This is a genomic window from Methylobacterium sp. CM6241 (assembly GCF_054817845.1).
In genome coordinates this window covers 1,501,997-1,615,467 of record NZ_CM139246.1, presented here as the reverse complement: position 1 = coordinate 1,615,467, position 113,471 = coordinate 1,501,997, and the positions used below count along the sequence as shown (strand labels likewise).

The 113,471-nt window shown below is 66.5% G+C and carries 102 protein-coding genes and 2 pseudogenes (2 of these 104 running past the window's edge); 58 read left to right on the top strand and 46 right to left on the bottom strand.

Features of this window, described 5'->3' with window-relative positions; translation table 11 throughout:
* On the top strand, positions 1-1,325 hold the 3' portion of the coding sequence (locus tag ACYQR9_RS07480; protein WP_461229209.1) for a putative bifunctional diguanylate cyclase/phosphodiesterase. It extends 907 nt beyond the left edge of the window; only the last 1,325 of its 2,232 coding nucleotides appear in the window; its start codon lies beyond the left edge, outside the window; the stop codon is at positions 1,323-1,325.
* Positions 1,326-1,394: 69 nt separating this feature from the next.
* Here the strand turns inward: ACYQR9_RS07480 and ACYQR9_RS07475 are convergent, their stop codons facing one another.
* The 3 genes from ACYQR9_RS07475 to ACYQR9_RS07465 form a co-directional block, all read right to left on the bottom strand.
* Positions 1,395-1,760 (bottom strand): hypothetical protein, encoded by a 366-nt coding sequence (locus ACYQR9_RS07475; RefSeq protein WP_461229208.1) that lies wholly within the window; start codon positions 1,758-1,760, stop codon positions 1,395-1,397.
* Between the two features lie 115 nt (positions 1,761-1,875).
* Positions 1,876-2,553: a transglutaminase-like cysteine peptidase gene (locus ACYQR9_RS07470; RefSeq protein WP_207409961.1), complete on the bottom strand. Its 678-nt coding sequence runs from the start codon at positions 2,551-2,553 to the stop codon at positions 1,876-1,878.
* 214 nt (positions 2,554-2,767) lie between these two features.
* The gene (locus ACYQR9_RS07465) at positions 2,768-3,166 is read right to left on the bottom strand and encodes a DUF3775 domain-containing protein (protein WP_056423558.1); all 399 of its coding nucleotides are present in this window, start codon (positions 3,164-3,166) and stop codon (positions 2,768-2,770) included.
* 114 nt (positions 3,167-3,280) lie between these two features.
* Between ACYQR9_RS07465 and ACYQR9_RS07460 the strand changes: the two genes are divergently transcribed.
* From ACYQR9_RS07460 to ACYQR9_RS07450, 3 genes are all read left to right on the top strand, one after another.
* Positions 3,281-4,033 carry a DUF429 domain-containing protein gene (locus ACYQR9_RS07460; RefSeq protein WP_461229207.1) on the top strand — a complete coding sequence of 251 codons (753 nt, stop codon included), beginning with the start codon at positions 3,281-3,283 and terminating at the stop codon, positions 4,031-4,033.
* Positions 4,034-4,042: 9 nt separating this feature from the next.
* A complete protein-coding gene (locus tag ACYQR9_RS07455) occupies positions 4,043-4,633 on the top strand; it encodes an NUDIX hydrolase (RefSeq protein ID WP_461229206.1) in 591 nt (196 codons plus the stop codon).
* Positions 4,634-4,777: 144 nt separating this feature from the next.
* On the top strand, positions 4,778-5,449 hold the full coding sequence (locus ACYQR9_RS07450) for a carbonic anhydrase (protein WP_056423555.1): 672 nt from the start codon (positions 4,778-4,780) through the stop codon (positions 5,447-5,449).
* 162 nt (positions 5,450-5,611) lie between these two features.
* Here ACYQR9_RS07450 and ACYQR9_RS07445 read toward each other — a convergent pair whose 3' ends face one another.
* Complete coding sequence (locus ACYQR9_RS07445) at positions 5,612-6,313, bottom strand: DUF4142 domain-containing protein (RefSeq protein WP_461229753.1); 702 nt, start codon at positions 6,311-6,313, stop codon at positions 5,612-5,614.
* 364 nt (positions 6,314-6,677) lie between these two features.
* On the opposite strand from ACYQR9_RS07445, the gene ACYQR9_RS07440 reads away from it, so the two are divergent.
* The 9 genes from ACYQR9_RS07440 to ACYQR9_RS07400 all read left to right on the top strand — a co-directional run bounded on the left by ACYQR9_RS07440 (position 6,678) and on the right by ACYQR9_RS07400 (position 15,968).
* Positions 6,678-7,538, top strand: coding sequence for a universal stress protein (locus ACYQR9_RS07440; protein WP_461229205.1), 861 nt, complete (start codon positions 6,678-6,680; stop codon positions 7,536-7,538).
* Between the two features lie 151 nt (positions 7,539-7,689).
* Positions 7,690-8,310, top strand: a complete 621-nt coding sequence (locus tag ACYQR9_RS07435) for a hypothetical protein (protein ID WP_461221140.1) — start codon at positions 7,690-7,692, stop codon at positions 8,308-8,310.
* Positions 8,311-8,430: 120 nt separating this feature from the next.
* Positions 8,431-9,030, top strand: a complete 600-nt coding sequence (locus ACYQR9_RS07430) for a hypothetical protein (RefSeq protein WP_461229204.1) — start codon at positions 8,431-8,433, stop codon at positions 9,028-9,030.
* A gap of 109 nt (positions 9,031-9,139) precedes the next feature.
* The gene (locus tag ACYQR9_RS07425; RefSeq protein WP_461229203.1) at positions 9,140-9,787 is read left to right on the top strand and encodes a cytochrome b/b6 domain-containing protein; all 648 of its coding nucleotides are present in this window, start codon (positions 9,140-9,142) and stop codon (positions 9,785-9,787) included.
* Positions 9,784-10,563, top strand: a complete 780-nt coding sequence (locus ACYQR9_RS07420; RefSeq protein WP_461229202.1) for a molybdopterin-dependent oxidoreductase — start codon at positions 9,784-9,786, stop codon at positions 10,561-10,563. Before ACYQR9_RS07425 ends, ACYQR9_RS07420 begins: the two co-directional genes overlap by 4 nt.
* A 494-nt stretch (positions 10,564-11,057) precedes the next feature.
* On the top strand, positions 11,058-11,249 hold the full coding sequence (locus tag ACYQR9_RS07415; protein WP_056423545.1) for a hypothetical protein: 192 nt from the start codon (positions 11,058-11,060) through the stop codon (positions 11,247-11,249).
* 57 nt (positions 11,250-11,306) lie between these two features.
* Positions 11,307-12,185, top strand: coding sequence for a serine O-acetyltransferase (gene cysE, locus ACYQR9_RS07410; RefSeq protein WP_461229201.1), 879 nt, complete (start codon positions 11,307-11,309; stop codon positions 12,183-12,185).
* Positions 12,186-12,535: 350 nt separating this feature from the next.
* A complete protein-coding gene (locus ACYQR9_RS07405) occupies positions 12,536-13,927 on the top strand; it encodes a family 2B encapsulin nanocompartment shell protein (RefSeq protein ID WP_461229200.1) in 1,392 nt (463 codons plus the stop codon).
* A complete protein-coding gene (locus tag ACYQR9_RS07400; protein WP_461229199.1) occupies positions 13,914-15,968 on the top strand; it encodes a family 2A encapsulin nanocompartment cargo protein cysteine desulfurase in 2,055 nt (684 codons plus the stop codon). Before ACYQR9_RS07405 ends, ACYQR9_RS07400 begins: the two co-directional genes overlap by 14 nt.
* Positions 15,969-16,043: 75 nt before the next feature.
* Here the strand turns inward: ACYQR9_RS07400 and ACYQR9_RS07395 are convergent, their stop codons facing one another.
* The 5 genes from ACYQR9_RS07395 to ACYQR9_RS07375 form a co-directional block, all read right to left on the bottom strand.
* Positions 16,044-16,472: a DUF6691 family protein gene (locus ACYQR9_RS07395; RefSeq protein ID WP_461229198.1), complete on the bottom strand. Its 429-nt coding sequence runs from the start codon at positions 16,470-16,472 to the stop codon at positions 16,044-16,046.
* The gene (locus tag ACYQR9_RS07390) at positions 16,472-16,888 is read right to left on the bottom strand and encodes a YeeE/YedE family protein (protein ID WP_461229197.1); all 417 of its coding nucleotides are present in this window, start codon (positions 16,886-16,888) and stop codon (positions 16,472-16,474) included. Before ACYQR9_RS07390 ends, ACYQR9_RS07395 begins: the two co-directional genes overlap by 1 nt.
* Before the next feature lie 297 nt (positions 16,889-17,185).
* Positions 17,186-18,871: a methyl-accepting chemotaxis protein gene (locus tag ACYQR9_RS07385; protein WP_461229752.1), complete on the bottom strand. Its 1,686-nt coding sequence runs from the start codon at positions 18,869-18,871 to the stop codon at positions 17,186-17,188.
* 472 nt (positions 18,872-19,343) lie between these two features.
* On the bottom strand, positions 19,344-19,727 hold the full coding sequence (locus ACYQR9_RS07380; RefSeq protein WP_461229196.1) for a nuclear transport factor 2 family protein: 384 nt from the start codon (positions 19,725-19,727) through the stop codon (positions 19,344-19,346).
* A gap of 104 nt (positions 19,728-19,831) precedes the next feature.
* A complete protein-coding gene (locus tag ACYQR9_RS07375) occupies positions 19,832-22,834 on the bottom strand; it encodes an FAD-binding and (Fe-S)-binding domain-containing protein (RefSeq protein ID WP_461229195.1) in 3,003 nt (1,000 codons plus the stop codon).
* 126 nt (positions 22,835-22,960) lie between these two features.
* Here ACYQR9_RS07375 and ACYQR9_RS07370 point away from each other — a divergent pair, with 126 nt between their 5' ends.
* Positions 22,961-24,007 (top strand): threonine aldolase family protein, encoded by a 1,047-nt coding sequence (locus ACYQR9_RS07370; RefSeq protein WP_461229194.1) that lies wholly within the window; start codon positions 22,961-22,963, stop codon positions 24,005-24,007.
* A 7-nt stretch (positions 24,008-24,014) separates the two neighbouring features.
* On the opposite strand, the gene ACYQR9_RS07365 is transcribed toward ACYQR9_RS07370, so the two are convergent.
* Positions 24,015-24,773 carry a GntR family transcriptional regulator gene (locus tag ACYQR9_RS07365; RefSeq protein WP_156467659.1) on the bottom strand — a complete coding sequence of 253 codons (759 nt, stop codon included), beginning with the start codon at positions 24,771-24,773 and terminating at the stop codon, positions 24,015-24,017.
* Positions 24,774-24,932: 159 nt separating this feature from the next.
* Between ACYQR9_RS07365 and ACYQR9_RS07360 the strand changes: the two genes are divergently transcribed.
* Together ACYQR9_RS07360 and ACYQR9_RS07355 are read left to right on the top strand one after the other, a co-directional pair.
* On the top strand, positions 24,933-26,108 hold the full coding sequence (locus ACYQR9_RS07360; RefSeq protein ID WP_461229193.1) for a pyridoxal-phosphate-dependent aminotransferase family protein: 1,176 nt from the start codon (positions 24,933-24,935) through the stop codon (positions 26,106-26,108).
* 123 nt (positions 26,109-26,231) lie between these two features.
* Positions 26,232-27,524 carry an MFS transporter gene (locus ACYQR9_RS07355; RefSeq protein WP_056423520.1) on the top strand — a complete coding sequence of 431 codons (1,293 nt, stop codon included), beginning with the start codon at positions 26,232-26,234 and terminating at the stop codon, positions 27,522-27,524.
* Positions 27,525-27,595: 71 nt separating this feature from the next.
* Here ACYQR9_RS07355 and ACYQR9_RS07350 read toward each other — a convergent pair whose 3' ends face one another.
* On the bottom strand, positions 27,596-27,760 hold the full coding sequence (locus tag ACYQR9_RS07350) for a hypothetical protein (RefSeq protein WP_461221162.1): 165 nt from the start codon (positions 27,758-27,760) through the stop codon (positions 27,596-27,598).
* Between the two features lie 79 nt (positions 27,761-27,839).
* Here ACYQR9_RS07350 and ACYQR9_RS07345 point away from each other — a divergent pair, with 79 nt between their 5' ends.
* The 7 genes from ACYQR9_RS07345 to ACYQR9_RS07315 all read left to right on the top strand — a co-directional run bounded on the left by ACYQR9_RS07345 (position 27,840) and on the right by ACYQR9_RS07315 (position 37,973).
* Complete coding sequence (locus tag ACYQR9_RS07345; protein ID WP_461221164.1) at positions 27,840-29,063, top strand: CaiB/BaiF CoA transferase family protein; 1,224 nt, start codon at positions 27,840-27,842, stop codon at positions 29,061-29,063.
* Positions 29,064-29,203: 140 nt separating this feature from the next.
* Positions 29,204-29,956, top strand: a complete 753-nt coding sequence (map, locus tag ACYQR9_RS07340; protein WP_461229192.1) for a type I methionyl aminopeptidase — start codon at positions 29,204-29,206, stop codon at positions 29,954-29,956.
* A gap of 334 nt (positions 29,957-30,290) precedes the next feature.
* The gene (locus tag ACYQR9_RS07335; protein WP_461229191.1) at positions 30,291-31,529 is read left to right on the top strand and encodes an MFS transporter; all 1,239 of its coding nucleotides are present in this window, start codon (positions 30,291-30,293) and stop codon (positions 31,527-31,529) included.
* Positions 31,526-32,239 (top strand): siderophore-iron reductase FhuF, encoded by a 714-nt coding sequence (gene fhuF / locus ACYQR9_RS07330; protein ID WP_461229190.1) that lies wholly within the window; start codon positions 31,526-31,528, stop codon positions 32,237-32,239. Before ACYQR9_RS07335 ends, fhuF begins: the two co-directional genes overlap by 4 nt.
* Positions 32,233-34,014, top strand: coding sequence for an ABC transporter ATP-binding protein (locus tag ACYQR9_RS07325; protein WP_461229189.1), 1,782 nt, complete (start codon positions 32,233-32,235; stop codon positions 34,012-34,014). Before fhuF ends, ACYQR9_RS07325 begins: the two co-directional genes overlap by 7 nt.
* A 620-nt stretch (positions 34,015-34,634) precedes the next feature.
* Positions 34,635-34,943 (top strand): GCG_CRPN prefix-to-repeats domain-containing protein, encoded by a 309-nt coding sequence (locus tag ACYQR9_RS07320; protein ID WP_461229188.1) that lies wholly within the window; start codon positions 34,635-34,637, stop codon positions 34,941-34,943.
* Positions 34,944-35,186: 243 nt separating this feature from the next.
* The gene (locus ACYQR9_RS07315) at positions 35,187-37,973 is read left to right on the top strand and encodes a bifunctional diguanylate cyclase/phosphodiesterase (RefSeq protein WP_461229187.1); all 2,787 of its coding nucleotides are present in this window, start codon (positions 35,187-35,189) and stop codon (positions 37,971-37,973) included.
* 127 nt (positions 37,974-38,100) lie between these two features.
* On the opposite strand, the gene ACYQR9_RS07310 is transcribed toward ACYQR9_RS07315, so the two are convergent.
* Complete coding sequence (locus tag ACYQR9_RS07310; protein ID WP_156467658.1) at positions 38,101-38,289, bottom strand: hypothetical protein; 189 nt, start codon at positions 38,287-38,289, stop codon at positions 38,101-38,103.
* A gap of 302 nt (positions 38,290-38,591) precedes the next feature.
* On the opposite strand from ACYQR9_RS07310, the gene ACYQR9_RS07305 reads away from it, so the two are divergent.
* Positions 38,592-39,659, top strand: coding sequence for a spore photoproduct lyase family protein (locus ACYQR9_RS07305; protein ID WP_461229186.1), 1,068 nt, complete (start codon positions 38,592-38,594; stop codon positions 39,657-39,659).
* 40 nt (positions 39,660-39,699) lie between these two features.
* On the opposite strand, the gene ACYQR9_RS07300 is transcribed toward ACYQR9_RS07305, so the two are convergent.
* From ACYQR9_RS07300 to ACYQR9_RS07275, 6 genes are all read right to left on the bottom strand, one after another.
* Positions 39,700-40,383 (bottom strand): class I SAM-dependent methyltransferase, encoded by a 684-nt coding sequence (locus tag ACYQR9_RS07300; RefSeq protein WP_461229185.1) that lies wholly within the window; start codon positions 40,381-40,383, stop codon positions 39,700-39,702.
* 61 nt (positions 40,384-40,444) lie between these two features.
* Positions 40,445-41,518: a glycosyltransferase gene (locus ACYQR9_RS07295; RefSeq protein WP_461229184.1), complete on the bottom strand. Its 1,074-nt coding sequence runs from the start codon at positions 41,516-41,518 to the stop codon at positions 40,445-40,447.
* Positions 41,515-42,432 carry a galactosyltransferase-related protein gene (locus tag ACYQR9_RS07290; RefSeq protein WP_461229183.1) on the bottom strand — a complete coding sequence of 306 codons (918 nt, stop codon included), beginning with the start codon at positions 42,430-42,432 and terminating at the stop codon, positions 41,515-41,517. The genes ACYQR9_RS07295 and ACYQR9_RS07290 overlap by 4 nt, the downstream gene beginning before the upstream one ends.
* Positions 42,433-42,480: 48 nt before the next feature.
* Positions 42,481-43,617, bottom strand: coding sequence for a glycosyltransferase (locus ACYQR9_RS07285; protein WP_461229751.1), 1,137 nt, complete (start codon positions 43,615-43,617; stop codon positions 42,481-42,483).
* Positions 43,618-43,639: 22 nt separating this feature from the next.
* The gene (locus ACYQR9_RS07280; RefSeq protein WP_461229182.1) at positions 43,640-44,527 is read right to left on the bottom strand and encodes a glycosyltransferase family 2 protein; all 888 of its coding nucleotides are present in this window, start codon (positions 44,525-44,527) and stop codon (positions 43,640-43,642) included.
* Positions 44,517-46,571, bottom strand: coding sequence for an HAD-IIB family hydrolase (locus tag ACYQR9_RS07275; protein ID WP_461229181.1), 2,055 nt, complete (start codon positions 46,569-46,571; stop codon positions 44,517-44,519). The genes ACYQR9_RS07280 and ACYQR9_RS07275 overlap by 11 nt, the downstream gene beginning before the upstream one ends.
* A 60-nt stretch (positions 46,572-46,631) precedes the next feature.
* Here ACYQR9_RS07275 and ACYQR9_RS07270 point away from each other — a divergent pair, with 60 nt between their 5' ends.
* Both ACYQR9_RS07270 and ACYQR9_RS07265 read left to right on the top strand, forming a co-directional pair.
* A complete protein-coding gene (locus tag ACYQR9_RS07270; protein WP_461229180.1) occupies positions 46,632-47,672 on the top strand; it encodes a glycosyltransferase family 4 protein in 1,041 nt (346 codons plus the stop codon).
* Positions 47,672-48,880, top strand: coding sequence for a glycosyltransferase family 4 protein (locus ACYQR9_RS07265; RefSeq protein WP_461229179.1), 1,209 nt, complete (start codon positions 47,672-47,674; stop codon positions 48,878-48,880). The genes ACYQR9_RS07270 and ACYQR9_RS07265 overlap by 1 nt, the downstream gene beginning before the upstream one ends.
* Here ACYQR9_RS07265 and ACYQR9_RS07260 read toward each other — a convergent pair.
* Positions 48,868-49,851: a glycosyltransferase family protein gene (locus ACYQR9_RS07260; protein WP_461229750.1), complete on the bottom strand. Its 984-nt coding sequence runs from the start codon at positions 49,849-49,851 to the stop codon at positions 48,868-48,870. The genes ACYQR9_RS07265 and ACYQR9_RS07260 overlap by 13 nt on opposite strands.
* A gap of 80 nt (positions 49,852-49,931) precedes the next feature.
* Between ACYQR9_RS07260 and ACYQR9_RS07255 the strand changes: the two genes are divergently transcribed.
* Together ACYQR9_RS07255 and ACYQR9_RS07250 are read left to right on the top strand one after the other, a co-directional pair.
* The gene (locus ACYQR9_RS07255) at positions 49,932-50,561 is read left to right on the top strand and encodes a hypothetical protein (protein WP_461229749.1); all 630 of its coding nucleotides are present in this window, start codon (positions 49,932-49,934) and stop codon (positions 50,559-50,561) included.
* Between the two features lie 46 nt (positions 50,562-50,607).
* Positions 50,608-51,252 (top strand): hypothetical protein, encoded by a 645-nt coding sequence (locus ACYQR9_RS07250; protein ID WP_461229178.1) that lies wholly within the window; start codon positions 50,608-50,610, stop codon positions 51,250-51,252.
* A 98-nt stretch (positions 51,253-51,350) separates the two neighbouring features.
* Here ACYQR9_RS07250 and ACYQR9_RS07245 read toward each other — a convergent pair whose 3' ends face one another.
* Complete coding sequence (locus ACYQR9_RS07245; RefSeq protein WP_461229177.1) at positions 51,351-52,259, bottom strand: LysR family transcriptional regulator; 909 nt, start codon at positions 52,257-52,259, stop codon at positions 51,351-51,353.
* Between the two features lie 89 nt (positions 52,260-52,348).
* Here ACYQR9_RS07245 and ACYQR9_RS07240 point away from each other — a divergent pair.
* Positions 52,349-52,792, top strand: a pseudogene (locus tag ACYQR9_RS07240) (PACE efflux transporter).
* An 80-nt stretch (positions 52,793-52,872) separates the two neighbouring features.
* On the opposite strand, the gene ACYQR9_RS07235 reads toward ACYQR9_RS07240, so the two are convergent.
* The 8 genes from ACYQR9_RS07235 to ACYQR9_RS07200 form a co-directional block, all read right to left on the bottom strand.
* Complete coding sequence (locus ACYQR9_RS07235) at positions 52,873-53,766, bottom strand: lipase family protein (RefSeq protein ID WP_461229176.1); 894 nt, start codon at positions 53,764-53,766, stop codon at positions 52,873-52,875.
* A gap of 164 nt (positions 53,767-53,930) precedes the next feature.
* Positions 53,931-54,626, bottom strand: coding sequence for a response regulator (locus tag ACYQR9_RS07230; RefSeq protein WP_207409889.1), 696 nt, complete (start codon positions 54,624-54,626; stop codon positions 53,931-53,933).
* On the bottom strand, positions 54,623-57,337 hold the full coding sequence (locus ACYQR9_RS07225) for a DUF4118 domain-containing protein (RefSeq protein ID WP_461229175.1): 2,715 nt from the start codon (positions 57,335-57,337) through the stop codon (positions 54,623-54,625). The genes ACYQR9_RS07230 and ACYQR9_RS07225 overlap by 4 nt, the downstream gene beginning before the upstream one ends.
* Positions 57,338-57,374: 37 nt before the next feature.
* Complete coding sequence (locus tag ACYQR9_RS07220) at positions 57,375-57,980, bottom strand: K(+)-transporting ATPase subunit C (RefSeq protein ID WP_461229174.1); 606 nt, start codon at positions 57,978-57,980, stop codon at positions 57,375-57,377.
* A gap of 53 nt (positions 57,981-58,033) precedes the next feature.
* Positions 58,034-60,127 (bottom strand): potassium-transporting ATPase subunit KdpB, encoded by a 2,094-nt coding sequence (gene kdpB / locus ACYQR9_RS07215; RefSeq protein WP_461229173.1) that lies wholly within the window; start codon positions 60,125-60,127, stop codon positions 58,034-58,036.
* Between the two features lie 50 nt (positions 60,128-60,177).
* Complete coding sequence (locus ACYQR9_RS07210) at positions 60,178-60,399, bottom strand: hypothetical protein (RefSeq protein WP_311274325.1); 222 nt, start codon at positions 60,397-60,399, stop codon at positions 60,178-60,180.
* A 1-nt stretch (position 60,400) separates the two neighbouring features.
* Entirely contained in the window at positions 60,401-62,116 is a 1,716-nt protein-coding gene (kdpA, locus tag ACYQR9_RS07205; protein ID WP_461229172.1) for a potassium-transporting ATPase subunit KdpA, read from the bottom strand.
* Between the two features lie 12 nt (positions 62,117-62,128).
* Entirely contained in the window at positions 62,129-62,218 is a 90-nt protein-coding gene (locus tag ACYQR9_RS07200) for a K(+)-transporting ATPase subunit F (protein ID WP_056423457.1), read from the bottom strand.
* Between the two features lie 426 nt (positions 62,219-62,644).
* Here ACYQR9_RS07200 and ACYQR9_RS07195 point away from each other — a divergent pair, with 426 nt between their 5' ends.
* Positions 62,645-62,857, top strand: coding sequence for a DUF4287 domain-containing protein (locus ACYQR9_RS07195; RefSeq protein WP_207409877.1), 213 nt, complete (start codon positions 62,645-62,647; stop codon positions 62,855-62,857).
* Between the two features lie 38 nt (positions 62,858-62,895).
* Here the strand turns inward: ACYQR9_RS07195 and ACYQR9_RS07190 are convergent, their stop codons facing one another.
* Positions 62,896-63,810 carry a LysR family transcriptional regulator gene (locus tag ACYQR9_RS07190; RefSeq protein WP_461229171.1) on the bottom strand — a complete coding sequence of 305 codons (915 nt, stop codon included), beginning with the start codon at positions 63,808-63,810 and terminating at the stop codon, positions 62,896-62,898.
* Positions 63,811-63,906: 96 nt separating this feature from the next.
* On the opposite strand from ACYQR9_RS07190, the gene ACYQR9_RS07185 reads away from it, so the two are divergent.
* The gene (locus ACYQR9_RS07185) at positions 63,907-65,034 is read left to right on the top strand and encodes an aldo/keto reductase (protein WP_461229170.1); all 1,128 of its coding nucleotides are present in this window, start codon (positions 63,907-63,909) and stop codon (positions 65,032-65,034) included.
* A gap of 175 nt (positions 65,035-65,209) precedes the next feature.
* Here ACYQR9_RS07185 and ACYQR9_RS07180 read toward each other — a convergent pair whose 3' ends face one another.
* From ACYQR9_RS07180 to ACYQR9_RS07170, 3 genes are all read right to left on the bottom strand, one after another.
* Entirely contained in the window at positions 65,210-65,575 is a 366-nt protein-coding gene (locus ACYQR9_RS07180) for an exopolysaccharide production protein YjbE (RefSeq protein ID WP_461229169.1), read from the bottom strand.
* A 494-nt stretch (positions 65,576-66,069) separates the two neighbouring features.
* A complete protein-coding gene (locus tag ACYQR9_RS07175; protein ID WP_461229168.1) occupies positions 66,070-67,233 on the bottom strand; it encodes an MFS transporter in 1,164 nt (387 codons plus the stop codon).
* Complete coding sequence (locus tag ACYQR9_RS07170; protein WP_461229167.1) at positions 67,230-67,568, bottom strand: antibiotic biosynthesis monooxygenase; 339 nt, start codon at positions 67,566-67,568, stop codon at positions 67,230-67,232. Before ACYQR9_RS07170 ends, ACYQR9_RS07175 begins: the two co-directional genes overlap by 4 nt.
* A gap of 109 nt (positions 67,569-67,677) precedes the next feature.
* On the opposite strand from ACYQR9_RS07170, the gene ACYQR9_RS07165 reads away from it, so the two are divergent.
* Together ACYQR9_RS07165 and ACYQR9_RS07160 are read left to right on the top strand one after the other, a co-directional pair.
* Entirely contained in the window at positions 67,678-68,565 is an 888-nt protein-coding gene (locus ACYQR9_RS07165; RefSeq protein WP_461229748.1) for a LysR family transcriptional regulator, read from the top strand.
* A gap of 144 nt (positions 68,566-68,709) precedes the next feature.
* Positions 68,710-69,060 carry a hypothetical protein gene (locus ACYQR9_RS07160; protein WP_461229166.1) on the top strand — a complete coding sequence of 117 codons (351 nt, stop codon included), beginning with the start codon at positions 68,710-68,712 and terminating at the stop codon, positions 69,058-69,060.
* A gap of 467 nt (positions 69,061-69,527) precedes the next feature.
* On the opposite strand, the gene ACYQR9_RS07155 is transcribed toward ACYQR9_RS07160, so the two are convergent.
* Positions 69,528-70,319, bottom strand: coding sequence for a cyclic nucleotide-binding domain-containing protein (locus tag ACYQR9_RS07155; protein WP_461229747.1), 792 nt, complete (start codon positions 70,317-70,319; stop codon positions 69,528-69,530).
* A gap of 79 nt (positions 70,320-70,398) precedes the next feature.
* On the opposite strand from ACYQR9_RS07155, the gene ACYQR9_RS07150 reads away from it, so the two are divergent.
* The 4 genes and pseudogenes from ACYQR9_RS07150 to ACYQR9_RS07135 all read left to right on the top strand — a co-directional run bounded on the left by ACYQR9_RS07150 (position 70,399) and on the right by ACYQR9_RS07135 (position 75,963).
* Positions 70,399-72,831, top strand: a complete 2,433-nt coding sequence (locus ACYQR9_RS07150) for a response regulator (RefSeq protein ID WP_461229165.1) — start codon at positions 70,399-70,401, stop codon at positions 72,829-72,831.
* Positions 72,832-73,024: 193 nt separating this feature from the next.
* Positions 73,025-73,384 carry a response regulator gene (locus tag ACYQR9_RS07145; RefSeq protein WP_461229164.1) on the top strand — a complete coding sequence of 120 codons (360 nt, stop codon included), beginning with the start codon at positions 73,025-73,027 and terminating at the stop codon, positions 73,382-73,384.
* 46 nt (positions 73,385-73,430) lie between these two features.
* Entirely contained in the window at positions 73,431-74,465 is a 1,035-nt protein-coding gene (locus ACYQR9_RS07140) for an adenylate/guanylate cyclase domain-containing protein (RefSeq protein WP_461229163.1), read from the top strand.
* 622 nt (positions 74,466-75,087) lie between these two features.
* Positions 75,088-75,963, top strand: a pseudogene (locus tag ACYQR9_RS07135) (transposase).
* A 126-nt stretch (positions 75,964-76,089) separates the two neighbouring features.
* On the opposite strand, the gene ACYQR9_RS07130 reads toward ACYQR9_RS07135, so the two are convergent.
* Positions 76,090-78,786, bottom strand: a complete 2,697-nt coding sequence (locus ACYQR9_RS07130; RefSeq protein WP_461229162.1) for a cadherin-like domain-containing protein — start codon at positions 78,784-78,786, stop codon at positions 76,090-76,092.
* A 475-nt stretch (positions 78,787-79,261) separates the two neighbouring features.
* Complete coding sequence (locus ACYQR9_RS07125; protein ID WP_461229161.1) at positions 79,262-80,251, bottom strand: LysR substrate-binding domain-containing protein; 990 nt, start codon at positions 80,249-80,251, stop codon at positions 79,262-79,264.
* Between the two features lie 129 nt (positions 80,252-80,380).
* On the opposite strand from ACYQR9_RS07125, the gene ACYQR9_RS07120 reads away from it, so the two are divergent.
* From ACYQR9_RS07120 to ACYQR9_RS07095, 6 genes are all read left to right on the top strand, one after another.
* Positions 80,381-81,061 carry an orotate phosphoribosyltransferase gene (locus ACYQR9_RS07120; protein ID WP_461229160.1) on the top strand — a complete coding sequence of 227 codons (681 nt, stop codon included), beginning with the start codon at positions 80,381-80,383 and terminating at the stop codon, positions 81,059-81,061.
* On the top strand, positions 81,058-82,332 hold the full coding sequence (locus ACYQR9_RS07115) for a hydantoinase/carbamoylase family amidase (RefSeq protein WP_461229159.1): 1,275 nt from the start codon (positions 81,058-81,060) through the stop codon (positions 82,330-82,332). Before ACYQR9_RS07120 ends, ACYQR9_RS07115 begins: the two co-directional genes overlap by 4 nt.
* 168 nt (positions 82,333-82,500) lie before the next feature.
* On the top strand, positions 82,501-83,289 hold the full coding sequence (locus ACYQR9_RS07110) for a transporter substrate-binding domain-containing protein (RefSeq protein WP_461229746.1): 789 nt from the start codon (positions 82,501-82,503) through the stop codon (positions 83,287-83,289).
* Positions 83,290-83,394: 105 nt separating this feature from the next.
* Positions 83,395-84,057 carry an amino acid ABC transporter permease gene (locus ACYQR9_RS07105; protein ID WP_461229158.1) on the top strand — a complete coding sequence of 221 codons (663 nt, stop codon included), beginning with the start codon at positions 83,395-83,397 and terminating at the stop codon, positions 84,055-84,057.
* Positions 84,058-84,067: 10 nt separating this feature from the next.
* Positions 84,068-84,709: an amino acid ABC transporter permease gene (locus tag ACYQR9_RS07100; RefSeq protein ID WP_461229157.1), complete on the top strand. Its 642-nt coding sequence runs from the start codon at positions 84,068-84,070 to the stop codon at positions 84,707-84,709.
* Positions 84,706-85,506, top strand: coding sequence for an amino acid ABC transporter ATP-binding protein (locus ACYQR9_RS07095; protein WP_056427772.1), 801 nt, complete (start codon positions 84,706-84,708; stop codon positions 85,504-85,506). Before ACYQR9_RS07100 ends, ACYQR9_RS07095 begins: the two co-directional genes overlap by 4 nt.
* 675 nt (positions 85,507-86,181) lie before the next feature.
* On the opposite strand, the gene ACYQR9_RS07090 is transcribed toward ACYQR9_RS07095, so the two are convergent.
* Complete coding sequence (locus ACYQR9_RS07090) at positions 86,182-86,898, bottom strand: sulfate transporter family protein (RefSeq protein WP_207409842.1); 717 nt, start codon at positions 86,896-86,898, stop codon at positions 86,182-86,184.
* 266 nt (positions 86,899-87,164) lie between these two features.
* Between ACYQR9_RS07090 and ACYQR9_RS07085 the strand changes: the two genes are divergently transcribed.
* Both ACYQR9_RS07085 and ACYQR9_RS07080 read left to right on the top strand, forming a co-directional pair.
* Positions 87,165-88,496 (top strand): flavin monoamine oxidase family protein, encoded by a 1,332-nt coding sequence (locus tag ACYQR9_RS07085; protein ID WP_461229156.1) that lies wholly within the window; start codon positions 87,165-87,167, stop codon positions 88,494-88,496.
* Positions 88,497-88,675: 179 nt separating this feature from the next.
* Entirely contained in the window at positions 88,676-89,680 is a 1,005-nt protein-coding gene (locus ACYQR9_RS07080; RefSeq protein WP_461221213.1) for an HD-GYP domain-containing protein, read from the top strand.
* Positions 89,681-89,725: 45 nt separating this feature from the next.
* Here ACYQR9_RS07080 and ACYQR9_RS07075 read toward each other — a convergent pair whose 3' ends face one another.
* The gene (locus tag ACYQR9_RS07075; RefSeq protein ID WP_056427788.1) at positions 89,726-90,208 is read right to left on the bottom strand and encodes a YaiI/YqxD family protein; all 483 of its coding nucleotides are present in this window, start codon (positions 90,206-90,208) and stop codon (positions 89,726-89,728) included.
* Positions 90,205-91,296 (bottom strand): adenylate/guanylate cyclase domain-containing protein, encoded by a 1,092-nt coding sequence (locus tag ACYQR9_RS07070; protein ID WP_461229155.1) that lies wholly within the window; start codon positions 91,294-91,296, stop codon positions 90,205-90,207. The genes ACYQR9_RS07075 and ACYQR9_RS07070 overlap by 4 nt, the downstream gene beginning before the upstream one ends.
* Positions 91,297-91,608: 312 nt before the next feature.
* Between ACYQR9_RS07070 and ACYQR9_RS07065 the strand changes: the two genes are divergently transcribed.
* The gene (locus tag ACYQR9_RS07065) at positions 91,609-92,424 is read left to right on the top strand and encodes a class I SAM-dependent methyltransferase (RefSeq protein WP_461229154.1); all 816 of its coding nucleotides are present in this window, start codon (positions 91,609-91,611) and stop codon (positions 92,422-92,424) included.
* A gap of 23 nt (positions 92,425-92,447) precedes the next feature.
* The gene (locus ACYQR9_RS07060) at positions 92,448-93,695 is read left to right on the top strand and encodes a glycosyltransferase family 4 protein (protein WP_207413017.1); all 1,248 of its coding nucleotides are present in this window, start codon (positions 92,448-92,450) and stop codon (positions 93,693-93,695) included.
* Here ACYQR9_RS07060 and ACYQR9_RS07055 read toward each other — a convergent pair.
* Complete coding sequence (locus tag ACYQR9_RS07055) at positions 93,635-94,282, bottom strand: alpha/beta hydrolase (RefSeq protein WP_207413016.1); 648 nt, start codon at positions 94,280-94,282, stop codon at positions 93,635-93,637. The genes ACYQR9_RS07060 and ACYQR9_RS07055 overlap by 61 nt on opposite strands.
* A 56-nt stretch (positions 94,283-94,338) precedes the next feature.
* Entirely contained in the window at positions 94,339-95,271 is a 933-nt protein-coding gene (locus tag ACYQR9_RS07050; protein ID WP_461229153.1) for a ring-cleaving dioxygenase, read from the bottom strand.
* A 129-nt stretch (positions 95,272-95,400) separates the two neighbouring features.
* Between ACYQR9_RS07050 and ACYQR9_RS07045 the strand changes: the two genes are divergently transcribed.
* Positions 95,401-96,327 (top strand): LysR family transcriptional regulator, encoded by a 927-nt coding sequence (locus ACYQR9_RS07045; protein ID WP_207413014.1) that lies wholly within the window; start codon positions 95,401-95,403, stop codon positions 96,325-96,327.
* Positions 96,328-96,335: 8 nt separating this feature from the next.
* On the opposite strand, the gene ACYQR9_RS07040 is transcribed toward ACYQR9_RS07045, so the two are convergent.
* Both ACYQR9_RS07040 and ACYQR9_RS07035 read right to left on the bottom strand, forming a co-directional pair.
* Positions 96,336-96,911, bottom strand: a complete 576-nt coding sequence (locus ACYQR9_RS07040; RefSeq protein ID WP_461229152.1) for a PilZ domain-containing protein — start codon at positions 96,909-96,911, stop codon at positions 96,336-96,338.
* Positions 96,912-97,046: 135 nt separating this feature from the next.
* Positions 97,047-98,969: a sigma-54 interaction domain-containing protein gene (locus ACYQR9_RS07035; protein WP_461229151.1), complete on the bottom strand. Its 1,923-nt coding sequence runs from the start codon at positions 98,967-98,969 to the stop codon at positions 97,047-97,049.
* Positions 98,970-99,129: 160 nt separating this feature from the next.
* Between ACYQR9_RS07035 and ACYQR9_RS07030 the strand changes: the two genes are divergently transcribed.
* From ACYQR9_RS07030 to ACYQR9_RS07005, 6 genes are all read left to right on the top strand, one after another.
* Positions 99,130-100,491, top strand: coding sequence for a CmpA/NrtA family ABC transporter substrate-binding protein (locus ACYQR9_RS07030; protein ID WP_461229150.1), 1,362 nt, complete (start codon positions 99,130-99,132; stop codon positions 100,489-100,491).
* Positions 100,492-100,494: 3 nt separating this feature from the next.
* On the top strand, positions 100,495-101,334 hold the full coding sequence (gene ntrB / locus ACYQR9_RS07025; RefSeq protein WP_056147646.1) for a nitrate ABC transporter permease: 840 nt from the start codon (positions 100,495-100,497) through the stop codon (positions 101,332-101,334).
* Between the two features lie 10 nt (positions 101,335-101,344).
* Positions 101,345-102,307 (top strand): ABC transporter ATP-binding protein, encoded by a 963-nt coding sequence (locus ACYQR9_RS07020; protein WP_311275855.1) that lies wholly within the window; start codon positions 101,345-101,347, stop codon positions 102,305-102,307.
* 65 nt (positions 102,308-102,372) lie between these two features.
* Positions 102,373-102,861, top strand: a complete 489-nt coding sequence (gene cynS, locus ACYQR9_RS07015; RefSeq protein WP_056427819.1) for a cyanase — start codon at positions 102,373-102,375, stop codon at positions 102,859-102,861.
* Positions 102,862-103,017: 156 nt separating this feature from the next.
* On the top strand, positions 103,018-103,425 hold the full coding sequence (locus ACYQR9_RS07010) for a DoxX family protein (protein ID WP_056427822.1): 408 nt from the start codon (positions 103,018-103,020) through the stop codon (positions 103,423-103,425).
* 151 nt (positions 103,426-103,576) lie between these two features.
* Positions 103,577-104,209: a nucleotide-binding protein gene (locus tag ACYQR9_RS07005; RefSeq protein WP_311275958.1), complete on the top strand. Its 633-nt coding sequence runs from the start codon at positions 103,577-103,579 to the stop codon at positions 104,207-104,209.
* A gap of 71 nt (positions 104,210-104,280) precedes the next feature.
* Here the strand turns inward: ACYQR9_RS07005 and ACYQR9_RS07000 are convergent, their stop codons facing one another.
* Positions 104,281-105,672 (bottom strand): dipeptidase, encoded by a 1,392-nt coding sequence (locus tag ACYQR9_RS07000; protein WP_461229149.1) that lies wholly within the window; start codon positions 105,670-105,672, stop codon positions 104,281-104,283.
* Between the two features lie 337 nt (positions 105,673-106,009).
* A complete protein-coding gene (locus ACYQR9_RS06995) occupies positions 106,010-106,687 on the bottom strand; it encodes an HD domain-containing protein (protein WP_461229148.1) in 678 nt (225 codons plus the stop codon).
* A 118-nt stretch (positions 106,688-106,805) separates the two neighbouring features.
* Here ACYQR9_RS06995 and ACYQR9_RS06990 point away from each other — a divergent pair, with 118 nt between their 5' ends.
* The 4 genes from ACYQR9_RS06990 to ACYQR9_RS06975 all read left to right on the top strand — a co-directional run bounded on the left by ACYQR9_RS06990 (position 106,806) and on the right by ACYQR9_RS06975 (position 111,836).
* The gene (locus tag ACYQR9_RS06990; RefSeq protein ID WP_461229147.1) at positions 106,806-107,771 is read left to right on the top strand and encodes a GlxA family transcriptional regulator; all 966 of its coding nucleotides are present in this window, start codon (positions 106,806-106,808) and stop codon (positions 107,769-107,771) included.
* A gap of 266 nt (positions 107,772-108,037) precedes the next feature.
* Positions 108,038-108,556, top strand: coding sequence for a (2Fe-2S)-binding protein (locus ACYQR9_RS06985; RefSeq protein ID WP_311275859.1), 519 nt, complete (start codon positions 108,038-108,040; stop codon positions 108,554-108,556).
* Positions 108,553-109,566: an FAD binding domain-containing protein gene (locus tag ACYQR9_RS06980; RefSeq protein ID WP_461229146.1), complete on the top strand. Its 1,014-nt coding sequence runs from the start codon at positions 108,553-108,555 to the stop codon at positions 109,564-109,566. Before ACYQR9_RS06985 ends, ACYQR9_RS06980 begins: the two co-directional genes overlap by 4 nt.
* A 14-nt stretch (positions 109,567-109,580) precedes the next feature.
* Complete coding sequence (locus tag ACYQR9_RS06975; RefSeq protein WP_461229145.1) at positions 109,581-111,836, top strand: xanthine dehydrogenase family protein molybdopterin-binding subunit; 2,256 nt, start codon at positions 109,581-109,583, stop codon at positions 111,834-111,836.
* Positions 111,837-111,923: 87 nt separating this feature from the next.
* On the opposite strand, the gene ACYQR9_RS06970 is transcribed toward ACYQR9_RS06975, so the two are convergent.
* Together ACYQR9_RS06970 and ACYQR9_RS06965 are read right to left on the bottom strand one after the other, a co-directional pair.
* Positions 111,924-113,207: an MSMEG_0569 family flavin-dependent oxidoreductase gene (locus ACYQR9_RS06970; protein WP_461229144.1), complete on the bottom strand. Its 1,284-nt coding sequence runs from the start codon at positions 113,205-113,207 to the stop codon at positions 111,924-111,926.
* A 24-nt stretch (positions 113,208-113,231) separates the two neighbouring features.
* Positions 113,232-113,471, bottom strand: partial view of an MSMEG_0570 family nitrogen starvation response protein gene (locus ACYQR9_RS06965; RefSeq protein ID WP_207413000.1) — the 3' portion only. 48 nt of this gene lie beyond the right edge of the window; only the last 240 of its 288 coding nucleotides appear in the window; its start codon lies beyond the right edge, outside the window; the stop codon is at positions 113,232-113,234.

Genomic DNA, 113,471 nt, shown 5'->3' with positions numbered 1-113,471 from the left:
CCCGCGACGCCAAACTGCTCCAGCTGGCTCATCACGATAAGCTGACCGGCCTCACCAACCGTGCTCTTTTCGATGAGCGCCTGGATGGAAGCCTTTCGACGGACCGCTACGCCACGGTGATGCTGCTCGATCTCGACGGCTTCAAGGAAGTCAACGACAGTCTTGGGCACGCCGTCGGAGACGCGTTGCTCCAGGCTGTCGCGATACGGCTGTCGTCCTGCGTCACGCCCGAAATCACGGTGGCGCGTTTCGGCGGGGACGAATTCGCGCTTCTCCTGCCGGGACAGGGCAACCCGCTGAAAGCGGAAACCCTTTCCGCGAGAATCCTCGAGATCTTCCAGACCCCGTTCCCCGTGGCGGGACACGTCTTCCATGTAGGCCTCAGCATCGGCGCGGCGATTGGCGGTCCCGGCGCCGCCCGCGACGAGTTGATCGCCGATGCGGATCTGGCGCTCTATCAGGCCAAGCGGGACGGGCGGCGCTGCTTCCGTCTGTTCGAACAATCCATGCGTAGCGCGGTCGTCGCCCGCCGGGCGCTGCACGACGAACTGACCCGGGCAGTGGAGCATTCCGAACTGGTGCTGCACTACCAGCCGCAGGTCGATCTGGATTCCGGTCGTATCATCGGTGCGGAAGCCCTGCTGCGGTGGGCGCATCCCAGCCGCGGCCTGCTGTTACCTGCCACCTTCATCGACGCCCTCGAAGCCCATCCCCTCGCGGCCTCCGTCGGCCACTGGATCGTCGACGATGTGTGCCGGCAATCCGCCATCTGGCGCTCTCTCGGCCTCCCGCCCCTGCGGATCGCCGTGAACCTGTTCGGCGCTCAATTGAGGAAAGGCCGGCTGGCGGGCGAGGTGATCGCTGCGCTCGAGCGTCACGCCGTGCCACCGAGCCTCCTCGAGATCGAGGTGACGGAACGGATCGCCCTACAGGCCGACGACACCCTGCTGAACCCGTTGCGCGACTTGCACCGTCACGGGGTCTCCATCGCGTTCGACGATTTCGGCACCGGGTATGCCTCGCTCAGCTCGCTCAAGCGCTTCCCGCTGACACGGCTGAAGATCGACCGTGGCTTCATCCGCGACATCCTCACCGACCGCCATGACGCCGAGATCGTGCGGGCGGTACTCGGCATGGCTCAGAGTTTTGGCCTCGATGTCATCGCCGAGGGAATCGAGACGATCGAGCAGGATATGATGCTGCGCATGATGGGCTGCCGCGAGGGGCAAGGCTATCTCTATGGCCGGTCCATGTCAGCCGAGGCGCTGGCCGCCCTCGTCACGAACACGGGGATGGTAGGAAGAACCGGACCGAAAGCGGCCTGACGGAACCTTGTATCAACCCGCAGTGGACCCAGCGGTCACGCGGAGAGGCGTCGATCGCGCGGCTCGGGCTCAGAGGGGACGAGTCGCGCTGGCCTTCTGGAGAAGCCAGCCCTTGGCGCGCTGGATCAGGGCCGGGCGGACCCGCGACACATCCTCGTCGTCCAGCAGGGGAGAGGTGGACAGGGCGGCGAGATACGCCGCTTCACTGCCGCGGCAGGATTTCACGGCGGATTCAGCGGCGAACGTCCGGCTCGTCAGGACGGCTTGCAGGCCGAAATGGCGTTGAAGGCATCCGCGCCAGGACGAATGCAGGGTGGCGACTTCGGAATCCTGAGTTGAGACATGAGGATTCTCGGCCGACGCCTGGGATATGTAGGACAACGGGACCAGGGCAGCCATCAGGATGCCTGCGGACACGCGGCTCAGCTTTGTCATGAGGAGAGTTTCCCGAACCCGGTCACCCTCGCCCATCCAAGCTTAACAAGTCGCTAATTCATCGCCTTTGAAGCGATCCCTCGACGGGATGCTGCCGCATCCGGTCCCATGCTCTCTATCTGTTGGCCGTCGTCACCGGCGACGCGGCGCGGCCGAGGGAGACCCAGGCCATGGAGCTCTGGCTTTCGCGCTTGATGAAGGTGTAGCCGGTCTGGCGCCAGGGAAGGACATTGTTGGTCTTGTTGTCGAGGACGAGATCGCCGCGGTCGGTGATCAAGGTCAGGACGGCATGTCCCTCCCCCTTCTCGTCGATGACCACGGTCATCCGCATGGCCCGGCGCGGCAGGCCGGCCTCGGCGAGAAACTTGCGCTTCAGAAGCTGAAAATCCTCGCAATCGCCAGCGCCGGATTCCGCGAGGTCCCAGCGGTCGGCGACGCCGAGTTGCTCCATGTCGGTGACGGCGCGGATGGACTTGTTCACGCGGCGGTTCACCGAGACGATGGTGTTCCAGATTCCGGGGGTCAGGGTGATCGTGGCCGGCTCGGCGGCATTGACCGCGCATTCAGCGGGATAAGTCTCGCAGAACGTCACCCAGGCGCTGATGGGGCGGGCTGCGCCGGCAGTCGAGATGGCGCTTGGCACATTGGGGAGAGAGGCCAGCGTCTGAGCGGAAGCGACGTCCGGCACGGCGGCGAGGGACGCGAACGCGACACCCGAAACCAGGCTCAAACGCCCAATCGCCCGCCTAAGGGAGACGACCGCATCGTGGAACTTCGAAATCGCGATCCGCATGGCCGCCGCTCGTCCCGTTAATCTGTTGTTAACGAAAGTCTCACGGCCACGGGGGAACGGCAATCGGCGGGTTAAGAAAAGGTTAACGCTGTGGATTTCAGGGTACCGCGGCGAAAGCCGGGGGACGTTGCACGGGCGCCACGAGGGTCCGCACCGACTGCGCGCCGCACACTACCCGGCTGAGCCGTGGCAGGGTGCGGCGGCCCGAGACGCCCTACGCGTCGGGGATGTCCTGGCTGATGCCCAGGGCGGCGAGTCCTTCGTCGAGGAGGTCACCGGCATCGGGCGAGCCCATGATCTCGCGCAGGGCGCCTTCGCCAACGGCTTCGCGTTCGCGGGCGAAGCGGACCGCCTCCCCCCATTCTTCGGCTTCCATGTCGCCACGCCCGACATAGAGAAGAGCCAGGAGGTTGGCCCGCTCGTCGTCGTTGAGGCCGTTGATCATGGAGCGGATCTCCGATTCCGTGGCATCGTCGGCGCTCGACGTGAGGACGTCGGTGGCGCCGTCATCGATCGGGTTGGAGCCTGAGTCGGGATCGGTCGGTCCTTCCTTCACGTCCAGCGCCCTGACCCGGAGAATGATCTCGGTGACCTTGTCGACGGCGATATCCATGAGACGATCCTGTGATGCGCACCGCCGGCGGCGGCGTTTCCTGGCCAGACGCGACGGCCCTCGTGGGGCGCCGTCCTTGAGCAGCGTCAACCCGCCAGAGCCGCCACGGTTCGCGTGACGCGCTGGATCGCCGGGCTCGATGGCTGCCGAGGCGCCTGGGCGGGCGTCCTCCTCGATCTGGATGATCCCGGCCGCTACCGCGCGATGCGGTTCACCCGCGTCGCCGATCTCCTCGACTGTCCGGAGGCGCCGGTCTGCATCGGGATCGACGTCCCGATCGGCTTGCCCGACCATATTGAAGGTAGGGGTCGCGTGGCCGACAGCGCGGCCAGGGCCTATCTCGCGGGCGGGATATCGAGCGTCTTCCCGGTACCGCCGCGCGCGGCTGTTCATGCCGGCGACTACGAGGAGGCCAAGGCCCTCTCCCGCGCCGCCAGCACACCGCCCTTCGCGCCCTCCATTCAATGCTGGAACATCACCCGCTACATCCGCGAGGTCGATGACCTCCTTCTCTCGCGAAATGAAGCCCGCCTCGTGATCCACGAGGTTCACCCGGAGGTGGCGTTTCGCCGCCTCAACGGTGACCGGCCCCTCACATCCGCCAAGAAGGGACCCGAGCGGCAGGTGGGGCTGGCGGAACGCCGCGCGCTTTTGCGAAACGCCGGCCTTCCCGCCCCGCTGGTCGATGCGGCGCGACCACGGGGCGTAGGGGCCGACGACCACCTCGACGCCCTCGCCGCTTTGGTGGTGGCCCGCGACATCTTTCTCGGACGCGCCATCCCCCTGCCCAACCCGCCGGGACGCGACCGGCACGGTCTGCCCGTGGTGATCTGGGCTCCCGCTGGTCATGGTCCGATTCCCTGTTAAACCTTGACCATGATTCACCTTCCGACGACCGAAGTGCCCGGACGCTCTTCAAACGAAGAGACTCTCATTCATGGGTTTTGCAGGGAGGAGATTCTCGCCGCTCCCCTTCGCGACGCGGCACGTGCCCTGGTCTTCGACCCGCAGGACCGGCTGCTCCTGATCGCGTACGAGGCGCAACGGCCGATCGATCCCTCGAAGCCGGAGGATAGAACCTTCTGGTTCATGCCGGGTGGGGGTTTGGAACCCGGCGAAAGCCACGCGGAAGCCTGCCTCCGGGAACTGGGCGAGGAAATCGGGGTTTTCGATGCCGAGATCGGCCCACAGGTTGCCGCCTGCAATGGGCCGTTCTTGCTGTTCCCGCTGCTGCGCGATGCCCGCGAACGCTATTTCGTGGTGCGTCTGCCCAATGACGAAGTGGATACCACACGCCTCGCCGAAACCGAGGACAGCACGGTCCTCGGTACGCGCTGGTGGACGCTCGACGAGTTGGACGCCACCGGCGAACGGATCGAGCCGGCGGGCCTCGCTCGCATCGCCAGACGCATCGCGAACGGTGAGCGGCCCGATCCACCTGTCATGCTGGCTTGGCATAAGGTGTGAACCCGCACCGGGCCATCCACCGGAAGCTGGGCTAGGCCAAGCGTCGGAACCAAGTATGGCACGGGCCGTGGCTGCCAAAGCTACGTGTCGATAACCGGGCCGCTACGGCTGCCCTCAACAACAACGCTCAAGGAAGGCAAACGCATGTTTCCAGAAAAGCTGACCACAGGATACCGGTCGTTCCTCGATGGACGCTTGTCGGACGAGGCCAAACGCTACGCCGCACTGGCCAAAGGCCAGAATCCGGAAGTCCTGTTGATCGGCTGCTGTGACAGCCGCGTTTCGCCGGAGGTCATCTTCGATACCGGGCCGGGCGAACTCTTCATCATCCGCAACGTGGCGAACCTCGTTCCCCCCTTCGAGGAGGGCGGCGAGTATCATGGCACATCGGCGGCCATCGAATTCGCCGTACAGGCTCTGGAAGTGAAGCACATCGTCGTGCTGGGCCATGCCACCTGCGGCGGCATCAAGGCCTATGCCAACCCGCCGGGCCCGCTATCCACGAGCGACTTCATCGGCAAATGGGTATCCCTGGTGAAGGGAGCCGAGGAGAAGCTCAAGGTTCAGAAGGGGCCGGATCACCTGACCCGCCTCGAATACGCGACCGTGGCTCAGAGCCTCGAGAATCTGCTGACGTTCCCCTTCGTCCGCGAGCGGGTCGCCGACGGCCGTCTTGCACTCCATGGCGCGCATTTTGGCATCGCTCATGGCGAGCTTCGCCTGCGCAATCCCGAGACGGGGGATTTCGAGCCCGCCGTCGATGGTGGGGGGAAGCCGATGACGCCCGCCTCCCTGATGCATAGCAGCGAAGTCTGAGCAGATTCGCCCCCGTATCTGAATGAATACGGGGGCGGTCGTTTCAGCCAAGTCGATCAGCCAAGTCGATTCACGAAGAAACGCCGGGCCTCGCCAGCCCGGCGTTTCTCGTTGCAAAGGATAGCGCCGCCGCCCCGAAGGACGGCGACGGGTCCCGAGACTTCAGCGAGCGCCGGGAAGACGCTGCGCCATCTGGTAATGCTGCTGCAGCACCGGAAGCGCCTGCTCGGCATGGGCGCGAAGCGCAGGGTTCGTGCCGGTCTGGGCATAGGACTGGTACATGCCGATCGACATCTCGTGCGACTTTACCTGGATCTGGCCGTAGAGGCGGTCGAAGCGCGGGCCGGCCGGGGCAGCGGCGAGTTCCGCGAGCATGGCCTGCTGCTCGGGGCTGACCGGGACCATGGTGGTGCCGGCAGTGGTGTCGACGTCGCCGTTAAAAGCCTGGCTACCGGCGGCAGCGCCACGGCTCGCGCCGCTACCGATTCCCTCGACGGCACCGACCGGGCCACCGCTCAGCGTACCGGCGACGACGCCGGTGGCAGCGCCCGTGGCCGCGCCGACTGCACCGCCGGCAATCGCCAGCGGGGCGCCGATCAGACCACCGGGGCCGCCGTTACCGGCAAAGGTGCGCTCGCCGCCGGCCAGGGCCACATTGGCGGCGCGGTGGTCGCGCACGGCGTCACGGGCGAAACGGATCACCTGAGGGTTGCGGCTCTTCGACAGCGCCATCTGGCTGGACTGAACCTCGAACGCATTGGCCTGCATCGCCTGCAGGCGGAAATCACCGGACATGGTCTGCGCGGCGGCGGGGGTCGCCATGGCGACGGCAATAGCGGAGAACGCAACGTACTTGTTCATGATGAGAACCTCTGGATAGGATCTGAAAACGTCTGGGCGGCGGTCAGGATCGCAGTTATGCAGATCGGCATGACCAACAACGCCACGTTTGGCGGACAACGATACGTCAACCGTTGGGTTCCAAACAAATGTCGTTCCGCATGCGGGCATTCTACTGACGTTCATCATCATAGACCCAAGATGCACACCGTCTTATAGCCAAGCTTTATCGATACATCCGGCACCTACGATGAGCCCCCCACGGCGCGCCATTTTCCCCTACGCCGCAGAAAAAGCGTGGGTTCACGGGGAGGCGGAGTTTTCCCGAACGCGAAACCGCTCTAGCCTGCCGCCCCGACGACGTTGATGTGGATGGAGGCTCCCGGCGATGAAGACCCTGCTCGTTCCGGTGGCGCTCCATGACGCCCTGCCCTCGGTATTCGCCACGACGCTTCTGGTCGGACGTCGATTCGGCAGCTTGATCGAGGGAATTTCCCTGCGGCCGGCGCTCGCCGAATATGTGCCGGTGGACATGGTCGGCGGCATGACATGGCTGCGCGACGAAGAAGCCGACAAGGCCGAGGCCGAGGCCGCCGGGAAGCGCTTCGTCGATTTCCTCGTCGACGGCGGTATTCCCGTGGCGACCGAGGGTCCATGCACCCCGGAATTCGTGGCCAGCGCCGGAACACGCTACCGCTGGCGGCCGGACGTACCGGCGGGCGATGCATTCCTCGGCCATCACGCCCGTCTGTTCACCGCCACCGTGGTCGGGCGCCCGGGCACGGGCGACGGCGCGCCGCGCATGACGACGTTCGAAACGGCGTTGTTCGAGAGCGGCCGGCCGATCCTGCTGGCGCCGCCCACGCCTCCGACGAGTGTCGGCGACGCGATCCTCATCGCCTGGAACGGGTCGAGCGAGACCGCCCGGGCGGTGGCCTTCGCCATGCCATTCCTGCGGAAGGCGTCCCGCATCCGCATCATCAGCGCGGAGGGCGGCATGGTACCGGGTCCGAGCGCGGAGGATCTGGCCAAGGCGCTCGCCTGCGAGGGAATTTTCGCAGACCACAAGGCCTTCTCCGAGGGTCGGCGCACACCCGGAGAGATCTTTCTCAATGAGGCTCGGGATTTCGGCTGCGATCTTCTGATCAAGGGCGCCTACACGCAGAGCCGCCTGCGCCAGATGATCTTCGGGGGGGCAACCAGCCATGTCCTCGCCCATGCCACCATGCCGATGCTGATGGCGCACTGACAGCATCGGTCGCTCCCTGATAGCGCGCAATTGATTTGTGCGCATACGAACCCGATGCCACCCTGCGCGTTGTCGAAGCGCTTTCCGCCGCAATGGGGGAAGCGTTCGGCCCGGTTCAGAGAACCGGGACGGCTCCACCGCGAGGCATTTCATGACACGACGGATCATCACGGTCGGCACGCTGTGCCTCGGCCTCCTCTCGGGCCTGCCGGCAACGACCTCCTCCGTCCTCGCCGATCCCGCGGTGGTTCGCGTCCGGGGCACGATCGAGTCCGTCGAGGGCGACCATGTGACGATCAAGCCCCGGATCGGACAATCCGTATCGGTCAAGTTCGCCGATGCGATGAAGGTAGCGGCCGCCAGCAAGGCCGAGATCGGCGACATCAAGCCCGACAGCTATGTCGGCACCGCCGCGACGCCTCAGGCCGACGGGACCCTTAAGGCCCTCGAAGTCGCGGTCTTCGCTCCGAGCATGCGCGGGACCGGCGACGGTCATTATCCGTGGGATCTCGAGAAGGAAAACACGATGACGAACGGCGCAGTGGGCGCGCTCACAGGCACTGCCGGCCGCACGATCACCGTGACCTATAAGGGCGGCGAGAAGACCATCACTGTCCCCGAGGACGTACCGATCGTCGCCCTGAACCCGTCGGACAAGTCCGTCATCAAGGTCGGCGCCCGCGTGGTGGCGATCACCAAGGCGGATGCAACCGGCGCGGTCGTGGCCGACCGGTTGATCGTCGGCGAGAACGGTACCGTCCCGCCGATGTGACCCGCGCCTCGGCGCGACTTTGATCGTCCGGGGCATCGGCGCAGCCCCGGCACCGAGGTGTGATTCCTGCCGCCTGCCTCGGGTACAACGACGCCGAACTCCCACGCCTGAGGGCACGCCATGCTCAAGTCCTTTCTGACGACGCTCACCTTGACGCTCGCCATGACGGCCACCGCCGCGCGGGCCGATGACATCACGCGCTATCGCGGGACCATCGAGAAGGTCGACGGGGCGGCCGTCACCATCAAGCCGCGCGTCGGGGAGTCGCTGACGGTGAGCATGGCGCCGGATGTGAAGGTGCTGGCGGCTTCCACCGGCAGGCTCTCCGACATCAAGCCCGACAGTTACATCGGCACGGCGGCGATCCCGCAGCCGGACGGAACGCAGAAGGCACTGCAGGTCACCGTCTTCGCCTCGTCCCTCCGCGGCACGGCCGACGGCCATTATCCGTGGGATCTCGGCTCCAACTCCACCATGACCAACGGCGCCATCGGAACGATCTCCGGCACCGAGGGTCGTAGCCTGCTGGTCAAGTATCAGGGCGGGGAGAAGAAGGTGACTGTACCGGAAGACGTGCCGGTGACCCAGGTTGATCCGGGCGACAAATCCATCGTCGTCGACGGGGCGAAGGTCGTCGCCTTCACCAAGAAGGGCGCCGATGGAAAGCCCTCCGCCGTGATCCTGATCGTCGGCCGCAACGGGACCGTTCCATCGATGTGACGGCGTTGTGCCCTCCCCTCTCTATGGGGGAGGGTACCGGCGGAGCAAATGGGAGTGGGCGGGGTACGCGAAACGCCGTTCGAGATGCATGTCAAAGGTCGAACACGCGATGTCACCGTCTGCCGCCGGCCACTCGCGCGTTGTGGTGATCCACCCCCTCCTTGTGCGCGTGACACATTGGATCAACGCGATCGCGGTGTTCTGTATGCTGTTCAGCGGGTGGGCGATCTATAATGCCTCTCCGCTCTTCCCCTTCGTGTTCCCGAAATGGGCGACTCTCGGCGGATGGCTCGGCGGGGCGCTCGCCTGGCACTTCGCGGCCATGTGGCTGTTCGCCCTGAACGGCCTCATCTACGCGCTCTACGGCCTACTCTCCCGTCACTTCGCGCGTTCGTTCCTGCCGGTGAGCCCGGCGGCGTTCTGGCGCGATGCCACGGCCGCCCTGAAGCTGCGCCTGACCCACCGGATCGGCCAGTACAACGCAGTGCAAAGGCTCGCCTATCTGGTGGCGTTCCTCCTCGGAATCCTGCTCCTCGCCTCGGGGCTCGCGTTGTGGAAGCCGGTCCAACTGCAGGGGTTGGCCAATCTCTTCGGCGGCTATGAAGCGGCACGGCGCGTCCATTTCCTCGCCATGTCCGGCCTCGTCGGCTTCATCTTGCTCCATCTCGCGCTGGTGATCCTGGTGCCGCGGACCCTCGTGGCAATGATCACCGGCCGCGCCCGTATCCCCGTCGATCCGGTGGAGGCACGCTCATGAGCCGTGAGGAGAACGAGGCGAAACGCCTGAGCGGGCTCCGCCGCGAGATCCAGCCGGAACTGGTGAAGCTGGAGCGCCGCCTGTTCCTACGCTCCGGCCTGTCGCTCGGTGCCCTGTCGCTGCTCTCGGGCTGCAACCTCTCCACCGGGGCCAACGGCACGGTGATCGACCGGGCGCTCTGGGCGATGTCGCGGGCCAACGACCGGGTCCAGGCCTGGCTGTTCGATCCGAACACCCTCGCACCGACCTATCCGGCGAGCATGATCGACACGCCGTTCCGCTTCAACGCCTACTACCCACCCGACAATATACCCGAGATCGACGAGGCGACGTGGAAGCTCGATGTCGGCGGCCTCGTGGCAGACAAGACACCCTGGACTCTACAAAGGCTGCGCGCCCTGCCGCAGGAGAGCCAGATCACCCGGCATATCTGCATCGAGGGCTGGAGCCAGATCGGCCAGTGGAGCGGCGTACCGTTGAGGTCTTTTCTCGAACGGGTCGGTGCCGACCTCACCGCGAAGTATGTCGGCTTCAAATGTGCCGACCGCTATTACGGCAGCCTCGACATGCCGAGCGCCCTCCACCCGCAGACCGTCCTGGCACTGGATTTCGGCGGTGTGCCGCTGCCCCTCGAATATGGCTATCCCCTCCGCGTGCGCGTGCCGACGAAGCTCGGCTTCAAGAGCCCCAAACACATCGTATCGGTCTTCGCGACCAATGATGATCCCGGCGGCTATTGGGAGGATCAGGGCTACAATTGGTTCAGCGGCATCTGACCCCGGGGCCCGGCGCGCTGGGGCCGGCGGTTGGTCCAGACATCGTCTCGGGCTCTAAAAGCACAAGCCTGCTCCAGCTTGATGAGCATGGGGGAGGATCTTTCCAGAAGCACCTGGACTTTGAAAATCCCTCTCGTTGACCCGGACGGGTCAGAATAGGCACATTACATCCGAGCCGTAGAGAACATCGTTTCTCCGCGAAATGCTTGCCAGGACTATCGTGTCCGGGCTCTGAGCTTCGATGGGATATCCGTGCCGAGCCACTTCGAGTCGCCCCCCGCCGATATCAACGCCTGTCCGGCAGCGATGAACGTCGCCGCCGCTGCAGAGCGGCCGGCAAGGCGGGCGCCGGACGGAGGGAAACTACGGCAGCGTCGCGGGCGCTGCTAGCGGTCCATAAATCCAGATCCCGTCTCTGCCGCCGCCCCCTCGAGGCCGAGGCCGGCCGGATGACGGTCCTCCCACATAGAAGACGACGCCCGTAGGAGCGAGTGATGGTTCTCGGAGATCAGGTCGTGTTTGCGAGGCTCGATGTCGCCGAAGCACTCGGAATCTGGCGTCATGCCACCGGACGCATCGTCGATGTCTTTCCCGCCGCCGGTGGCGCCCAGGCCGTGGACGTCCACTTCGAAGGCCACGGCCTGCTCGTGGGCTACATCGCGACGCTGTTCCAGCGCGTCGGCTGATCCCAGACTCTTCGATCACGACAGGGCTCGTCCGAGCCCGCCCAGGACGCGAGACATATGACTGCCGGTGCCCAAGCCTCGCGCCGTTCCGGCGATCATCCGAACAGCAACATCCTGCGCCCGCCTCTGCGCAACGTGAGCCGGACCACGGCGGAATCCGACGTCTGGAACGCCATGCGCGCCGAGGCCGAGGCCGCGCTTATTGAGGAGCCGCTCTATGCCGGGATCATCCAGGCCACGGTCCTCGACCAGCCGAACCTGATCCACGCCTTCGCCTATAGGCTCGCCCACCGTCTCGGCGACGGTGATCTCGCCCGCCTTTCCACCCGCGACCTCTGCCTCTCGGCTTTCCAGGCCGATCCTTACGCGGGCGACCATGCGGTGCGCGACCTCGTCGCCATCCGCGAGCGCGACCCCACCTGCCGGCGCTACCTCGACCCCTTTCTGTTCTACAAGGGTCTTGCCGCCCTGGAGGGCTACCGCGTCGCCCATTGGCTCTGGCACCAGGGCCGCGTCACCCTCGCGCTGCATATCCAGAGCCGAATCTCCGAGGTGTTCGGAGCCGATATCCACCCGGCCGCGCGAATCGGCTCGGGGGTGTTCATCGACCACGCCACCGGGGTCGTCATCGGCGAGACCACGGTGATCGCCGATGACGTCTCGATCCTGCAATCGGTCACCCTCGGGGGCAACGGCAAGGAAAGCGGCGACCGGCACCCCAAGATCGAACGCGGGGTTCTACTCAGCGTCGGAGCCAAGGTGCTGGGCAACATCCGCGTCGGCGAAGGCGCGAAGGTCGCCGCCGCCGCTGTGGTGCTGCACGACGTTCCCTCCCACACCACTGTGGCGGGCGTGCCGGCCCGCGTCGTCTCACGGATCGTCACGGCCGAAGATCCCGCACAAAGCATGGATCAGTTCTTCGGCGACGGGATCTAGCGAAACGATTTTTCAGCTCTTGGTTTTCGCCGAACCCCCTCGGGGTGGATTAAAAATCTCTCGATTTGGCAAATGAGAGATCGGCATTGTCATATAAGTCAGCGAATAGAATATCCGATCTATGATATCCAAAAAATATAGAAATTAATTCCGTTGACCCGTTTCTGTAACAAGAGTTAGACACAGCCCATCCCTGCAGCGACGCTTTGTCTGATGCAGCGGATTATGGGCAAGATCAGCCCAAGATCATTCAATGGCGAAAGCGGACGCGCGACTGGTGCGGTTCCGATGCGGTCTTGCCGCGTCGCGGCTGATCGCTGCCTCCTGCCGGAATACGGAGATAAACCCCGATGAGTGGACCCGGTCTGAGCGTGAGCGCCTCGGCGGCACGCAATCTCGCGACGGCGACCGTCACTTCGGTCCAGAACGCGGCCAATACGCCACGCTGGTTCCATCGCCTGCTGCCCTTCGTCGACGTCGCCGGCGGTGTCTACCGGGTCAACCGCCGCGCGGTGGTGCTGGCCAAGCCCGGCCGCATCGAACTCGCCACTGACGGCGGCACCCGCACCGTCCGCCCGGCCTCCCTGCGCAGCGTCCCGCTGTTCAGCCGTCTCGGCGACAACGAGTTGTCGGCCCTCGCCTCCAAGTTCACCGTCTCCCAGCACAAGGCGGGCGACGTCATCGCCGAGGAAGGCTCTACCGGCCGCAGCCTCACCGTCGTGGCCGAGGGCACCGTCGAGCTGACCCTGTCGGGCCCGTTCAAGAACCGCCTGCGCCAGGGCCTCGCCACCGGTGGCGACTATTTCGGCGACAGCGACCTCGTGAGCGAGAACGCCCCCGCCCCCGCCGTGAAGGCGCTCTCGGCGGTGACGCTCCTCACCCTCGATCGCTCCGCCATCGAGGACGAGGGCATCCGCTCGCGCATCTCCCAGTTCGTGGAAGAGCGTGACCGCCTCAAGGGCCACACCAACAGCGAGGGCGAGCAGGGAATCGAGCTTCTGGCGGTCCATACCGGCGAGCCGCGCCTGCCCACGACCTTCGTCGATTACGAAGTGAACCCGCGCGAGTACCACCTCTCCACGATCCAGACGATCCTCCACACCCATACCCGCGTCACCGATCTCTATTCCAACGAGATCGACCAGCTGCGCGAGCAGATCCGCCTCACGGTCGATGCCGTGAAAGAGCGGGAAGAGTGGGAGCTCTTCAACAATTCCGAGTTCGGCCTGCTCCACGAAGTCAGCCAGCGCCAGCGCATCCCCACCCGTGGCGGCCCGCCCACCCCGGACGATCTCGACGAGCTGCTGACCCTGGTCTGGAAGAAGCCCGCCTTCTTCGTGGCCCATCCCCGCGCCATCGCGGCCTTCGGCCGTGAAGCCACCCGCCGCGGCGTGCCCCCGGTGGTGATCCACCTGTTCGGCTCGCCCTTCCTCACCTGGCGCGGCGTACCGATCGTGCCCAGCGACAAGCTCCCCATCGACATCGACCCGGTGACCGGCGCCCAGACCACCTCGATCCTGCTGCTCCGCGTCGGCGAAGGCGAACAGGGCGTGGTCGGCCTGCAGAAGTCCGGCGTCACCGGCGAGATCGAGACCGGCCTGTCGGTGCGCTACATGGGCACCAACGACCATTCCATCGCCTCGCACCTCGTGACCCGCTACTTCTCGGCCGCAGTGCTGGTGGAAGACGCCATCGCACGCCTCGATAACGTGCTGCTGGGCAACTACCATGACTACGCCTAACGCGCCGGGCCTCCCCACGGGCAGTCTCCCTACGGGGGTGTTCGGCGACACGGCGCATGCGGATCTCGTCGGGCGCCTCGCCCGCGAGATCTACGGTCAGGGTCAGGCGGCGTCCGCGCCCCTGACCCCCACCCTGCCGCAGACGCCGCAAGCGCCGCAGGCCACCCCACAGCTGCCGCAGGCCCTGGAGAATGCGCCCCAGGGCTTCGGCCACCCGATCGCCCCCCAGGCCTTCGCCCCCAAAGCGGATCTCGGCACGCCGTCGATCCCCTCGGGCTCAGCGCCGTCGGGCCTTCAGCCCGACGCCTCGGCGCTGGCCGCCCGCTCGTTCGGTGCACCTCCGGTCGGCCTTCCCGGCCTAACCGGTCCGGGCTTCGCGCAGCCTTCGGCGTTTCCCTCGGTCCATCCCGAGGCGCACGCTCCCCGTGGGGGCCTACCCGAGTTCTTCGTGCCGAGCGTCGCCGATGTCGCCGCCTTCCTCCCAGGCGGCCACGATCTCCACGCCACGATCGCCAAGGACCACCCGCGCGCCAATGCCTTCGCGCATGGGTTCGCGCCGTCCCTGGTGCCGGAAGCGCCCGTTCATCGGGGCCAGAACGCCTCGCATCAGGACGCCTCGCAGGAGACAGTCTCCCGCGCCGGCCGGACTTCTCCGAATGCAGGTCGGAAGGTGGAGATCGCCGACGAGCCGTTCTCGTCGGGCGAGTACTACTTCCTGACCGACCGCAGCCGGACGGGCAACGCCGCGCCTGCCCCGTCGCATCCCCAAGAGCCTCGCCCCGGCCATGCGCCCCATGTCTCGTCGCAGGGCTCCAGCCCGGTGGCGGCCCCCTTCGACGTGGAGCGGGTGCGCAAGGACTTCCCGGCCCTGCACCAGAGCATCAACGGGCATCCGCTGGTCTGGCTCGACAATGCGGCCACCACCCACAAGCCGCAGAGCGTCATCGACGCGACGTCCGAGTTCTACGCCCGCCACAACTCGAACATTCACCGGGCCGCTCACACCCTTGCGGCGCGCTCCACGGACTTGTTCGAGGGCGGGCGCGAGAAGGTGCGTCGCTTCATCAACGCCGCCTCGACGGACGAGATCATCTTCCTCCGGGGCACCACCGAAGCGATCAACCTCGTCGCCAACTCCTACGGTCGCGCCAATATCGGCCCGGGCGACGAGATCATCATCTCGACCATCGAGCATCACGCCAACATCGTCCCCTGGCAGCTCCTCACCCAGGCGACCGGGGCGACCCTGCGCGTGATTCCCGTGGACGATCGCGGCGAGATCATCTTCGAGCAGTTCGCGACCCTCCTGTCGGGCCGCACCAAGATCGTCTCGATCACCCATGTGGCCAACGCTCTGGGCACCATCAACCCGGTCCGTGAGATCATCGCCCTGTCGCATGCCTACGGGGTGCCGGTGCTGGTGGATGCGGCGCAATCGTCGCCGCACATTCCCCTGGACGTGCAGGCGCTGGACGCCGACTTCCTCGTCTTCTCCGGGCACAAGGTGTTCGGGCCGACGGGCATCGGCGCCCTGTACGGCAAGCGCGCGCTGCTGGAGGCGATGCCTCCGTGGCAGGGCGGCGGCCACATGATCGAGGACGTCACCTTCTCGAAGACGGTCTACAAGGGCGTTCCCGAGAAGTTCGAGGCGGGCACGCCGGACATCGCGGGAGCGGTCGGGCTCGGCGCGGCTCTGGACTACCTCGAAAGCGTCGGACTTCCCGGCATCGCGGCCTACGAGCACGACCTGCTCGAATACGCGCAAGCCGGGCTCGCCGAAGTAAAGGGCCTGCGCCTGATCGGAACCGCGCGACAGAAAGCCAGCGTCATGTCCTTCGTCATCGACGGGCATGACAACGAAGCGGTGGCCAAGCACCTCGACGCCCGCGGCATCGCCGTGCGCTCGGGCCACCATTGCGCCCTGCCGGCCCTGCGCCGCTTCGGCGTCGACCAGTCGGTGCGCGCCTCGCTGGCCTTCTACAACACCCGCGCGGACGTCGACGCCTTCCTAAAGGGGCTCCACAGCCTGCCGCGCCGGTAGCGTCGGGATCCGAGAACGCGGCGTGACATCATTCGGCCCGGTCGGTTCTCCGACCGGGCCGAATGCATGTGCGTCTTACCTGCCGGATGCCGCAGCGGTGAAGCGGTGGAGCAGCATCCCCACAACCATCGCGGCAACGAACCCAATGACCTGAGGCAGGCCCAGGGTCAGGCCGACGAGGGCAGGGCCGGGGCAGAGGCCGACGAGGCCCCAACCGATGCCGAACAGAACGGCGCCCGCGATGAGGCTCACCGTGATCGGGCGGTTGCGGGGAATCTCGAAACGCTGCGCGAGAACGGGTTTGCGCATCCGCGACACGAGCAGGTAGCCGAGCGCCGAGACGGCGACCGCGCCGGCCAGCACGAAGGCGAGGCTCGGATCCCAGGCGCCGGCCACGTCGAGGAAGCCGAGAACGCGCGCCGGGTCCATCATGCCCGACAGAGCGAGGCCGCATCCGAAGAGGAGGCCGGCGAGCAAGCCCACCGAGGCGCGCAGGGTTTCCATCACCATCCTCCGTGGCGGACGAAAAACACCGTCGCGGCGGCGGCGGCCATGAAGGTCGCCACGGCCGCGATGGAGCGGGGCGACAGCCGGGCGAGGCCGCAGACGCCGTGGCCGCTGGTGCAGCCCCCGCCCAGCCGCGTCCCGTAGCCGACGAGGAGGCCGCCGAGGACGATCAGGCTCCACGGCGCGTCGAGCTGCACGACGGGCCATGCACCGAAGGCGAGGCGATACAGGACCGGGCCGAGGAGCAGGCCGGCGAGAAAGGCCCAACGCCACGGCGTGTCCCGGCTCAACGGCATCACTGCCCCGGCGGTAATGCCGCTGATTCCGGCGATGCGACCGTTGAGGATGAGGAGCAGGGCGGCGGAGGTCCCGATCAGGGCACCACCGGCTAAGGCAGACAGGAAGGTACTCATGCCCGGCCACCGGCCCACCCGGAGGCGATTTGGCGGGAACCTCGCAATCCCGGCCTGGAACGACCGGCGCCGGCCGGTGACGGATCTGTTGCCATGGGTTTGAAAACTCGATGAGAGGCGGCTCGCCGTCTCAAGGAGAGGTCGAGCCGGCGAGCGCCGCTGTCAAGACAGTATTCCCGGGCTCGCTTGCCGATCGCCCCCAGGCCTGGAGATACAGGAGCCTCATCTCCGGAATCCCCGTTTCATGGTCCGCCGAGCCCCGCACCCGCCGGACCGTCCCTGCTCGTCGTGCCGGCCTCAGGCGGCCCGGACGGTCGCCAGGAACCGCTTGACCTCGGCGGTGAGGTGCTCGGATTGATGCGAGAGTTCCGATGCGGAGGCCAGGACCTGGTTGGCCGCGGCTCCGGTCTCCTCGGCGGCGCTGGCCACGCCCGAGATGTTGCTCGTCACTTCGCTGGTACCCGTCGCGGCCTGGGACACGTTGCGGACGATCTCCTGGGTCGCGGCTCCCTGCTCTTCCACCGCCGCGGCGATCGTCGTGGCCACGGCGTCGATGTCGCGAATGCGCGTGGTGATGGTGGCGATCGCCGAGACCGCCTGCCCGGTCGCCCCCTGCATCTGGGTGATCTGCTCGGAGATCTCCTGCGTCGCCCGCGCGGTCTGGCCCGCCAGCTCCTTCACCTCCGTGGCCACCACCGCGAAGCCGCGTCCGGCCTCTCCGGCGCGGGCCGCCTCGATCGTGGCGTTGAGCGCCAGCAGGTTCGTCTGGCTCGCGATGTTCGAGATCAGCACGACGACGTCGCCGATGCGTGCGGCGGCCTGGCTCAGGGTCTGGACGAGGACCCCGCTCTGATCGGCCTCGACGACGGCACGCTGGGCGAGATCGGCCGACCCGCTCACCTGGCGGGCGATCTCCTGGACCGAGACGCCGAGTTCCTCGGCGGCGGCGGCGACCGTGTTGACGTTGGTGGCAGCTTCCTCGGCCGCGGCGGCCACGGTGGTGGATTGGCTCGCGGTCTCGGTGGCGGTGGAGGTCATGGTCTGCGCCGTCGCCTGCAATTCCGTGGCCGAGGACGAGACCATCCCGACGATCCCACCGATCGCCGCCTCGAAGGAATCCGCCATCTGAAGCATCCCGAGCTTGCGCTGCTCTTCGGCCGCCAGACGGGCCTGGACGGTCTCGGCTTCCAGGACGCGTGCCTGGATGATGCCGTCCTTGAACACCTGCACTGTGCCGGCCATCGTTCCGACCTCGTCGCGGCGATCCTGGAGGGTGACCTCCGTGGTGACATCGCCCAAGGCTAGCCGGCCCATAATGCCGGTGAGGCGTCCGATCGGCCGGGTGACGCCGACGATGACGACGAGGATCGCGACGATCATTCCCAGGCCGAGGCCGAGGCCGTTGATGAGGACCAGAGCGTGACGTGTCGCATTGGTCTGCGCGGTCAGGTCGGCGGCGGCATGGCCCACGAACTGCTGGAGATCGTCGGAGAGCTTGGCAATGGAGCCGGTGATTTGCGAGTAGATGGGATCGATCTTGTCATGGGCGACTGCCAAGGCCCTGGCGCGATCGTTCTTACGCGCTAGATCACGCACGTCTGTGGTCTGTCGGATATAGTTTTCGATCATGGTCGATTGCTCGGCCAGCCGCGCGGTGAATTTGGGAGCCTGCTCGTGAAGGAGCTTGAAAATGGCTCTGAGCCTTTCCGCAGCAACGTCGAAATTCGCGGAGGCCTCGTCCATTTGCTTCGGGTCCGTCTCGGCGATCAGCCGATAGACGTTGTAGTTGAGTTCGACGACGTGTCGGTTGGCTCGCCGCAAACTGGCAACCGCACGAGTCTCCCGCACGATGAACGAAGTGTAAGCATCATCGATTGCTGTCATGCGCGCTTCCGCATACCAGACGCAGCCGCCGACGATCATACCAATGAGCGCGATGACTGCACAAATCTTGTGAAGTATTTTGAAGCTTCCGAGATTCATATCAGTACCTACAATTGATATTGATATGAGATATCCCAAAAGAATGTATCTTTTATTACTATAGGCCCTGACGCTAACAATATGACTGGATATTAAGCGGTCCTTTACCTTGCCCGGCGGTCTGTCGGCATCCTTTGCGAAGTGGCGGATGGCAAGGAGGCGGCCCTTGGATCTCCCAGCACCTCGCCTTCTGGGGCCGTTCCCGGCGAGGAGGCCATTCACCGCGAAGCGCCGGTTGCTTCGGCAAGAGCGGACAGGACAGCATTCATCGGGTGAATCCGGCCCCTCCCCATCGGCACATCCGAAACGCCCAGCACCGAGGATGCCGCACTTGACTGCTCGTGACGAACTCGTTGCCATGGCCCGGAGGATGCGACGCAGTTCGCGGTGAGCTCGGTCGACGGTCCCAACACGTCGGCGGCCGGCTGGGGCCGGATGGGGACATAGCCGAGGAGGTGAGCGATCCGGCCGCTCAGAACATTCCATTCGGATTGGCGGACGAATCCGGCAGGATCTGCAGCACGTCCCAGTGCTCGACGATCCTGCCGCCTTCATCGAGCCGGAAGATATCGATGGCCGCATAATCGTGGTCGCCCGGCCAGTGCTGCAGGCAATGCAGCACCACGAGATCCCCCTCGGCGACCGCCCGCTTCACCTCCACCCGCTTGCCCGGCCATTCACGCGCCATGCGCTCGAAATAGGCGATGAAGCCGTCCTTGCCATTCGCCACATGCGGATTGTGCTGGATGTAGTCGTCGCCCCCATAACGCTCGATGGCTTCGCGCGGCCGACACTCGTCGAACATCAACCGATAGAAGGCGATCACATTCGCTTTGTTCTGCTCCAGGTCGGTCATGTTGTCCCCTGAGCGAGGCGGATTCCAATCGAGAAAGGAGGCCCGCCTTTCTCGATACCATCCATCACGCCCTCGCGACCATGACCAGCCACCCGGCCCGGCCGTCAGTGACGGTCAGCCGACGCCGCCATCGCCTGGTCGAGGACCCGCGCGACATGGAGCGCTTCGAGCCCGAGGCCGTCATGGATCTGGTGGCGGCAGCTGGTGCCGTCGGCCACGACGAGATCGTCGGGGCCGGCCTTGCGCAGGGCCGGGAACAGCGAGAGCTCGGCCATGGCGAGCGACACGTCGATGGTCTCGGCGCCGTATCCGAAAACGCCCGCCATGCCGCAGCAGCTCGACTCGATGACCCGCACATCGAGCCCCGGCACCGCGCGCAGCACCGTCTCCACCGCGCCCATGGCGGCGAAAGCCTTCTGGTGGCAATGGCCGTGCAGATGAGCGACGCGTCCGCCCTGGTCCGCCAGAGGCAGGGCGATCCGCCCGGCATCGAGATCGACGGCGAGCAGCTCCTCGAACAGCAGGCTCGCTTTGCTCAGCTCCCCCGCCTCCGGGCCGGGGAGCAGGGACGCGAACTCGTCCCGGAAGGTCAGCAGGCAGGAGGGTTCGAGCCCGACGATCCGGGCGCCCGCCCGGATGAAGGGCAGCAGCGTTGTCAGCGTGCGGCTTGCCTCCTCGCGGGCCCTGTCGGTTTGACCGGAGGCGAGATAGGTGCGGCCGCAGCAGAGGGGGCGGCGTCCACGGTTGGGGAAGACCCGATGCAGACGGTAACCGGCGGCGATCAGCACACGCTCTGCCGCTTCCAGGTTCTCCCGCTCGAAGGCGCGGTTGAACGTGTCGCCGAACAGCACGATGTCGCGGAAATCCCCGGTCACGTCGCCGGGATGGGCCGGCTCGCCCTGCTCGACCCAGGGCCTGCGCCAGCGCGGCAGGGTGCGCCGCGCCGAGAGCCCGGCGACCCGCTCCGACAGCCGCGCCAAGGCGGGCACCCGATCGCGCAGGTTGAGGAGCGGCGCCAGCCAGGCGGCGGTGCCGGCATAGAGCGGCAGGGCCGCCACCAGCCGTTCCTTCAGGGGTAGGCCGTGGCGGGCATGGTAATGGTGCAGGAACTCGACCTTCATCTTCGCCATGTCGATGCCGGTGGGGCATTCGCGGCGGCAGGCCTTGCACGAGACGCAGAAATCCAGCGTCCGCTTCATTTCGGGGCTGGTGAAGGCGTCCTTGCCGAGCTGGCCCGAAATCGCCAGCCGCAGGGAGTTCGCCCGGCCACGGGTGAGGTGCTGCTCATCTTTCGTGGCCCGGTAGGACGGGCACATCGCCCCGCCCGCGAGCTTCCGGCAGGTGCCGTTGTTGTTGCACATCTCGACGGCGCCGCCGAAGCCACCCCATTCCGACCAGTCGAGGGCGGTCTTTTTCGGCTGGCTCACGGAATAGCCCGGCTGGAACCGCATCAGCGAGCGGTCGTCCATCTTGAGCGGCCGGACGATCTTGCCGGGGTTGAGCCGGTTCTCCGGGTCGAACCTGTCCTTCACCTGTTCGAAGGCGCGGGTCAGGCGTTCGCCGAACATCGGCGCGATGTATTCCGAGCGCGAGATGCCGTCGCCATGCTCGCCCGAATAGGAGCCCTTGAAGCGGCGGACCTGTTCGCTCGCGGCCTCCGCGATGGCGCGCATCTTGGCGACGTCCCCGCCCTGCTTCATGTCGAGGATAGGGCGCACATGCAGACAGCCGACGGAGGCATGGGCGTACCAGGTGCCGCGCGTGCCATGGCGGGTGAACACCTCCGTCACCGCGTCGGTGTAATCCGCGAGATGCTCCAGCGGCACCGCGCAATCCTCGATGAAGGAGACGGGCTTCGCATCCCCCTTCATCGACATCATGATGTTGAGGCAGGCCTCGCGTACCTCCCAGACCGATTTCTGGCGGATCGGCTCCGGCACCTCCACCACGGCGTCCACATGGCCGTTATCGGCCATACAGGTATCGAGGCGCTTGAGGTCGCGCATCAGTGCGTCCCGGTCGTCGCCGGCGAATTCCACCAGGAGCAGACAATTCGGCGTGCCACGGGTGATGTCGGCCAGCGTCGCCCGGAACATCGGGATGTCGGCGCCGAGCACCAGCACGTTGTTGTCGACGAGCTCCACCGCCACGGGATCGAGATCGACGATGGCCTTCGTCGTCTCCATGGCGGAGCGGAACGACGGGAAGTGGCAGACGCCCATGACCCGGTGCGTCGGGAGGCGCGACAGCTTCAACGTCACGCTGGTGGTGGCCGCCAGCGTCCCCTCCGAACCGACGAGGAGATGGGCGAGGTTCGGCCTCGCCTCGATCAGCGCATCGAGATTGTAGCCGCCGACCCGGCGCTGCACGCGCGGGTACATGCGCAGGATCTCGTCGCGCTCGGATTCGGCGAGAGCCCGCATGGCGGCGGCGAGCTCGCCGGCCCGCCGCGAGCCGGTGACGCCCGTCGCCTCGTTTCCGGTGAGGCCGAAGCCGAAAGGCTCGCCGTCATGGAACAGAGCCTCCATCCCGAGCACGTTGTCGCTCATCTTGCCGAAACGCAGGGAGCGCGCGCCGCAGGAATTGTTGCCGGCCATGCCGCCTATGGTGCAGCGGGTGGCGGTGGAGGGCTCCACGGGAAAGAACCAGCCGTCGGCCTTCACCCGCGTGTTCAACCGTTCCAGCACCATGCCGGGCTCGACGGTGATCGTTCCGGCTTGCGCGTCGTAGGCAATGATCCCGTTGAAATGGCGCGAGCAATCGACCACGAGGCCGCGCCCGATGGGCTGGCCGTTCTGGGAGGTGCCGCCGCCGCGTAGGATCACCGGCACATCGTGCTCGGCCGCGATCTTCAGGGTCGCTGCGATGTCGGCGGCGCTGCGGGGCAGGACCACCCCCGCCGGCATGATCTGGTAGATCGAAGCGTCGTTGGAATAGCGCCCCCGGGTGAAGGCATCGAACTTCGCCTCGCCGGCGAGGGCTTCGGCGAGGCGGCGCGGAAGGCCGGCGCCCTGGCGGTTGGCGGCGCGCGGACTGACCGGCCCCGGCCCCGCGACAGGCGAAGGGGCGCGGTTCGGGCCGGTGGCGGGCTCAGCCGTTGCGGTCATGATCCATCGTCCTCGTGGGAGTGCCGTCGGCCGGCTTCAAAGCGATGCAGGTTCCGGTAGGGTGGCGGGATCGTCCCGACCGGCTAGAATGGCCCGCACGGATTGCATGCAAAACAGGGCCGGCAGATGATCGATTTGTATAGCGATACGCAGACGCGGCCAACGCCCGGCATGCGCGACGCCATGGCACGCGCGGAGGTCGGCGACGAGCAATCCGATTCCGATCCGACGACCCTGGCCTTGTGCGAGCGCGTCGCTGACCTGCTCGGCATGGAAGCGGGGGTGTTCATGCCCTCGGGCACGATGTGCAACCTCGTCTCGATCCTGGTCCAGACCCGCCCCGGCGACGAGATCGTGGTCGACGACCAATCCCATATCTACAACACCGAGGCCGCCGGCTCGGCGGCCATTGGCGGCGTCTCGGTGAAGGCCTTGGCGACCCCGGCCGGTCTCTATACGCCCGAGGCGTTCGAGGCGGCGATCCGCCCACCCGCCCGCACGGCGCCGCGCTCGGCCCTGGTCTCGGTGGAGCAGACCACGAGCTTTTCGGGCGGCTCGGTCTGGCCGCTCACCGACATGCGCCGCATCCGCGACCTCGCCCATCACAGGGGCATGAAGGCGCATATCGACGGGGCGCGCCTGCTCAACGCGGTGGCCGCCACCGACATCTCCGCCAGGGATTATGCCAAAGGCTTCGACAGCGCCTGGATCGACCTGAGCAAGGGCCTCGGTTGCCCGGTCGGCGCCGTTCTGTGCGGCTCGTCGCACTTTATCATCGAGGCGTGGCGGTGGAAGTACCGGCTCGGTGGCGCCATGCGTCAGTCGGGCATCCTCGCTGCGGCCGGCCTCTACGCTCTTGATCACCATGTGGACCAGCTGGAACTCGACAATGCCAATGCCGGTGAGTTGAAGGCCCGCATCGCTGGCGCGCCCGGCCTCGCCATCGCGCCCGATGCGGCCCAGTCCAACATCCTGTGCTTCTCGGTGGAGCCGCTGGGCATCACCGCAACGGCCTTTGCCGAAGCCTGCCTCGCCGAGGGTATTCGCATCCGCGCCATCGGGCAGCATCAGATCCGCGCGACCACCCATCTCGACGTCAACCGGGCCGGAATCCTGGAAGCGGCGGAAGTGATCCAGGCCCAAGCCGAGCGATTTCACGGCGAGCGCCGCTGAACCGCCATCACGACGCGGCGGAGGCATCGTCCGGCGGAGGCGCCGTCTCCCGCCCTTCCGCCGCACGGCGCTTGTTTCGCAGGTGCCTGAACAAAATATCGCTGAGCTCGCTGCCGGCGCGCCGGCGCAACGCATCGAGAATTTCCTCGTGCTCGCGCATCGCCTCGCCCCAGCGGTCTCGGTTCTCGTCCAGATTGGCGGAGTAGCGCACACGGCGCAGGCGCCCCGCGAAGTTGGCGTAGCTCGTCCGCAACGGCTCGTTATCGGCCGCCTGAACGATCCGGTCGTGAATCGCCTGATTGCAGGCAAAGTAGCCATGCAGATCGCGCCGCATGTAGCTGCTGTACATCTCGTGATGGAGACGCTCAATCTCCGCATAGGCTTCCGGCGTGATCTTTTCGCAGGCTAGGCGCCCGGCCAAGGCCTCGAGACCACCCATCACGTCGAACAGGTCCACCAGTTCCTCGGCGCCGAGCTGGCGCACCCGCGCGCCCCGGTTCGGCAGAAGCTCGATCAACCCCTCGGAGGCCAGCACCTTCAGCGCCTCTCGCAAGGGCGTGCGCGAGATGCCGAAATGCTCGCAGAGCATGCGCTCCGGCACCCGTGCGCCAGCGGCGAGATTGCCCTCGACGATGTAGTCCCGCAGGCGGGCCAGAAGCTCGCCGTGGAGGGATTTCACGAGTGATGGGAACGCGGGGAAACGCGCTCCGTCGATCGCGGCGAGGCCGGCATCGGCCTCCGGCTCTGTGACAGGGTCAAGCACCATAATGCGAACTTAGCAGCCGAAAGCGCGGAGGTCGAGGATGGATGTCCGCATAATAGTTCTTGCCCTCTCAAAAAATGAATGCAATTTTCCGCCCCGTTACCTCTTGAAGCATCGATCCGGGGTACAGCTTTCCCTCGACGGGCCATCGCGGAGATCTCGATGACGACACGGACCGGACGCCATTTCCTGCATATTCCGGGCCCCAGTCCGGTACCCGAGCGCGTCCTGCGGGCCATGGACATGCCCGTGATCGACCATCGCGGTCCCGATTTCGCCGAGCTTGGCAAGGCGGTGCTAGAAGGCGCCCAGGCCGTCTTCCAGACGCGCTCGCCGGTGATCATCTATCCGGGTTCCGGCACAGGCGCTTGGGAATCCGCCATCGTCAATACGCTCTCGGCGGGCGACCGGGTATTGATGTTCGAGACGGGCCATTTCGCCACCCTATGGCGACAGATGGCGGCGCGCTGGGGCATCGAAGTGGAGTTCGTCCCCGGCGACTGGCGCCGCGGGGTCGATCCGGCGCGGGTCGAGGCGATCCTGGCCGAGGACCGCGCTAAGTCGATCAAGGCGGTGATGGTGGTCCACAACGAGACCTCCACCGGGGCCACGAGCCGGATCGCGGACATCCGCAAAGCCATCGACCGGGCGAACCACCCTGCTCTCTTCCTCGTCGACACGATCTCGGGTCTCGGCTCGGCCGAATACGCCCATGACGAATGGGGCGTCGACGTCGCTGTGAGTTGCTCGCAGAAGGGCTTGATGCTGCCGCCGGGTCTCGGCCTCGTCGCTGTGTCGGACAAGGCGCTGGCCGCAGCGAAGACGGCGACGCTACCGCGCTCCTATTGGGATTGGGAGGACATGCTGAAGCCGAATGCCGGCGGCTACTTCCCTTATACGCCCGCCACGAACCTGCTCTACGGCCTGCGCGAAGCCATCGCCATGTTGATGGAGGAAGGCTTGGCCCAGGTTTTCGCCCGCCATCAGCGTCTCGCCGCCGCCACGCGCGCCGCCGTGGAGGGGTGGGGCCTGGAGGTACTGTGCCAGGAGCCGTCCGAATTCTCGCCCGTGCTCACCGCCGTGGTGATGCCGGAGGGCCATGACGCGGATGCCCTGCGAAATCTGATCCTCGAGAAGTACGACCTCTCCCTTGGCACCGGCCTCGCCAAAGTGGCGGGCAAGGTCTTCCGCATCGGCCATCTCGGCGAATGCAACGACCTGATGCTGATGGCGGCGCTGTCGGGCGTCGAAATGGGCCTCAAGGCCGGCGGCGTCCCGCACACGCGCGGCGGCGTGCTGGCGGCCATGGACGCCCTGCGCTCCGGTATCGACGATTGAGTAGCGGGTCCCCTCCCCCTTGTAGGGAGGAGAGCCGCGCCGATCATACCAACCACGCGTGATCCCACAAACAACCGGTGATCAAACCGGGGCGGGTGGCGCGCTCAACCCGAGGAAACCCCGATGACGCCAGCCAAAAGACGCGTCTCAGCGTCGAACATGGTGCTGTTCCTGCTCTGCCTGATGTATTTCGTCACCTATCTCGACCGGGTGAACATCGCCACGGCGGGCGGCGAGATCATGAAAGATCTCGGGATGTCGAACACTCAGTTCGGCCTGATCCTGTCCGCCTTCGCCTATCCCTATGCCATCTTCCAAGTCATCGGCGGATCGGTGGGTGACAAGTTCGGCGCGAGGCGCACGCTCCTCGTCTGCGGCCTGATCTGGGCCTCGGCGACGATCCTGACTGGAATGGTGGGCGGCCTCATCAGCCTGTTCCTCGCCCGGGTGCTCCTCGGCTTCGGTGAGGGAGCCACCTTCCCCACCGCCACCCGCGCCATGCAGAACTGGACCGCGCCAGGCAAGCGTGGCTTCGCGCAGGGCATCACGCATGCCTTCGCGCGACTGGGCAACGCGGTGGCGCCGCCCATCGTGGCCTTCCTGATCTACCAGTTCGGCTGGCGCCTCGGCTTCGTCATCTTAGGCGTGGCGAGCTTCGCCTGGGTCGTCGTCTGGTTCTGGTACTTCCGCGACGATCCGAAAGAACACCCGGCGATCACCCCGGAGGAACTCGCGGTCCTGCCACCTCCGAGCAAGGTCGGCGCCAAGCAGAACGTGCCTTGGGGCCGCCTCACCCGGCGCATGCTGCCGGTGACGCTGACCTATTTCTGCTACGGCTGGACCCTGTGGCTGTTCCTCGGCTGGCTCCCGAGCTTCTTCAAGCTCAACTACGGGCTAGACCTGAAAAATTCGGCCTTGTTCGCCTCGGGCGTGTTCTTCGCCGGCGTCGTCGGCGACACCCTGGGCGGCGTCTTCAGCGACCGCATCTTGAAGCGCACCGGCGATCTCAAGCTTGCCCGGCTCAGCGTCATCGTGGTCGGCTTCCTCGGCGCGGCGGCAAGCCTTACCGGCGTGTTCTTCACCAGGGACCTGACACTGGTGGCGTTGCTGCTCAGCTCCGGCTTCTTCTTCGCCGAACTGGTGATCGGCCCGATCTGGTCGGTGCCGATGGACATCGCACCGAAATATTCGGGTACTGCAGCGGGTCTCATGAACACCGGCTCGGCGGTGGCGGCGATCATCTCGCCGATCGTATTCGGAATGATCGTGGACATGACGGGGAGCTGGACCCTGCCCTTCGTCGGCTCCATCGGCCTCTGCCTCCTGGGCGCGGGCCTCGCCTTCACCATGCACCCGGAACGGCCGTTCGAAGAGGAACCGGTGGTACCGCTCGGGCGGGCCGTGCCGGCGGAGTAGTGCGATCCTAACTTCGCCGACTCGAGCCGAAGCGAGAGCGCATTCCCCTCTCCCCGCACGCGGGGAGAGGGTCACAGGCACCCCGTCGTGCCTGTGACGAGCGGAGCGAGGGTGAGGGGGCGTCGCCGGACGAGACTCCCCCGGAACCGCCCCCTCACCTTCGGCTGCCGCCTCGCCGCGCCGACGACGAGGTCGTCGCGGCCCTCTCCCCGCAAGCGGGGCGAGGAGATGCTCACGGCGATTCGTGTCCTCCTCGCGTAACGCCACCGCCGGCGGGCTACGCCCGGCCCCAGCGCAAAACAGGAAACGAGCACGATGGATCACTCCGTGCACGATGGCCCCCGTCCCCTCCCCCTCGCGGGCATCCGGGTTCTCGACGTGACGCAGGTGATGGCGGGGCCGTTCTGCAGCATGCTGCTCGCCGATCTCGGAGCGGATGTCATCAAGATCGAGCCGCCGGGCACGGGCGACCAGACGCGCGGCGCCATGGGGTTCAAGATGAAGGGGCCCGACAGCATGGGCTTCCTCAACATGAACCGGAACAAGCGCAGCGTTGCCCTGAACCTCAAATCCGATGCGGGGCGTGACCTTCTTCTCGATATGGCCGCCACTGCGGACGTGCTGGTCGAGAATTACCGGCCCGGCGTCATGGCACGCCTCGGCCTCGGATACGAGGCGATGCGCGCCCGCAATCCAGGACTCATCTATGCGAGCATCTCGGGGTTCGGCCAGTCGGGCCCCTGGGCGAAGCGCCCCGGCTACGACCTGATGGCGCAGGCGATGTCGGGGGTGATGAGCGTGACAGGTCATCCAGGCGGTCCGCCGGTCAAGGCCGGTGTACCCGTCGCCGATATCGGCTGTGCGTTGTTCACCGTCTACGCGATTCTTTCCGCCTATATCGGCCGGCAGGCCAGCGGCGAGGGCCAGTATATCGATGCCTCGCTCTTCGACGCGGCCTTGGCCTTCTCGATCTGGGACGTGTCGGAATATTGGGGGACGGGCCGGATCCCGCAGCCGCTCGGCACCTCCAACCGCATGAGCGCCCCCTACCAGGCGGTGCGCGCCTCCGATGGCTACTTCGTCATGGGGGCCACGAACCAGAAGCTCTGGCGCCTACTCTGTGATGTACTCGGCCGCGCCGAACTCTTCGAGGATAGCCGCTTCGTCGACATTCCCGCGCGGCTCGCCAACCGCGAGGAACTGATCGAGGAGTTGGAGCGGAGCTTTGCCGCCAGGACTGCCGAGGAATGGGTGTCCCTGCTCCTCGAAGCCGGCATTCCGGCCGGCCGCATGAACACCTATCCGGAAGCGTTCGAGAGCGAGCATGGCCGGCACCGGCAGATGCGCATCGAGGTTCCCCATCCGATCGAGGGCACGGTGCCGAATATCGGTTTCCCCGTGAAGCTCACCGGCACGCCGCAGCGCGCCCGCAGGCACGCGCCGCTCCTCGGCGAGCATACCGAGGACGTGCTCTCGGAATTCGGCCTCTCGACGGAGGAGATCGCGGCCCTGCGCTCGCGTGGCGCCTTCGCCGCCTGAGCGGGGTGCCGGCCCTCATATGCATATCGGACCCGTGTGAGGTGATTTGCGTGTGGGGCAACCCAGGCTTTGCCGGGCTCGCGGAGAATGGCAGAACCGCGCGGGCAAAGCCGCCTCCGGCGCCATGAAGGGAAGACGACATGACGGTGTCGAACGACGACGAGCTTGCCGGCCTGAAGCAGATCGGGCGCATCGTCGCCGACACCCTCGAGGCGATGGGTAAGGCCATCGAGCCCGGCATGACCACCCGCGAACTCGACGGGATCGGACGGCGGATCATGGAGGCGGCCGGAGCTCGCCCGGCACCGGAACTGGTCTACGCCTTTCCCGGAGCCACATGCATCAGCGTCAACGAGGAGATCGCGCACGGCATTCCGAGCGACCGCAGGATCAATCCGGGCGATCTCGTCAATATCGACGTGTCCGCCGAGAAGGATGGCTTCTTCGCCGATACGGGCGCGTCCTTCGCCGTGCCGCCGGTGACGCGGGCGGTGGAGCGACTGTGCAGAGACGGGCGCCGGGCGATGTGGACGGGATTGCGCCAGGTCGGGACCGGCAAGCCCCTGGCCGATATCGGCCGGGCCGTCGGAGCCTTCGCGCGGAAGAACGGCTACACCCTCGTCCGCAACCTCGCCAGCCACGGCGTGGGACTGTCATTGCACGAGGAGCCGACCGAGATCGCCACCTGGCCCGACGCCTCCGAGCGACGGATCATGCAGGAGGGGCTGGTCTTCACCGTCGAGCCGTTCCTGTCCCTCGGCGCGGAATTCGCCGAGGATGGCGACGATCCCTGGACCCTTTACAGCCAGCCGAAGGCGCTGACCGTGCAATACGAGCATACGGTCATCGCCTCGCGCAGCGGGCCGCTCATCCTCACCATGCCGGGGCAATAGAAGCCAGACACGGAGCAAGAGAAGCGAAGGCCGGCGGCACTGCGTCCAAACGGACCTTGCATGAAGACCGGACACGTCATAATCCCAAAGAAAGGCCAATGTTTACAGCAGATTAGACTGTTTAAAAACTATACTCGCCGCGAGAAGCAGGGAGGCTCCGGATGTCCGAAGGGAAGCCCTGTCACGTCGCGCACCGGTTCGCGGATCGATCGCCGCGTCATTCGAGGCCATTAAAGTGCCTTCTCGGAGGAGCCGGCGTGACCGGCCCGGGAGGATGGTTCCCAGGGTCCATGCCTATCCTCGCCGGGCAACCGGGCCGGGTGGCGCGGATCGCATGAGCGGGATCTGGTTCGAGGGAGCGTCCAGGGCGTGGCGCCGGGCGCGGCCCCTGCTGCCGTTCTTCTGCCTCTACATCACCTTCGGGACCACGCTCGGCTTCCTGGCCAGCGGAGCCCCGCTGATCCTGCGGGCACGCGGCGTCGAACTCGCCGAGATCGGCCTGCTGCAGCTTATCAACTTGCCTGTCGGTCTGACGTTTCTCTGGGCCGTCGCCATCGACAGGCTGCGCCTGCCCGGCCTGCCGCATCGCATCGGCTGGATCGCGCTGATGCAGGGCGCGACCATCGCATTGCTGCTGGTGCTGAGCCTGGGCGAGGCGTGGCCGCTCGGTCTCCTCCTCGGCCTCGCGGTGGCGACCTGCTTCTGCGTCGCCACCATGGACATCGCCCTCGAAGCTTTGGTGGTCGAGACGGTGCCCGCCGACCGGCGGCCCTTCGTGGCGTCGGCCAAACTCTCCGGTGCGTCGCTGGGCGGAATCGCCGGCGCGGGGCTACTGGTCGGGTACTACGACACGGTCGGCTGGCAGGCCGCCGTGCTGGGCATCGCCGGCCTCAACCTTCTCTGCCTGCTGCCGATGCTGCGCTACCCGGAAGTCCGGCTCCGCCGAGATACCGCTGAGGCGGAGCGCGTGGCAGCCCCGTTCGAACGCCTGCGTCTCCTGGCGCCACGCATCCTGGTCCTGGGCCTGTATTTCGCCGCCATGTTCGCCCTCTCCGGCCTGAACAATCTCGCCCTGCTGGATCTCGGGGCGCCGTTGCGGGAGGTCGGATTCGTCACCGGTTCTCTCTCGCCTGTCATCAACCTCGTCATGGCCCTGATCTCGGGCGTCCTCGTGCGACGGGTCGGGACCCTGCGGCTCATCACGGTCTCCGCGCTGGGCGTGATCGCCGGCGGCGGGTTGATGATCGCCAGCGCTGCCATCGGTTCGGCCACGCTCGCCATAGCCGCGACGATCCTCGGAATCGTCGGCGGCGGAGGGCTCGGAGTGCCGGTGTTCAACATGATCTATCGCTGGGCGCAGGGGCCTCGCCCCGCCACCGATTACGCGCTCCTGTTCGGGGCGGCATTCTTTGCCGCGATGCCCCTGCGCGTCGCCGCGCCGGCGCTCGCGGCGCATGTGGGCTGGCCGGGCTACTTTACCGCCGCGATCCTGTTCTACACTGTCGCCTTCGTCGCCCTGCGCGCGACGATCCGCCGGACCCTCGACGCCGATCGGGTCGCGGGGGTCGCATGATCGATCAACTCGCCGCGCTGGTTCCACCGTCGCTGTCGGCCTTCGGCTGCCGGATCGCCACGGCGCCGTCCGGGTCCGGCACCCGGCCGCTCTCGATCCTCACCAGCAAGGCCAGGTTCGACGAGGTGGTGGACGGGTTCGGAAGGGCATCAGGCGAAGGCTTCGAGACCGCCGACCGCCGCGCCCTCGTCTCGCTCTGGACGCAGTACTACCTCCCCGCCCTGATCATCCCCTACTTCACCGCGCTCAGCCGCCTCGGCCGTGCCCTGCCGATCGGGTTCGACCGGGTCGGCTTCGAACTCGACGAGAACGGCATCGTCTCCCGCTTCATCGTGGCGGAGGAGGACGACCGGCGCGCAGGCCCGGAGCCCGGGCTCGATCCCCTGATCGAAGAGCATCTGCGACCGTTCTTCGACCTGTGCCAGACCCATTACGGCCTCTCCCGCCATGTCCTCTGGTGCAATGCCGGCGTGACCGCCGATTTCGCCCTGCGCGAGTTGAGCCGTGACGCGGTTCCGGCCTTCTCGCGGGCCGAAGCATGCCTCGGCCGTTGCGGTGGCGATGCGTTCGGCCGCTGCCCGCTGGCCCAGGCTTTCCGAGGCGGCGAGGAGCGGCGGCGGCGGGTTTGCTGTATGCGCTACCGCATACCGGGCGTCCCCTCTTGCGGCGCCCTCTGCCCCGTCGATCACCTGACGAAAGCATCATGCTGAAGGACTTCCTCGCTTATTACCGCCCGCACCGGACCCTGTTCCTCGTCGATTTCGGCTGCGCGGTCCTGTCGGGCCTGCTCGAACTGGGCTTCCCCATGGCCGTGAAGGCCTTCGTCGATGTGCTGCTGCCGCGCCAGGACTGGCAGTTGATCGTGCTCGCCGCCCTCGGCCTCGGCGTGATCTACGTGGCCAATGCCGGCCTCATGGTGGTGGTGACCTATTGGGGGCACGTGCTCGGCATCAATATCGAGACGGAGATGCGTCGCCGTGCCTTCGATCATCTGCAGAAGCTCTCGTTCCGCTATTTCGATAACCAGAAGACCGGTCACCTCGTCGCCCGCGTCACCAAGGATTTGGAGGAGATCGGCGAGGTCGCCCATCACGGCCCGGAGGACCTCTTCATCGCGGTGATGACCTTGGTCGGCGCCTTCGCGCTGATGGTCTACGTCCACCCGCCGCTGGCCTTCCTGACCGCCGCCATCCTGCCGGTGATCGCCTTCGTCACACTCCGCTACGGCGGTCGCATGACACGGAACTGGCAGACGCAATACGGTCGTGTCGCCGCCTTCAATGCCCGGATCGAGGAGAATGTCGGCGGCATCCGCGTGGTGCAGGCTTTCGCCAACGAGCCGCACGAGCGGCGCCTGTTCGCCGCCGACAACCGGAAATACCGCGAGACCAAGCTCGAAGCCTACCGGATCATGGCCGCCAGCCTGTCGATCAATTATCTCGGCATGCGGCTCGTCCAGATCGTCGTGCTGCTGGGCGGCGCGGCCTTCGTCGTGCGCGGTGAGCTCTCGCCCGGTGGGTTCATCGGGTTCCTGCTGCTGGTGGGCGTCTTCTACAGGCCGCTCGAGAAGATCGGCGCCGTCGTCGAGACCTACCCGAAGGGAGTCGCGGGCTTCCGGCGCTACGCCGAGCTGCTCGCCACCGAACCCGACATCGTCGACCGCCCCGGCGCCGTCTCCGTGCCGGCGCTGAAGGGCGACATCCGCTTCGAGGAGGTGAGTTTCGGCTACACCGCCGGACGGCCCGTCCTGACGGGGCTCGATCTTGACATCGCGGCCGGGGAGACCGTCGCTTTCGTCGGCCCGTCCGGGGCCGGCAAGACGACGTTGTGCTCCCTCATTCCGCGGTTTTACGAGGTAGAGAGCGGGCGCATCACCGTCGACGGCATCGACATCCGCGACCTCACCCTGGCCTCCCTGCGCCGGCAGATCGGCATCGTGCAGCAGGACGTCTTCCTGTTCGCGGGCACGATCCGCGAGAACATCGCCTATGGCCGGCTCGACGCCACCGAGGCGGAGATCGCGCAGGCCGCGGAGCGGGCCAAGCTCACCGCCCTGATCGAGGGCCTGCCCAACGGCCTCGACGCCGTCGTCGGCGAACGCGGCGTCAAACTCTCGGGTGGCCAGAAACAGCGCCTCGCCATTGCCCGCGTGTTTCTCAAGAATCCGCCGATCCTGATCCTCGACGAAGCCACCTCGGCCCTCGACAGCGAGACCGAACAGGCGATCCAGGGCTCCCTCGTGGAACTCTCCGAGGGCCGCACCACCCTCGTCATCGCCCACCGGCTCGCCACGATCCGCAAGGCGGACCGGATCGTCGTGGTCGGCCCGGAGGGCATCGTGGAGCAGGGACGGCACGAGGCCCTTCTCTCGGCGGACGGGGCCTACCGACGCCTCTACAATGCGCAATTCGCCCAGGCCGACGATGCGGCGGACCGGGTGCGGATGACCGCCCGGAATGGCATTCTGGAGAACGCTATGCCGTGACCCCGAGGGCCGGCGCGTCCTTTCCGATCGGCTCTGCCGTTCTGACGCCCCCTTCCCTGGCGATGGCACGAACCAAATGCCGGGACGTCAGGACGCCATTCAAGAGATGCCATCGCGCCGCAAAGGCGGATGCTCGGCTTCTTGCTCCAACACAGTCGCTGAGCGCCGACAACTTCCTGTTCTAGACCGCGCCTTCAAGCGGCAAAGAACGCGGCGCGTGCCACCCCATGGACCGGACCGGAATTGCATCCGAGCCGGCCCATGAATCCCGTCTCGACCGGGATGACCGATGCGAAACGCTTCACATCGGTCGGCCGGAAGGCGAGCGAGAACCACCAGCATCGTGAATGCGACCGTGTCCGCGACAGCGGAACCGATGCGTTTCGGGCTCCGGGCTCGATTCTTCCTCGCCATGCCCTTGAAGCGACGCGTAACGATGCGCGGAGCGGGGATCTCGACGCCCGAACGAGAAGGTCGTCAGCGTAACGACGCTCGCATCGACGACATCAATGGATGAATGTGCAGTTTATCGATAGGTTTTGCTAACTGCCACTCGTGATGCTGTTTGCAAAATGCGAGTTCACCATGCGTAATCCCCTCGCCATGTGAGGATCATTACGATGAAGCCATGCATTCCCGCCCTGGTCGCCCTCTGCAGTTTGGCATCGGTGCCTGCGATGGCCTTTCCCATCGCCTCAAATCTTGCGAGTGAGGCTCCGGTGCTGAGCGTTGCCGGAGGCTGCGGCCCGGGAGCGTGGCGTGGCCCATGGGGCCATTGCCGCTCGACGCCTTATGTCGGTCGCCTGCCGGGCGGCTGGTATCAGGCACGGGCCGGCAATGGCTGCCCTCCCGGTTACTGGCGCGGGCCGTGGGGGCATTGTCGCAACACGCCCTATCACGGCCGCCTGCCCGGTGGCGGCTGGAAGTAGCGGGTCCGGTTTCCCGGAGCCTGGGGCAAGGCTCGCTCTCCGTGAGCACCGGTCGCCGGCACCCGGCATCTGAACAGGTCGGCGGCGAGCCAGGAAGTCGCGGCTTTATTGAGGAAATCCCCGTCTCGATCAGACCTCTATTATAACTTAAGGCAAAAGTTCCGAGTTTTTTAAACCGTACCCCGGCAGGCTCGCCCCTAATTGGCGAAAGGCTGTCGTTGGATGTATCGTGCATTTTTGTGCATGACCGAGGAGCATCACTGGTGGGTCGTACCACTGGCCGTCCTCGTATGTTGGGTGTCGAGTCACACCGCTCTGCGGCTCGTTCGCCACGTCTTTCGAAGCCAGGGCTTCGAGACATGGGCCTGGCTGTTCGCGGCTGGTTTCTCGGCCGGTGCCGGCATGTGGAGCACCCACTTCATCGGGATGCTCGGCTATGATCCAGGCCTCGCGACCGGCTACGATCTGACGCTCACCCTCGTTTCCCTTCTCGTCGGCATCCTCGGTTCGATGGTGGCGCTCGCCTTGTCCCGATGGAGCGCGGCCCCCGCGGTGGCTGTCGCGGCCGCGGTGATCCTGGGCATCAGCATGACGGGGATGCATCTCGCGGGGATGGCGAGCCTGCAGGTCGCCGCTACCCCTGTGATGAACTGGCCGCTCCTCGCCACGGCGCTGCTCATCGGCTGGTCGCTGACGGCCATCGCCTTCGTGATTTTTGCACGCGACACGCTTCGATACGCCACCACCGTGGCGGCGACGCTCCTGACGATTTCCGTCGCGGGCGTGCATTTCGCCGCCATGGGCGCAGCCGAGCTGATCCCGAACATGGCCGCGCCCGAGATTGCGTCGAGCCTGCCGCGTTTCGCGCTGGCGTCGGGCATCGCCGCGACCATGCTGACGATTGTCGGTTTCGCGGGACTCGCCCTGTTCGTCGACCGCATGCGCCGGGCCAACCAAGCCTTGCGCACGAGCGAAGCCGCTTATCGGCTTCTCGCGGAGAACACCAAAGACGTCATCATCTGGTCCGACCTCGATACCATCCGCCGTTATGTCTCGCCCGCGTCGGTGGCGGTGCTCGGTTATCCTCCCGAAGACATCATCGGCACCCGGCCCATCGATTTCGTCCATCCCGAGGATGTCGCCCAACACCGACATGTTCTCTCCGACCTTGTCGAGGGCCGGATCGAGGGAGCTATCACGACCCAGCGCTATCGTCGGCAGGACGGCTCGTGGGTATGGATCGAAGCGTGCCTCAAGGTCACGCGCCTGCCCGGCTCGTCCAAGCCCATCGGCTACGTGTCGTCGTTACGCGACGTCACCGACCGCAAGGCCGCGGAAACGGCGTTACGATCCAGCGAAGAAAGGCTCGCTTTCGCCCTGGACAGCGGCAGCGACGGCCTTTGGGACTGGGACCTCCCGACGGGCAAGGTGTGGCTCTCGGACCGTTGGCAGAGCATGCTCGGCTACGAACCCGGTGAAATCGAGGGGCATATCGAGGCGTGCGAACAGCTAACGCATCCCGTCGATGTCGTGACCGTCCGCCGGCGCCTCCTCGACCATATCGGCGGGCGAACGCCGATTTTCGAATGCGAACTTCGCATGCGGAAGAAGGACGGGGGCCATACCTGGATCTTATCGCGCGGCAAGGTGGTGACACGCGACGCAACCGGACGCCCGCTGCGCATGGTCGGCACCCATATCGACATCGCGGAACGCAAGCATGCGGAACATCAGCTCGAACATCTGGCCACGCATGATGTGCTGACCGGCCTGCCCAACCGCGCGCTGTTCCGGGACCGGCTCGGCCGGGAAATGGACAATGCACAACGACGCGGGCACATCTTCGCCGTCCTCGCCTGCGACCTCGACCGCTTCAAAGCGGTCAATGACAGCCTCGGCCATCCGGCGGGAGACAGCCTCCTTCGAGCCGTCGCTGAGCGGTTGACGTCGGTCATTCACGAGGGCGACACCGTTGCGCGATTGGGCGGCGACGAATTTGCCATCGTGCTGAGAGAACCCGATCTCCTTCAGACTGCCACCACCACGGCGCAGCAGGTGATCGAGGCGCTGCAATCGCCCTTCGACCTCGGCGGCCGCTCCGTCAGTGTCGGCGTCAGCATCGGCATCGCTGTCGGGCCGCAGGATGGCGGCGACCCGGATCAGTTGTTCAAGAATGCCGACATCGCCCTTTACCGCGCCAAGGCGGCCGGGCGGAACACGTTCCGCTTCTATGAGCCCGGCATGGATGCGGCGATCGCCGCGCGCAACGTTCTCGAACTCGATCTGCGCGAAGCCGTGCGGCTGGGTCAGTTCGAATTGTACTATCAACCGATTATCGAGCTTGCCACCGACACGACCAGAGGCTTCGAGGCCCTGATGCGCTGGCGTCACCCCGTCAAAGGCTTGGTTTCGCCGGCTGATTTCATCCCATTGGCCGAGGAGACCGGCCTGATCGTTCCCCTCGGCAGCTGGGCCCTGCGGGAAGCCTGCCGCGAAGCGGCGGCTTGGCCAGGCGACCTCCGGGTGGCGGTGAACGTCTCGGCAGCGCAATTCACGACGCCCGGCCTGGAGCATTGCGTCGTATCGGCTTTGGCCGCGTCCGGTCTGAGGCCGGACCGCCTGGAGCTGGAGATCACCGAGAGCGTGCTCATCGGTGACGCGGACAGCGTGACGGCTTGCCTTCACCGGCTTCGTGAGCTCGGGATCCGCATCGCGCTGGACGATTTCGGCACCGGCTACTCATCCCTCAACTACCTGCGTCGATTTCCCTTCGACAAGATCAAGATCGACCGGTCGTTCGTTTCCGAGATCGCCGATGCGGACACCGCCGCCATCGTCCGCGCCATCGTCGGACTTGGCGGACGCATGGGAGCGAGCATCACGGCGGAAGGGGTCGAGAACGACGTTCAACTGTCCTGCATTCGTCGCGAAGGATGCACGGAAGCGCAGGGCTATCTTCTGAGCAGGCCCCTCCCGGCCTTGGAGGCGTTCGAGTTCGCATCCACCCGGAAACAAAGCGCTGCCGCTTGAAGCAGCTCACGAACTTTCGGTGATGGATCGGTCTCCCCCGGGGAGTCAACGCAAAGGGAGACTCGTCAGAAACGTCCTGTCCTGCCTGACCGCAAACCCGGGAGACTTCGCATCGGCCAAAGCGGCGTCAGCGGTCTTCACTCAGGATTCTCAAGGCGCAAATTTTCTGGTCGAGCGCGATCAGCATGTCGATGAGGGTGTAAGGCGCGGGTCCGCGATGCGCCATCTCCCGCGCAAGGGCCTGCTTTTCCAATTCCAGCTGATCGATGAGCGTGTCGAAGCAGATCATGCCCGAGATACGCGGCAACCAAGGCAATAGTTTCACCTCCCGTGACGGACGCGTCTTGAGCGCATGTTTCGACACCGCCGCAAAGAGGGCGAGGTTAATTATCTGTTAACGATAGGGTGGCCCATCGGGCCCGGCGGCCAATCCCCGCCTCGGATTTCCGCCGCGCGACGTTCGCTCCCCCGCGATGGCCTGCCACTCGCCCGCTAGACTCGATCGAGCCCCGAAACACGGGCGGCGCGACGACCGGATCGACGGCGAGGGTCATCCCCTCCGGCCCCCGGAGCCCTATCTTACGTGGCACGGGGCGAACGCGCGCCGCAGGACACCGCATGGCCCTTTCCCGCGACATTCTGGATATCAGGACGATCTACCACGAGCCTGCGGTTTCGAATTTTCCGCGCGGCCTCACCATCCTCGACCGCTTTCCCGACGCCGAGCGGATCGAGGTGCCGTCGCACTGGAACATCCCCTCCCTGCACGGCAACGAAGGCTCGGCGGAGGACTGGCTGCGGATCAAGCGCTCGACCTTGGTGCTTGGGGTGAAGAAGGGCCTGACGATGCGGCCGAATGGGCGCAGCGCCCATTTCATCGCGCCCTCCACCTCGAATGGTTGCGCCATGGCTTGCGCCTATTGCTACGTCCCCCGTCGCAAGGGTTTCGCCAACCCGATCTCCCTCTTCGTCAATGTCGAGCAGGTCTGCGCCGCCATTGCCCGCCATGCCGCGCGCCAGGGAAGGCTCCCCGAGCCGGATACGGTGGATGCCGACCATTGGGTCTACGATCTCGGCGAGAATGGCGATCTTTCCGTGGATGCGAGCCTCTCGGACAACGTGCGCGACATGGTTGCTCTGTTCCGAGATCTCCCGAACGCCAAGGCCTCCTTCGCCACCAAGGCCGTGAACCGGGAACTGCTGACCTACGATCCACAGGGCAAGACCCGGATCCGCTTCTCCCTGATGCCCGAACGGATCGCGAAAGTGGTGGATGTGCGCACGGCCCCGATGCGTGAACGCATCGCCGCCATCGACGACTTCGTGGCGGCAGGGTTCGAAGTCCATGTGAACTTCTCGCCGGTCATCCTCTACGAAGGCTGGGAGGCCGATTGGCGAGAACTGTTTACCGCCATCGATGACGGGATCGGGGCGGCGGCGAAGGCGCAGCTCAAGGCCGAGATCATCCTGCTCACGCACAATGCGGATCTCCATGCCGTCAACCTGAACTGGCATCCCCGCGCGGAGGACCTGCTCTGGCGGCCCGATATCCAGGAGGGAAAACGGTCACAGGGTGGCGGCGACAACCTGCGCTATCGAAGCGGCTGGAAAGGGCGGTGGATCGCGCGTTTCAAGGATCATCTGGCCGAGCTGATGCCCTATTGCCAAGTCCGCTATGCCTTCTGAAGCGATGGCGTCCGAGGTGCCGATGCACCCGGCCTAGGTTTCAGACCGGCTTGAGGAACTTGCACTTCCCCTCCTGCGACCAGGGCCCCTTTACGCCGGCTTCCGCGCAGAAGGCGTCGACCGCCCGCGTGACCCCGGGGAAGCTCCCGCCCAGGCGGTCATAATCGTCGGCGACGAACAGGCCGCCCGGGCGCAGAACCGGCCACCACGCCCGAAGGTCCGCCGCCACGGAAGACTCTTCGTGGCCGGCATCCAGATGGATGACGTCGGCAGCGACGTTGCGCAGGCGCATCAGTTCCGCAGCGTTCACCGAGTCCAGTGGAAGCGGTACGACCCGGTCCGCCAGCCCCTCGCGCAGGACGTTGGCCAGGAAGCTCCGGTAGAGGCTCGGATAGCCGTGTTCGGTGGCGAGTTCGGCGAACAGACCCGAATCCGCCCAATGGTCGACGGCGCCGAGCCAGGTATCCACCGCGATGACGGTTCCCTCGACACCATGCGCCGCCATGGTCCTGGCCAGATGCAGTGTGCTCGCGCCCTTCCAGGCGCCGATCTCCACGACCACGTGAGGCCGGAATTCGATGACGGCTTCGTCGAGATAGGGATGGACGCTGCGCCAGCCCTGGAGATCGAGGGGCCGCAGGTCATCCGGCGGGTTCGCGAAGGGATCGCGGCCGTGCCAGAGGGCGTCGATGACGGCGCGGCGGGTCCAGGGGATAAGGCTCATGGGCGGCTCACGAAGAGGTTGCGCCCATCCTCGGGGCGGGCATCCGGAGGGGCGAGGGAACTCAGGGCCGCTTCACCTGCGCCTGCACTCGCGCCTGCGCGTAGAGGGCCTCGCAGCGTTCCAGCCAGAGATCGCGGGTGAACAGGCGCATGACACGGGCGTGCGGGACCTCGCGCGGGATCGTGAGGGCCTCACCGATCGCGACGGCGAGCGCAGAAATGTCGTCCGGCGGCACGAGGTATCCGGCCTCGCCGACGACCTCCGCAGCGGCCCCCATCATGATCCCGGCCACCGGCACGCCGCAGGCCATGGCCTCGATCACCACGAGGCCGAAGGGCTCGTCCCAGCAGGGCGTGAACAGGAAGACCGAAGCGCGGCCGATCTCCTTCGCAAGGGTGTCGCCGCAGAGGTGGCCGCCGTAGCGGATGTCGCCGCCGAGCTGCGGGGCGACCCGCGCGTCCCAGTATTCCCGATCCTCGATCGGACCGAACAACGTCAGGGGGAGGCCGGCGCGCTGCGCCGCCGCGACGGCGAGATGAGTGCCCTTGATGGGCGCGATGCGCCCGGACCAGACGGCGCTGCCATCGCCCCGATCACGATAAGGCCAGGCGCGAGGATCGATGCCGTTATGGAGGACGGACACATTCTCCGGTGGCGCACCGGGCCACCAGACCTTGCGCTGGGCCTCCGACGTGATGGTGATCCGGTGCCCGGGCACGAGGCTCTCCTGCACGAACCAGCGCAGGGCGTCGTAGGGCGGGACGTGGAGCGACGTCACAGTCGGCACCGCCGCCAAGCGCCGACGCTCCAGGGGCAGGCGGCTCAGCGAGTTGTTGTGCAGCACGTCGAAGCCGCCGGCCGCGATCCGGTCGCAGGCAGCGGCGTAGCCGGCATCCACATGAGCCTTGAGCCCGGAATCGCCCCGGTGCTCCAGGCCGGGGAAGCTGCGCTCGTGATGCACCGGAATCACCGAATCGATCACGAAGCGCGGGTCGCTGTCCCCGGCGGCGAACAGCACCACCTCGTGTCCCCGCGCCATCAGCCCCTCGGCGAGGGTCCAGCAATGGGCTTCCATTCCACCCGCGAAGGGGGCCGCCACCGGATGGCGCAGATGGGCGAGGAGCGCGATCCTCACGCGGTGAGAGCCGTGGCCGACTGGGCTTCGAGGTATCGGATGACGGAGGCCGAATTGCTGTAGGGCTGATGGCTCTGCTGGCCGGTGAGTGCGAAATCACCGGGCTCCGGCCGGCGCAGGATGCGGATCGGCTGGTCGGGAGTGTCGTCGATCAGGCCCATCACCTTGAAGGCGTAGAGCCAGTGGCCCATCGTCCGGTAGCCCCACTTGGCCTCGAACAGTTCGGCGTTGCGCACCACACTGTCGAGATGGTGGACAGGTGGCATGTGGTGCGGATGGTACTGGTGATAGGCGAGGCCGCCCTTCATCCAGGCGATGGGAATCCCACCCTGGTCGAGGATCTTGCCGAAATCCGTGTCCTCGCCGCCATAGCCGGTATAGCGCTCGTCGAAGCCGCCGGTGGCCAGGAAGGTGGCGCGCCGGATAGCGAAATTTAGGGACCAGAAGCAGCGATAATCGGGACAGATTTCGAGGCCGGAGGCCGGGGGGCCCCGGCGGTCGGAATGCTTCTCCGCGACCGCTGCAAAATCCGCGATGGTCCAGTCGCCCGCAGTGGCGTGCTCGGGCAGGTGGAGCACCTCACCCATCAGCAGGCCGTCGAGTTCGGCGAGGCCTCTTGCATAGTCGGCGACGAGTTCGGGGGCCGGGATGCAATCGACGTCGAGGAAGATGACCGCGTCCCCGCTGGCTTCCGCGACGCCCCGGTTGCGGGCCGCCGCCAGCGGCAGGTCCGTACCCGGCACCAGGATCTGGCGGATCGGGAAGCCGACCTCGGGCAGGTCGTAGGCCACGTCCTGCATCACCGCGATGATGAACTCGGCGGGCCTCTGCGTCTGGCGCTCCAAGCCCCGCAGCACGTTGCGCAGGTGCGCGGGCCGTCCCTTGGCCAGGGTCACGACGGAAACGGTGGACATCGGTCGGTCTGGCTCCGGGCGGGTTTCAACGATGGGGTCGAGGGGCATTCAGCCTGCGGCAACGACGGTGAGCGCGGGACGCTCCGCTGCGCCCTGCCAGAGTTCGTCGGTCAGCCCTTCGAGCCAGCCGGCGGCACGACGGGCGGCGTCCGGCGCGTAGAGGCTGCGCAAGGGCGCGGGGTCGAGGGCGCGGGCCCGGTCGAGGAGATCGCGCCAGCCCTGCAGGTCGCCGGGCCAGACCGGGGCCTGGACGGCCGCACCAAGCCGGACCAGGGCCTCGGCTTTGCGGGTCTGCTCACCGAAGTAGCGCCATTCCGGCATGACGATCAGACGCCCGCCGACGCGCGCGACCTCGTGGATCGTGTTGTCGCCCGCCGACGCCACGACGATGTCGGCCGCGGCGAGATAATCGGTCACCGAGGGTACCCAGCCGAGTTCGCGCAGGTTGGAGAAATCCGTCTCGTGCCCCTCGCGGTGGGTGGGCCCGAGAGTCAGCCAAAGGGCTTCGGGCGCGGCGCGTGCGGCCACCGTCAGGGGGGCGTAGGGGGTGCCACTGCCCCCTCCCCCCGTGACCGCGACGACGATCTCGCGGTCGGGGTCGAGGCCGAGCTTCGCACGCGCCTCGGCACGGCCCAGGACACCGTCGACGCTGGTGCAAAGGCCGCCGCTGTAGAAAGTCTTGGCCCGCAGCTGAGCCGGGTAGTCGTCCTGTTCCATGCGCTCGTCGAACGGGGCCAGCATGCCGACACAGGCCTCGTAGGCGCCCAGATGGCCAATGTCGGAGCGGTCCCCGTGCATGCGAATCTGCACCGCCGGAACGCTGGCGATGCGCGCGAGCAGCGCGATCTCGGCGGAGACGTCGACCACGAACAGGCCGACGTCACGCTCGTCGAGATGGTCGAGGATCCGCCGCATGGTCCGGCGCATCTCGGTGAGGCCGAGGGGCACGCAGTGCATCACCTGCGGCGTCGGCTCCGCATAGAGTCGCGGGGTCGGCACCTCGGCGCCGATCATGTTCGGCAGCGTCACGATCTCGATATCGCGGGAAAACCCCTCGAACAGCTGCGGGCCGGCGGTGAGCACGGAGACGGGCCGGTCGCGTGCGAACTCGGCCGCCACCGCCATCGTGCGGTTGGCATGGCCGCGTCCCTGGTGGTGGACGAAGAACGCGATGGGCTTCTTGATCGATGTCACGGGTCGCATTTCGTCAGGAGTAAAGGGCGTCGGGCCGCAGGGCGGCGGCAATTTCGGCGGTACTCGGATGGCGGATGACCCAGATCGCGGGGGAGTCCGCGTCCCAGGCGATCAATCCGGCGGCCTCGAACTGACCGAGCCAGTAGGTCATGCACCAGCGTCCATGCGCCCGGCGGAAGCGGGTGGCATTGGCGAGGATGGGCTCGAAGTGCTGCAACGGCGGCACGTGGACCGGGTGGTGCTGATGGTAGGCGCGCGCCCCCGCGACCCAGAACGTCGGGAGACCGGAGGCGTCGAGGCGGGTGGCGAGGTCGGTCTCCTCGCCGCCATAGCCGACATAGGCCTCGTCCATGCCGCCGATGGCGCGCCAGGCGTGGGCCGGCAGCGCGAAGGACAGGCCCCAGAGTTGGCCGGGATCGGGCTCCCGGCGCATCCCCGTTCGCGGGACCGCCGGCCGGGCCGGATGTGCCCGGCCGTGTCGGGCCAAAGCCGCGTCGTCGGAAGCCGTCTCCGCATCCAAACCCGGCGGCAGATAAAGCACCTCGCCGAGGAAGAGGCCGTCCGTCTCCGATGCGGCCCGGCGATAGGCACCGACGAGGCCGGGCGAGGCAATGCAGTCCACGTCGAGGAAAACCAGCAGGTCTCCGGTTGCGGCCTCGGCCGCGCGGTTGCGGGCGGCGGCGAGCGGCATCGGCTCCCCGGCCACGAAGATATGACGGATGGGACAGCCCGGATCGGGCAAGTCCGGCACCGGCTCTGGCTGCATCCAGGCGATTACCAGTTCATGCGGCCGCAGGGACTGCCGGGCCAATCCACGCATCAGATTGCGCAGGCGGTCGGCCCGGCCGCGCACGAGCGTGAGCACGCTCGCGGAAGGCCCGTCCGAAGGCTCAGCCCGCATCGACCAGCATCCTGCGGAAATGGCCGACGCCTTCGATGATGCCACGGGCGTGCGAGGTCCGGGCGACGTAGGAATGCTTCAGGGCCGCATGGCTCGCCAGGTCGTCGGAATAATTGGCGACGATAATCGCCTGCGCCTCGGCGCGCAGCATCTCCACGTCGTTTCCGGAATCGCCCGCCACGAACACGGCTCTCTCCGGCAAGCCGTAGAGGGCGCGGACATGGCGCACCGCGGTGCCCTTCGATGCCGCCACCGGCAGGACGTCGAGGTAGCGTCCGTGGCTGTGGATCACGTTGGCGAGGAGGTCCGCTTGCGCGAGGCGGTTTCGTACCGCCTCAGCCGCCGCGGCATCCCCGAAATAGCTCAGCTTGTGCCCGCGCTGCTCCAGCCCCCCCTGGGGCACGAGCCCATCGAGACTGGCGAGCACCGCCTGCATGCCGGCACGGTCCCACCCGGTCGAGACGGCGTCGCGCCAAGCCAGATCGGCCGTGTAGGTCACGCCGTTGGGGTCGAGATGGTAGATCTCGGACCCCACCGAGGTGATCATCACCTGCGGGCGCGGACTGGCCTGCTGTTCGAGGATCGCCATGGCGCTGTGAAAGGAGCGACCGGTGGCGACACCGAAGGCCAAACCTGCCTGCCAGCTGCGCCAGCGCCGGAAGATGCCGAGCGCCGCCTCGCAACCCACCAGCGTGTTGTCGATATCGCAGATCAGCAATTGCCGGGGCTCCGCCATGGGCGGCTCGGGTGCCAGGAGCGCCCGCAGTAGGTCGTGGTAGCGCGCCGCATGCTGATCCCAGTCATAGGCGGCGGCCGCGCGCGCGCCTCCCGCCACACACCGCGCGTAGAGGTCGGGCTCGCCGAGGATGCGCAGGCACGCGGCCGCGATCGCGTCTGGCGCGCGCGGATCGACGAGGAGACCGTTGCCGCAGGTCTCGACGATGTCGTTGGGACCGCCGCTGTCGGTGGCGACCAGCGGCAACCCAGACGCCGAGGCTTCCAGCAATGTCAGACCGAAGGGCTCGTTGAAGGCAGGATTGACGAACAGGCCGCCGCGCACGCGGGCATAGGCGTAGATCGCCGGCACATCCTCCGGGTCGTGAGTCTTCGGATAGGCGACGCGTCCGTAGAGATCGTAGCGGTCGATCAGCACCAGAATCTCACGCAGGGTGGCGGCCATGTCGCCGTCGAGCGCATCGATGTCCTCGCGCGTGCCGGCCATGAGGACGAGGTTGGCACGGGACTGCAGGGCCGGGCTTTCGCCATAGGCACGCAGCAGCGCCGCCAGATTCTTGCGCGCCACCGGCCGGGCGAGGGCAAGCAAGGCGGGCTTGCCCGGATCCTGCAGAAAGCGGTCGATGGTGGCATCGACCCGCGAAAGGGGCTCGGCAGACGCGAACCTCGCGAGGTCACTGCCCGGTGGTAGGACCCGGATGCGTCCGGGATCGTAGGCGACGTATCCGGCATATTGCACTTCCGCCTCGTCGCGGGACGAGGCGATGACGAGACTGGCGCTAGCCAGCGCCCCCTCTTCCGCAGCGATGCGGTGGGCGAGATCGGCGAAGGTCTCCGCTCCTACACCCAACATCGATGCCTTGACCCGCCCGAGCGAATGGGCGGTGAACACGAAGGGTATTCCGAGTTCATCCGTCACGAGCCTCGCGACCGAGGCGGCATCGGCGTAATGGGCATGGATCATGTCCGGCGCCCGAGGCTGCCGTGCGATCCAGTCCATGAGGCTCCGGGCGAAGCTCGCCACCTCCTCGTGCATCTCCTCCTTGGCGCGATAGACGGGGGACGCGCTCGCGAGCCGCACGAGCTCCACCTTGTCGGAGATGCGCTCTTCGGGCACGGCGTAATCCGGCCCATGCGTGCCGTCGAACAGACGTGTCGCCATGACGATCCTGTCGATGCCGGCATCCTGTGACGAGGCCGCCACGAGATCGAGCAGGTAGCGGATATGGCCGCCGGTATCGGCGGTGAGCCCAAACACCACTCCGCCGCCGCGCAGGCAGCCCTGAAGGGCGATATGCAAGATAAACATCAGGCCGACAGCGTTGTAAGCGCGCTGAGACAAGCAAATTCTGTAGTTGAGGTCCGCTCCGTGATTCGCGTCGCCCAAGTCGCCCCGAACATTTTCCCTGTTCCTCCCGAGCATCACGGTGGCACGGAGCGGGTCATTCATGACCTCAGCACGGCACTACGAAACCTCAGCGTCGAAATAACGCTGTTCGCGCCGTCCGACAGTGCGACAGACTTACCACGCATCGGCGACCATCCCAGTCTGGCGGCCCTCGAAAGCCGGCACGGTCGCGTTGCACCCGGCGTCCCGGCGGCGCTCGACGCACTGCAATTGGAGGCGCTGCGGCTGAGGATGGACGAGTTCGACATCATCCATTGCCACGGCGAGTTCGCACATGCGGCGCTCCTCGGAACCCGCCGGCGGCACAGCCTGACCACGATCCACTGGCGGGTGGACGAGCTCGACCGGGCGCTGTTCTTCGCGGGGTTTCCCGACCTGCCGGTGGCGGCGATCTCGGCGGCGCAGGAGGCCGGCATCCCGGCCTCGAACCGCGCCGGGATCGTCCATCACGGCATCGCGCGGGACCGCTACGCATTGCGGACCCAGCCCGGAGACCATGTCGCCTTCGTGGGTCGGATGACCGACCAGAAGCTGCCGGACACTGCCATCCGTGTCGCGCGCGCCGCCGGCGTGCCGATCCGGCTCGGCGGCACGATCGACGTCGGCAACCCCGACTATTTCGAACGCCACGTGCGCCCGCTCCTCGGCGAGGACGCGACCTATCTCGGTCCCGTGGACGATTCCCGCAAGGCGGATCTCCTGGGAAGCGCGCGGGCTCTGCTCTTCCCCATCGACTGGCCCGAGCCCTTCGGCCTCGTGATGATCGAGGCGATGGCCTGTGGCACGCCAGTGATCGCCTGGAACCGCGGCTCGGTGCCGGAGATCGTCGAGGACGGCGTGACCGGTTTCGTCGTCTCCTCCGAGGCCGAGGCGGTGGAGGCCCTGGGCCGGATCGGCCGCCTCGACCGCGCCGTCATCCGCCGCCGCTTCGAGGCGCGCTTCACCGCCGAGCGCATGGCGGCCGATTACCTCGCCGTCTATCGCCGCCTGCTTGCTGCCTGATGCGCGTTGCGCTCCTCACGTGGGATTATCCGCCGGCACCGAGCGGTCTCTCGACCGCCGCCCGGGAGATCGCCGAAAGCCTCGCCGGGGCCGGCGTCGACGTCACGGTCTTCACACTCGACCGCGTCGGCCGCGAACGGGTCGAGGGCGTGACGGTTGCGGGGATTGGCCTGGCGCCGGACGGCGGGCTGGCCCGCCTGCGCCGCTGGGGTTCGGCCGGGCACCTCGCCGCGCCGTTTGCCTTCCGCCATGCCATCCTCGCCGACCATGCCCGAGCTCCCTTCGGCGTCGTGGAGGCAACGAACTGGTACGCCCCCGCCGCGCTGCTGACCGGCCGCCGAGACCTGCCGCTGGTCACGCGCAGTTCGACGCCCGCCGCTTTCACGCGCCCGCCCGCCGGCTCGTTGCGCGATGGCCTGGACGGAAGAGCCGCCGATGCCCTCGAACGCCGCCAGGGACGCGGCAGCGCCGGGTTGATCGCCAACACCTCCGAGCACGGAGCCGTGATCGCCCGAGCCTACGGCCTGTCCGGCCGACAACCGGAGGCAGTGATCGGCCTCAGCCTGCCGCCGGAGATCGCGGCAGCGGCGCGCGGCGCGCCATACCCGGAGGATGAAGGGCCGGTACGCCTGCTCTTCGTCGGCCGGGCAGAAGCACGGAAAGGCTTCGACGCGCTTCTCGCTGCGGTCGCGATCCTAGCCGAGGAAGCGAGGCGCGGCGCCGTCCCTGCCTTCGTGCTCGATCTCGTCGGCGTGACGGCAACGGATCTCCCGACCGACATCCCTGAAGCGGCGCGGGCCTGCATTCGCGCACGCGGCCGGGTGCCTGCGGAAGACCTCGCCGACGCCTATGCCGAGGCGCACGCAGTGCTCGCCCCCTCACGCTACGAGAGCTTCGGCCTCGTCTATCAGGAGGCCCTCGCCTATGGCCGGCCGGTGGTGGCCTGTGCGCAGGACGCGAGCGCGCGCAGGTTCGTAGGCGGGCCCGGCGCCGGGCCGCTGGCCAAGGAGGCTACCGGCCCGGCCCTGGCCGATGCCCTTCGTCCGCTGCTGGCCGATCCGGCTCTGCGCCGCACTTATCGGACCAACGCACTGGCGGCGGCTGGCCGCTTCAGCCGGGAGGTGCTCGCCAGAGACACCCTCGACCTCTATGCTCGGGCGATCGCGGCGGCCCAGGCCCACGGGTCAGCGCGGCCTCACTCCCGGTAGGGCTGCAGCAGCGAGGCCTCCTCCTCGGGACGTCCGCGTCCCGGGTCCAGGCTCTCGTAGCGCCGTGAGCGAGCCAGGACATGGACCCGGCTCAGACGGTGCTCGATCGCCCCGTGCAGGGCGATGAAGCTGCGTGGCCAGCCGCCGTCGAGGACCGGCCGCTCGTGCACGCGACCAGCATAGCGCACGGACTTGCGATTGAGCCGATACTGCACGTCCGGGTAGACGTCCGAGAGGATGCCGTCGACACGGTTCCGGCGCGCCAAGCCGACGGAGAGGACATCGTCCGCCTCCGCCATGGCAGCCAGCGCCGGAAGGAGCTGGCCGGAATCGGCAGTGAGGCTCTCGTCGGCATCGAGCTGCAGCATCCAGGGATTGCGGGCGAGATCCTGAAGGACGTTGCGCTGCGTACTGAAATCACCGTCCATGGGCCGGGCGCCCACCCGCACGGCACTCGGTGGAAATCCGGCCGTGGGCACGGCTCGCGGCGGATGCGCCGGCGCGTCGAGCAGGATCACGACATCGTCGGTCCAGCCCGCATGGCTCGCCACGTTAGCCAGGACGGCGTCGAGCTCGGGCGGCCGGCAGAGCAGGCCCAGAGAGACCGGCACTCCCGCCGCCCCGTCTAGGGCGTAGAGGTCCGCCCGCGCGGCACGGTCGCCATGCGGATGTCGAAGGTCGGTCCGCCCCTCGTCGTCGAGCGCACGAACGCCGAGGCCGAAGCCGGTCGCGGCACTGCGCAGGGTGTAGAGGTCCAACCCGTAGCCGCCCTCCGGGTCGGGAAGGAAAATCGGGCCCGAAAGGCGCTCGGCGAGATCCGCGCGGCATCGCTGAGGCTCTGCATCCGCCGCCAGCAGGAGGCCGCAGGACGCGCAGGCGAGCGAAAAGGCGCGGCGGCGTCCACCCGGATAGAAGAGGTGCCGGTCGGTCGGCTGCAGCATGGCGGCGCCACAGACAAAGCATCGACGCATCATCGGTCCCCCTCCCCGCTCGCACCTTGCCGCGCGGGTCCGACGCCATACCTCCGCTGCTCCTCGTACCCCTGCCGCAAGTGAATACCCAGGTCGACTCCCCCCTCTCCCACGACGTGCTGCGGTTACCGGATTCGCCGCTCGCCATCGTCGGCAACGCGCCGGGGATCGAGGCCGCCGCCGCCATCGATGCCGCCACCACTGTCGTGCGCTTCAACAACGCGGCGGGTTTCGGCGGGAGCACCGGCTCCCGGGTCACGCACCTCGCCCTGGTCAATCGCGGCGGACAGATGCGCGAATGGCTGGCCGACCCGGGCTTCCTCGATCGCCCCGTCGTCCGGTGCGCCGAAGCGTTCATCCTGCCATTCCCGATGCTCGCCGCAGAGGAGAACCGGCCTGAACAGATGTGCTGGACCCGCGAGGTGCTGGCCTTGCTGGCTCCCCTCGGCAAACCGCTCCACGTGCTGTCCGACGATCTGCACCGCGAGGGGCGGCGTCGCCTCGCGCCTGGCACCACGGGACGGCCGAACCCCAGCACCGGATTCCTCGTGACGCTGGCGCTCCTCCTCGGCCGGCGACCACAATCCGAGCCGGTCGATGCCTATGGCTTCGGCTTTGCCGGCTGGCCCGGCCATCCCTGGGCCGCCGAACGCGCGTGGTTTGCAGAGGCCGAGGCGGCCGGGCGGCTCCGACTGCACACCTCCACATGAACCGCCCATCCCTGGGCTGGGCTCCCCATAGGATCTGGTTTCCCACATGACCACGCTGATCACCGTCCTGAAGGGCGGCGGCCGTTACGATGCGAGCTGGGTCGAGCGCCTCGCTCGCGGCGTGCGCCGCCACGCCCCGGCCTTCGACAGGATACTCTGCCTGACGGACCTTCCCCTCGCCATGGCCGGTGTGGAGCGCGTGGCGCTCCGGCACGATTTGCCGGCATGGTGGGCGAAGATGGAGGCGTTTCGCCCCGGCCTGACGCGGGGAACGACGGTGCTGTGCGACCTCGACACCGTCTTCACCGGGCCAGCCGACGCCCTCGCCTCGCCGGGATTGGCCGCGACGGAGGATTATTTCCATACGGACCGTCTCTCCAGCGCCCTGATGCGCTGGGAGGGCGGCGAACTGGATTTCCTCTCCACCGCCTTTACGGCGGACCCTGCGCGCTGGATGGAGGCGGGGTCATGCGGACCTGTCCCGAACGCCGTGCACGGCGATCAGGTCGTCATCGACCACCTGCTACGACGGGAAGGCGTGCGCCCGGACTATATCCAGCGCCTTCACCCGAACCTGCTTGATTTCTACGACCCGCGCCGGGCCGATCACGGTCCGGTGGTGATCTTCATCGGCGATGCGAAGCCGGACAATGCGACCGGCCCGGTCCGGGCGGCATGGGAACGGCCTTGACCCGTCTCATGCCACCGGTCCGATTCCCGCTCATGAAGGGCTGATCGCTTTCGTGATGGGAAGGCGTTTTCCACCGGGACGATTTCGCTTTCCGTCCCTCAGCCTGCTTGGCTACCGTTCGACAGGGTGCCGACCCGCTCCGCTGCGAAGCGCTCGCGCAGCCACGCCGCAGCGGGGCCGCAGGGGCGCTGCTTGTGCCAGACCAGTTCCAGGGCGATCGGCCAATCGCCCTTGTCGAATTGGAGGTCCGGCGTGACGAGGAACGGCGCGGTCTGCGATGCCGCGATGACGTGGTCGGTGACGAAAGCCCAGCCGATCCCGTGTTTCACCAATTCGAGGATCACCCAGTGGCTCTCCACCCACCAGACCTCGGCGGCCACCCGCAGGCGGCGTTTTTCCGGCCCGTCGCTGCGCGCGGCGACGAGGATCTGGCGGTGGCGCTTCAGTTCCTCCCACTCCACGCGTGCTTTCGCCAGCGGGTGATCGCATCCGCAGACGAGCTTGAGCGGTACCCAGCCGATGGTCTGGAAGCCCAGTTCCGTGGGCAGGACCTCCTGGCGCCACATGACACCGAGAGCGGCGGCGCCGGATTGAACCATGCGGCTGACATCCTCCATCAGCGGGAAGAGCAGTTCCAGTTCCACGAAGGGGAAATGCCGCGCGAAATCGGCGAAGAGGGCGCCGAGCGCATGTTCGGGGTAGAGTTCGTCGATGGCGACCACCAGCCGGTTCTCCACCCGCCGCTCCAGGCTGCTCGCCACGCCGATGAGATGCTCCCGCCTGTCGAGCACCACGCGCGCTTCGAGCAGCAGCCGCTCTCCCGCCGGTGTGAGCACCGGGTTCCTGCCCGCCCGGCTGAATAACGCCACGCCCAGATCCGTCTCCAGGTTCGCCACCTGGGTGCTGATGGCCGACTGCGCCTTTCGCAATGTCCGGGCTGCGCCGGAGAAGGACCCGGCCTCGGCCGCTGCCACGAAGGCCTGAAGCTGGTCGAGCGAGACGGCCATCTATCTGGATCCGAGATACATACCAACTTGATGCTCTGGGTATCGCAGATAGGAAACGGTCAACCAACGAGATTGTTCAAGGTATGACCATGCGCAGCACACGCGACCGTATCCGCCACGCCCTCCTGTTCGAGATGTTCGGGCTCGCGCTGATCATCCCGTTCGGCACCGTGCTGTTCGGATTGCACGCCTCCGATATGGGAATGATCGGCGTGGGCAGCGCCGTGATCGCAACAGCCTGGAATTACGTCTAAAATCTCGGTTTCGATCGAGCCATGCAACGACTCGCCAGTCACACGCGAAAGAGCCTCCCCCTGCGAGTGGGGCACGCCGTTTTGTTCGAGGCAGGTCTGCTCATGATCCTGCTGCCGCCGATCGCCTGGTATCTCGGGATCGGCCTCGCGCAAGCCTTCTTCATGGATCTCGCGATCGCGGCTTTCTACGTGGTCTACGCCTTCCTCTTCAATCTCGGCTACGACCGAGCCTTCCCATTGCGGAGCTGGAGCGCGACCGCGGCGGAGCCGTGCCGCTGAGCGGCGCCCGTCGCCTGCAGCAGAGGCCCAGGCTTCGAAAGTGCACCCTGGGGGCGGATCGGCGACGATCCCCCCTGCTTTCAGACGGATTCCGCGCTCCTGACGGGCCGTTGCTCACGCGAAACGAAATTCGAGACGATGGCTGAAAATTCGGGCGTGCGAAGGTAGCCGTAGGATTTATGGTGGTTCGGCTCCCCGCCGGGACGCCGGTACGCATTGATGACTCTCCGGTCGTCGATGCGGATGCCGGTCTCGTTTGGTGAGTAGTCCGTCGCCAGATCACCCATGATGGCGACGACGTCTTCTCCATCGGCGAGGTTCGTCCAAGCCGCGACGTTGTTCGGCACGCGTAATGTGTCGTGCTCGGCCTCGAATTTGAGCTTCACCTTCGCCAAGCCCAATGGCGACGCCGCCGTGACGAGGTGGTCGATCCTCAATGATGGTTCGTCCCGTTCCAGCATCCGCAAGACGTCGTAGGCGATGACCGACCCCATCGAATGGGCGACAAGAAGGATGCGATGGGCGCCGAACGCCTTCAGGCGTTCGATCAGCCGCGTACGAACCCGACGGGCGAAGTCCTGTTCGGCGTGATAGTGCCAGAGGTCGTCGAAGCGATGTTCGAGAATGACATCGTCAACGAGAGTCACGCCGGTCGCCTCCTCGACGGCGTCGATCCCGGCATAGACCGGTGCCAGCATGGCGTTGGTGGTGAGCGTCGGCGCGGCCTCCCCGCGTGGTAGAGGTCCCGTCCCCTCGTAAGGCCGGTACGGCTCGCGGTTGCCATCCCCGGACAGCGGCGCGTCGTAGCGAAGATCGGCCCAGTAGACGAAGTCGAACGCGAAGTGGGGATCGGCGATGCCTTCGTTGCGAACGAGGCCCTCGTCGATGGCCGCCTTCCACCATCGCGTTTTCTCATCTGCGGGTGGTTTGTTCGCGAGACCGTGGATGCCGATAACGACGCAATCGCGCTCCATAGGTCCGGACGGTTCCTCTCGATGAAGGCGCGCGCTTCACCACGCCCGCCTTTGTCAGATCGGTCCATGAACGCGAATCCCCGGATTTCGATGCATGGCGAAGGGTGAAGTTGGCGACGCATGCCCATTGCCCATGCAGCCGTCGGTGCTTGCGTCAGGGCATGTCAGGTCCGGGCATCGTCCTCCGGCGCGCGCAGGCGGTAGCCGATTCCGGTCTCGGTGAGGAGGATGCGCGGCCGCTCGGGATCGGCCTCAAGCTTGAGGCGAAGCTGGCGCATGTAGACCCGCAGGTATTGCGGGTCCGACGAGGTCGAGACCTCCTTCATGAGTTGGGCGTGGGTGAGTGCCTTGCCGGCATGCTGGATCAGCACGCGCAGGAAATCGTACTCGCGCGGGGTGAGCTTCACTTCCGCTCCGCGAACCCGGACGATGCGGCGCACGAGATCGACGCTGAGGCCATCGACCTCGAACAGGGCGCGCTCGCCCTGGACGGCGAGCTGATGCCGCAGGGCCGCGCGGATGCGGGCGAGGAGTTCGCCCATGCCGAAGGGCTTCGTCACGTAATCGTCGGCCCCGAGATCCAGAGCTTCGACCTTGCCCGGCTCGTCATCGCGGCTCGACAGGACGACCACCGGCAGGTCGCGATGGTCTTCGCGAATGCGGCGCAAGAGGTCGTGCCCCCGCATGTCCGGCAGCCCGAGGTCGAGGATGATGAGGTCGATCGCCTCCTTGGCCAGGAGGTCGAGGGCGATGCGGGCGTTCGGCGCCTCGAAGATCGCGTAGCCCTGGGTCGCGAGCCCCATGCGCAGCAATTTGCGGATCGGCGGTTCGTCGTCGATGACGAGGATGTTCAGGCTCATGCGGCGAGATCCGCCCGGCTGTGTCCGGGCACCGGCAGGACGATGGTAAAGATCGCGCCGAGGCGGTCACGGCGGTTTCCCGCCGTCATTGCGCCACCCATGGCCTCGACGAAACCGCGTGCGATGGCGAGGCCGAGCCCAGTGCCGGCCCTTACGCTGTCGCCTTTGCGGACGCGATAGAACTTGTCGAACACGCGCTCGACATCGGCCTCAGGCAGGCCGTCGCCCTCGTCGAGCACCGCGAGGTGGACCCACCCACCCTCGGCCGAGCCCCGGACGGTGACGGTGGACTCCTCCGGGGCATATTTGGCGGCGTTGTCGAGGAGGTTGACCAGCACCTGCTCGAACAGGACGGGGTCGAGGCGCAGGGCCGGCAAACCCGCCGGCAGATCCAGCACGACGCGGTGTCCTACCAGAATGGGACCGAGGCGACGCAGGGCCGTGTCTACGATCTCGGCGACGTCCTGCAGGGTGAGGTTGGCAGCGACCGCTCCCGCCTCGAGCCGTGTCATGTCGAGGAGGTTGACGATGAAGCGGTTCAGACGCTCCGATTCCGCGATGACGGTCGTGAGCAGGTCGGCCTTGGCCTCGTGGGCCAAAGCCCCATCGAGGTCGCGCAGGGTCGTGGCCGCCCCCAGCACCGAAGCGAGCGGCGTGCGCAGATCGTGCGAGATCGAGGTGAGCAGTGCTTGGCGCAGGCGGTCGGTCTCGGCGGCGCGCTCGGCGCGGTCGAGATCCTCCACGAGGCGGACGCGCTCGATGGCGAGCGCCGCCATATCGGCCAAAGTGTCGAACAGGCGTCGTTCCTCCGGGGTGAGGATGGGGCCGATGCGATCCGCATCGAGGCCGATCACGCCGACGATGCCGCGCCCCGTGCGCATCGGCAGGAAGAGCCGCCTGGCGCCCGGCAGGGTGTCGGCGCCGCGTCCCGCCGGCCTTTCGTTGTCGAAGGCCCATTTCGCCGCGCCGAAATCGGCCGCATCCAGCCTGTCCTCGGGTGGGAAGCCGGCGCGCACCGAGACGACGTCGTTCTCGGGCAACAGGAGCACGACGCGGACCTTGAGCATGGCGGCGATCTGGGCCGAGGTGGCCCAGAGCACGTCGTCGAGGGTTCCGCAGCCGGCGAGCTTGCGGCTGAAACCGTAGAGTCGCTCCGTTGCCCGAGCGCGCCCTTGCGAGACCCTGGCCTCCCGGCGGGTCTGCGAGGCGAGGTTCGAGACCACCACGGCCACCACCGTAAAGAGCAGGAACGCGGCGACGTTGGTCGGGTCGGCGATGGTGAGTGTGTAGACCGGCGGGAGAAAGAAGAAGTTGTAGGAGAGCGAGGCGGCCAGCACCGCGGCCAGCGACGGCCCCAGCCCGAGGCGCACCGCCACCGCCACCACCGCGGTCAACAGAATGAGGTCGGCATTCTCGACGCCGAGATAGGGTTGCAAAACGAGCGCGAGTCCGAGCCCTAAAGCCGTGGCGGTCAGGGCGAGGACATAGTGACCGGGACTGAAGGCACGCACAGCCGGGGCCGTCGCCACCGTCTTCGGCGGAACCGGACCTGCCTCGATCGCCTCGCCGGCGATGACGTGGATACTGATCGTGCCGGAGCGCCGGACGATATCGTGCACCACCGAGCCATGGAACAGCTCGAACAAGGGCGAGCGGTCGGCCTTGCCGAGAATGATGTGGTTGACGTTCGCCGAGCGGGCATAGGCGAGGATGTCGTCGGCGACGCGACGGCCACCCGGGATCGTCACGGCATCGCCGCCGAGGCGGTCGGCGAGGCGCAGGGTGTCGGCGATGCGGTCGCGCGCGGCCTCGTCGAGGGAGAGGGTTCGAGGGCCCTCGACCGTGATGGCGGTCCAGGGCGCGTGCAGCCGGTCCGCGAGACGTTTGGCGTGGCGCACGAGGCCGGCCGAGCGCGGATCCTCACTGATACAGACGAGGACCCGTTCGCCCGCGCCCCACGGACCCGCGATGGCATTGGCCCGCATGTGGCTGAGAAGTTCGTCATCGACCCGGTCGGCGGTGCGGCGGAGCGCGAGTTCCCGCAGGGCCGTGAGATTGCCCCGGGAAAAGTAGTGTTTCAGCGCGCGCTCGGCGTTGCCCTTCACGTAGACTTTGCCGTCGCGCAGACGCTGGATCAGGTCGTCGGGGCTGAGATCGACCACCTCGATGTCGTCGGCCCGGTCCAAGACACCGTCCGGCACGGTTTCCCGCACGCGGATGCGGGTGATCTGGGCGACGACGTCGTTGAGGCTCTCGACATGCTGGATGTTGAGGGTGGTGTAGACGTCGATGCCGGCGTCGAGGAGTTCCTCGACGTCCTGGTAGCGCTTGGGATGGCGCGAGCCGGGCGCGTTGGTGTGGGCGAGCTCGTCCACGAGGGCCAGGGCGGGCCGACGCAGGAGCAAGGCGTCGAGGTCCATCTCATCCAGCATCGTGCCGTGATACGCGATGGAATGCCGGGCCATCACCTCGAAGCCCTCGACGAGAGTCTCGGTCTCGGACCGGCCATGTGTCTCGACCACGCCGACGACGACGTCCGTCCCGGCCTTGAGCCGGGCACGTCCGACGGTCAGCATCTCGTAGGTCTTGCCGACGCCAGGAGCCGCCCCGATAAACACCTTGAGGCGGCCGCGATGTCCCTCCTCCCGGCGGACGGCCGCGAGCAGCGCGTCGGGCGAGGGACGGTCCGGATCGCGATGAGGCATCGGCATGGGCGGCCCGACATGCGGAAAGAGTGGCGCGGCAAGATTATCTCGGCTTCAGATCGTCCAGGGCGAGGTTGAGGGCAAGGACGTTCACGCGCGGCTCGCCGAGGATGCCGACGAGCCGGCCCTGGATCTGAGCCTCCACGAGGGAGCGCACCCTGTCCTCCGACAGTCTGCGCTCCCTGGCGACGCGGGGAACCTGGAACTGGGCCGCGTCCGGCGAGATGTCCGGATCGAGACCAGATCCGCTCGCAGTGACGAGATCGACCGGTGCCGGCTGGCCGGGATTCCCGGCCTTCAGAGCGTCGAGGTCACCCTTGACCCGCTCGGCCAGGATGGCGCTCGTCGGACCGAGGTTCGAGCCCGAGGAATTCGCGGCATTGTAGGGCGACGGGACAATCTTGGTGGCATCGGCCGGGTCGGCGGCGCTCGTCGCCGAGGGGCGACCGTGGAAATACCCGGCACCGGTGAAAGACTGTCCGATCAGGCTGGAGCCGACGATCCTGCCGTCGCGCTCGATCAGGCTGCCGGCGGCTTTCGCCGGGAAGATCGCCCCCGCGAGGCCGGTCATCGCGAGGGGATAGGCGAGCCCCGTAAGTGCCGTCAGGGCGATCAGCAGGACGAAAGCGGGGCGAAGCTGGGTCAACATGGACGTATGCCTGTCGTGAGTTGGCTTGGCTGCTCGGACGAGGTGCGGGGAGATCAGACGAGGTGAAGCGCGGTGATGGCGAGATCGATGGCCTTGATGCCGATGAACGGCGCCAGGATACCGCCGAGGCCGTAGATCAGGAGGTTGCGCCGCAGAAGCGCGCCGGCTCCGACCGCGCGGTAGGACACACCGCGCAGCGCCAGCGGGATCAGCACGACGATGATGAGCGCATTGAAGATGATCGCCGACAGGATCGCGCTCTCGGGCGAGGCCAGCCGCATGACGTTGAGCGCCCCAAGCTGCGGGTAGAGCACGAGGAACATCGCCGGGATGATAGCGAAGTACTTGGCGACATCGTTGGCGATGGAGAACGTGGTCAGCGCGCCCCGCGTCATCAGCAGTTGCTTGCCGATGCCGACGATCTCGATGAGCTTGGTCGGATCGGAATCGAGGTCGACCATGTTGCCGGCTTCGCGGGCCGCCACCGTGCCGGTATTCATGGCCACGCCGACATCGGCCTGGGCAAGCGCCGGGGCGTCGTTGGTTCCGTCACCGCACATGGCCACGAGCTTGCCCTGGGACTGTTCCTTGCGGATCAGGGCCAGCTTGTCCTCTGGCGTGGCCTGGGCCAGGAAATCGTCCACGCCGGCCTCGGCCGCGATGGCCGCCGCCGTCATTGGGTTGTCGCCGGTGATCATCACCGTTCGGATGCCCATCTGGCGCAACTCGGCGAAGCGCTCGCGGATGCCGCCCTTCACGATGTCCTTCAGGTAAACGACGCCGAGCAGTTGCCCGTCGCGTGCCACAGCGAGCGGTGTCCCGCCGGCCTTCGCGACGTCGTCGGCAATGGCCTGGATCTCACGCACGATGTCGGTGGCGGGTCCGGGGGCGTAGGCCAGGGCGGTGTTCGATCCGCGCGCGGCCACGGGCTGAGGGCTCACCGAGGCGATGATCGACTCCACCGCGCCCTTGCGGATCGAGGAACCGTCGACATCGACGCCGCTCATTCGCGTTTGGGCGGTGAAGGGCACGAAGGTGGCGTTCAGGCTTCCCATGTCGCGGGCGCGGATGCCGTACTTGTCCTTGGCCAGCACCACGATAGAACGGCCCTCGGGAGTTTCATCGGCCAGCGAAGCGAGCTGGGCGGCATCCGCCAGATCCTGCTCGGAGACACCGTGCACGGGTCGGAAATCGGTGGCTTGCCGGTTGCCCAGAGTGATGGTCCCGGTCTTGTCGAGGAGTAGGGTATCGACGTCGCCGGCCGCCTCCACGGCGCGGCCCGACATGGCGAGGACGTTGAACCGGACCAGCCGGTCCATCCCGGCGATGCCGATGGCCGAGAGGAGCGCGCCGATCGTCGTCGGGATCAGCGTGACGAACAATGCGACGAGGACGATGACCGGGATCGCGCCGCCGGCATAGCTCGCGAAACTCGGGATGCTCGCCACCGCGAACAGGAAGATGAGAGTCAGGCCGGCGAGCAGAATGTTGAGCGCGATCTCGTTGGGCGTCTTCTGTCGTGAGGCGCCCTCCACCAGGGCGATCATGCGATCGACGAAGGTCGAGCCGGCGGCGGCGGTGATGCGCACGCGGATCTCGTCGGAGAGCACCTGAGTGCCGCCGGTGACGGCCGAGCGGTCGCCGCCGGATTCGCGGATGACCGGGGCGGATTCGCCGGTGATGGCGGCCTCGTTGACGGAGGCGACGCCGGCTATGACCTCGCCATCGGATGGGATCAGATCCCCCGCCTCCACCAGCACCACATCACCGACCTTGAGGGACGTGCCCGGAACGGTCTCGATCTCGCGGCCGGAGCCGGTGAGGCGCTTGGCCGTCATCTCAGTCCGGGTGCGGCGCAGGCTGTCCGCCTGCGCTTTACCACGCCCCTCCGCGAGGGCTTCGGCGAAATTGGCGAAGATCAGGGTGAACCAGAGCCACAGGATGATCTGACCGGAAAAGGCGAGGTTGGCCCCGCCGGTGAGAACGTCGCGAGCGAAGAGGATCGTGGTCAGGGCAGCCACGACCTCGACCACGAACATGACCGGGTTGCGGATCATCCTGCGGGGATCGAGCTTGGTCAGGGCGCCAAGGAGTGCCGGCCCGACGAGGGCGGCGCTGAACAGGCTGGAGGAGTTTGGGCGGGCCATTGCGGGTGTCCGATGGGGAGGCATTTGGGGGCGGCGCCGTCGAGCGGAGCTCAGGGTGCCAGCGCGCGGGTCAGAAGGTCGGCTCCCGCCATGATGCAGAGGGCGCCGAGGAGGATCAGGCCGAGCATGCCGAGGATCACATCCGAGATGCGGAGGTCGTGGCGGTCTCGTTGAACCCGGCTCCAGGTCGGGGGACGGGGTCGGTGCAGGGCGAGCGCCCGGCGGACGACGGATCGTTTCGGCGCGGAGTGGGGAAGCGACAGGCGACGCATCTCAGCCCCCCGCCGGAAATGTCTGCCCGAGGCCGCCGGCGAGGTGCTCCACCACTGGTCCGAGGGCGAGCGCCGGGAAGAAGGTCAGTCCACCGACGATGAGGATCACTCCCACCAGCAGTCCGACGAACAGGCCGCCATGGGTCGGGAGGGTCCCGGCCGAGGCCGGCACGGTCTTCTTGGCTGCCAGCGATCCCGCGATGGCCAGCGCCGGGATGATGACGAAGAAGCGACCGAACAGCATGCCGAGGCCGAGGGTGGTGTTGTAGAAGGTCGTGTTGGCCGTGAGCCCACCGAAAGCGGAGCCGTTATTGGCCGCCGCCGAGGTGAAGGCGTAGAGGATCTCCGAAAAGCCGTGCGGTCCGGCATTGGCGGGCCCCGCGAGGCCGGCCGCGACGACGGTGGCCAGCGCCGTGAAGCCCAGCATCAGCAGGGGCAGGCACAGGATGGCGAGCATCGCCATCTTGACCTCGCGGCCCTCGATCTTCTTGCCGAGATATTCCGGCGTACGGCCCACCATGAGACCGGCCACGAAGATCGTCACGATGACGAAGACCAGGATGCCGTAGAGACCCGCGCCGACGCCGCCGACGATGATCTCGCCGAGTTCCATGTTGATCAGCGGGATCATGCCGCCGAGCGCCGTGAAGCTGTCATGCATCGCGTTGACCGCGCCACAGGAGGCCGCCGTGGTGATGGCGGCGAATAGTGAAGAGCCGAGAATCCCGAAGCGGACCTCCTTGCCCTCCATGTTGCCCCCGGTGAGGCCGAGCCCGTTGAGGACGGGGCTGCCCACGCTTTCGGCCCAGTAGACGATGGCGGTTCCAGCCAGGAACAGCACGCCCATGGCGGCGAGGATGGCCCAACCCTGGCGCTCGTCGCCGACCATGCGGCCGAACACGTTGGTCATCGCCGCACCGAGGGCGAAGATCGAGATCATCTGAACGAAGTTCGAGAGCGCGGTGGGGTTCTCGAAAGGATGCGCGGCGTTGGCGTTGAAGAAGCCGCCGCCATTGGTGCCCAGCATCTTGATGGCGACTTGGCTGGCCACGGGGCCGACCGCGAGGGTCTGCTTCGCGCCCTCCAGAGTGGTCGCCTCGACGGCGCCGGAAAGCGTCTGGGGGATGCCCTGCCAGACGTAGAACAGCGTCAGCACCATGCAGAGCGGGAGCAGCAGGTAGAGGGTCGTGCGGGTCAAATCGACCCAGAACGAGCCCACGGTTTTCGCCGAGGCCCGTGAAAAGCCACGCACGAGCGCGACGGCGAGCGCGATACCGGTGGCGGCCGAAAGGAAGTTCTGGTGCGTCAGGCCCAGCATCTGCGTGAGGTATGACAGCGTCGTCTCGCCACCATAGGATTGCCAGTTGGTGTTGGTGACGAAGCTCGTCGCGGTGTTGAAGGCGAGGTCCGGCGCGACGCCGGCTTGTCCGTCCGGGTTGAACGGCAGCAGCGCCTGGACGCGCAGCAGCGCGTAGAGGGTCAGGAAGCCGAGGACGTGAAAGGCGAGCATTGCCGACGCGTAGGCCAGCCAGTGTTGCTCCTGCTCGGCATCGATGCCGGCGACGCGGTAGAGTCCGCGCTCGACGGGTGAGAGCACGGGCGAGAGCAGCGTACGCTCGCCCGTGAAGACACGGGACATGTAGCCGCCAAGCGGACGGGCAAGCGCGACGACGACCGCGCAGAACAGCGCGATCTGGAACCAGCCGTTGAGACTCATCGGGGAATTCCTTCAGAACCGCTCGGGGCGGACGAGGGCATAGGTGAGGTATCCGAGCAGCCCCAGGGTCACGAGGGCGCCCAGCATCAGGTCGAGGGTCATGGCGGGGGCCTCAGAGGCGTTCGCAGAGGCCGGCGTAGCCGGCGGCCAGGCCGAAGAAGCCGAGGCCCAGGGCAATGAAGGTGAGATCGAGCATGGAGCGTCCGTTTCGGTTCGGCGCGCCGGTGCCGTGACCGGTCGCGCTCGCCCTCCGATGTGGCTCGGAACCGCATTAGGGTTCGAGAGGGACGCGAGGACGATCTTATAAGGATCGCATGAGGATTCGTGCCGTCTTGGATGCCGAGGGCGGTCCCGTGGCAGGACCAGTGCATGGTCCCCATCGGACGCCCGGCACTGAATCCGACGGGCTCCGGGCAATCCGTACCGGCATTTGCGGTCCCGCCGCCGCGCCGACTCATGCGAAGAGGTTGCGATCCAGGCGATTTTTGGTGAAGCTGATACCGGTCAATGCGTGGGAAAAACGCTCACATGTCTACCGAGGCCACCAAGGGACCTGCGTCTTACTTTCCATCCATCGAGAAGAAGTACGGACGCCCGATCGGTGACTGGCAACAATTGGTGAGAGACCGACTTCCCGCCAAGCACATGGAACTGGTGTCGATGCTGAAGGAAGAGCACGGAATGGGTCACGGTCACGCCAACGCGATCGTCGCTCATGTGCTGTCCGCGCAGAACGCGTAGCCGACCCCGGCCGGCGCTGCGACGTGGCAGCACCGCCCTCATTCCGCTGGATCGCGTGGTTCGGAATTCTTCCACCGCAACCTATCGACCAATGCCCGAAGCGCGGGCGAGATCTGGCGGTTGGGAAAGTAGAGATGACAGCCTGGAAATGGCGGGCACCAATCGTCCAGCACCTGGATCAACCGGCCGGCCGCCACATCCTCTACGACATCCGTCTCCAGCATGTAGCCGAGGCCCGCGCCCGCACGTATCGCGGAGGCTGCCAGCGCGCCATCATTGACGATGAACTGGCCGCCTGCGCGCACGCGTATGTCGCGTCGGTCCCGAGCGAACTCCCATGGCAGGAGACCGCCTCCGCCGATAAGACGGTAGCTGACGCAATTGTGGTGCTCCAGATCGGCCGGGGTCTCGGGCCGAGGATGGCGTGCGAAGTAATCCGGCGTGCCGACGACCAGCGTGCGGAGATCGGGGCCGACGCGCACCGCCACCATGTCGCCTTCCACGGCTTCGCCGAAGCGGATCCCTGCGTCGAAGCCGGCAGCGACCAGATCGGCGAGACGGTCGTCGACGAGAACCTCGACGGAGATCGCCGGATGGTCGAGGAGGAATTGGGGAAGCGACGGTTCGAGGATCGTGCGGGCGGCATAGGAAAATGTGGTGAGCCGGATGGTACCCGAGGGCTCGCTCCGCCAGTCGGCGAGCGCCGCGAGTCCCCGAGCGATCTCTTCCAGCGCCGGGTTGATCGTGCGCAGGAGCCGGTCGCCGGCTGGCGTCGGGGCCACGCTCCGCGTCGTGCGGGCGAGGAGGCGAACACCGAGACGCGTCTCCAATCCACGAATCGCATGGCTGAGGGCCGAGGGCGAAAGGCCGAGTTCGGCCGCCGCGCGGGTGAAGCTGCAGACGCGCGCCACGGCCGCGAAGGCCGCCAGATCGTCGAGATCCCCGCGCCGCATTGATGCATTCCGCTCACAAACCTATGCCGACCAGCGGAGCTAATCGCCGGGTTGCCACGACCCTATCCTCATCTCGGTAATTAGCGAGGTGCAACAATGGATCTGACGCATTATCGGACGCTCGGCCGCTCGGGCCTGGCCGTGAGCCCCCTGGCGCTGGGCACCATGACCTTCGGCACGGCACGCTGGGGCCTCGACGAAGACGGCAGCCGCGCAGTGTTCGATGCCTATGTCGCGCAAGGCGGCAACTTCGTCGACACAGCCGACATCTACGCGAGCGGCGCCAGCGAGACGATGCTCGGCCGCTTCGTCGCCGAGCGGGGCCTGCGCGACCAAATCGTTCTCTCCACCAAGTCGGGTTTCGCCGCTGGGAGCGGACCGCATGCGGGTGGCTGCGGTGCCAAGCATGTCCACGCCGCAATAGACGGATCGCTTCGCCGCCTGGGAACGGATTATGTCGACCTGTACTGGCTGCACGTCTGGGACGGACTCACGCCGGCGGAGGAACTGCTCGAGACGATGGCCGGCCTCGTTCGGTCGGGCAAGATCCGCTACTGGGGCTTGTCGAATACTCCTGCCTGGTACGCGGCCAAGCTCGCGACGCTCGCTTCCGTGCGCGGCCTGCCGGGACCGATCGGGTTGCAGTATTTCTACTCGCTCGTGAACCGGGAGGTCGAGGACGAGCACATCCCGCTCGGCGCCGAGTTCGGCATGGGGATGGTGCCCTGGTCTCCCCTCGCCTACGGGCTGCTCACCGGCAAGTACGAACGTGCTTCCGTCGAGGCGGGCTCCCCGCGTGGCTCGGGGCTACCAACGGACACGGCCATGGCTGGGCAGGAGCGGACGGCCAAAGACAGACGTCTCGATGGCGCCAACCCCTTCGGGGACAGCCTGTTCACGCCACGCAATTGGGACATCGTGGACGCGGTGCGCCAGATCGCTAGCGAGATCGGGCAGCCCCCGGCACGGATCGCCCTGGCATGGGTCGTAGGCCGGCCGGGCGTGGCCTCGACCCTGATGGGCGTGAGCCGGCCGGCGCAGGTGACGGACAACGTAGCGGCGCTCGACCTGACCCTATCGCCTAAGCATCGTGCCGCTCTAGATACCGTCAGCGCCTTCGCCGAACCACGCCTCATCTACGGCCTGTCCCGCCCCCCTTTGCAGCAGCAGGTCATCTTCGGTGGTAGCCGGGTCCACGCATCGACCGAAATGCTGCACCTCTGAGCAGACCATGCGAACCTGATCCAGAACCGGATCCCGGATACTCGCGACCTCGTGGCGTTGCCGGGCGTGATACAGACGGGTTGAGCCATGACCCGGCGTCACCAAGTGACAACCAAAAAACCCGCCACGGTGCGAACCGGGCGGGTCTGATGTCGGTATTATCGCGGATGGACGATCAGCAATCGTCGCCCTTCTTGCCGACGGCCTGATTCTCGCCGGCATTGTTCATCGCGCCAACGGTGCCTGGGGCGGCAGGCTGCTGGCCACCTGCGAGATTCTTGCTGCCGGGCTCCTCATTTCCCTTGGTGGCGGAAGCGCCCGCACCTGGCTTATCGCCAAGGCCCTGGTTGGCACCGACATTGTTCATCGCACCGACAGTGCCTGGGGATGCAGGCTGCGCGCCACCAGCGAGGTTCTTGCTGCCGGTATCGGACTTGGAGCTCTTATCGGTGGTTGAACCGGTATTGCATGGTGCAGCCAGAGTAGTCCCGGCCGTGAAAGCAAGAACCATTGCCGCGCCGGCGATCGCAGTAAACTTCATGGGGCGTCCCTCCAAGATCGGTGTCGGGAGGAATAATTCCGAGCCTCAATATTGGTTCCCGTCGAATGGGCCGCAGGTAATACCACTTGCCAATCCGCCTCCCAGTATCACCACCGAAGCAGGATGGAATTCATCACATCCGCAATCACCGAATCCGAGTGATCGAGAAGGCCGGAAAAAACCGGCTCCTCCGCCGCTCATAACTGTGACGGCTAATCTTGTTCATGAGAACTTGCCGGCACCGATGACGTTGGCGTTTCCTTCAGAAATCTAACCGGTGGGCGATACAGGCTTGCGTTATCGACATCGTCCCGTCTGACGATCGCGTCCATCGAGACGTCGACGGTGTCATCCAAGAAGGTACGTCCGGCCATGTCGAGGATATGCACGTGGTCGTGCTGGGCATTCTCGCCGTGCCGACGAACGCTGAAGAGCAAAGTCACGACGATCCTTCGTAATTGAGAGGGGCACACCCAACGACCAAGATGGCGCCGTCATGTGTTCGGCTCCAGCTTAGTCACCATGCACGATGCCGCTGCGACGGCTCCGGCCAGCAGGGCGATTCCAGCCCACGACAAGCGGCTCGGTCCGGCGGTTTCGAGGATGATCCCGCCCAGGACGGCTCCGCCGAAAATGGCGATATTCCAAGCCGTGACGATCATCGCCTGCGCCACATCGGCCGCTGGGCCTGCCGTACGTGCCGATGCAGTCTGGAGAACCGTCGCCGACCCGCCGAATGCCAGACCCCAGATCAATACGGCGCCATAGATCGCGAGGGACGCTCCACTCGTAACGGCAAGCGTGAAGGCCGCGACGATAAACAATCCGATCGCGGCGAAAAGCAAAGCCCGCAGCCATCTGTCGATCAGCACGCCCGTCAGTCCGATACTGACGAGTGCGGAACCCCCGAAGACCAGTAGAACATCGTCGATCCGGTCGGGCATGCGGTAGTCGGCCAGGATGGGCGCGATGTAGGTGTAGAGGAGATTATGGGCCAGCACGAAGCAGAGCGTCACCGCCAGTATCGGCCGCACGCCCGGCACTGCAAAGACTTGAGTCAGCGATGGGCGTTGCGTTTCAGGTTCGCCAGGGAAATCCGGAACTTTCGCGATGATCCAGCCAACCAGTAGCAGCGCGATGAGGCTGAGCAGGCCGAAGGTGAGCCGCCAGCCGGCGAGCATGCCCAGAAACGTACCGGCCGGTACCCCGATAGAAAGCGCCACGGGCGTTCCTGCCATCGCCACGGCCATGGCTCGCCCCGCGAGACGGGGCGGTGCCATGCGAACCGCATAGCCAGCGAGGAGCGCCCATAGCAGGCCGGCCGATACCCCGCCGACAAAACGCGCCGCCATCGCGACGGCGAAACTCCCGGTCAGGGCCGTTATCAGGTTGGCGATCATGAACCCGACGATGGAGCCGAGCAGAAGCGGTCGTCGGCGCCAGCTTCGCGTCGCCGCGGTCAAAGGGATCGCAGCGAGGAGCGATCCCAAGGCGTAGACACTGATCCATTGGCCGGCCATGGCCTCGCTCACCCCCAGCGATCCCCCGATCTGCGGAAGAAGTCCGGCCGGCAGGGCCTCGGTCAGGATCGTGACGAAGCCCGCGACCGCCAGAGCACATAGCCCGGCCATCGGCAGCCGATCGGCTCGCGCCGTCATGCCGAAGCCCTCGGAAGTACAAGGTCGCCCACCGTGTAGGTGTGAAACTCGCTGGACGAAAAAGTTTCGAGCGCCTGAAACTTGTCGACGAACACCGGATCGGAGAAGAAAATCTCGACATCTTTTGGGTCTGATATCGCCTCGATATTCACGACGGTCAGTCCATCGGTGCTCCTGGCAAGGTTGCTCCATAGAAATCCGGGCTTCCGCTCGGCCACATAGTGAACGACATCCTGGATGAGCCGGAACGCGTCTTCCTGCTTGCCAGGGTGAACGTGAATTACGTTGACGATGAAGGTGGTCGGGATCGGATGAATCGTGAAGGCTGGGATCATGTTCGCTTCCCTGGTCTTGCGAGGTCCAGGGGATAGCGACCGGACGGTTGCGGAAAAACGGGCCAGCGTTCCGGTGACTGCGGAAGGAAATTCGCTTAACCGTGACGACATGGACAAGCTCACGGCGTTCGATGCCTTCGTGCAGTCGGCTGAAACCGGCAGCTTCGTCGCGGCGGGCCGCAAGCTCGGCCTGTCAGCCTCGGCAGTCGGCAAGGCGGTGGCACGGCTCGAGCAACGGCTGGACGCGCGGCTGTTCCATCGCAACACGCGCAACATGACCCTGACCGAGGAAGGGCGACTGTTCCTGGAACGCTGCCACCGCATCTTCGAGGAGATCGAGGCGGCCGAAGCCGAGCTGGCCCGGTCCAATCGAACCCCGAGGGGCCGGTTGCGTGTGAGTCTCCCGCTGGTCGGCATGTTGCTGACGCCGGTGATGGCTCATTTCATGCGCACTTGGCCCGAGGTTCAACTCGACCTGGATTTCACGGACCGGCTGGTGGACGTCGTGGAGGAAGGGTTCGACGCCGTCATTCGGACCGGGCAACCCTCTGACAGCTTGTTGATGAGCCGCCATCTCGGACGGTTCCGCCTCAAAATCGTCGCGTCACCCCACTACTTGGCGCAATATGGAGTGCCGCTCACCCCTGACGACCTGCACGAGCATCACTGTCTTCACCAGCGTTCGCCGGACACCGGAAAGCTGCGGCCCTGGCCCTTTGTGCGTGCTTCAGGCCAGGGGAAGCCCGTCCTGCCCGAGCGGATGAGCGCGACAGCGGTCGACCCCCTGATCGAACTGGCGAGCGAGGGGATGGGCATCGCCTGTCTGCCGCCCTTCGCGATCCGCGACGAAATCGCCGATGGCCGTCTCGTGTCCATCCTGGACGAGTGGTTGACCGGGACCGATCAGTTCCATGTCCTGTGGCCGGCCAGCCGGCAGATCACGCCCAGACTACGTGCGTTCGTCGATTTCATGGCCGAACATCTACAGCCGCAGTAAAGACGATACGCGAGATCGCCAAGAGTGGTCCCGCTGTCTATTCAAGTGCTCCAACGATGATCTCAGAAGCGAAACTTAGTCGTTCAAGCTGCACAACACAGGGGTGTCGAGGCGAGCGCAGAAATCCGGCTGGAAGTCTTCAGGGTGTTTCGCACCGGGCTGGAAGAGTCGAGAACCGGCCGGCGCAACATCTCCCGCGCATGCCTACAGCGCTCGACGATGCTTCTGTATCCAATCGGCTCGGTGGCGATGGCGGACGATCCGCTCGGCATGCACCATATCGATCGACATGGCATTCCGACCGTGACGGACTTGACAGCGTGCGTTTTCGGCATCCGCACTCAAGCTGTTGATTCAGCTCGCGACAGCAACAAATTGATGAAATTGCTTCACGAGAAAGCGATTTCTTTCGGCGATCATCAATCATGGCGAGGAATCCGCACGCAACCAGAGGATATGCTTCGGCAATCGCCGTTGGTGGCCTCGTTGTGCTGATGGTGCAGGAAGTGCCGAACTGGAACGCGACCCTCATAGGTCTGCTCTCCCTGATCGCGTTTGCCGTACTCTGGATACTGGCAGGACGCGAGGTCATCGAGGAGGGGGCGCGCGCGCCGGTTCGGGTCGCCGTCACGGTTCGTGACATCGAGGCCGATGACGCGGCCATGTCAGAGCACCGCTTGCTTCTCGGCCCGCCGGGACACCTCGAATTACTCGAACCTCGACGCTCACCGACGATCTTGTCCCTTCGACGTCTCCCGAAGCTGCGTTGGAAATAGCGGCACCCAGCGGGTGCGTGTCCGAGCGAGCGGCTCAACGGACGCGATCCCTTCGTTCTTGGAGCGGTTGTCAGCTCTTCCCTTCTTTCCAGGCACAAGGTGCCGGAAAGACCTGCGCACGCTGCGAACCTGTTTGGGGCCGCAGGATCATGACAGGGTTAAGTCTCATGAGAACCCCTGATTGACTCAATAGAGCTCCGCTTCGAGGAGCCGATTGGTGTCGACAATCTTGTCGGCCAGTTCCAGAATGAGAAAACGTTGAACGTACAGCGCCAGGTCAGGGCGTTCACGCTCCATGCGGGCCAGAGCGGCCCGATCGATGCCGACGGTGCGGCAGGGGCTTTCGGCGATCGCCGTGGCGGTGCGCCGCCCCCCCTGGGCCAAGCCGATTTCGCCGATGACAGTGCCGGCTGTGGTCGTGCGCAAACGATGGTTAGAGCGGCCGGGCATCTCCAGCCGGATGGAAATGATGCCGTGTTCGAGGAAGTAAAAAGCGTCAGCGGGCTCACCCTGACGCATCAGCGCCTCGCCGGCCGCCAGGGTGCGGAGACTGAGATACGGTTCCAGTTCGCCAGCCCCGACCGTGCAGCCGAGCCTATCGGCAAGGTGCTGAGCAAACGATGTCGCTTCACCTTCGTCGCTGGTCCCGGCCTCTGACAAGAGAGCCGTCTCCGCTGCCCGCATGGCCGCATCGCGGGTGCGATAGATCCGTATTCGCGGCTCTACGAGAAGTCCGTCACGTTCGATCTGTTGATGAGCGATTGGGCCGAGATTCACCAGCAAAACGTCGAAGCGCGCCTGCTCGGCGAACTGCCCGATCTTACGGAAGACAAGCAGCGCGGAACTGTCCAGTCCGACACATTCACGGAAATCCAGAATCAGGAAACGGAAATCGGGAGTCGCTTCCACGTCAGCGGCAGCTTGGCGCAAGATCGTCTGCGCGTTCAGGAAAAACAGGTACCCTTGCAGGATGTAGATCCGCGTCCGCTCCCCTGATGCACGCAGCAGATCGGTGATGTGGGGCGCGCGAATGATACTGCTTCGACGCTCAGCTCCGGTGTCCTATCTCCTGACCGCCTCACCGTCGATGATCTGCAGCTTCGAGGTGGGCGGCCGCAACGCACCGACATTCATCAGTGAGAATGTCCGGGACCTTCTCGGCTACGAGCCGAGCGAGTATCTCGAGGGCCCCGATTTCTGGCTCGAGCGGCTTCATCCCGACGACCGGGACCGAGTTCTGGCCGAGTTCCCCCATCTTCTCGCGAATGGCCACCACGTCGTCGAGTACCGGTTTCGGCGAAAGGACGGTATCTATCGCTGGGTAAGGGACGAGCAGCGCCTGATCAGCGGCCCGCATGGCGAACCCGTCGAGGTCGTCGAATCCTGGAGCGACATAACCGAGCGGAAGGAGGCAGAATTCGCACTTCGGGAGCAGACGACTCTCGTCGAGCTCCTGCAGGTCACGGCGGCCGCGGCCAACGAGGCGCTCAACGTCGAGGATGCCTTGCAGATCTGCCTGGGTCGGATCTCGGCACATACCGGATGGCCGCTCGGGCACGCCTACATGCTTGCCAATGACGGCAGCGAAACCCTGGTGTCGTCCGGCATCTGGCATTGCGATACGCCGGAGCGCTTTGCGCGCTTCCAGGCCGTCACTTCGGAGACGCCGCTTCCTCTCGGCATAGGGTTGCCGGGACGCGTATTGGCATCCGGCGAAGCGATGTGGGTCCTCGATCTCGATGCGGAATCCGACCATTCCCGTGCCGGTGCCGCCGCTGCGGAGGGGTTCCGGGCGGCTTTCGGGTTCCCCGTCACGATCGGTCGTGAGGTCGTCGCGGTGCTGGAGTTCTTCGCGGCTGAAGCGCAGGCACCGAACCGGGCGCTCCTCAACGTCATGGCCAATATCGGCGCGCAGCTCGGCCGGGTGATCGAGCGCAAACGTGCCGAGGAGAACCTGCGGGAGGCCAAGGACGCGGCAGAGAACGCGAGCAGATCCAAGAGCAGCTTCCTGGCCAACATGAGCCACGAATTGCGGACGCCGCTCAACGCCATCATCGGCTTCACGCGGCTCATCATGCGTCGCGCCAAGGACGTGCTGCCCATCAAGCAGTTCGAAAACTTGGAAAAGATCCTGCTGAGTTCCGAGCATCTGCTCTCCCTGATCAACACCATCCTCGATCTCGCCAAGGTCGAAGCGGGCCGGATGGAAGTGAAGACATCGGAATTCTCGCTCGAATCCACCCTCGACCTCTGTCTCCGTACGGTCGAGCCCCTGGTCAAAAGCGAGCGCGTGCGACTGGTCAAAGATTTCGAGGGCCTGCCGGAGACGATCAGCACCGATCAGGAGAAGCTGAGGCAGATCCTGATCAACCTTCTCAGCAACGCCATCAAGTTCACTGAAACCGGTTCGGTGACCCTGCGCGCACGCGCGGTCGGGGACCGGATCGCACGCGCGGTGATCGATACGGGCATCGGCATCCCGAGCGGAGCGCTGACCCTGATCTTCGAGGAGTTCCAACAGGTCGATAATTCCGCAAGCCGAACACATAGTGGAACCGGGCTCGGCCTCGCCATCAGCCACCGACTGGCCCGGATGCTCGGCGGCGACGTGGGCGTGGACAGCCAAGAGGGTAAGGGCTCGACCTTCACCCTCACTCTTCCGCGGCGTATCGACGGCAACGTCGAACCTCCGCCCAGCCCTCGGGCGCCTTTGACCGAAGCCGTGAATCGGACCTCGTCCAGGACCGTGCTCGCCATCGATGACGACCCGAACGTCGTCTACCTCCTCAAGGAAAATCTGCTCGACGCGGGCTACGACGTAATCGGCGCCCCCAATGGCGGGGACGGCCTGAGGACGGCACGGGAGCTTCAGCCGCGCGCCATCACGCTCGATATCATGATGCCGGGAACGGATGGGTGGCAGGTCCTGCATGCGCTCAAGACCGACCCTCTGACGCGTGAGATTCCCGTAATCCTGATCTCGATCGTCGACCAGAAGGAGCTCGGCTTCCACCTCGGTGCCAGCGACTACATCGTCAAACCATTCGAGCGCGAGTCACTGATCGGCGCCCTTGGGCGCGCGGCCCCCGACAGCGAACGCATCCTCGTGATCGATGACGACCCGAACGTGGTCGACCTCGTCCGGCAGTTGCTGGATACCGAGCGCTGCACGATCGAATGGGCGCGCGACGGCGTCGCGGGCCTCGAACGGATCTCGCAGGCGCGCCCAAGCGTCATTCTCCTGGATCTCCTGATGCCGGGCATGGACGGCCTCACCTTCCTCGATCACCTGCAGGCCGATCCCGTTGTCCGCACGATCCCCGTTGCCGTCTTGACGGCGGCATCCTTGAACGCAGCCGACCATGGCATGCTTCGGGAACGCGTGCGCGGGCTCATCGACAAGCAGGGCCTCGACCGTGACGCACTCATCCGAGAGGTCAGGCGGGTGTTGCCGCTACTGGAAACCCAGGGCGCCGAGATCGCCCAATGAACTGCGCCGTGGAAGCGAGAATGCGTTCGATGAACAGCCTGGTTGGGCGCAGCGGCATCGGCCGGCAGCGAGCCATGGATCGGCGCAGGATTTGCCGAGTCCTCTCCGAAAAATCGAACCGGACAAAAACAGGACTTGCCAGCACCGGGCAGCGCCCCGGCTGTCTCTTCGTAGACTACGAAGGTTTCGCGCGATGAAGACCATCCTCATCGTCGAAGATGGCCCTCTCAATCGCGATCTGCTGACCCAGCTCCTCGAGGACGACTACGCGTTGTTGATCGCCGTCGATGGTGGTGCGGGCGTCGCGATGGCCGCGAGCCATATCCCGGATCTCATCCTCATGGATCTTTCCCTGTCCGTCATCGACGGCTGGGAGGCGACGCGGCGGATCAAGGCCAACCCGGCGACGGGAAACATTCCCGTCATCGCGATCACGGCCAACGCGATGAGCGGCGACGAGGACAAGGCCAAGATGGCCGGGTGCGACGATTTCATGACGAAGCCTGTCGATGAAGACCTGCTTTTCGCCAAGCTGCATCAATGGCTCGATTGAACGCAGGCGGTCCTGAAGCGGCTGCGACCTGGAGATAACGAGACCTGTGGACCCCGCACGCATCCTCATCGTCGACGATGAAGCCTTCAACCTCGATCTGCTGGAGCAGGAGCTCGAGCTTCTCGGACACGAGAGCGTTCGGGCCACCAACGGATGCGCTGCGCTCGATCTCCTGAATACCGAACCGTTCGATCTGGTCCTGCTCGACGTGATGATGCCAATACTGGACGGCTACGCCGTATTGGACAGCATAAAGTCGAACGACCGGCTCCATCATACCCCGGTGGTCATGATCTCGGCGCTGACAGAGATCAGCAGCGTCGTACGCTGTATCGAGATGGGGGCCGAAGATTACCTTCCCAAGCCCTTCGAGCCGGTACTGCTCGAAGCGCGGATCCGTGCCTGCCTCGACAGGAAGCGGCTGCACGACCGGGAAGTGGCCCATCCGGAAGCCATCAAGCTCCAGCAGAAACGAGCGGACGACCTGCTGCACGCTATCCTGCCCGTCGCGGCGGTGAGCGAGCTGATGAGCACCGGCCAGGTCAAGCCGCGGCTTTTTCATGATGTCGCAGTGCTCTTCATCGATCTCTTCGGCTTCACCGCGTGGTGCCACAGCAAAGGCCCCGAAGACGTCGTGGCCGAAGTTCAGCGTCTGGCCGAAGCGTTCGAGGTCGTGGCGCACAAACACGGTATGGAGAAAATCAAGACGATCGGCGACGCCTTCATGGCAACCGCCAATTTGTTATCGCCCCATACCGATCCGGTGACCGCGGCCATCCGCTGCGCGCAGGACATGGTGTCCATCGCTAGTGATGGCTCCACCGGATGGCGAATCCGGGCTGGCATTCACATCGGCTCCGTCGTTGGCGGCATCGTCGGGCGGTCGAAGTTCACCTTCGATCTCTGGGGCGACACGGTGAACGTGGCCGCTCGTCTGTGTTCGCTCGGCGACGGATGTTCCGTTCATCTCTCCGAGGAAGCCTCAGCCCGCGTGCATGACGGCAGCGCGATCAACCATATCGGCAAGGTGTCTCTCAAGGGAAAAGGCGAGATCGAGGTTTATTGCTTTAAATTTAGGTAGCGCCATAGCCGCTATTCTTATCTCCGACTGATCTGACGTCAGATTAGCATGAAAATCAAAGAATATTTCAGTTTTTATAAGAATACACACTTTCATTTCGTATTCGAATATTTCATAGCCCCACCGAAGGAGCCACAATGCGGACGTCCGATCTCAAATAACTAACGATGACGCACTGGGACGACCCGCAGCGTCATACGACTTAAACTCTTCCGCCCAGGTAAAAGCGGCTCATCCCGCAGAAATGCGCGTCGTTAAGTGAGGAGCCTCCGTTACTCCAACCGGATCGAATTCGCACCCAATGTAGTCTTCGTCGCGGGCTTGATTTCACAGATCGTCCTGGGTGTCTCTACGCTCGTCATGTTGGGAGTCGTTCCCGCGACCGGCACTCGCATCCTCGATCAGGTCAACTTCGGCCCGCCACGCATTCGAGATGCCATCGTTATGGCGGCCCCACTCGGTATCGGACTAACTCTTATCGCGCTGCCCCTGTGCTTCAAGTCAGTGTCTGAGGCAGACCTCCTATCGTCAAGGATCTGATCCTGCTGACTGCGCTCGCGGCCTAAGTGCCCTGACGCGGCAAGAGGATTCACGATGGGATTGACGCCTGCGAAGCTGGGTGATGGCTCAGTCCGTTTGGATACCTTTCGATGAGCCACCGACGTCACAACTGGCTGCGATTGCCGGTGACCAATCCCGGCCATTCAAGCGCATCGTTCGCGCTCTCAGCATCCTGCGGTCGACCGAGCGCTTGAACGTGGAGAGGTGGCTCGAGAGGCAGGTAACAGTTGGCCTGCGGGAGGGCTCTGGCAAAAGCGCTTTGACAAAGAAGGCGTAGAGGGTCTGCTACCCGACAAGACCTGTCTGCCCGACACCCCGCCGCATTTCACAGGAACGGTGGCGGGAGCTCTGGCACTGACCTGCTTGGTGCCGCCGGATGAGGTCATCCACTGGACCGGCCGCGCCGTCGCTGCGTAGACCAGGATCTCTCCGCTTCGTGCAGCGGGTCTGGCAGGAGCACCGTCTGCAACCGCATCGGGTGCGTACCTTCAAGCGCTCGCACGACCCGGCCTCGCCGAGAATGTGGAGGATGTGGTCAGTCACAACACCAAATCCGCCCGCCCACGCCGTCGTGCTGTCCATCGACGATCCTTCGACAGGCTCAGGATAAGGAGTCCCAGATCCAGGCTCGGGAGCGAACCCGTCCCATGGTCCCGGCCATCCTATCGCTCAGACGCGTGACTACACCCGGCACGCGCGATGAACGTGTCCCTCCAACCCAACCTCGGCCTCATGGCTCAATGCGGTCGAGGGCTTCTTCTCCACGCTCACACGCCGCCGCCTCCAGTGGGGTACGTTCAGTGGCGTCGTTGATCTGCAGGTGGCCATCAAACGCTATATCGCCGAGCACAACCGCAGCGCCCGCCCCTTCGTCTGGATAAAGCCCGCCGCCGCCATCTTCGATGCCCGCAACCGAGCCCCTGAACCATCCGTCTGAGTCAATGCAATAGCGGTTGACGTGGTGAAGGGGCAGAAAGCTGCCGGATCGCGTGAAGGCGAAGGCCCATACGGCGTGCGAGGCTCTGGCCGAGCAGGATTGATCGGCCAGAGCGCATTGCGAAGCTTACGCCACCAGGAAGTCGAGGTGAGTCAGCGTTTCCTTCGTGCCGATGACGGCAAACTGGACGGCAGTGCTAGCCGTCCCGTTGCCGTCGGCATCGTAAGAGAGCGCACCGTTCTTGTGGTTGTAGAGAATGCGATCGCTCGCATCCACCACGGCACCGGCATTGCCGAGATCCTTGAACGCAGTCTCTGCAAGCTGCCCCGTGGTAAGAGCGCGGAACACGGCCCGGGCCAGTTGGATCGTGTCCTCCGGTACTGAGAAGTCGGTAAGGCGGTCGACATCGACAGAGCCGAGGTTCGACGAGAATGCGAACGTATCGCTGCCGCCCTTGCCGTAGAGCAGGTCGGCGCCCGCGCCGCCGTTGAGAACGTTGGCGCCGTCATTACCTATCAGCGTGTTCGCGAACGCGTTGCCGCCGAGCCTGATGGCGTCCAGGCCGGCGTCGTTTGTGGTCCTCAGTGTCTCGATCCCCTGACCGGCCGACAGCGTGAAGCTCACACTGGTCCCGACCGTGTCGGTGCCGCCGTCGGCCGCCTCGATCACACGATCACCGGCATTGTCGACGATATAGGTGTCGTCGCCGTCATACCCGGAGGCGCTCGTCCCCGGGCCGGTCAGCAAGAAGACGTTGTTGCCTGCATCGCCTCGGTTGGAGCCAGTGACAGTCACCCGCAGATGCGAGGAACCGGCGCCACCCTGTCCATCCGAGAGCGTGTAGAGGAAGTCGTCGACGACGCTTGCTCCCACCGCGACCCGGCCCTCGGCATTAGCTTCGTACGTGTAGCTGCCGTTCCCCTTCAGGGTGAGCGTGCCGTAGCGGCCGGCGATCACAATCTCGCCGTCGACGGCCGTCCGGGCCGTGCCGGCGGTCACTGCCCTGATCGCGGTGATCGTCAGGGTGCCGCTGTCGGGGTCGATGTCGTTGCCGAGCACGCCACTCGCCACGGAATTTCGCTGAACAACCTCGATCACGTCGTCGGTCGCGACGGGGGCGTCGTTGACTGAGGCGAGAGTCAGCGCCCGGGTCGCTGCCGTGATGGCCGTGCCGTCGCCGACATCGTAGCTGAGCGTAACCAAACCGTTATAGTCGGCGTCCGGCGTAAGCGTGAAGGTCCCGCCCGTGATCGTCACCGTGCCATGGTCGGCCCTCAGGTTCGTGACCGCGAGCGATGCACTGTCGGTGTCGGTAAAGCCCTTCAGTAGGTTGGAGAGCCGACCCGTATAGGCAGCGTCCTCCCTGCCGGCCGCCAGGGTCGCCTGGGTACCGGTGAGGCGCGGCGCGTCGTTCACAGCCGCGAGGGTGGTGCTCAGGGTGGCGGGGATCGACGCCGCGCCATCGCCGACGCTGTAGCTGATCGTGATCTGGCCGCTGTAGTTCGCGTCCGGCCTGACGGTGTAGCCGCCCGCCCCGTCGCCGACGATGGTGCCGTGATCGACGCTGAGGTTGGACAGGACGAGGGTGGTGCCCTCGGGATCGGCGAAGCCCTGCAGCAGGTCGTCCGCCGTCACCGTGAAGGCGGTGTCCTCCGTGCCGGCCACGAGCGTCGCCTGCGTGCCGGTGAGCAGCGGGGCGTCGTTCACCGCCGTGAGCGAGAAGCTGCGGGTCGCGGGGGCCGGGGCGTTGGTGCCGTCGCTGACGCCGTAGGTCAGCGTCACCGGACCCGTGGCGTTCGCCGCCGGCGTGATGGTGAAGGAGCCGTCCGAATTCGCCGTGACCGTGCCGCTGGACGAGGTCAGGCCCGACACGGTCAGCATCGCGGTGCCCGCATCGGCCCAGCCCTCGAGCAACTGCGCCTCGGTCACCGTATAGGCGGTGTCCTCCGTGCCGTCGGCGAGCACGGTCTGCGTGCCGGTCAGGGCCGGAGCGGTGGCGTCTATGGCCAGGTCGGTATCGGAGCCCGTGGTCGCGCTGGAGACGCTGGCCGGGTCGAAGGACAGCGCAGTGGTCGTGGTGTTGAGCAACACGGAGACGGTTCTGCCGTCGTTATTCGCAACGAGGATGTCGAGCCGGCCGTCGCCGTTCACGTCGGCCACCGTCGCGCTGCGAGGCTCGGAGCCGACGGCTAGGTCGGTCGTGCCGCTGAAGCCGCCGGCCCCGTCGCCCAGCCGCACCGAAACGGTGTCGTTGCCACTGTTCGCGGTGAGGATGTCGAGATGGCCGTCGCCGTTCACGTCGGCCACCGTCACGCTGCCAGGCTCTGAGCCGACGGATACGTTGGTCGTGCCGCTGAAGCCGCCGGCCCCGTCGCCCAGCCGCACCGAAACCGTGTTGCTGCTGTTGTTGGCGGTAAGGATATCGAGCTTGCCATCCTCGTTCACGTCGGCGACCGTCACACTCGCTGGCGCGCCGCCGACCGTGACGTTCGGTGCAGTCGCGAAGTCGAGCAGGCCGGGCCTGTCCAGCGATCCGCCATTGAGATCGAGGCCGGTGACGGTGAGGCGCGCGTCGTCCTCCCCGGCCGCGATCGTATAGGTGAAGGTCGCGCGTCCTTCCCCGTCGAGGCCGGCATAGGTGGCGGTTGCGCCGTTGCTCAGGGTCAGCCGCGGCGCGCCCGTGACAGTGACGGCCGTTTCCGCCTCTAGCGTGAAGGTGACGGTGTCGCCCGTCTTCAACGTGCCGACACGGCTCGCCGTCGTGATGATGCCGGTCGCCTTGTTCAGGCCGGTCACGTCGGTCGTCGAGTTCGGCAGCGTCATGACTCATCCCCACGGCTCCGCCGCATCGCGAGGCCGCCCTTCGTTCAGGTTCGTGGAAGGCTCCACATCGGGAGCCAATGCAATGCGAGGCCCTCGGGGGGGGGGGGGGGGGGGGGGGGGGGGGGGGGGTATGGGGTCGTCGGCACCATGCCTTCTGGGGCGCCCCTCCCTACTGCGAATTATCAGACTGATCTAGTCTAAAAACCGGCATACGCACTAATTATCGTGTCTGTACTTATAAAAGGCACCCTTATAAGTAAAATGTTAATTAATATTTTATAGATTACAAATTATAGCAATCATATTGTAAATCATATTGCAGCATGCAACCGTAACGAGCAAAAACCGGAAGCAATAGCGAGCTGATTTACAATAACACCCATTCCGTTAGCTTGAATTATTGAGGTTTACCCACGCGGCCGCGCAGGGGCTTTCGTCCGCAGGGCCTCAGCGAGCCTGACTCATGGATCATGGCTCACTGAAGCTTGGTATCGGCGACGGCTTCCGGCGCGAGAAGCCCCTCGACGAACCGCATTGCCGGCCCCGACAGGGCTGCGAAATCGACGGCATAGAGGTTGAGGGCGCTCACCGCCCAGGCATCGGTGAGCTCGGCCGCGTGCAGGTGGCGCTCGCCCAGAGCCTGGAAGGCACCTTCGGCCATCACGCCGATGCCCATACCGCATTCGATCATCCGGCACATAGCCGAGAGGCTGTCGACCTCGACCCGCTGACGCAGGGCGCGCCGCGCCTCGCGGGCGACCCGGTTGAGGTGGATCTGCACCGTGCTGCTGCCGCGCATGCCGACCTGCTCGAAATCCAGGGATTCGGCGTAGGCCACGTGGCTGCGGACACCCAGCGCATGCCCTTGCGGCATCACCAGGACGAGGCGCTCGGTGCGGTAGGGCCGCGCCGACAAGGGAAGGCCGGGCTCGCAGGCGCCGCAGATGCCGAGATCGGCCTCGCCCTCGATCACGTCCTGCGCCACGCTGCGGCTGCTGCGCTGACGCAGGTCGATGCGGATGTCGGGATGCGTCCGCGCGAAGCGGGCCATATCGCCGGGCAGGAACTGCTCCACCGCCGAGGCGCTGGCGCTGAGGCTGACGCGCCCACGCACCCCGCCGGCGAATTCGGAGAGGTCGCTGCGCAACTGCTCCACGTTCAGCAGGATCGTCAAGGCGTGCTGGCGCAGCTGATCGCCGAGGAAGGTCGGCCGGACGCCGCGGGCATGGCGGGCCAGCAGCGGATGGCCGATCACCGCTTCGAGTTCGGCGACGCGGCGGCTCAGGGCGGAGGCCGCGATCTGCCCGCGCTCGGCCGCCCGCGCGATGCTGCCGGTCTCGCAGATCAGCACGAACAGCTCCAGCGTCCCGAGATCGAGCTGGCGAAGGAAGTGGCGCGGCGACGGCACGAAGGGGCTTTCCGGCTTGACGAAGTTCGCCGTGTCGGCAGGCAAAACCGGCGCCATCGCGGGCCGACGGTCGGCCGAGCCGTCGCGGAATGCGATGCCTCGACGTCGGAGATTGAACTTCTCGGGCCCCGAGCCCCTGCCTAGGTTGCGGCCTCGCTTCCCCCGACACTCCCGGAAAACGTCGCGATGTCCTCAACCTTCCAGCCGGCAGCGTCCTCCGCGCGGGTGGCCCAGGCGCTGGTGCAGGTCGGTGCCGTGCGCCTCACCACCGGCCAGCCCTTCATCTACACCTCCGGCTGGGCGAGCCCGGTCTATGTCGACACCCGCCTGCTGATGTCGGATGTGGCCCTGCGGACCCTGGCGATGGATCACGCAGCCGCGCGCCTCGCCGGGACTGTCGCCGAGAGCGGCGTCAACGCGATCATCGGGGCGGAGAGTTCCGGCATCGCCTTCGCGGCCTGGATCGCCGAGCGCCTGCGCCTGCCGCTTCTCTACCTGCGCAAGAAGCCGATGGGCTGGGGCCAGGAAGCCCGCCTGGAAGGACGCCTGCCCCAGGAGGCCCGCCTTCTCCTCGTCGACGATGTCACCACGGACGGCCGCTCCAAGATCGCGGCGGCCCGGACTCTGCGCGAGGCCGGAACCGCGATCGCCGACGTCCTCGTCGTGGTCGATTACGGGATCTATCCCGATTCCGCCGCGCGCTGGGCCGAGCATGCCCTGGCCCTCCACGCCCTCACGACGTGGCGCGACCTGCTCGCCGCTCTGCGGGAGGCCGGGGACCTCAGCGCGGAGGCCGGAGCGATGCTCGACGCCTTCACAGCGGACCCGGTCGCGTGGTCTCTCGCCCATGGCGGAGTCGGCGCGTGAGCCGGCCCCTGCACCTGGCGAACCGCATCCTCGACGCAGTGGCGGACCTCTCGCGCGACGGGCTCGGCGTCACCCGTGAGGCCTACGGCCCGGGCGAAGAGGCGGCGATGCGGGCCATCGAGGGCTTCGCCGCCGAACTCGGCCTCGCGGCGGAGCGCGATCGCTTCCAGAACCTCTGGCTGCGACTGCCCGAGGATGCGCGCTCCGAGCCGCCGGTCGTGATCGGCTCGCACCTCGATTCGGTGCCGCAGGGCGGCAATTTCGACGGTCTCGCCGGGGTCGTCGCCGGCCTGCTGGTGCTCGACCGCCTGCGCGGCCGGGCCGGACTGGCGCCGCCCCTGCGGGTCCTGGCCCTGCGCGGGGAGGAGAGCGCCTGGTACGGCAAGGCCTATACGGGCTCGCTGGCCCTTCTCGGCCGGCTGCCCGCCTCGGCCCTGGCCCTGCCCCATCGTGCCGGCCGAGGCACCCTCGGCGAGGCCATGGCCCGCAGCGGCGTCGATGTCGATGCGGTCTCGCGGGGCGAAGCGTTGCTGCGGCCGCACGAGATCGCCGCCTATCTCGAACTCCATATCGAGCAGGGGCCGGTGATGATCGCGCGGGGCTGGCCCTCGGCGGTGGTCACGGGCATTCGCGGCAACATCCGCCGCCACCGCATTCGCTGCGTCGGCGAGGCCGGGCATTCCGGGGCGGTGCCGCGCTGGCTGCGCAAGGACGCGCTCCTCGCGGTGGCCGAACTCCTGTCGAGCATGGACGAGCATTGGCGCGTGCTGCTCCAGATGGGCGTCGACCTCGTGATGACGGCGGGCATCTGCACGACATCCGTGCAGTCGCACGCCGTCTCGGTCATCCCCGGCGAAGTGACGTTCAGCTTCGAGATCCGAAGCCAGGATTCGGACACGCTGGCGCGGTTCGACCAGCTGTTCCAGGAGGCCTGCCGGGGCATCGCCGCGAGCCGGGGCGTCAGCTTCGACTTCGACGCCGCCCTCACCTCGGCCCCAGCCGCCATGGATGCGGCCTGGATCGCACGGCTGGAGGCGGCCGGCGCGGCGCGGGGCGCGCCGGTGGAGCGCGTCCCGAGCGGGGCGGGCCACGACGCCGCGGTCTTCGCCGGGTCCGGCGTGCCCGCCGCGATGGTGTTCGTGCGCAACGCCAACGGATCGCACAACCCGCACGAGGCCATGGACACCGCCGACCTCCTCGACGGCGTCGACCTGCTCCTCACGGCGCTGACCGGGGCGGCGGCGAAGGACGTGTCCGGGCTCGCGGCTTGACGTTCGTCACGCCCTGTCCCCCGACCGCGCTGCCAAGTGCACAAGAATTGCACAGGCCTCGCGAATGCAGAGGCCCCCCGCAATCGCCGATGCCCCGCGGCGGTCTTCGCAGCGGCGGTCTCTGCAAGAAAGCTCGTTTCCCCAAGAGAGTTTGATTTGCCGATGTCCCTGACCAAACGCAGCCTCCTCCTCGCCCTCGGCCTGAGTTCCGCCCTGCTGTCGATGGGGAGCGTTCAGGCCCAGGAGACGCTCGGGCAGATCGAGAAGTCCAAGGTCGTGAAGATCGGCGTGCCGGCCGATTACCCGCCCTACGGCTTCGTCGGCCTCGACCTGAAGCCGATCGGCCTCGACATCGATGTCGCCAACCTCATCGGGGCCAAGCTCGGCGCCACGGTGGAACTGGTGCCGGTGGTGAGCGCCAACCGCATCCCCTACCTCCAGACGAAGAAGATCGACCTCATCGTCTCGACGCTCGGCAAGAACGAGGAGCGGGTGAAGATCATCGATTTCAGCGCCGCCTACGCGCCCTTCTACCAGGGCGTGTTCGCGCTGAAATCCCTTCCCATCAAGAGCTTCGACGACCTCGCGGGCAAGTCCGTGGCGGTGACGCGCGGCGCCATGGAGGACGAGATGCTGGGCAAGGTCGCCCCCGCCTCCACCCAGATCCAGCGCTTCGAGGATCAGGCCGCCACCACCGCCGCCTTCGCGGCCGGGCAGACCCAGGTCATCGCCACCAGCGTCTCGAATATCGGCGTGCTCAGCCGCAAGAGCCCTAATCTCGGCATCGAGTACAAGCTGCTGCTACGTGACAGCCCCTGCTTCGTCGGCATCGCCAAGGGCGAGGACGCTCTCCTGAAGAAGGTCAACGAGATCGTCCTGGCCGCCAAGGCGGACGGCACCCTCGAAGCCCTCTCGCAGAAATGGCTGAAGCGCGGGACCGGCGACCTCCCCCTGTAAAACCCGCCCTCGAGAACCTGCCGCTCTGAAACTCGCCCGTCCGCCGAGGGCCGTCCCGCTGGGCCGGCTCTCGCTCACGCCGCCTGCCGGGGTCCCCGACCGTCCATGCCGCTGCAACTCGACTTCGCGAGCATCCTCGCCCAGTGGCCCCTGCTCGTCCGGGGGGCGGCCTGGACCATCGGCCTGACGGCGGTCGCCACCCTGCTGGGGGGGATGATCGGCATTCTCTGCGCCTGGGCGCGGGCCAGCGGGCCGCGTCCGCTGCGCTGGCTCGCCGGCGCCTATGTCGAGCTGATCCGCAACACGCCCTTCATCGTGCAGCTATTCTTCATCTTCTTCGGCCTGCCGGAACTCGGGATCCGGCTCTCGCCCGCCGTGGCCTCGATCCTCGCCATGACCATCAACCTCGGGGCCTACGCCACCGAGATCCTGCGCTCCGGCATTGAGGCGACGCCGCGCGGGCAGATCGAGGCCGCAGAGAGCCTCGCTTTGACCCGGGCGCAGGTCTTCACCCGGGTGGTGCTGCCCCCGGCCCTCAAGAAGGTCTGGCCTGCCCTGGTGAGCCAGATCGTCATCGTCATGCTGGGATCGGCCGTCTGCGGCCAGATCTCGACGGAGGAACTGAGCTACGCCACCAACCTGATTCAGAGCCGGAACTTCCGGGCCTTCGAAGCCTACATCGTCGGCACCCTGATCTACCTCGCCCTCGCGATCCTCGTACGCAACCTGCTCAACTGGGCCGGGCCGCGCTTCCTGTTCGGCCGTTAGGGAGGTCGCCATGCCGGAATTCACCCTCTGGGACATCGTCCGTAACCTGCTCCTCGCCGCGCGCTGGACCGTGGCGCTCTCCCTGATCGCCTTCCTCGGCGGCACGATCGTCGGCCTCGGTCTCCTGCTCCTGCGGCTCTCCGGACGACGCGTCCTCGAGCGCGGCGTGGGCGCCTATGTGCAGCTCTTCCAGGGCACGCCCCTGCTGATGCAGCTTTTTCTCCTGTATTTCGGCCTTGCGATGGTGGGGGTGAACACCTCCGCCTGGCTCGCGGCCTGCGTGGCGCTGACCCTCTACGCCTCCGCCTACCTGACCGAGATCTGGCGCGGCGGTGTCGCCGCGATCCCGCGCGGGCAGTGGGAAGCCTCCGCCAGTCTGGCGCTGAGCTTCGGCCAGCAGTTCCGCCACATCATCCTGCCCCAGGCCTTGCGGATCGCGGTAGCGCCCACGGTGGGCTTCCTGGTCCAGGTGGTGAAGGGCACGGCGCTCGCCTCGGTGATCGGCTTCGTGGAACTCACGAAGGCCGGCGGCATGATCGCCAACGTCACTTACGAGCCGATGCTGACCTATGCCTGCGTGGCGGCGATGTACTTCGCCCTGTGCTTCCCCATCAGCCTCTATGCCCGTGTCCTCGAAAGGAAACTCGCATGAATGCCGTTCCCGAGCCGCTGCCGACGGGCGGCCTCGCCGGTACGCCCCACACCCGGGTCGGCGCCCCGATCCTGCGGATCACGGCATTGCGCAAATCCTACGGCACCCACGAGGTCCTGCGCGGCATCGACCTCGACGTGGCGCGCGGCGAGGTGCTGGCGATCATCGGCAAGAGCGGCTCCGGCAAGAGCACGCTCCTGCGCTGCATCAACGGCCTGGAGGTGTTCCAGCACGGCTCGCTGATCGTCGACGGGAAGCACCTGCTCTACGACAACGCCAAGGCCATGCGTGAGCTTCGCCAGGGCGTCGGCATGATCTTCCAGAACTTCAACCTGTTCCCGCACCTCTCGGTGGGGCGCAACGTCATGCTGGCGCCGCACCTCGTGAAGAAGCGCGGGGGCCCCGAGAACGAGGCCCGCGCCCGCCAGCTCCTCGCCCGCGTGGGTCTGGCGGAGAAGTTCGACGCGATGCCGGACAAACTCTCCGGCGGGCAGCAGCAGCGCGTGGCCATCGCCCGGGCGCTGGCCATGGACCCGGCGATCATGCTCTGCGACGAGATCACCAGCGCGCTGGACCCCGAACTCGTCGGCGAAGTCCTTCGGGTGGTGGAATCGCTGGCCGAGGAGGGCATGACCCTCCTGATGGTCACCCACGAGATGAACTTCGCTCGCAAGGTCGCCGACCGGGTGATCTTCATGCATCAAGGGCTGGTCCACGAGATCGGCCCGCCCGCGGAGGTGTTCGGCGCTCCGAAGACGCCCGAGCTGCGCCAGTTCCTGTCGTCGCTGCACGATTGAGGATGCGGGCGATGCCAAGGAGGCGAACCTCGTCGGGCTGCAGGAGCTGCGGATCACCTCCTATCTGGCTCCGGGGCGGGCGTGTCACGGAGAGACGGATGGGGCCGGTCGCCGGAAGCTGACGAAGACGTCCCCGATGCGTGCGATGACGGCGCGGTTTAAGCGGCGGGCGGCCGCAGGAAGCAGGTGGTCGAGCGCGTGTTTGGGTAGATCGAGCAGACCCGAGGCTCGCGCCGGTTCCTACCCCGAGGCCTCGACAAGATCTGGGGCGCATGAGCGATGCTTTGCACCATCGGCAACTTCCTCAAGCTGGCGAAGGCCGGGAAGTGAATCCAAGGCAAGTGACATGACCGTCAAAATTCCCATGCCAATCCCGACGCGCGAAGCCATTACTTAGACAGACGCGGTGATTGGGGTCCGGCCGCGGGTCCGCTGAAGGCGGCTGCTCCTATCGAGATGTGGGATCGTGGGCGAGGTTGCATCGCCACAACATCAGGACGGATCACCCATGACGCACCCTTCCCGGATTTTACGTCCCCCTTGAAGAGACCGCCATCTGTGTGGTCGACGAGGCAGGTCGGAACATTGAGTAGCCGAGAGCCTTCGGCCAAGGGCAGGCCCTACAACTCCGATCTCGACCTCAGATTTTGGCGACGACCTGCCCTGAACGGGGCGTTATCCGAGCCGCTTACGCGGATCCGGTCCGGTCAAGGTAGCCTTCCGGCTCAATCCCTTATGGACATGCACCATGAGGGCGATACCGAAGAGCGGCGTCAGCAGGTTGAGGACGGGCACCACCATCAGCCCCGCCAGCATGGCGCCGGCTGTCATGGTGGTCATTCCGAAATGCCGGCGCATCTCCCCCGCTTCCGCCATGGGCCGGAAGCGCCCGGCGGCGAGTTCGAAATACTCGCGTCCGAGCAGGTAGGTGTTGGCGAGGAAGAACGCCACGAGGTTCACGCCCGGCACGAAGAACAGGATCAGCGCCACGAGGTTGACCAGCAGGGCGAGCCCCGCGAAGCGCAAGGCGTAGAGCATCGCCGAGCCGATCGGCAGTGCCGTGCCCGGGGCGTCACCGGGAAAATCGGTGCGCTCCACGATGGCCGCCGCGTCGTCGAGGAAGTAGCCCGCGACCAGGATCGAGACCGCCGGCATGACATAGGCGAGGCCGATGAACAGGCCGGCGCCGGCGAAGAAGACCGCCAGGGTATCCAGGAACGGATAACTCGCCGAGAGATGATGGTTCGCCAGGAACCAGTCGATCGCCTTGGTGAGGCCGGCCCAGATCAGGATGAGAAGCCCGATCGTCAGGGCGAGCGACTTCCACAGGATGGCGCGCAGAGGCGGCGACAATACCTGCCTGAGGGCAGCGTAGGCAGCCTGAATGAGCATGGCGGCCGAATCCTTGTTCCGCGCGAGGGAAGACGGGTGCCCGGACAGGCCCGGCCGTCAGCGCCGGGTTCTGGCGTCGCCCGCGCTGCGGCGCAACCCCGGCCGGTCTTTCGCGGTGCGGCATGGCCTCTCCAACGATGCGACATGAAGGACGAGCCTCACACGAGTCCGTGCAATGTTCTCCCACCGTAACGGCTGGTAGAGAATCACCACGCACTCTCCCCCGCTTCGCCGATCACGGACATCCCCCGGAAACAACCCTCCGCATGGTCCCCACCCCCCGTCCCGCCCATAGCCATTTGCGGCAGAGCATCGCGCCGCGCCTGGCACCGCTGCCCGACCACGCGGATGTGATCGTGGTCGGCGCGGGCGCCGCCGGCATCGCCGCGGCGCGGACCCTTACGGAGCGGGGCATCTCGGTGGCGGTGCTGGAGGCGCGCGATCGGATCGGCGGTCGGCTGCTTACCACGATGCTGCGCGGCCACCCGGTGGATCTCGGCGGGCATTGGCTCCATGCCGGACCGATCAATCCGCTGGTTCGCCTGGGCAAGGCGCGTGGCGAGCCCCTGCGGGTCGCCGCGCAGGAGGGACACCTGCTCGTATCGGGCCGGAAAGGGCGCCGGGCGGAAGTCGCGGCCCATGCCCGTGCCTTCTCGGTGGCCGATCGCGCCCTGACCAGCCAGGCCGGCCTCGAAGGCCCCGACCGCCCGGCGTCCAGTGCCCTCCCGCCCGGTCTGGGCCCTTGGGCGGAACGCATCGCCCTCGTCCACGGCCTCGTCTCCGGGCGCCCCCTCACGGAGATCTCCCTCCACGACTTCCCCAGCATGGAATACGGCGACAATTACTTCATCGCCGGCGGCTTCGGCGGCTATCTCGCCCGTCTGGCGCAGGGGCTTCCCATCGCCCTGAACACGCCGGTCGTGCGCATCGACTGGTCGGGAACCGGTGTCACCGTGGAGGTGGCGGACGGATCGGTGCGGCGGGCCGCGGCGGTGATCGTGACGATCCCGATGATGGTGCTGCGCGCAGCACCGCTCTTCACCCCGTCCCTGCCGCCCGAGACGCGCGCGGCCATCGACGGGTTCTCCAGCGGGATCTACGAACACGCCGTGCTGCACTGGCCGTCCGCACCCTTCCTCGGGCGCGACCGGCTCGCCGCCCTGACGGGTGGACGCCACAAACCTCCCGGACTGCTCACACGCGTGGATGGGACACCGTTTCATCTGTTCGAACTCGACACGCCGATGACCCAGGCCCTGGATGCCCGGGGCCGGAACCCGGATTCCGTCCGGCGCCTCGTGCGCGCTGTCCTGGCGGACCATGTCGGCCATCGCGCCCTGCACGATCTCTCCATTCCGGCCATCAGCGAGTGGCGCCACGACCCCTGGTCGCTCGGTTCATGGGCCGTGGTCCCGCCCGGACATGCTCCGGCACGAACGCAACTTCAGGCATCGCTGGGCAACAAGATCTGGTTCGCCGGGGAGGCGCTGTCCCGTCTGCAATGGGGAACCGCCGGTGGAGCCTATGAAGAAGGTATGAGAGCGGCGAATGAAGCTGCAACCTCCATTTCGACACATCTCAAGTTGCACGCTCAGTAGGTCACGCCCTGTCGAATGTCACTTTGTACTTTTATCATTATGCATCATGACTGGATTAAGCTTCTTTCCATGTTTGCAAATTATCACGAACCCGCGGGTATCGCCGGATCTCGGGCTTAGTGCGAATGCTGGATGGGACAGTCCTATTAATCACAGACCGGCCGGACAGCAGCGAGATCTTGCGCGGCGAACTGAGCCTCGTAGCGGATTGCAAGGTCGTCCGGTTCGATGCGGCCTTCGACATCACGCGTGAGACGATTGGTGCGATATCCGATGTGACACTCGCTCGGCGCGACGCCGTGACCGCCATGCGCCGGGCCTTCGCGAAGCTCAACGGCGCGGACGTCCCCATCATCTGCCTCTTGCGCAACACGAGCGAGAACGGCCTGCGCGACGCCAAGAACCTCGGCGCGACGTGCTGCCTCTCGGCGCACACGCCCCCCGCCATGGTCGCCCGCACGATGATGACGCAGGTGATCCAGGACCGTGCGGACAAGCCGGTGCGGAGCATCGAGCGCGGCGTGGCACGGGCCACCGAAGTCCTGACCCGCCTGTTCGATGGCGCCCGATCGAACGGCCCGGTCGCTCTGGCACAGGTCGATGCCAGCCTCGAACCGATCATCGAAGCGGTTCGCGACGGCGGATTGACCCGTTGGCTCGACCGGGTCTGGACGCATGATGACGCCACCTACCAGCATTGCCTGCTGGTGGCAGGCGTTGCCGCCAAGTTTTCGCTTCACCTCGGCTTCTCGGCCAGCGACCGCAATCACTTCGTCCGCGCCGCTTTGCTCCACGATCTGGGGAAAGCCCGGATTCCGCTGGCGATCCTCAACAAGCCGGGCCGGCTCGACGAAGGAGAGATGACGGTCATGCGCACGCATCCGGTCATCGGCTACGAGAAGCTGAAAGCGGCCGGCTGCGATGCCCTCACCCTCGGCGCCGTGCGGCATCATCACGAGATGCTCGACGGTTCGGGCTATCCCGACCGCCTTAGCGGGGATTCCATCGGCGATACCGTGCGGCTGATGACGATCTGCGACATCTACTCGGCGCTGACCGAGAAACGCGCCTACAAGCCGGCCATGCCGAACGCCGTCGCCATGGCGATCCTCTCGGACATGAAGGGTCGGCTGGAGGACAGGCTGGTCCAGTCCTTCGGCGAGGCCATGGGGAACGGCTCGTGACGAAGCCGAAACGAATCCCGGACGCGGCTCGGGACAAGGCGAACGTCAGCCGAAGCCGCCCCGCTTGAGCCGCATCACGGTCCGATCCAGCGCGCCGAGATAGGCCGAGCGGTCCCGGGCCGAGAACGGTCGCGGGCCGCCCGTGACCGTGCCCGCCTCGCGCAGGTCCTGCATCAGGTTGCGGGTGGCGAGGGCGAGACCGATCCCGCTCTCGCTGAAGGGCTTCCCGGTCGGCGCGAGCACCTCGGCCCCGGCCTTCACGCAGCGGCTGGCAAGGGGTACGTCCGAGGTGACGACGACAGCCCCCGGCCTCGCCCGTTCCGCGATCCAATCGTCGGCAGCGTCGAAACGGTCGCTGACGACGACGCGCTCGATCCAGGGTTCCCGCGGCAGGGTGATGAAGCTGTTCGCCACCACGTAGACATGCAGGCCGTATCGGCCGGCGACCCGGTAGGTCTCGTCCTTCACCGGGCAGGCATCGGCGTCGATGTAGACGACGATCGAACGGTCGGCGGCCGGCTCGCTCATGCGGACGCCGCCAAGGGCGCGGCCAAGGGCGCGGTCACGCTCCGTCCGCCCTCGGCCTCCTCGAGCGCCGGAACCACCCGCTCCAGAGTCGAGACGGCGAGGGGCTGGCCCCGGCCACGCAGGGCGTGGGCGCCGAGCGAGCGGGCGTGGATGCCCTCGGGCAGGCGCGGAAGGCGGGCGAGGAGATCGTCCGAAATCAGGATCTCGGTGCCCAGGGGCCGGCACAGGGCCTCGATCCGCGAAGTCACGTTCACCGTGTCGCCGAAATACGCGATCTTGTGCCGGTCGACCCCGACTTCGGCCGTGACGATGGAGCCGCCATGCAGCGCCGCCCGCAAACGGGGTACGACGCCGAAACGGGCCTGCCAGATCGACGCCTCGGCCTCGATCCTGTCGAGGACGTCGAACACGCAGGCGACGCAGCGCCCGTCCTTGAGGCCCCGCTCCATCGGCCAGGTGATCATGGCCATGTCGCCGATGTAATCGTCGGTGGAGCCGTGGTTGCGGCGCACGGGCTCGGCGAGGGCGGCGAAGACCGCGCCGAGATAGGCCTGGGCCTTCAGGTCGCCATGGGTCTCGGCGAAGGCGGTGGAGCCGACGACGTCGAGGAAGAGGAAGATGCGGTCCTCGCGCACCGGCTTGTGATAGCGGCCGACGAGAAAGTTCACGAACACCTCGCCGCCGATGAGATCGCGCATGCGGATGACGAAGACGAGCATCGCCGACACCGCCAGCGAGTAGGCGAGGACCCGAGGCGTGATCTTGACGGCGTCCTTGAGCGCGTCCCCGGTCAGGCCCAGGGCCCAAACGACGAGGCCCCCGAGCGCGATGCCGCTGGCGATCATCAGGACATAGGCGAGCTCGGCCGTGAGCACGTAGATCTTCGCTGGCAACTGGCGCAAGCGCGCCTGAAGGCCGCCGAAGATCAGGCCACGGTCGAAGGCGAGGGTGGTCGCCCCCACCGCGAGGCCATAGATCACCCCGGCCAGCGGCGAGGCGCCGTTGGCGAACAGAAGGTCGTAGAGGAGCCCGGCGCCGCTGCAGGCGACGAGAATGAGCATCCAGAACCAGCGGTGCGGCGGTAGCATCAGGCGTCACCCCGGTCTGGCTCGTCACGAAGACGATGGCGTCGCGCGGGGAGAAGCAAGGCGTGGCATCCTTCGGAAGGCCATCGTCGGAAGACGCGGGTGAGTTACCGCGCCGAGACGACCGGCCCACCCTGAACAACGGTCCATGATGGCGCGATTAAGGCCATGGGCCGTTAAGGCTGCCTTCGAAATTCATTGACCGCCCGGAAGACCGTGAGATCTCCGTAACCGGGTACGCTTTAGGCTCGTTGTCAGACAGGCAGCCCTCACTGCTGCAACGCGGCTCGACCGCTTCAGAAGGCGCGCATCGCGATGAGCATGACGAGTGCGAACCCGGATCCGACCACCCCCAAGGCGTCGGCCACACGCCCGCTGGTGGCCCCGCGCGACATCCGCGCCATCGCGCGCGACCTCGGCTATTCGCCCGACTGGAACTGGAGCTGGGAGAACTACAAGAACACGATCGTCGCCCTCACCAACGAGTACGACCTTCGCGACCATCTCGAGATCGGCGGCGGGCGCGACCCGGTCTTCCAGCCGCCGGAACTGGTCCGGCATGGGATCAAGGTGACGATCAACGACATCTCGCAGAAGGAGCTCGATCTCGCGCAGCCCGAATTCTCGAAACTCTGCTGCGACATCGCCTCGCCTTCCACCCTCGACACCATCGGCCGAAACCGGTTCGACTTCGCCTATTGCTCGATGGTGATGGAGCATGTGCCGGACGTGGCGCAGATGTGGCGCAACATCCATGGCCTTCTAACCCCGGGCGGCGCAGCGCTCAGCTTCTTTCCCACCCTGTTCGCCCCGCCCTTCGTCGCCAACCAGCTCATGCCGGAGGCCCTGTCGCGCGCCGTGCTCCACACCCTGTTCCCGGACCGCAGGGACGATGGCGGCAACCCGAAATTCCCGGCGCATTACAATTACTGCCGGGGCAGCGAGGCGGTGATCGTGCCACTCCTGAAGGAGATCGGCTTTCGCGAGATCGTCGTGCTGCCGTTCTACGGCTATAGCTACTTCCACAAGCTGCCCGGCCTGCGCCAGATCGACGACGCATTCACGCGCCTCGCCCGGAGCCGCGACTGGCGGACCTTCACGAGCTTCGCTTTCGTCATCGCGCGTAAATGACCATCACCCGGTCCGATGCGGTCATGAATGTCATCATCGTCGCCGATCACGCCTTCATCAACGGTGGGCAGGCGAAGGTCGCTATCGAGAGCGCCCTCGGCCTCGCGGGACGCGGCCACCGGGTCGTGTTCTTCGCAGCCGTCGGCCCGGCCGATCCGCGTCTGGCGGCCGCCGGTATCGAGGTGATCGTGCTTGGCCAGACCGACGTGGCGCTCACGACCTCGCTCGCCAGTTTCGGCGTGCAATGGCTTTGGAACCGGCCGGCGGCGCTTCGCCTCCAAGCGCTTCTCTCCGGCTACGATCCGGAAGACAGCGTCGTCCACGTCCATGGCTGGGCCAAGGCCCTGTCGCCCTCCATCGGGCCGGTGCTCAAGGCGACGAGGGTGCCGGTGGTGTTCACCATGCACGAATACTATCTCGCCTGCCCCAATGGCGGCTTCTACGATTACCCGATCTCGGCCGCCTGCCACCGCACTCCGCTCTCGCCCGCCTGCATCGCCTACAATTGCGATTCCCGGAGCTATGCCCGCAAACTGATGCGGGTCGGCCGCCATGCGTTGATGCGGGGGTCGGGGCTGGTGGGCAGCGCGGCCACCGTCATCACCATCAGCCGGCTTCAGAAGACCGTTCTCGCCCCCTACCTGCCGAAACGGACGCGCTATTTCGAGGTCTCCAACCCGGTGGACGCGGAGCCCCTCGGGCGGAAAGCGGATCGGCCCCTGGGCGACATCGTCTTCGTCGGGCGGGTCTCGCCCGAGAAGGGCGCGAACGTCTTCGCCGAGGCCGCCCGCCTCGCCGGGCAGACGGCCGTCTTCATCGGCGACGGTCCGCAGCGGGCGCAACTGGAGTTGGACTATCCGGAGGCCCGCTTCCTCGGCTGGAAGAACCCGGCCGAGGTCAAGGCGCTGATGCGCGCGGCCCGCGCCCTCGTCTTCCCCTCGGTCTGGTACGAGGGCCAGCCCCTCACCGTGCTCGAATCCCTGGCGGCGGGGACGCCGGTGATCGTCAGCGACATCTGCGCCGGACGGGAAGCGGTGGAGGACGGCGTCAACGGTCTCTGGTTCGCGTCCGGCAAACCGGAGTCCCTCGCCGCCGCCCTCATGCGTCTCTCCGACGACGCGGAGGCGCGCCGGATGTCGGATGCGGCCTACGACCTGTTCTGGGCCGATCCGCTGACCCTCGACCGGCATCTCGACGGGATCGAGGCGGTCTACCGAAGCAGCCTCGCTTCCGCGCGCTCTCCCTCGACCATCCGGGCCATCCACGCCTGAACCGCCGTGACGTCGGCCTGGCCGAGCCCGTGCCCGGCCGGCTGGATGTCGTGCGCCACATCCGCCCCGGCCCGGCCGAGGATTCCGGCGAGACGCGCGGCGTTCTCGGCCGGCACGATCGGATCGGCCATGCCCGACAGCATCAGCACGGGCGTGCCGGTCAGGTCGGGAACGGGCGGCTCCGCGAGCGGCATCATCGGCCGGAGCAGCGCCGCTCCCGCCAGCACGCCCGGATGGAGCAGGAGAAGGGCGGCGGCGATGTTGGCGCCGTTGGAGAAGCCGAGCGCCACCGGGGCCGCGATTCCATAGGCCTCACGGGCCTCCGCGATGAAATCCGCGAGGTCCCGCGCACGGCGCCGGAGGTCGGCCTCGTCGAAGACCCCCTCGGCGAGACGCCGGAAGAAGCGCGGCATGCCGTTCTCCAGGACGGGTCCGCGCGGCGACAGCAGGGCGGAGCCCGGCGAGACGGCGCGACCCAGGGGCAGCAGGTCGCTCTCATCGCCGCCGGTGCCGTGGAGCAGGAGGAGCGGAGGCGAGCCGACCACGGTCGCGGGCTCGAAACGGTGAGTGAAGGACAGCTTGGTCATGACGGCCTCGCGAAAAGTGCGTGGGAACCGCCCCTCCTCGCGGAGGGGCGGCCGTGTCAGGCGATGACGGGGAGAACCTCCTCGATCCGCGCACGGTGCGCTTCGAGGAAGGCGGGGAGCTTGAGCGCCTCGCCCAGCGTCTCGGCCGGCTCGTCGACGGCAAAGCCCGGGATGTCGGTGGCGATCTCGAACAGCACGCCGCCGGGCTCGCGGAAGTAGACCGAGCGGAAATAGGCGCGGTCCCGCTGCTCGGTCACCTGCAGGCCATGGGTGCCGGTGAGATCGGCCACTATGGCGGCCTGCTCGGCATCGTCCTTCGCCCGGAAGGCGATGTGATGGACCGAGCCGGCACCGGGCCGGCCGCGCAGGAACTCGCCCACCGCCCGGAGGGTGACGAACCCGCCGAGAGCGCCGCCATTGTCGTAGCGGGTCATCGCCCCGTCGCGCCCGGCCTCGGAGAAGCCGAACACCCCGGTGAGGATCCGCGCCGTCGGCTCCGCCTCTTTGAGGAGCAGGGTGACGCCGTGGAAGCCCCGGATGGCGTGCTCGGCCGGAACCTCGGCACCGGTCCAGGAAGGCGCCCCCTCGGTGGCCTCGTCGACCCCGACCAGGGCCAGCACCATCCCGTCGGGATCGCGCAGGCGAAGGACCGGCTCGCCGAAGAGCTGGACCAGCGCGTCGTGGTCGACGCCCTTCTCGATCAGCCGGTGGGTCCACCAGCCGATGGAGGCGCGGGGAACGCGGAAGGCGGTCTCCTGCGTCTCGCCGATCCCGACCCGTCCCCGCGCGGCATGGGCGACGGGAAAGAACGTCAGGATCGTGCCGGGGCGGCCGGCATCGTCGCCGTAATAGAGGTGATAGGTCGAGGGATCGTCGAAATTGACGGTCTTCTTCACCAGGCGCAGGCCAAGAACGCGGCGATAGAAATCGAGGTTGCGCTGGATGTCGCCGGCATAGGCGGTGACGTGGTGCAGGCCGTTATCGGACATGATCGTGTCTCCCGGACGCGCTGGCCGGTGGATGGCCACCGCGCCGCTTCGTGATGACGACAATCTGGGGCTTGGCATGCCGCATAAAAACAGAAACGATGGAAACCTATCGTTTCTGGAAATGCGCCTATGAAACTGCCGGATTTCGAAGCCTGGGCGATCTTCGCGAAGGTTGCCGAGAGAGGGTCCTTCGGGCGGGCGGCGGATGAACTCGGGCTGTCGAAGGCCACGGTCTCGAAGGCGATCACCCGCCTCGAAGCCCGGATCGGTAGCCGCCTGTTCCACCGGACCTCGCGCAAGATCGCCCTGACGGAGATGGGCCATGCGGCGCGGGACGGCGCCGCGCGCATCCTCGCGGAGGGTGAGGCGGCGGAAGCCCAGGCCACGGCCTCGTCATCGGTTCCGCGCGGCATGGTGAGGCTGGCCGCCCCCATGTCGTTCGGAATCCTCCATGTGGCCCCGATCCTTCCGGATTTCCTGAGCCAGTATCCGGAGGTCTCGGTGGACCTCCATTTCAGCGATGCCCTCGTGGATCTCGTGGGTGGGGGCTTCGATATCGGCCTGCGCATCGCCGCGCTGGCGGATTCCTCCCTGCGGGCGCGGCGCCTCTGCCTTGTGAACCGCGCCCTCGTTGCGTCGCCGGATTATCTCGACCGGCATGGCAGGCCGGACCATCCGCGCGATCTCGCCCGCCATGCCTGCCTCGGCTACGCCTACCTGCCGAGCCCGGACCGCTGGATCTTCACCAGCCGCGAGGGCGAGGAGGCGGTCATCCTTCCCGCCGGGCCGCTGCGGGCCAACAATGCCGACGCCCTGACTCCCGCCCTTCGCGCCGGGCTCGGCCTCGCCGTCCAGCCGGATTTCATGGTCTGGGAGGATCTTCGGGCCGGGCGGCTCGAACGGGTGCTGCATGGATGGGAGCTTCCGCCCATCGCCCTGCATCTGGTCACGCCGCCGGGAGACCCGCGCCCGGCCCGCGTGCTTGCGCTCATCGCCTTCCTGACAAGCCGGTTCGCGGCGGCACCCTGGTCGAACGGCGCCGCCGCACAGCCCTGAGACCGCGATCAGAGCACGATATGCGGGCCCACCGCGCCTGCCTGGAGCGGCGAGAGAAAGGACGCGCCGATGCCGTTGTCGAACCGACGGGCGACCTTGGCTCTGGTGTTTCCGATGACGATCAGCGTGCCGACGTCGAGGGGCTCCTCCATGGAAACGGCCACACCCGATGCCGAGATGTTGATGACACGGCCGGGAAGCATCGATCCGGCCTCGGTCGTGACCAGCACGTCCTGGATCTCCGGCACGATACGCGGATGGATGCGTGTCACCAGGGGCTGTGGATTCTGCGATTTGGCGACGCTGAGGAGGCTCTGCACCACCAGCCCGAGGGGATGGTCGGCGCTGAGCACGCGGATGGCGAAGGAAGCGGCCTCTGCTCGCACGACGATGGCTTCGAGGGATCCGGCATGGCGGATACTGCAGGTCAATCGCTCATCGACGGCGGGTACGACCGATGACTTGAAACGAATGCCGTCCGAGGAGAGATCGTCGGTGACCGCATAAAAATTCTGCCGATGCCGCCCCCAGCAAAGAGCCGGCAGGATGACCTTGTATCGCGCCTCCGACCGCCTCTCGCTCATCACATCCCTTTTTGTGTTGAGCACTTTTATGCTGGCGACTCTTCAAGCGAAGCTTTCACAATCGAGAAAATTCGATTCAATATCCTACATCAACAACTTGGACCATCCGAGATACACGCAGGACGAGTTGATCGACTAGAACCGAGCTTTGTCGTTAGAGCGGCCTACACCCGTCAGGCCATGCACTTTGATGCGGGAGGCGAGCGTCGTCGGCTTGACGCCGAGCAGTTCGGCCGCCCCTCCGGCCCCGAAGACGCGGCCCTTGCTCAAGACCAGGGCGGCGGAGATATCGGCCCGGTCGCGCGCCCTTCGCTCGGCCTCGGTGGCGGGGGTGAGGCCAGGTGAGACCTCACCCTGCGGGCGCCTACCCTCGACGGGACCAGGGCTCTCGGCCTCGGGCAGGTCGAACCGCAACCGCCCGCGCACGGCCAGGATCGCCGCCCGCTCGACGATGTTCTCCAGCTCGCGGACATTTCCGGGCCAGTCGTAGCGCGCGAGGCGGCGGACATCGCCTTCCGTGAGACGCAGGTCGGGCATGGCGAGGCGTCGGGCCACGCCCTTCAGGAAGTGCTGGGCGATGAGGGGAATATCCTCCGGCCGCTCGCGCAGAGGCACAGCCGCGATGGGAAAGACGTTGAGGCGGAAATAGAGATCCTCGCGAAAGCGCCCCCGCTTCACCTCGGCCTTGAGGTCGCGGTTGGTGGCGGCCACGAGACGGACGTCGACGAGGCGGGTCCGTTCCTCGCCGATCCGCTCGAATTGCCGCTCCTGCAGCACCCGCAGGAGCTTGCCCTGCAGGTCGATGGGGATTTCGCCGACCTCGTCGAGGAACAGGGTGCCGCCATCGGCGAGTTCGAATCGCCCGACCCGGTCGCGCAGAGCCCCGGTGAAGGCGCCCCTTGCGTGGCCGAAGAACTCGCTTTCGAACAGTTCACGCGGGATCGCCGCGCAATTCACCCGGATCAGCGGCCGGTCCCGGCGGTGGCTCGCTTCGTGGATGGCGCGGGCGATGAGCTCCTTCCCTGTGCCGGATTCGCCGGTGACGAGGACGGTGGCGTCGGTGCCGGCCACGAGGTCGATCTGGCGGAGGGTCGCTTCGATGGCCGGAGAACGGCCGATGATGCCCTGGTGGTGCCCCCCCTCGCGGATTTCCTCGCGCAGATAGGCGTTCTCGAGTTCCAGGCGCTGGCGCAGGGAATCGACCTCCGCCAGGGCCTGGCGCAGGCGCTCGTCGGCCTCCCGCCGCTGGCTGATGTCGCGGAACACGATGACCGCGCCGAGGAGCCGGCCCCGGTCGCGGATCGGCGTCGACGTGTATTCCACGAAGATCGGGGTGCCGTCTCGGCGCCAGAACACCTCGGTATCCACCTGATGCACGGCCCCATCGCGGAAGGCGGCATAGATCGGGCAATCCTGATGCGGGTAATGGCAGCCATCCGGGTGGCTGTGATGGACGGTGGCATGCATGTCGCGCCCGACGAGGTCGGCGGCGTCCCAGCCCAGCATGCGCTCCGCCGCCGGGTTGATGAAGGTGGTGATGCCTTCGGCATTGACCCCGTAGATGCCCTCGCCGGCCGCGCGCAGGATCAGCTGGTTTTCTCGCTCGATATCGCGAAAGATCCGCTCCATCCGCTGCCACTCGGTCAGGCCGGCGCGCATATGCGCATCGGCCTCCGTATCCACGAGGCGGCGGCGTCGCTCGTCGAGGTCGAAAAGGCTGACGAGGAGGAGCGCCGGCTCGCCCGGCAGGATCGTCCCGCTATATTCCACATGGAGGCCGTGCCCCTCCGCGTGCCTCGGCGAGAGGGCGTGAGTCCAGTCGCGCCCCCGCGCCTGCACGGCCTGGGTGAAGACGATCAGCGTCGGCACCTGGTCGGGATGAAGGCCGGTGACGCGCATGCCCCGCAGGACATCGGGATCGTAGCCGAGCAGCCGCGCGGCGGCTGGGTTGGCGTCCCGGATCTCGTCGGCCACCGGATCGAGCACCAGCATCGCCTCCGCCGCCCTGTCGAAGGCGGGGCCATAGGCCGAAGCAGGCGGCGCGACTGAGTTTTCCATCACGATATCTCGTAGCATGCGTCACGAAAAACCGTAATCGACGATATTTCGTAATGTTCGTCTATCTCTCAAACCATTGTTCCGGTTTTGCTTTTTGTTGAGATGGCGGCTGGCACAGCTTTTGCCATGAAGAGACAGTCTCCGCAGAAAGGTCCGCGACATGGCGCTCTTCGACGATCCGTTCAACGCCCGGCTGACCTTGAAGCGCGGGGGCTGCTCCTGCGGAAACCATCGCGATCAAGCCGCGCACGATGCCGAAGCTCCGTCCGGCGACGCCGCGATCACCCGGGCCGTCGAAGGCGCGGTGATGCGGGCCCTGTTCCCCGAGGATGCCCAGCGGCGCGCGTTCCTCAGGAGTGTCGGCGCGGCGACGGCGCTGGCTGCCGTGAGCCAGTTCTTGCCCACGAAATTCGTGGCGGAGGCCTTCGCGCAAGGGGCGAAGCCCGAGAAGACTGATCTCAAGGTCGGCTTCATCCCGATCACCTGCGCCACTCCGATCATCATGGCGAAACCCATGGGCTTCTACGAGAAGCAGGGGCTGAACGTGGAGGTGGTGAAGACCGCCGGCTGGGCGGTGATCCGCGACAAGACCCTGAACAAGGAATACGACGCCGCCCACATGCTGGCGCCGATGCCCATCGCCATCTCCCTCGGCGTCGGATCGAACCCCGTCCCCTACACGATGCCGGCGGTCGAGAACGTCAACGGCCAGGCAATCACACTGGCGATGAAGCACAAGGACAGGCGCGACCCGAAGAGCTGGAAGGGCTTCAAGCTCGCGGTGCCCTTCGACTATTCGATGCACAATTACCTGCTGCGCTACTACCTCGCGGAAGCCGGGATCGACCCCGACACCGACGTGCAGATCCGCGCCGTCCCGCCGCCGGACATGGTCGCCAACCTGCGGGCCGACAACATCGACGGGTTCCTCGCCCCCGACCCGGTCAACCAGCGCGCGGTCTATGACGGCGTCGGCTTCATCCACATCCTGTCGAAGGAGATCTGGGACCGGCACCCGTGCTGCGCCTTCGCGGCCTCGCAGGATTTCGTCACCCAGACCCCGAACACCTACGCCGCCCTGCTCCGCGCGGTGATCGAGGCGACGGCCTATGCCTCGAAGATCGAGAACCGCAAGGAGATCGCCGCGCAGATCGCGCCAGCCAACTACCTCAACCAGCCGGTGACGGTGGTGGAGCAGGTGCTCACCGGAACCTTCGCCGACGGCCTGGGCAACGTCCGCAAGGTGCCGGACCGCGTCGATTTCGACGCCTTCCCGTGGTCGTCCTTCGCGGTCTGGATCATGACGCAGATGAAGCGCTGGGGTCAGATCAAGGGCGATGTCGATTACAAGGCGGTGGCCGAGAAGGTCTATCTTGCCACCGACGCCGCGAGACTGATGAAGGAGGCCGGCCTCACTCCGCCGACCGCCACGTCGAAATCCTTCTCGGTGATGGGCAAGGTCTTCGATCCGGCCAAACCCGAGGAGTACCTGAACTCCTTCTCGATCAAGCGGGCGGGCTGAGCCATGAAGGCCTCCCTCTCGCTCCGCGCCGGCATCGTCTCCCTGGCCGTCCTCGCCGCCTTCCTGCTGCTCTGGCAGATCGCGGTGGGCGGGGTCGCCAAGACCGAGGCGATGGACCCGGAATACGCGGCCCTCATGGGTGCGAGCGCCACCACCGGCAAATCGGCGATGCCGGGTCCGCTCGACGTCGCCGCCACCGCCTGGAAGCACCTCAGGGACCCGTTCTACGACCGTGGCCCGAACGACAAGGGGCTCGGCATCCAGCTCGCCTATTCCATCGGCCGGGTGGCGCTGGGCTACGGCCTCGCGGTGCTGGTGGCCATCCCCATCGGCTTCCTCATCGGCATGTCGCCGCTGATGGGCCGGGCGCTCGACCCCTTCATCCAGCTTTTGAAGCCGGTCTCACCGCTCGCCTGGATGCCGCTCGCCCTCTACACGATCAAGGATTCGAGCCTGTCGGCGATCTTCGTGATCTTCATCTGCTCGCTCTGGCCGATGCTGATCAACACCGCCTTCGGCGTTGCCGGAACGCGCAAGGAATGGCTGAACGTCGCCCGGACCCTGGAGGTCGGGCCCATCCGGCGCGCCTTCACGGTGATCCTGCCGGCGGCCGCGCCCACCATCCTCACCGGCATGCGCATCTCCATCGGCATCGCCTGGCTCGTCATCGTAGCGGCCGAGATGCTCGTGGGTGGAACCGGCATCGGCTACTTCGTCTGGAACGAATGGAACAACCTTTCGATCACCAATGTGATCGTCTCGATCCTGGTCATCGGCCTCGTGGGCATGATCCTCGATCAGCTGCTGGCGCGCGCGCAGCGTCTCGTCACCTTCCCCGAGTGAGGTCGCGCCCATGAGCAAGCTCATTCCCTTCGCGCGGCGCTTCGCAAGTGCCGCTCCCGACCCCGCCGCCGGGACCAGCCGCATGTCGTCCTCCGAAAAGTTCATCTCCATCGAGGGGATCGCCCGGCGCTATCCCGCGCCCGGCGGCAAGCAGAACACCGTGTTCGAGAACCTGTGGCTGCCCATGCGGCGGGGCGAGTTCGTCTGCATGATCGGCCATTCCGGCTGCGGCAAGACCACGGTGCTCAACATCCTGGCCGGGCTGGAGGCGCCGAGCGAGGGCGTCGTCATCGTCGACGGGCAGGCGATCGAGGGAACCAGCCTCGACCGGGCCGTGATCTTCCAGGGCCACGCCCTGCTGCCCTGGCGAACGGTGCTCGGCAACGTCGCCTATGCGGTTTCCTCGCGCTGGCGCAAGGCGTCCCGCGCCGAGGTGGAGGAGCGTGCCCGCAAGGCCATCGCCACAGTGGGCCTCGCCGGCTCGGAGCATAAGCGCCCGTCCGAACTCTCGGGCGGCATGAAGCAGCGTGTCGGCATCGCCAGGGCACTCGCCATCGAGCCCAAGATCCTGCTCATGGACGAGCCGTTCTCGGCGCTGGACGCGCTCACGCGGGGCACCCTGCAGGACGAGGTGCGCCGCATCTGCATCGAGACCGGCCAGACCGTCTTCATGATCACCCACGATGTCGACGAGTCGATCTACCTCGCCGACCGCATCGTGCTGATGACCAACGGTCCCGAGGCCAAGGTGGCGGAGATCGTCGAGAACCCGCTGCCCAAGCGCCGCGAGCGCGCGAACCTCCATCATGCGCCGGGCTATTACGCCCTGCGCAACCACCTGATGGACTTCCTCGTCAGCCGCTCGAAGAGCCTGCGGGACGCCATGCCCGCCGGCTACGACCAGCGCCACCCGCCCGTGGTGCGGCCTGGTGCGGACGAGCCGAAGCCGATTGCTGTCCCTGCCGCGTCGTAGATCCGCGCCTCGCAGACTCACGCGCCGCCCCTCACCCCCGTGTCTCGATCCATCGGAGAACTCATATGAAGCGCGAAGACCTCACGGAAAAGCTTCTCGACATCAAGCGCGAGAAGGGCTGGACCTGGAAGCATATCCAGGACGAGATCGGTGGAATCTCGCCGATCCTCATCACCGCCGCCTGCATGGGGCAGATGAAGCTGCCGAAAGCCCAGGCGAAGAAGGCGGCGGAGCTGTTCGGCCTGACCGAATCCGAAGAGCGGATGCTCAACGAGGCGCCCTATCGCGGGTCCATCGCGCAGATGCCGCCCACCGACCCGCTGATCTACCGGTTCTATGAGCTGGTGATGGTCTACGGCACCACCTGGAAGGAGTTGATTCAGGAGGAGTTCGGCGACGGCATCATGTCGGCCATCGACTTCAACATGACAATGGAGCGCGAGCCCAACAACAAGGGCGACCGGGTGAAGATGAACCTCTCGGGCAAGTTCCTGCCCTACAAGTATTACGGCAACGAGGAAGGCGTGCCTGATTACGGCTTCAAGGAGCCGTAGCCGGCGCAGCATCGACGCGAACTGGTAAAGGCATCGCGGCTCATCGGGCCGCGATGCCTTTTTTCGCGCAGGACGAGTCGACGCAGGCCCCGGTTTCGTGCTGATTGCGCAGGCTTGGCCGTAAAAGCGCCCCCCCCGTCGGAGACTGTCGCCCGCATGAACCTCAACGCGATCTCGGCCACCTGGGCCCCCCGGCTCCTCAGCATCCTGCGCATCGTCGCCGGGGTGCTGTTCCTGGAACACGGCACGCAGAAGCTGTTCGGGTTCCCCGTGCGCATGGGCGGCGGCAGCGCACCGGCCCTGTTCACGCTCTTCTGGTTCGCGGCGATCCTCGAAATCGTCGGCGGTGCGATGATCATCCTCGGCCTGTTCACGCGGCCGGTGGCGTTCATCCTCTCCGGCCAGATGGCCTTCGCCTATTTCATCGCCCATGCGCCAAAGAGCCCGTTCCCGGCCCTCAATGGCGGCGACGCGTCCATTCTGTTCTGCTTCCTCTTCCTCTACCTCGCCGCCGCGGGCGCCGGTCCTTGGAGCCTCGACGCGCAGCGCCGCGGACGGTTCTGAGACCCGGAGAAAGCGCTCGGCCGCGCTTCCCGCTTCGGGTGGGAGCGGGTCGCCCCGGAACGAGGGAGAGAATGCGGATGCTTGCCCATCGTCACCCCAGGTCGTCCGGCTTCCCGGCGTGACGACCGTCTCCTCCGCCGAAGACCGGCGGATGCGCGTCATGGCCGTGGCCGTTCAGAAGGGCGGGACCGGCAAGACGACCCTGGCGGCGTCGCTCGCCGTCGCGGCCGCGGAATCCGGCGAGCGCGTCGTCGCCTACGACCTCGATCCGCAGGGCTCGCTGATGGGATGGGGCGCCCTGCGCCGCCAGAACGGCATCACGGTCGACCGCATACAGGCCTGGGAGATCGGGCAATTGCCCGACATCCTCGACCAGACGTCAGAGAACGGGACTACGCTGGTCTTGATCGATACCGCCGGCGCCGCAACCGGCGCCACCCCCGCGCTCCGCGCCGCCGACCTCGTCCTGGTGCCGGTCCGCCCGTCGCGGCTCGACCTCGTGGCCGCCCGGCCGACCTTGCAGGCCCTCGTCGGCCTCGGCATGCGGAGCCGTTTGGCGCTCGTACTCAATCAATGCCCGCCTCCGCCCTCGGCGCGCACCGACGCCTATGCGGCACAGCTGCGCGGCCTCGGCGTCCTGGCAGAACCGGGGATCGTCCAGCGCGTCGACCACCAGGACGCCGTGGCGGCGGGGCTCGGTGTCACCGAATACGCCCCCCAGGGACAGGCCGCCGGGGAGATCCGCGCACTCTGGGGCTGGATCGACGCGAAGATGCGAGGCTGACGCCTCACGTCGCGCGGAGAGCGGGGCGCTGTCTCGCCCCGCTTCGCGAAGTTGATGGGGCAGTCTATCGCCTACGCTTCCTTCGCCCCGAATGCCGCCAGGATGCGCGCCCAGGAGCGCGTGCCCTTGTGGAAGCTCCTGAGATCGTACTTCTCGTTGGGCGAATGGATGCGGTCGTCATCCAGGCCGAAGCCGATGAGGAGCGTGTTGCGATCGAGCAGCCGCTTGAAGTCGCCAACGATGGGGATCGAGCCGCCCGCACCGATGGTGACAGCGGGAACGCCCCATTCCTCGGCGAGCGCCGCTCGGGCCGTGTCTAGTTCCGGCATGTCGAAGGGCAGGCTGATGGCGCGGCTGCCCTTGTAGCAGATCACCTCCACCGAACAGTCCGACGGGATTCTTTCGCGCACGAAGGCCTCGAAGGTCCGGGCGAGCTGTTCCGGGTCCTGGTCGTCCACGAGGCGGAACGAGACCTTGGCGCTGGCCTCTCCCGCGATGACCGTCTTGGTGCCCTCGCCGGTATAGCCGCCGATGATGCCGTTGACGTCGCAAGCCGGGCGCGACTGGATCAGCTCGATCAGCATGCGGCCGCGCTCACCCGCCGGCTCCGACAGACCGATGGGGCCGAGGAACTTGTCAGCCGTAAAGTCGAGCCCGCGCCATTGCTCCAGGATGTCCGCGGGCGTCTCGCGTACGCCGTCGTAGAAGCCCGGCAGGGCCACCCTTCCATCCGCGTCGTGCAGGTCGGCGATGATCTTCGACAGGACGTGGATCGGGTTGCGCGCCGCGCCGCCGAAGAAGCCCGAATGCAGGTCACGGTCGGCGCAGGTGACCTTCACCTCGAAATAGGCGAGGCCCCGCAGCGACGTGGTGATGGCCGGCGTGGTCGGGTTCCACATGCTCGTGTCACAGACGAGGACAATATCCGCCGCGAGCTTCTCCCGGTTGGCCGCGACCCATTCCGGCAATCCTTGAGAGCCGTTCTCCTCGGCGCCCTCGATCAGCAGAGTGACGCCACAGGGTAGCTCGCCCTCCATGGCGATGAAGGCGCGGCAGGCTTCGACGAAGGTCATGACCTGACCCTTGTCGTCCGAGGCGCCGCGCGCCACGATCTGTTTTTCGCCGTTGGCGTTCACCGAGATGCGCGGCTCGAAGGGCGGTGTCGCCCAGAGGTTCAGCGGGTCCACCGGCTGCACGTCGTAATGGCCGTAGAACAGCACGTGCGGCTTGCCGGGTTTCGGCGCATGCGCCAGCACCACCGGATGCAGTGATGTCTCGTGGATGGCCGTCTCGAACCCGAGCGCCGTCAGATTGCCCTCGAGCCACTGCGCCGCGTCGCGGCAATGCCCGGCATAGGCTGGATCGGTGGAGATCGAAGGGATCCGCAGGAAGGCGAACAGCCGCTCCAGGGCATTGTCGAGGTCGCGGTCGATATCGTTGAGAACCGGGTCGAGGGCGGCCATCGCGCGTCCTTGTGGCAAGCGGGGATGGCGACAGGGTTAGCCGAGGGGATGGGTGGGCGCAAACCACCGACATTGCCGTTCAGGGCTGCAAACCGGGCTGAACGACTTTCGACATGCAGGAAGGTTGAGGGGGCCCACGATTCCGGAACCGTGTTCCGGTCATCGAGGAGCGTTTGGGCTCGCATGGTCGGCACCTGACGAATGATATGCCGGGACCCCGCTCGTCGGGATGCGGTTTGCGGCGCCCCACCCGATCCCTCACCGAACGACGCCACTATCGGACCTTCAGGTGCGACACGGGATGAGAACGTACCCGCTCGCCGCGAGGGGCCACGCTTCAGCCACGATCAGCGCAGCCGCATCCCGGGGCATGGGCGCCGGTGGGCCAGCGCGAGCGACGGATCAATTCGCAGAAGTTGCCCTTGTGGAAGCGGGGCTCCTTGTCGGCGATGACGTCCGCCTTAACGTTGCCGAACGTCGTGCCCGGCTTGTGTCGGATGCCGTCGTAGAAGGCTTGGATGATATCCTCTTTGAAGTCGGGCGTCCGAGGGAAAGCCGACACAACCGCCTCACGCTCGGCGTCCGAATACTCTCCGTAGGTCAGACCGAGCACATCCATCTCGACGCCGGCCGTGACGAGTGCCACCACCGGATGCATGTGGACCGGGATGCCCGACGTCGTATGCAGCGCGATGGCGGTCCAGACCGTATAGACATCCGCCTCAGGTACTCCGTGCGCTGCCAGAAAGTCGCGCGCAGCATTGGCGCCGTCGACCTCGAAGCGCTCCTCCGCGCTGCTGTGGTCCGGCATCAGGCCAACGTCGTGGAACATCGCTCCAGCGTAGAGAAGTTCGCGGTCGAAGCTCAGGTCGCGGCGGATGCCTGCCAAGGCGCCGAATTGGTAGACCCGGCTCGAATGATTGAAGAGGAGTTCGGTTTCCGTGTCCCGGACGAACTCAGTGACGGCACGGGCTAATTTGCTGTCCGGAATGGTGGCCGAGGTGGGAATGCTCATGAGCGGGTTTCCTTTGTGCTGAGCCTCCCAACGAGCTACGAGACATCCTTGATGGCATCAATCATCGTGTAGCGGCATTTTCTGCCATCATTCATGCATCCTCAGCCACGGAGCCCCAATGGTGCCCCGACTCGTCGCCATCCTCGCCCTTCCCGGGGTCCAATTGCTCGACGTGGCCGGCCCGCTCGACGTCTTTGCCGAGGCGAACGTCCAAAGCGGCGAGGATGTCTACGATCTCGCCATCGTCGGAACGGCCGCAGATACGATTCTGACGTCGTCGGGACGGCGTCTCGTGTCGGATCTCGTCGCTCCCGGCACCGACCCGACTCGCTTCGACACCTTGCTGGTCGCGGGAGCGCCTCGCATGCACGAGACGGGCGTCGACGGCGGCCTCTTGGACTGGCTCGCGAAAGTCGCGACGCAGTGCCGGCGCTACGGTTCGGTCTGCAGCGGGGCGTTCCTGCTCGGTCAGGCCGGCCTGCTGGACCGCCGGAGAGTGACGACGCATTGGGCCGTGGCGGAAGTGCTGGCGGCGCGCTACCCCGAGGCGTCGGTCGAGCCCGATGCGATCTGCCTCTTCGACGGTCCGCTAAGGACGGCGGCCGGGGTCACCGCGGGACTGGACCTCGCGCTGGCGCTCGTCGAAGAAGATCTTGGCGCGGAGATCGCGCGCCGGGTCGCCAGCCAACTCGTGATGTTTTTTCGACGCGGCGGCGGGCAGATGCAGTTCAGCCGACGCGGGCTCAGTGCACCGGCCGGCCGATCGGCCTTGCAGGAGGTGCAGCGCTGGGTGGCTGCGTATCCCGCGGAGGATCACGCGGTCGAGAAGCTCGCGGCGCGTGCGGGGATGAGTCCGCGCCATTTCGCACGCCTGTTCCGGACCGAGACGGGACTGACACCCGCCGCCTACGTGGAGAACGTCCGGATCGAGGCTGTCCGGCGTCTTCTGGAAACGGACGGAATCGTTCTCAAGCAGGTCGCGAGCGCCTGCGGTTTCCTCGACGCCGACACCCTCCGGCGGGCCTTCATGCGGCGCGTCGGGACAACGCCTGCGGAATATCGACGACGGCATCTGCATCGCTGAGCCGACGGCGCAGCTGAGCCTGCACGCCCGTTCGAACTATCAGATCCGGCGAATCGGTGCTCATCCGGCGGCGGCGCCTCGAACCAGTCCGGTGGCGCCCGACATCCTTCTCGCCAGCGGAAACACCCCACCGGGGAACAGGCTCAATTTGGAACGGTTATTGAGTGGGCGGGCGTGGGGCGCGGAAGATCTTCCCCCCGCGGCCGCATCGCCATTCGAGAAACCCGGCCGGCATCTCACCGGTCCCGATCCCTCAGGACATGCCCATGCTCATCGACAGCGGATCACCCGGGGCGCCAGCCGCCATCGGCATCAGCCTGACCATCAACGGCGAGGTCCGTGAGCTCCAGGTGGCTCCTTGGACCACACTCCTCGATCTGCTGCGCGAGGAGCTCGACCTCACCGGCACCAAGAAGGGCTGCGACCACGGCCAATGCGGCGCCTGCACCGTGCTGGTGAACGGCACGCGCATCAATTCCTGTCTCGCACTCGCCGTGATGAAGGACGGCGCCGAGATCGTCACCGTCGAGGGGCTGGCCAGACATGCCGGCCAGGACGGCGCGATGCACCCGCTCCAGGCCGCCTTCGTGGAGCGCGACGCGTTCCAGTGCGGATACTGCACCCCCGGCCAGCTCTGCTCGGCCGCCGGCATGATTGCGGAAGGTCACGCCAGGTCCCGCGAAGAAATCCGCGAGGCGATGAGCGGTAACATCTGCCGCTGCGGCGCCTACACCAACATCGTCGACGCCATCGAAGACGTGATGCACGCGGGAGCCGCCCGATGAACCGCTTCGATTACGTCCGCCCGACCACGGTCGAGGAGGCGGTGAGGGCCATCGGCTCGGCCGCCAATGCCCGCTTCATCGCCGGCGGCACCAACCTCGTCGACCTGATGAAATACAATGTCGAGCGGCCGGAGCGCCTCGTCGACATCACCCGCCTGCCCTTGGAGGCCATCGAGGAGCAGGATGGGGGACTTCGCATCGGCGCCCTGGTGACAAACGCGACCGTGGCCTATGACGAGCGGATCAAGAGCCGCTACCCGCTCCTGTCGAGCGCGATCCTGGCCGGTGCCTCGGGCCAGTTGCGCAATGCCGCCACCACCGGCGGCAACCTGCTCCAGCGCACCCGCTGCTATTACTTCTATGACGACGCGATGCCCTGCAACAAACGCGATCCCGGCACCGGCTGCCAGGCGATCGGCGGGGTCAACCGCATCCACGCCATCTTCGGCACGAGCGACACGTGCATCGCCACCCACCCGTCCGACATGTGCGTGGCCCTGTCGGCGCTCAACGCGACGGTACGGGTCACCGGGCCGGCGGGTGAGCGCACCATTCCCTTCGGCGAGTTCCACCGCCTGCCGGGGGACGAGCCGCAGCGGGACACCACCCTCGCGGCCGATGAGATCGTGCTGTCCGTCGATCTGCCGGCCGAGGATTTCGGCGCCCACCACACCTATCTGAAGCTGCGCGACCGGCTCTCCTACGCTTTCGCCCTGGTCTCGGTGGCCGCCGTGATGAAGCGCGATGGCGACACGATCACCGAGGCGCGCTTCGCCCTCGGCGGCGTCGCGCACAAGCCCTGGCGCAATGCGGAGGCGGAAAGCTCCCTGAAGGGCAAGCCCGCCACCCGTGAGACATTCGAGGCCGCCGCCGACATCGTCATCCGTCAGGCTCAGCCGCAATCCGAGAACGGCTTCAAAGTCGAACTCGCCCGGCGCGCCATCATCCGCGGCCTGAGCCAGGCCGCGGCCGGCACGCCGCAGTCGCAATCCGACAAGCGCATCGCCTGAGGACCCGTCCAGACATGGCAAACAGCATTTCCTCCACCGGCACGGACAGCTTCGTCGGCACCGCGCGCAGCCGCGTCGACGGACCCGCAAAGGTCACCGGCCTCGCGAAATACGCGGGCGAATTCACCGCCGCCGACCTCGCCCATGGCTACGTCGTCTCCGGCGGCATCGCCAAAGGACGCATCACCGCCATAGACACAGCGGCGGCGGAGGCCGTCCCCGGTGTCGTCAAAGTCTTCACGCACGAGAACCGGCCACGCACGGCGTGGCTCGACTATAATTATCAGGACGCCGTGGCGCCCCCCGGCTCGCCGTTCCGCGCCCTCTACGATGACAAGATCCTCTACAGCGGGCAGCCCGTCGCGCTGGTCGTCGCAGAGGATTTCGACACTGCCCGCTATGCCGCGTCGCTGATCAAGGTCGCCTACGAGGTCGAGGAGCCCCTCACCGATGTCGAGCGCCAGCGCGAGTTCGGCTACGTACCGCCGATGAAGCGGGCGGGAATCAAGCCGCCGCCGGAGCCCTGGGGCGATGCCGAGGGCGCTTTCGCCTCTGCGCCGGTGCGGCTGCGCAACGATTACACGCTCGCCGTCGAGCATCACAACCCGATGGAGCCGCACGCGTCCACGGTGGTGTGGGAGGGCGATGGCCGGATCACCGTCTACGACAAGATCCAGGGCGTCTCGAACAGCCAGGGCTACATCGCCGGCGTGTTCGGCATGGACAAGGACAAGGTGCGGGTGCTCAACCCGTATCTCGGGGGTGGCTTCGGCCTCGGCCTGCGCCCGCAATACCAGCTCTTCCTCGCGGTGATGGCCGCGCGCGAACTGGAGCGCTCGGTGCGCGTGGTGCTGACCCGCGACCAGATGTTCACGATGAGCTATCGCCCCGACGTGCGCCAGACGATCTCGCTGGGCTCCGACGAAGGGGGCAAACTGCTCTCGCTCCGTCACGAAGCCCTGTCCGGCACCTCGCGGTTCGAGGATTACCAGGAGGTCGTCGTCAACTGGTCGGCGATCCTCTACGGCGGCTGCGAGAACGTCGCCCTCGACTACAGACTGACGCAGATCGACACGTTCACGCCCTCCGACATGCGCGCGCCGGGGGCGGTGACCGGGGTCTTCGCCCTCGAAATCGCCATGGACGAACTGGCCTACGCGACGAAGCAGGACCCGATCGCCCTGCGCCTGAAGAACTACACCGATAGGGACCCGACCGAGGGCAAGCCCTTCGGTTCGAAATCCCTGCGCGCCTGCTACGAGCAGGGCGCCGAGCGGTTCGGCTGGTCGGAGCGCAATCCCGAGCCGCGCTCCATGCGCGACGGCAAGGAACTCGTCGGCTGGGGCATGGCCACGGGCGTGTGGGAAGCCCTGATGCAGAAATCCTCGGCACAGGCGACGCTCACCACCGATGGCAAGCTCGTGGTCGGCAATTCCACCGGGGATATCGGCACCGGCACCTACACGATCCTCACCCAGATCGCGGCCGATGCCCTTGGCCTGCCCATGGAGGACGTGACGACGAAGCTCGGCGACACGGATTTGGCGGAAGCCCCCGTCGCGGGCGGCTCGTGGACAGCGGCCTCGTCCGGCACGGCGGTGATGAAGGCCTGCCGCAAGATCGCGGTGGATGTCTTCGCCATGGCCCGCGCCATGGACGATTCACCCCTTGCCAATGTCGATCTCGACCGCGTCGTCTTCATCGGCGGGCGCATCGAGGTGGCGGGCGATCCGTCGCGCAGCGTCTCGCTGGTGGAGGCCATGGCGGCCGCGGGCGTCGACAAGGTCGAGGCTACGGAGAGCGCGGGGCCCGATGCCGGGCACGCGAAGGAGTTCGCCTCCTACACGCATTCGGCCATCTTCGCCGAGGTGAAGATCGACGAGGAACTCGGCCAGGTCCGGCTCACGCGGATCGTGTCCGCCATCGCGGCGGGCAAGATCATCAATCCAAAGACGGCGCGCAGCCAGATTCTCGGCGGCGTGGTGATGGGGATCGGTTCGGCCCTGGAGGAAGAATCAATGCTCGACCACGCGGTCGGCCGGTTCATGAACCACAATCTCGGCGAGTATCACGTGCCGGTGAATGCCGACATCCACGATATCGACGTGATTTTCGTGGAGGAGGAAGACAAAGCCAACCCGATGGGCGTGAAGGGCCTCGGCGAAATCGGCATCGTCGGCACCGCCGCCGCCATCGCAAACGCAGTCTACCACGCCACCGGCAAGCGCATCCGCGACCTGCCGATCACCATCGACAAGATCATCGGGTGATCCAACAGTCGAACTGTAAGTAGATGCTGAGTCACCCGGACCGTACGCAATGGTCCGGGTGACTCGACGGAGGCGGTTTTTGTTGCCTCAACTCGCCATCGAAAGGGGCTCCCCGACAGAGCGTTTCGCCCCCCTCTCCACCACCCGCTCTGCCAAATACTCTGTATCCCGCGCGATGCCGGAGAAGCGGCCGGAGCCCCAGGTGTGGAGCCAGGGCAGGCCGATGAAGTAGAGCCCATCCACCGGGGTCACGCCGCGCGTGTGAATCGGCAAGCCGCGCCCGTCGAAGGCGGGGGCGTCGATGAAGCTGTAATCGGCGCGGAAGCCCGTCGCCCAGATCACGCTGCCGATCCCAGCGGCCCGGCAATCGAGGCTCGGCGCGTGAGGTCCCGGCGCCCAGAGCGGGCTGTAATGCGGCTGTTCGGGAGTATCGATCCCCTTGGCGGCGATGTGCCTGTCGATGGCGCCCTGGATGCCGGTATAGACCGCATCCGCGTTGTCGAGGTTTCGGGCCAGATCATCGGCGAAGCGCAGCACCGGCCCGTCTATGGCGTCGAGACGGCCGTGGAGGCTCATGCCTTCCAGGGCGAAACGGCGCAGGTCGATGTCCCGGCCGCCGTCGCGGCCGGTGAGGTAGTGGTTGGCCTTGCGCCGCACATCCTCCTTAAGCGGGTGGTTCTCCACGGGGAGGTCGTACTGGCCCATATCGGCGAGCCAATCGACGGCATCGCGCCCGCGATGAACGCGCGGGCAGCGCGGCGCACTGCCGACCACGAGATGGACCTTGCGGCCCGCCAGGTGAAGATCTTCGGCAATCTGGCAGCCGGACTGGCCGGAGCCCACCACCAGCACCGCACCGTCCGGCATCTGACCCGGATTGCGATAGGTCGAGGAGTGGATCTGCCGCAATCCGGCGGGCAGCCGCGCGGAGAAGGCCGGGATCGACGGCACGTGATAGCCGCTGATCGCCATCACCACTTGGTCGGCCGTGTGATCGCCACCGCTCGTGGCCACGGCGAACCCGCCGCCCGCGCGGCGGCGGATCGACGTGACGGTCACCCCCTCTGCCACGGGGGCTTCGATCGCCCGGGCATAGGCCTCGATGTAGCCGACAATCTCGTCCTTCGGCATGAATCCATGCGGCTCGGCACCCGGATAGGGGAAGCCCGGCAGCTGGCATTGCCAGTTCGGCGTGACGAGGCAGAAACTGTCCCAGCGCTGCGTCTTCCAGGCATGCGCGATGGTGTTCTTCTCGAACACGATGTGGTCGATGCCGTGCTGCCGGAGCTGATAGCTCATCGACAATCCGGCTTGACCACCGCCGACGACGATGACGGAATGGTGCGAGGGGGGCGTCAGGATCTGGTCCATGGGGCGTCCTTCAGGCTCGGTCCGCTATTCCTCGAAGGCCTCGACCCGCACGCGGGCATCGGGCAACGCGGCGAGCGCCTTGGCACCGGCCTCGATCCGCGCGAGCTGCCCGAGGGCGAGGCTGCAGGGAAACCCGTAGCGCGCCTCCACCCGCTGGCTGGCGATGGTCAGCGCCGTCCGACTGCGGGCGACGAACTCGTCGAGGGCGTAGGTCTCGCCGACTCCGAAATGCTCCTTGATGACGAGGGAGGGCGAGTAGCAGGC

Bases quoted from the DNA above. Each gene is read 5' to 3' on its own strand.
- ACYQR9_RS06970 (WP_461229144.1), bottom strand. From the start codon at position 113,207: ATGGACCAGATCCTGACGCCCCCCTCGCACCATTCCGTCATCGTCGTC.
- ACYQR9_RS07290 (WP_461229183.1), bottom strand. From the start codon at position 42,432: ATGTCCACCGTTTCCGTCGTGACCCTGGCCAAGGGACGGCCCGCGCAC.
- ACYQR9_RS07125 (WP_461229161.1), bottom strand. From the start codon at position 80,251: ATGGCGCCGGTTTTGCCTGCCGACACGGCGAACTTCGTCAAGCCGGAA.
- ACYQR9_RS07010 (WP_056427822.1), top strand. From the start codon at position 103,018: ATGAACCTCAACGCGATCTCGGCCACCTGGGCCCCCCGGCTCCTCAGC.
- ACYQR9_RS07120 (WP_461229160.1), top strand. From the start codon at position 80,381: ATGTCCTCAACCTTCCAGCCGGCAGCGTCCTCCGCGCGGGTGGCCCAG.
- ACYQR9_RS07165 (WP_461229748.1), top strand. From the start codon at position 67,678: ATGGACAAGCTCACGGCGTTCGATGCCTTCGTGCAGTCGGCTGAAACC.
- ACYQR9_RS07225 (WP_461229175.1), bottom strand. From the start codon at position 57,337: ATGCCGATGCCTCATCGCGATCCGGACCGTCCCTCGCCCGACGCGCTG.
- map (WP_461229192.1), top strand. From the start codon at position 29,204: ATGACGGTGTCGAACGACGACGAGCTTGCCGGCCTGAAGCAGATCGGG.
- ACYQR9_RS07475 (WP_461229208.1), bottom strand. From the start codon at position 1,760: ATGACAAAGCTGAGCCGCGTGTCCGCAGGCATCCTGATGGCTGCCCTG.
- ACYQR9_RS07355 (WP_056423520.1), top strand. From the start codon at position 26,232: ATGACGCCAGCCAAAAGACGCGTCTCAGCGTCGAACATGGTGCTGTTC.
- ACYQR9_RS07360 (WP_461229193.1), top strand. From the start codon at position 24,933: ATGACGACACGGACCGGACGCCATTTCCTGCATATTCCGGGCCCCAGT.
- ACYQR9_RS07085 (WP_461229156.1), top strand. From the start codon at position 87,165: ATGGTCCCCACCCCCCGTCCCGCCCATAGCCATTTGCGGCAGAGCATC.
- ACYQR9_RS07170 (WP_461229167.1), bottom strand. From the start codon at position 67,568: ATGATCCCAGCCTTCACGATTCATCCGATCCCGACCACCTTCATCGTC.
- ACYQR9_RS07300 (WP_461229185.1), bottom strand. From the start codon at position 40,383: ATGAGCCTTATCCCCTGGACCCGCCGCGCCGTCATCGACGCCCTCTGG.
- ACYQR9_RS07100 (WP_461229157.1), top strand. From the start codon at position 84,068: ATGCCGGAATTCACCCTCTGGGACATCGTCCGTAACCTGCTCCTCGCC.
- ACYQR9_RS07320 (WP_461229188.1), top strand. From the start codon at position 34,635: ATGAAGCCATGCATTCCCGCCCTGGTCGCCCTCTGCAGTTTGGCATCG.
- ACYQR9_RS07400 (WP_461229199.1), top strand. From the start codon at position 13,914: ATGACTACGCCTAACGCGCCGGGCCTCCCCACGGGCAGTCTCCCTACG.
- ACYQR9_RS07190 (WP_461229171.1), bottom strand. From the start codon at position 63,810: ATGCGGCGCGGGGATCTCGACGATCTGGCGGCCTTCGCGGCCGTGGCG.
- ACYQR9_RS07090 (WP_207409842.1), bottom strand. From the start codon at position 86,898: ATGCTCATTCAGGCTGCCTACGCTGCCCTCAGGCAGGTATTGTCGCCG.
- ACYQR9_RS07450 (WP_056423555.1), top strand. From the start codon at position 4,778: ATGTTTCCAGAAAAGCTGACCACAGGATACCGGTCGTTCCTCGATGGA.
- ACYQR9_RS07235 (WP_461229176.1), bottom strand. From the start codon at position 53,766: ATGGAGCGCGATTGCGTCGTTATCGGCATCCACGGTCTCGCGAACAAA.
- ACYQR9_RS07345 (WP_461221164.1), top strand. From the start codon at position 27,840: ATGGATCACTCCGTGCACGATGGCCCCCGTCCCCTCCCCCTCGCGGGC.
- cysE (WP_461229201.1), top strand. From the start codon at position 11,307: ATGACTGCCGGTGCCCAAGCCTCGCGCCGTTCCGGCGATCATCCGAAC.
- ACYQR9_RS06990 (WP_461229147.1), top strand. From the start codon at position 106,806: ATGGTGCCCCGACTCGTCGCCATCCTCGCCCTTCCCGGGGTCCAATTG.
- ACYQR9_RS07415 (WP_056423545.1), top strand. From the start codon at position 11,058: ATGGTTCTCGGAGATCAGGTCGTGTTTGCGAGGCTCGATGTCGCCGAA.
- ACYQR9_RS07465 (WP_056423558.1), bottom strand. From the start codon at position 3,166: ATGGATATCGCCGTCGACAAGGTCACCGAGATCATTCTCCGGGTCAGG.
- ACYQR9_RS07280 (WP_461229182.1), bottom strand. From the start codon at position 44,527: ATGCGGGCTGAGCCTTCGGACGGGCCTTCCGCGAGCGTGCTCACGCTC.
- ACYQR9_RS06985 (WP_311275859.1), top strand. From the start codon at position 108,038: ATGCTCATCGACAGCGGATCACCCGGGGCGCCAGCCGCCATCGGCATC.
- ACYQR9_RS07040 (WP_461229152.1), bottom strand. From the start codon at position 96,911: ATGAGCGAGAGGCGGTCGGAGGCGCGATACAAGGTCATCCTGCCGGCT.
- kdpA (WP_461229172.1), bottom strand. From the start codon at position 62,116: ATGAGTCTCAACGGCTGGTTCCAGATCGCGCTGTTCTGCGCGGTCGTC.
- ACYQR9_RS07175 (WP_461229168.1), bottom strand. From the start codon at position 67,233: ATGACGGCGCGAGCCGATCGGCTGCCGATGGCCGGGCTATGTGCTCTG.
- ACYQR9_RS07250 (WP_461229178.1), top strand. From the start codon at position 50,608: ATGACCACGCTGATCACCGTCCTGAAGGGCGGCGGCCGTTACGATGCG.
- ACYQR9_RS07180 (WP_461229169.1), bottom strand. From the start codon at position 65,575: ATGAAGTTTACTGCGATCGCCGGCGCGGCAATGGTTCTTGCTTTCACG.
- ACYQR9_RS07425 (WP_461229203.1), top strand. From the start codon at position 9,140: ATGTCACCGTCTGCCGCCGGCCACTCGCGCGTTGTGGTGATCCACCCC.
- ACYQR9_RS07230 (WP_207409889.1), bottom strand. From the start codon at position 54,626: ATGAGCCTGAACATCCTCGTCATCGACGACGAACCGCCGATCCGCAAA.
- ACYQR9_RS07395 (WP_461229198.1), bottom strand. From the start codon at position 16,472: ATGGAAACCCTGCGCGCCTCGGTGGGCTTGCTCGCCGGCCTCCTCTTC.
- ACYQR9_RS07035 (WP_461229151.1), bottom strand. From the start codon at position 98,969: ATGGAAAACTCAGTCGCGCCGCCTGCTTCGGCCTATGGCCCCGCCTTC.
- ACYQR9_RS07390 (WP_461229197.1), bottom strand. From the start codon at position 16,888: ATGAGTACCTTCCTGTCTGCCTTAGCCGGTGGTGCCCTGATCGGGACC.
- ACYQR9_RS07470 (WP_207409961.1), bottom strand. From the start codon at position 2,553: ATGCGGATCGCGATTTCGAAGTTCCACGATGCGGTCGTCTCCCTTAGG.
- fhuF (WP_461229190.1), top strand. From the start codon at position 31,526: ATGATCGATCAACTCGCCGCGCTGGTTCCACCGTCGCTGTCGGCCTTC.
- ACYQR9_RS07200 (WP_056423457.1), bottom strand. From the start codon at position 62,218: ATGACCCTCGACCTGATGCTGGGCGCCCTCGTGACCCTGGGGCTGCTC.
- ACYQR9_RS07375 (WP_461229195.1), bottom strand. From the start codon at position 22,834: ATGACCGCAACGGCTGAGCCCGCCACCGGCCCGAACCGCGCCCCTTCG.
- ACYQR9_RS07265 (WP_461229179.1), top strand. From the start codon at position 47,672: ATGCGCGTTGCGCTCCTCACGTGGGATTATCCGCCGGCACCGAGCGGT.
- cynS (WP_056427819.1), top strand. From the start codon at position 102,373: ATGAAGCGCGAAGACCTCACGGAAAAGCTTCTCGACATCAAGCGCGAG.
- ACYQR9_RS07315 (WP_461229187.1), top strand. From the start codon at position 35,187: ATGACCGAGGAGCATCACTGGTGGGTCGTACCACTGGCCGTCCTCGTA.
- ACYQR9_RS07075 (WP_056427788.1), bottom strand. From the start codon at position 90,208: ATGAGCGAGCCGGCCGCCGACCGTTCGATCGTCGTCTACATCGACGCC.
- ACYQR9_RS07435 (WP_461221140.1), top strand. From the start codon at position 7,690: ATGACACGACGGATCATCACGGTCGGCACGCTGTGCCTCGGCCTCCTC.
- ACYQR9_RS07095 (WP_056427772.1), top strand. From the start codon at position 84,706: ATGAATGCCGTTCCCGAGCCGCTGCCGACGGGCGGCCTCGCCGGTACG.
- ACYQR9_RS07195 (WP_207409877.1), top strand. From the start codon at position 62,645: ATGTCTACCGAGGCCACCAAGGGACCTGCGTCTTACTTTCCATCCATC.
- ACYQR9_RS07420 (WP_461229202.1), top strand. From the start codon at position 9,784: ATGAGCCGTGAGGAGAACGAGGCGAAACGCCTGAGCGGGCTCCGCCGC.
- ACYQR9_RS07325 (WP_461229189.1), top strand. From the start codon at position 32,233: ATGCTGAAGGACTTCCTCGCTTATTACCGCCCGCACCGGACCCTGTTC.
- ACYQR9_RS07430 (WP_461229204.1), top strand. From the start codon at position 8,431: ATGCTCAAGTCCTTTCTGACGACGCTCACCTTGACGCTCGCCATGACG.
- kdpB (WP_461229173.1), bottom strand. From the start codon at position 60,127: ATGGCCCGCCCAAACTCCTCCAGCCTGTTCAGCGCCGCCCTCGTCGGG.
- ntrB (WP_056147646.1), top strand. From the start codon at position 100,495: ATGAAGGCCTCCCTCTCGCTCCGCGCCGGCATCGTCTCCCTGGCCGTC.
- ACYQR9_RS07130 (WP_461229162.1), bottom strand. From the start codon at position 78,786: ATGACGCTGCCGAACTCGACGACCGACGTGACCGGCCTGAACAAGGCG.
- ACYQR9_RS07260 (WP_461229750.1), bottom strand. From the start codon at position 49,851: ATGCGTCGATGCTTTGTCTGTGGCGCCGCCATGCTGCAGCCGACCGAC.
- ACYQR9_RS07055 (WP_207413016.1), bottom strand. From the start codon at position 94,282: ATGACCAAGCTGTCCTTCACTCACCGTTTCGAGCCCGCGACCGTGGTC.
- ACYQR9_RS07185 (WP_461229170.1), top strand. From the start codon at position 63,907: ATGGATCTGACGCATTATCGGACGCTCGGCCGCTCGGGCCTGGCCGTG.
- ACYQR9_RS07380 (WP_461229196.1), bottom strand. From the start codon at position 19,727: ATGACCGACCTGGAGCAGAACAAAGCGAATGTGATCGCCTTCTATCGG.
- ACYQR9_RS07030 (WP_461229150.1), top strand. From the start codon at position 99,130: ATGGCGCTCTTCGACGATCCGTTCAACGCCCGGCTGACCTTGAAGCGC.
- ACYQR9_RS07275 (WP_461229181.1), bottom strand. From the start codon at position 46,571: ATGTTTATCTTGCATATCGCCCTTCAGGGCTGCCTGCGCGGCGGCGGA.
- ACYQR9_RS07245 (WP_461229177.1), bottom strand. From the start codon at position 52,259: ATGGCCGTCTCGCTCGACCAGCTTCAGGCCTTCGTGGCAGCGGCCGAG.
- ACYQR9_RS07020 (WP_311275855.1), top strand. From the start codon at position 101,345: ATGAGCAAGCTCATTCCCTTCGCGCGGCGCTTCGCAAGTGCCGCTCCC.
- ACYQR9_RS07000 (WP_461229149.1), bottom strand. From the start codon at position 105,672: ATGGCCGCCCTCGACCCGGTTCTCAACGATATCGACCGCGACCTCGAC.
- ACYQR9_RS07305 (WP_461229186.1), top strand. From the start codon at position 38,592: ATGGCCCTTTCCCGCGACATTCTGGATATCAGGACGATCTACCACGAG.
- ACYQR9_RS06995 (WP_461229148.1), bottom strand. From the start codon at position 106,687: ATGAGCATTCCCACCTCGGCCACCATTCCGGACAGCAAATTAGCCCGT.
- ACYQR9_RS07440 (WP_461229205.1), top strand. From the start codon at position 6,678: ATGAAGACCCTGCTCGTTCCGGTGGCGCTCCATGACGCCCTGCCCTCG.
- ACYQR9_RS07060 (WP_207413017.1), top strand. From the start codon at position 92,448: ATGAATGTCATCATCGTCGCCGATCACGCCTTCATCAACGGTGGGCAG.
- ACYQR9_RS06980 (WP_461229146.1), top strand. From the start codon at position 108,553: ATGAACCGCTTCGATTACGTCCGCCCGACCACGGTCGAGGAGGCGGTG.
- ACYQR9_RS07370 (WP_461229194.1), top strand. From the start codon at position 22,961: ATGATCGATTTGTATAGCGATACGCAGACGCGGCCAACGCCCGGCATG.
- ACYQR9_RS07405 (WP_461229200.1), top strand. From the start codon at position 12,536: ATGAGTGGACCCGGTCTGAGCGTGAGCGCCTCGGCGGCACGCAATCTC.
- ACYQR9_RS06975 (WP_461229145.1), top strand. From the start codon at position 109,581: ATGGCAAACAGCATTTCCTCCACCGGCACGGACAGCTTCGTCGGCACC.
- ACYQR9_RS07220 (WP_461229174.1), bottom strand. From the start codon at position 57,980: ATGTTGACCCAGCTTCGCCCCGCTTTCGTCCTGCTGATCGCCCTGACG.
- ACYQR9_RS07365 (WP_156467659.1), bottom strand. From the start codon at position 24,773: ATGGTGCTTGACCCTGTCACAGAGCCGGAGGCCGATGCCGGCCTCGCC.
- ACYQR9_RS07065 (WP_461229154.1), top strand. From the start codon at position 91,609: ATGAGCATGACGAGTGCGAACCCGGATCCGACCACCCCCAAGGCGTCG.
- ACYQR9_RS07210 (WP_311274325.1), bottom strand. From the start codon at position 60,399: ATGCGTCGCCTGTCGCTTCCCCACTCCGCGCCGAAACGATCCGTCGTC.
- ACYQR9_RS07070 (WP_461229155.1), bottom strand. From the start codon at position 91,296: ATGCTACCGCCGCACCGCTGGTTCTGGATGCTCATTCTCGTCGCCTGC.
- ACYQR9_RS07385 (WP_461229752.1), bottom strand. From the start codon at position 18,871: ATGAATCTCGGAAGCTTCAAAATACTTCACAAGATTTGTGCAGTCATC.
- ACYQR9_RS07005 (WP_311275958.1), top strand. From the start codon at position 103,577: ATGCGCGTCATGGCCGTGGCCGTTCAGAAGGGCGGGACCGGCAAGACG.
- ACYQR9_RS07105 (WP_461229158.1), top strand. From the start codon at position 83,395: ATGCCGCTGCAACTCGACTTCGCGAGCATCCTCGCCCAGTGGCCCCTG.
- ACYQR9_RS07335 (WP_461229191.1), top strand. From the start codon at position 30,291: ATGAGCGGGATCTGGTTCGAGGGAGCGTCCAGGGCGTGGCGCCGGGCG.
- ACYQR9_RS07145 (WP_461229164.1), top strand. From the start codon at position 73,025: ATGAAGACCATCCTCATCGTCGAAGATGGCCCTCTCAATCGCGATCTG.
- ACYQR9_RS07455 (WP_461229206.1), top strand. From the start codon at position 4,043: ATGATTCACCTTCCGACGACCGAAGTGCCCGGACGCTCTTCAAACGAA.
- ACYQR9_RS07045 (WP_207413014.1), top strand. From the start codon at position 95,401: ATGAAACTGCCGGATTTCGAAGCCTGGGCGATCTTCGCGAAGGTTGCC.
- ACYQR9_RS07050 (WP_461229153.1), bottom strand. From the start codon at position 95,271: ATGTCCGATAACGGCCTGCACCACGTCACCGCCTATGCCGGCGACATC.